Origin of the sequence: Pseudomonas farris, assembly GCF_019145235.1 — a bacterium.
Taxonomy (GTDB): domain Bacteria; phylum Pseudomonadota; class Gammaproteobacteria; order Pseudomonadales; family Pseudomonadaceae; genus Aquipseudomonas; species Aquipseudomonas farris.
In genome coordinates this window covers 111,701-227,043 of the sequence record NZ_JAHSTV010000007.1, presented here as the reverse complement: position 1 = coordinate 227,043, position 115,343 = coordinate 111,701, and the positions used below count along the sequence as shown (strand labels likewise).

General features: G+C 58.9%; 102 protein-coding genes and 1 pseudogene (1 of these 103 cut by a window edge). 39 read left to right on the top strand and 64 right to left on the bottom strand.

The genetic code is table 11. The annotated features are described in order from the left end of the window. The 7 genes from KVG95_RS16790 to KVG95_RS16760 form a co-directional block, all read right to left on the bottom strand. On the bottom strand, window positions 1-674 hold the 5' portion of the coding sequence (locus KVG95_RS16790) for an ABC transporter substrate-binding protein (RefSeq protein WP_217857217.1). The gene continues 373 nt to the left of window position 1, outside the view; only the first 674 of its 1,047 coding nucleotides appear in the window; the start codon lies at window positions 672-674; the stop codon falls past the left edge of the window. 17 nt (window positions 675-691) lie between these two features. After that, the gene (locus KVG95_RS16785; RefSeq protein WP_217857216.1) at window positions 692-1,807 is read right to left on the bottom strand and encodes an NAD(P)/FAD-dependent oxidoreductase; all 1,116 of its coding nucleotides are present in this window, start codon (window positions 1,805-1,807) and stop codon (window positions 692-694) included. Beyond that, window positions 1,804-3,159: an FAD/NAD(P)-dependent oxidoreductase gene (locus tag KVG95_RS16780; protein ID WP_217857215.1), complete on the bottom strand. Its 1,356-nt coding sequence runs from the start codon at window positions 3,157-3,159 to the stop codon at window positions 1,804-1,806. The genes KVG95_RS16785 and KVG95_RS16780 overlap by 4 nt, the downstream gene beginning before the upstream one ends. Before the next feature lie 307 nt (window positions 3,160-3,466). Next, window positions 3,467-3,757, bottom strand: coding sequence for a (2Fe-2S)-binding protein (locus KVG95_RS16775; protein WP_217857214.1), 291 nt, complete (start codon window positions 3,755-3,757; stop codon window positions 3,467-3,469). A 7-nt stretch (window positions 3,758-3,764) separates the two neighbouring features. Next, window positions 3,765-4,559 (bottom strand): ABC transporter permease, encoded by a 795-nt coding sequence (locus KVG95_RS16770; protein ID WP_007896923.1) that lies wholly within the window; start codon window positions 4,557-4,559, stop codon window positions 3,765-3,767. Between the two features lie 6 nt (window positions 4,560-4,565). Beyond that, window positions 4,566-5,435 carry an ABC transporter permease gene (locus KVG95_RS16765; protein WP_217857213.1) on the bottom strand — a complete coding sequence of 290 codons (870 nt, stop codon included), beginning with the start codon at window positions 5,433-5,435 and terminating at the stop codon, window positions 4,566-4,568. Next, window positions 5,432-6,457 (bottom strand): ABC transporter ATP-binding protein, encoded by a 1,026-nt coding sequence (locus tag KVG95_RS16760; protein WP_217857212.1) that lies wholly within the window; start codon window positions 6,455-6,457, stop codon window positions 5,432-5,434. The genes KVG95_RS16765 and KVG95_RS16760 overlap by 4 nt, the downstream gene beginning before the upstream one ends. 244 nt (window positions 6,458-6,701) lie before the next feature. Here KVG95_RS16760 and KVG95_RS16755 point away from each other — a divergent pair, with 244 nt between their 5' ends. Beyond that, a complete protein-coding gene (locus tag KVG95_RS16755; RefSeq protein ID WP_217857211.1) occupies window positions 6,702-7,538 on the top strand; it encodes an IclR family transcriptional regulator in 837 nt (278 codons plus the stop codon). Between the two features lie 148 nt (window positions 7,539-7,686). Here KVG95_RS16755 and KVG95_RS16750 read toward each other — a convergent pair whose 3' ends face one another. Both KVG95_RS16750 and KVG95_RS16745 read right to left on the bottom strand, forming a co-directional pair. Next, the gene (locus KVG95_RS16750; RefSeq protein WP_217857210.1) at window positions 7,687-8,439 is read right to left on the bottom strand and encodes an anti-sigma factor family protein; all 753 of its coding nucleotides are present in this window, start codon (window positions 8,437-8,439) and stop codon (window positions 7,687-7,689) included. Further along, a complete protein-coding gene (locus tag KVG95_RS16745) occupies window positions 8,436-8,942 on the bottom strand; it encodes an RNA polymerase sigma factor (RefSeq protein ID WP_217857209.1) in 507 nt (168 codons plus the stop codon). The genes KVG95_RS16750 and KVG95_RS16745 overlap by 4 nt, the downstream gene beginning before the upstream one ends. Before the next feature lie 158 nt (window positions 8,943-9,100). Between KVG95_RS16745 and KVG95_RS16740 the strand changes: the two genes are divergently transcribed. Both KVG95_RS16740 and KVG95_RS16735 read left to right on the top strand, forming a co-directional pair. Continuing rightward, entirely contained in the window at window positions 9,101-10,195 is a 1,095-nt protein-coding gene (locus KVG95_RS16740; protein WP_217857208.1) for a catalase family peroxidase, read from the top strand. After that, complete coding sequence (locus KVG95_RS16735; RefSeq protein ID WP_217857207.1) at window positions 10,192-10,737, top strand: cytochrome b; 546 nt, start codon at window positions 10,192-10,194, stop codon at window positions 10,735-10,737. The genes KVG95_RS16740 and KVG95_RS16735 overlap by 4 nt, the downstream gene beginning before the upstream one ends. Before the next feature lie 96 nt (window positions 10,738-10,833). Here the strand turns inward: KVG95_RS16735 and KVG95_RS16730 are convergent, their stop codons facing one another. Next, complete coding sequence (locus tag KVG95_RS16730; protein ID WP_217857206.1) at window positions 10,834-12,075, bottom strand: MFS transporter; 1,242 nt, start codon at window positions 12,073-12,075, stop codon at window positions 10,834-10,836. A 96-nt stretch (window positions 12,076-12,171) separates the two neighbouring features. On the opposite strand from KVG95_RS16730, the gene KVG95_RS16725 reads away from it, so the two are divergent. After that, window positions 12,172-12,618: a winged helix-turn-helix transcriptional regulator gene (locus tag KVG95_RS16725; protein ID WP_052967753.1), complete on the top strand. Its 447-nt coding sequence runs from the start codon at window positions 12,172-12,174 to the stop codon at window positions 12,616-12,618. Between the two features lie 58 nt (window positions 12,619-12,676). Here KVG95_RS16725 and KVG95_RS16720 read toward each other — a convergent pair whose 3' ends face one another. Together KVG95_RS16720 and KVG95_RS16715 are read right to left on the bottom strand one after the other, a co-directional pair. Then, window positions 12,677-13,828 (bottom strand): M14 family metallopeptidase, encoded by a 1,152-nt coding sequence (locus tag KVG95_RS16720; protein ID WP_217857205.1) that lies wholly within the window; start codon window positions 13,826-13,828, stop codon window positions 12,677-12,679. A 485-nt stretch (window positions 13,829-14,313) separates the two neighbouring features. After that, window positions 14,314-14,655 (bottom strand): DUF6124 family protein, encoded by a 342-nt coding sequence (locus tag KVG95_RS16715; protein WP_217857204.1) that lies wholly within the window; start codon window positions 14,653-14,655, stop codon window positions 14,314-14,316. Between the two features lie 130 nt (window positions 14,656-14,785). Here KVG95_RS16715 and KVG95_RS16710 point away from each other — a divergent pair, with 130 nt between their 5' ends. Next, window positions 14,786-15,451, top strand: a complete 666-nt coding sequence (locus KVG95_RS16710) for a LexA family protein (RefSeq protein ID WP_217857203.1) — start codon at window positions 14,786-14,788, stop codon at window positions 15,449-15,451. Between the two features lie 39 nt (window positions 15,452-15,490). On the opposite strand, the gene KVG95_RS16705 is transcribed toward KVG95_RS16710, so the two are convergent. The 4 genes from KVG95_RS16705 to KVG95_RS16690 are packed head-to-tail and all read right to left on the bottom strand — an operon-like array spanning window position 15,491 to window position 21,058. Further along, entirely contained in the window at window positions 15,491-17,446 is a 1,956-nt protein-coding gene (locus KVG95_RS16705) for an acetyl/propionyl/methylcrotonyl-CoA carboxylase subunit alpha (protein WP_217857202.1), read from the bottom strand. Next, entirely contained in the window at window positions 17,446-18,261 is an 816-nt protein-coding gene (locus KVG95_RS16700) for a gamma-carboxygeranoyl-CoA hydratase (RefSeq protein ID WP_217857201.1), read from the bottom strand. The genes KVG95_RS16705 and KVG95_RS16700 overlap by 1 nt, the downstream gene beginning before the upstream one ends. Window positions 18,262-18,274: 13 nt before the next feature. Further along, window positions 18,275-19,882, bottom strand: a complete 1,608-nt coding sequence (locus KVG95_RS16695; protein WP_217857200.1) for a carboxyl transferase domain-containing protein — start codon at window positions 19,880-19,882, stop codon at window positions 18,275-18,277. Window positions 19,883-19,894: 12 nt separating this feature from the next. Next, window positions 19,895-21,058 carry an isovaleryl-CoA dehydrogenase gene (locus KVG95_RS16690; protein WP_217857199.1) on the bottom strand — a complete coding sequence of 388 codons (1,164 nt, stop codon included), beginning with the start codon at window positions 21,056-21,058 and terminating at the stop codon, window positions 19,895-19,897. A gap of 328 nt (window positions 21,059-21,386) precedes the next feature. Here KVG95_RS16690 and KVG95_RS16685 point away from each other — a divergent pair, with 328 nt between their 5' ends. Beyond that, window positions 21,387-23,084, top strand: a complete 1,698-nt coding sequence (locus tag KVG95_RS16685; protein ID WP_217857198.1) for an AMP-binding protein — start codon at window positions 21,387-21,389, stop codon at window positions 23,082-23,084. Between the two features lie 675 nt (window positions 23,085-23,759). Here the strand turns inward: KVG95_RS16685 and KVG95_RS16680 are convergent. The 3 genes from KVG95_RS16680 to KVG95_RS16670 form a co-directional block, all read right to left on the bottom strand. Then, on the bottom strand, window positions 23,760-24,659 hold the full coding sequence (locus tag KVG95_RS16680; RefSeq protein ID WP_201060941.1) for a hydroxymethylglutaryl-CoA lyase: 900 nt from the start codon (window positions 24,657-24,659) through the stop codon (window positions 23,760-23,762). Window positions 24,660-24,819: 160 nt separating this feature from the next. Then, complete coding sequence (locus tag KVG95_RS16675; protein ID WP_008068244.1) at window positions 24,820-25,221, bottom strand: MerR family transcriptional regulator; 402 nt, start codon at window positions 25,219-25,221, stop codon at window positions 24,820-24,822. A gap of 197 nt (window positions 25,222-25,418) precedes the next feature. Beyond that, window positions 25,419-26,348, bottom strand: coding sequence for a LysR family transcriptional regulator (locus KVG95_RS16670; protein ID WP_123720450.1), 930 nt, complete (start codon window positions 26,346-26,348; stop codon window positions 25,419-25,421). A gap of 169 nt (window positions 26,349-26,517) precedes the next feature. On the opposite strand from KVG95_RS16670, the gene KVG95_RS16665 reads away from it, so the two are divergent. Beyond that, window positions 26,518-27,747 (top strand): acyl-CoA dehydrogenase, encoded by a 1,230-nt coding sequence (locus tag KVG95_RS16665; protein ID WP_030130892.1) that lies wholly within the window; start codon window positions 26,518-26,520, stop codon window positions 27,745-27,747. A 133-nt stretch (window positions 27,748-27,880) separates the two neighbouring features. Here the strand turns inward: KVG95_RS16665 and KVG95_RS16660 are convergent, their stop codons facing one another. Then, complete coding sequence (locus KVG95_RS16660) at window positions 27,881-29,221, bottom strand: substrate-binding domain-containing protein (protein WP_217857197.1); 1,341 nt, start codon at window positions 29,219-29,221, stop codon at window positions 27,881-27,883. Between the two features lie 190 nt (window positions 29,222-29,411). Beyond that, window positions 29,412-30,224: an exodeoxyribonuclease III gene (xthA, locus tag KVG95_RS16655; RefSeq protein WP_123358309.1), complete on the bottom strand. Its 813-nt coding sequence runs from the start codon at window positions 30,222-30,224 to the stop codon at window positions 29,412-29,414. Between the two features lie 431 nt (window positions 30,225-30,655). Here xthA and KVG95_RS16650 point away from each other — a divergent pair, with 431 nt between their 5' ends. The 3 genes from KVG95_RS16650 to KVG95_RS16640 all read left to right on the top strand — a co-directional run bounded on the left by KVG95_RS16650 (window position 30,656) and on the right by KVG95_RS16640 (window position 36,770). Then, the gene (locus KVG95_RS16650) at window positions 30,656-31,306 is read left to right on the top strand and encodes a GNAT family N-acetyltransferase (RefSeq protein ID WP_123496620.1); all 651 of its coding nucleotides are present in this window, start codon (window positions 30,656-30,658) and stop codon (window positions 31,304-31,306) included. Window positions 31,307-31,371: 65 nt separating this feature from the next. Beyond that, window positions 31,372-33,099, top strand: a complete 1,728-nt coding sequence (locus KVG95_RS16645) for an autotransporter assembly complex protein TamA (RefSeq protein WP_217857196.1) — start codon at window positions 31,372-31,374, stop codon at window positions 33,097-33,099. After that, on the top strand, window positions 33,096-36,770 hold the full coding sequence (locus KVG95_RS16640; protein WP_217857195.1) for a translocation/assembly module TamB domain-containing protein: 3,675 nt from the start codon (window positions 33,096-33,098) through the stop codon (window positions 36,768-36,770). The genes KVG95_RS16645 and KVG95_RS16640 overlap by 4 nt, the downstream gene beginning before the upstream one ends. Window positions 36,771-36,820: 50 nt before the next feature. Here the strand turns inward: KVG95_RS16640 and KVG95_RS16635 are convergent, their stop codons facing one another. After that, a complete protein-coding gene (locus KVG95_RS16635; protein WP_217857194.1) occupies window positions 36,821-37,642 on the bottom strand; it encodes a hypothetical protein in 822 nt (273 codons plus the stop codon). Between KVG95_RS16635 and KVG95_RS16630 the strand changes: the two genes are divergently transcribed. The 9 genes from KVG95_RS16630 to KVG95_RS16590 all read left to right on the top strand — a co-directional run bounded on the left by KVG95_RS16630 (window position 37,643) and on the right by KVG95_RS16590 (window position 44,445). Further along, window positions 37,643-37,891, top strand: a complete 249-nt coding sequence (locus KVG95_RS16630; protein WP_217857193.1) for a hypothetical protein — start codon at window positions 37,643-37,645, stop codon at window positions 37,889-37,891. A gap of 1,235 nt (window positions 37,892-39,126) precedes the next feature. Continuing rightward, window positions 39,127-40,029, top strand: a complete 903-nt coding sequence (locus KVG95_RS16625; RefSeq protein WP_225923187.1) for a sigma 54-interacting transcriptional regulator — start codon at window positions 39,127-39,129, stop codon at window positions 40,027-40,029. A gap of 156 nt (window positions 40,030-40,185) precedes the next feature. Beyond that, window positions 40,186-40,383: a type III secretion system major pilin HrpA gene (locus tag KVG95_RS16620; protein WP_217857191.1), complete on the top strand. Its 198-nt coding sequence runs from the start codon at window positions 40,186-40,188 to the stop codon at window positions 40,381-40,383. Window positions 40,384-40,450: 67 nt separating this feature from the next. Then, window positions 40,451-41,356, top strand: a complete 906-nt coding sequence (locus KVG95_RS16615) for a harpin HrpZ family protein (protein ID WP_217857190.1) — start codon at window positions 40,451-40,453, stop codon at window positions 41,354-41,356. Between the two features lie 41 nt (window positions 41,357-41,397). Next, the gene (gene sctI / locus KVG95_RS16610) at window positions 41,398-41,760 is read left to right on the top strand and encodes a type III secretion system inner rod subunit SctI (protein WP_217857189.1); all 363 of its coding nucleotides are present in this window, start codon (window positions 41,398-41,400) and stop codon (window positions 41,758-41,760) included. A 9-nt stretch (window positions 41,761-41,769) separates the two neighbouring features. Beyond that, window positions 41,770-42,564, top strand: a complete 795-nt coding sequence (gene sctJ / locus KVG95_RS16605) for a type III secretion system inner membrane ring lipoprotein SctJ (RefSeq protein ID WP_217857188.1) — start codon at window positions 41,770-41,772, stop codon at window positions 42,562-42,564. After that, window positions 42,561-43,205, top strand: a complete 645-nt coding sequence (locus KVG95_RS16600) for a hypothetical protein (protein WP_217857187.1) — start codon at window positions 42,561-42,563, stop codon at window positions 43,203-43,205. The genes sctJ and KVG95_RS16600 overlap by 4 nt, the downstream gene beginning before the upstream one ends. Next, entirely contained in the window at window positions 43,153-43,740 is a 588-nt protein-coding gene (locus KVG95_RS16595) for an HrpE/YscL family type III secretion apparatus protein (RefSeq protein ID WP_217857186.1), read from the top strand. Before KVG95_RS16600 ends, KVG95_RS16595 begins: the two co-directional genes overlap by 53 nt. Before the next feature lie 135 nt (window positions 43,741-43,875). Then, on the top strand, window positions 43,876-44,445 hold the full coding sequence (locus KVG95_RS16590) for a MepB family protein (RefSeq protein ID WP_217857185.1): 570 nt from the start codon (window positions 43,876-43,878) through the stop codon (window positions 44,443-44,445). 5 nt (window positions 44,446-44,450) lie between these two features. On the opposite strand, the pseudogene tnpC reads toward KVG95_RS16590, so the two are convergent. Both tnpC and tnpA read right to left on the bottom strand, forming a co-directional pair. Further along, a pseudogene (gene tnpC, locus KVG95_RS16585) lies at window positions 44,451-46,045 on the bottom strand (IS66 family transposase). Then, window positions 46,042-46,338: an IS66-like element accessory protein TnpA gene (gene tnpA, locus KVG95_RS16580; RefSeq protein ID WP_225923186.1), complete on the bottom strand. Its 297-nt coding sequence runs from the start codon at window positions 46,336-46,338 to the stop codon at window positions 46,042-46,044. The pseudogene tnpC and the gene tnpA overlap by 4 nt, the downstream one beginning before the upstream one ends. A 258-nt stretch (window positions 46,339-46,596) precedes the next feature. Between tnpA and KVG95_RS16575 the strand changes: the two genes are divergently transcribed. From KVG95_RS16575 to KVG95_RS16555, 5 genes are all read left to right on the top strand, one after another. Further along, window positions 46,597-46,818: a type III secretion protein HrpF gene (locus tag KVG95_RS16575; protein ID WP_217857183.1), complete on the top strand. Its 222-nt coding sequence runs from the start codon at window positions 46,597-46,599 to the stop codon at window positions 46,816-46,818. Next, window positions 46,805-47,218 carry a type III secretion system chaperone gene (locus tag KVG95_RS16570; protein ID WP_217857182.1) on the top strand — a complete coding sequence of 138 codons (414 nt, stop codon included), beginning with the start codon at window positions 46,805-46,807 and terminating at the stop codon, window positions 47,216-47,218. The genes KVG95_RS16575 and KVG95_RS16570 overlap by 14 nt, the downstream gene beginning before the upstream one ends. Then, window positions 47,211-49,232, top strand: coding sequence for a type III secretion system outer membrane ring subunit SctC (sctC, locus tag KVG95_RS16565; RefSeq protein WP_217857181.1), 2,022 nt, complete (start codon window positions 47,211-47,213; stop codon window positions 49,230-49,232). The genes KVG95_RS16570 and sctC overlap by 8 nt, the downstream gene beginning before the upstream one ends. Window positions 49,233-49,532: 300 nt before the next feature. Continuing rightward, on the top strand, window positions 49,533-49,958 hold the full coding sequence (locus KVG95_RS16560; RefSeq protein WP_225923184.1) for a negative regulator of hrp expression HrpV: 426 nt from the start codon (window positions 49,533-49,535) through the stop codon (window positions 49,956-49,958). Window positions 49,959-49,977: 19 nt separating this feature from the next. Next, window positions 49,978-50,376 carry a type III secretion system chaperone gene (locus KVG95_RS16555; RefSeq protein ID WP_217857180.1) on the top strand — a complete coding sequence of 133 codons (399 nt, stop codon included), beginning with the start codon at window positions 49,978-49,980 and terminating at the stop codon, window positions 50,374-50,376. 218 nt (window positions 50,377-50,594) lie between these two features. On the opposite strand, the gene KVG95_RS16550 is transcribed toward KVG95_RS16555, so the two are convergent. The 12 genes from KVG95_RS16550 to sctW are packed head-to-tail and all read right to left on the bottom strand — an operon-like array spanning window position 50,595 to window position 66,206. After that, window positions 50,595-55,685: an AvrE-family type 3 secretion system effector gene (locus tag KVG95_RS16550; protein WP_217857179.1), complete on the bottom strand. Its 5,091-nt coding sequence runs from the start codon at window positions 55,683-55,685 to the stop codon at window positions 50,595-50,597. A 44-nt stretch (window positions 55,686-55,729) separates the two neighbouring features. Next, window positions 55,730-56,902, bottom strand: coding sequence for a type III secretion system export apparatus subunit SctU (gene sctU / locus KVG95_RS16545; protein WP_217857178.1), 1,173 nt, complete (start codon window positions 56,900-56,902; stop codon window positions 55,730-55,732). A gap of 48 nt (window positions 56,903-56,950) precedes the next feature. Then, the gene (gene sctT, locus KVG95_RS16540; protein WP_217857177.1) at window positions 56,951-57,751 is read right to left on the bottom strand and encodes a type III secretion system export apparatus subunit SctT; all 801 of its coding nucleotides are present in this window, start codon (window positions 57,749-57,751) and stop codon (window positions 56,951-56,953) included. 1 nt (window position 57,752) lies between these two features. Next, window positions 57,753-58,013 (bottom strand): type III secretion system export apparatus subunit SctS, encoded by a 261-nt coding sequence (gene sctS, locus KVG95_RS16535; RefSeq protein ID WP_217857176.1) that lies wholly within the window; start codon window positions 58,011-58,013, stop codon window positions 57,753-57,755. Window positions 58,014-58,027: 14 nt separating this feature from the next. Next, a complete protein-coding gene (sctR, locus tag KVG95_RS16530) occupies window positions 58,028-58,681 on the bottom strand; it encodes a type III secretion system export apparatus subunit SctR (RefSeq protein WP_367616774.1) in 654 nt (217 codons plus the stop codon). Further along, complete coding sequence (locus KVG95_RS16525) at window positions 58,678-59,724, bottom strand: FliM/FliN family flagellar motor switch protein (protein ID WP_217857175.1); 1,047 nt, start codon at window positions 59,722-59,724, stop codon at window positions 58,678-58,680. The genes sctR and KVG95_RS16525 overlap by 4 nt, the downstream gene beginning before the upstream one ends. 1 nt (window position 59,725) lies before the next feature. Continuing rightward, entirely contained in the window at window positions 59,726-60,265 is a 540-nt protein-coding gene (locus KVG95_RS16520; protein ID WP_217857174.1) for a type III secretion system HrpP C-terminal domain-containing protein, read from the bottom strand. After that, window positions 60,262-60,726, bottom strand: coding sequence for a type III secretion protein (locus KVG95_RS16515; RefSeq protein WP_217857173.1), 465 nt, complete (start codon window positions 60,724-60,726; stop codon window positions 60,262-60,264). The genes KVG95_RS16520 and KVG95_RS16515 overlap by 4 nt, the downstream gene beginning before the upstream one ends. Continuing rightward, complete coding sequence (locus tag KVG95_RS16510) at window positions 60,713-62,068, bottom strand: FliI/YscN family ATPase (protein WP_217857172.1); 1,356 nt, start codon at window positions 62,066-62,068, stop codon at window positions 60,713-60,715. The genes KVG95_RS16515 and KVG95_RS16510 overlap by 14 nt, the downstream gene beginning before the upstream one ends. Beyond that, complete coding sequence (locus KVG95_RS16505; protein ID WP_225923183.1) at window positions 62,068-63,000, bottom strand: FHA domain-containing protein; 933 nt, start codon at window positions 62,998-63,000, stop codon at window positions 62,068-62,070. The genes KVG95_RS16510 and KVG95_RS16505 overlap by 1 nt, the downstream gene beginning before the upstream one ends. Before the next feature lie 12 nt (window positions 63,001-63,012). Continuing rightward, window positions 63,013-65,100: a type III secretion system export apparatus subunit SctV gene (gene sctV, locus KVG95_RS16500; protein ID WP_217857171.1), complete on the bottom strand. Its 2,088-nt coding sequence runs from the start codon at window positions 65,098-65,100 to the stop codon at window positions 63,013-63,015. Then, complete coding sequence (gene sctW, locus KVG95_RS16495; RefSeq protein ID WP_217857170.1) at window positions 65,097-66,206, bottom strand: type III secretion system gatekeeper subunit SctW; 1,110 nt, start codon at window positions 66,204-66,206, stop codon at window positions 65,097-65,099. Before sctW ends, sctV begins: the two co-directional genes overlap by 4 nt. Before the next feature lie 258 nt (window positions 66,207-66,464). On the opposite strand from sctW, the gene KVG95_RS16490 reads away from it, so the two are divergent. The 6 genes from KVG95_RS16490 (at window position 66,465) to KVG95_RS16465 (ending at window position 72,858) form a co-directional block, all read left to right on the top strand. Beyond that, a complete protein-coding gene (locus tag KVG95_RS16490) occupies window positions 66,465-67,022 on the top strand; it encodes an RNA polymerase sigma factor (protein ID WP_217857169.1) in 558 nt (185 codons plus the stop codon). Beyond that, window positions 67,019-67,627 (top strand): GNAT family N-acetyltransferase, encoded by a 609-nt coding sequence (locus tag KVG95_RS16485; protein WP_217857168.1) that lies wholly within the window; start codon window positions 67,019-67,021, stop codon window positions 67,625-67,627. The genes KVG95_RS16490 and KVG95_RS16485 overlap by 4 nt, the downstream gene beginning before the upstream one ends. A gap of 334 nt (window positions 67,628-67,961) precedes the next feature. Next, window positions 67,962-68,441 carry a MarR family winged helix-turn-helix transcriptional regulator gene (locus tag KVG95_RS16480; protein ID WP_217857167.1) on the top strand — a complete coding sequence of 160 codons (480 nt, stop codon included), beginning with the start codon at window positions 67,962-67,964 and terminating at the stop codon, window positions 68,439-68,441. Then, on the top strand, window positions 68,431-69,900 hold the full coding sequence (locus KVG95_RS16475; protein WP_217857166.1) for an efflux transporter outer membrane subunit: 1,470 nt from the start codon (window positions 68,431-68,433) through the stop codon (window positions 69,898-69,900). Before KVG95_RS16480 ends, KVG95_RS16475 begins: the two co-directional genes overlap by 11 nt. Before the next feature lie 15 nt (window positions 69,901-69,915). Continuing rightward, window positions 69,916-71,118 carry an HlyD family secretion protein gene (locus tag KVG95_RS16470; protein ID WP_217857165.1) on the top strand — a complete coding sequence of 401 codons (1,203 nt, stop codon included), beginning with the start codon at window positions 69,916-69,918 and terminating at the stop codon, window positions 71,116-71,118. A 210-nt stretch (window positions 71,119-71,328) separates the two neighbouring features. Next, on the top strand, window positions 71,329-72,858 hold the full coding sequence (locus tag KVG95_RS16465) for a DHA2 family efflux MFS transporter permease subunit (protein WP_217857164.1): 1,530 nt from the start codon (window positions 71,329-71,331) through the stop codon (window positions 72,856-72,858). Between the two features lie 125 nt (window positions 72,859-72,983). Here the strand turns inward: KVG95_RS16465 and lpxH are convergent, their stop codons facing one another. Together lpxH and KVG95_RS16455 are read right to left on the bottom strand one after the other, a co-directional pair. Then, window positions 72,984-73,736, bottom strand: coding sequence for a UDP-2,3-diacylglucosamine diphosphatase (gene lpxH, locus KVG95_RS16460; protein WP_217857163.1), 753 nt, complete (start codon window positions 73,734-73,736; stop codon window positions 72,984-72,986). Continuing rightward, a complete protein-coding gene (locus KVG95_RS16455) occupies window positions 73,733-74,236 on the bottom strand; it encodes a peptidylprolyl isomerase (protein ID WP_052967714.1) in 504 nt (167 codons plus the stop codon). The genes lpxH and KVG95_RS16455 overlap by 4 nt, the downstream gene beginning before the upstream one ends. A 265-nt stretch (window positions 74,237-74,501) precedes the next feature. Here KVG95_RS16455 and KVG95_RS16450 point away from each other — a divergent pair, with 265 nt between their 5' ends. Next, complete coding sequence (locus KVG95_RS16450) at window positions 74,502-76,199, top strand: glutamine--tRNA ligase/YqeY domain fusion protein (RefSeq protein WP_217857162.1); 1,698 nt, start codon at window positions 74,502-74,504, stop codon at window positions 76,197-76,199. Between the two features lie 24 nt (window positions 76,200-76,223). Next, window positions 76,224-77,606: a cysteine--tRNA ligase gene (cysS, locus tag KVG95_RS16445; RefSeq protein ID WP_217857161.1), complete on the top strand. Its 1,383-nt coding sequence runs from the start codon at window positions 76,224-76,226 to the stop codon at window positions 77,604-77,606. Between the two features lie 221 nt (window positions 77,607-77,827). On the opposite strand, the gene KVG95_RS16440 is transcribed toward cysS, so the two are convergent. Then, window positions 77,828-79,660: a sigma-54-dependent Fis family transcriptional regulator gene (locus KVG95_RS16440; protein ID WP_217857160.1), complete on the bottom strand. Its 1,833-nt coding sequence runs from the start codon at window positions 79,658-79,660 to the stop codon at window positions 77,828-77,830. A 337-nt stretch (window positions 79,661-79,997) separates the two neighbouring features. Here KVG95_RS16440 and KVG95_RS16435 point away from each other — a divergent pair, with 337 nt between their 5' ends. From KVG95_RS16435 to KVG95_RS16410, 6 genes are read left to right on the top strand one after another with little or no spacing between them, the layout of a single operon-like run. Next, window positions 79,998-81,092, top strand: a complete 1,095-nt coding sequence (locus KVG95_RS16435) for an ABC transporter ATP-binding protein (RefSeq protein ID WP_052967036.1) — start codon at window positions 79,998-80,000, stop codon at window positions 81,090-81,092. Then, entirely contained in the window at window positions 81,092-82,189 is a 1,098-nt protein-coding gene (locus KVG95_RS16430; protein ID WP_217857159.1) for an ABC transporter ATP-binding protein, read from the top strand. Before KVG95_RS16435 ends, KVG95_RS16430 begins: the two co-directional genes overlap by 1 nt. Then, window positions 82,186-83,052, top strand: a complete 867-nt coding sequence (locus KVG95_RS16425) for a carbohydrate ABC transporter permease (RefSeq protein ID WP_052967034.1) — start codon at window positions 82,186-82,188, stop codon at window positions 83,050-83,052. The genes KVG95_RS16430 and KVG95_RS16425 overlap by 4 nt, the downstream gene beginning before the upstream one ends. A gap of 8 nt (window positions 83,053-83,060) precedes the next feature. Further along, complete coding sequence (locus tag KVG95_RS16420) at window positions 83,061-83,861, top strand: carbohydrate ABC transporter permease (protein WP_007896138.1); 801 nt, start codon at window positions 83,061-83,063, stop codon at window positions 83,859-83,861. A 10-nt stretch (window positions 83,862-83,871) separates the two neighbouring features. Further along, window positions 83,872-84,144, top strand: a complete 273-nt coding sequence (locus tag KVG95_RS16415) for a DUF2160 domain-containing protein (RefSeq protein ID WP_052967033.1) — start codon at window positions 83,872-83,874, stop codon at window positions 84,142-84,144. A 47-nt stretch (window positions 84,145-84,191) separates the two neighbouring features. Further along, on the top strand, window positions 84,192-85,934 hold the full coding sequence (locus KVG95_RS16410; protein ID WP_123722010.1) for an ABC transporter substrate-binding protein: 1,743 nt from the start codon (window positions 84,192-84,194) through the stop codon (window positions 85,932-85,934). Between the two features lie 114 nt (window positions 85,935-86,048). Here the strand turns inward: KVG95_RS16410 and KVG95_RS16405 are convergent, their stop codons facing one another. The 24 genes from KVG95_RS16405 to KVG95_RS16290 all read right to left on the bottom strand — a co-directional run bounded on the left by KVG95_RS16405 (window position 86,049) and on the right by KVG95_RS16290 (window position 113,235). Then, a complete protein-coding gene (locus tag KVG95_RS16405) occupies window positions 86,049-86,363 on the bottom strand; it encodes a helix-turn-helix domain-containing protein (protein ID WP_217857158.1) in 315 nt (104 codons plus the stop codon). Continuing rightward, a complete protein-coding gene (locus KVG95_RS16400) occupies window positions 86,353-86,703 on the bottom strand; it encodes a type II toxin-antitoxin system RelE/ParE family toxin (RefSeq protein WP_038983665.1) in 351 nt (116 codons plus the stop codon). The genes KVG95_RS16405 and KVG95_RS16400 overlap by 11 nt, the downstream gene beginning before the upstream one ends. Before the next feature lie 303 nt (window positions 86,704-87,006). Next, window positions 87,007-88,470, bottom strand: a complete 1,464-nt coding sequence (nuoN, locus tag KVG95_RS16395) for an NADH-quinone oxidoreductase subunit NuoN (RefSeq protein WP_008014910.1) — start codon at window positions 88,468-88,470, stop codon at window positions 87,007-87,009. Between the two features lie 7 nt (window positions 88,471-88,477). Then, window positions 88,478-90,010, bottom strand: coding sequence for an NADH-quinone oxidoreductase subunit M (nuoM, locus tag KVG95_RS16390; RefSeq protein ID WP_217857157.1), 1,533 nt, complete (start codon window positions 90,008-90,010; stop codon window positions 88,478-88,480). Between the two features lie 39 nt (window positions 90,011-90,049). After that, window positions 90,050-91,903, bottom strand: a complete 1,854-nt coding sequence (gene nuoL / locus KVG95_RS16385; protein ID WP_217857156.1) for an NADH-quinone oxidoreductase subunit L — start codon at window positions 91,901-91,903, stop codon at window positions 90,050-90,052. Continuing rightward, window positions 91,900-92,208: an NADH-quinone oxidoreductase subunit NuoK gene (nuoK, locus tag KVG95_RS16380; protein WP_007946416.1), complete on the bottom strand. Its 309-nt coding sequence runs from the start codon at window positions 92,206-92,208 to the stop codon at window positions 91,900-91,902. The genes nuoL and nuoK overlap by 4 nt, the downstream gene beginning before the upstream one ends. A 2-nt stretch (window positions 92,209-92,210) precedes the next feature. Next, complete coding sequence (nuoJ, locus tag KVG95_RS16375; protein WP_007905076.1) at window positions 92,211-92,714, bottom strand: NADH-quinone oxidoreductase subunit J; 504 nt, start codon at window positions 92,712-92,714, stop codon at window positions 92,211-92,213. Between the two features lie 9 nt (window positions 92,715-92,723). Beyond that, complete coding sequence (gene nuoI / locus KVG95_RS16370) at window positions 92,724-93,269, bottom strand: NADH-quinone oxidoreductase subunit NuoI (protein ID WP_200889382.1); 546 nt, start codon at window positions 93,267-93,269, stop codon at window positions 92,724-92,726. Between the two features lie 12 nt (window positions 93,270-93,281). Continuing rightward, a complete protein-coding gene (gene nuoH, locus KVG95_RS16365) occupies window positions 93,282-94,289 on the bottom strand; it encodes an NADH-quinone oxidoreductase subunit NuoH (RefSeq protein WP_007905066.1) in 1,008 nt (335 codons plus the stop codon). Then, window positions 94,286-97,000, bottom strand: a complete 2,715-nt coding sequence (gene nuoG, locus KVG95_RS16360) for an NADH-quinone oxidoreductase subunit NuoG (protein ID WP_217857155.1) — start codon at window positions 96,998-97,000, stop codon at window positions 94,286-94,288. Before nuoG ends, nuoH begins: the two co-directional genes overlap by 4 nt. A gap of 137 nt (window positions 97,001-97,137) precedes the next feature. Next, the gene (nuoF, locus tag KVG95_RS16355) at window positions 97,138-98,493 is read right to left on the bottom strand and encodes an NADH-quinone oxidoreductase subunit NuoF (protein ID WP_217857154.1); all 1,356 of its coding nucleotides are present in this window, start codon (window positions 98,491-98,493) and stop codon (window positions 97,138-97,140) included. Further along, window positions 98,490-98,987, bottom strand: coding sequence for an NADH-quinone oxidoreductase subunit NuoE (gene nuoE, locus KVG95_RS16350; RefSeq protein ID WP_007940871.1), 498 nt, complete (start codon window positions 98,985-98,987; stop codon window positions 98,490-98,492). The genes nuoF and nuoE overlap by 4 nt, the downstream gene beginning before the upstream one ends. Window positions 98,988-98,989: 2 nt before the next feature. Beyond that, window positions 98,990-100,774, bottom strand: coding sequence for an NADH-quinone oxidoreductase subunit C/D (gene nuoC / locus KVG95_RS16345; RefSeq protein ID WP_217857153.1), 1,785 nt, complete (start codon window positions 100,772-100,774; stop codon window positions 98,990-98,992). Between the two features lie 72 nt (window positions 100,775-100,846). After that, complete coding sequence (locus KVG95_RS16340) at window positions 100,847-101,521, bottom strand: NuoB/complex I 20 kDa subunit family protein (RefSeq protein ID WP_008014893.1); 675 nt, start codon at window positions 101,519-101,521, stop codon at window positions 100,847-100,849. A gap of 10 nt (window positions 101,522-101,531) precedes the next feature. Continuing rightward, window positions 101,532-101,945 (bottom strand): NADH-quinone oxidoreductase subunit A, encoded by a 414-nt coding sequence (locus tag KVG95_RS16335; protein WP_007905050.1) that lies wholly within the window; start codon window positions 101,943-101,945, stop codon window positions 101,532-101,534. Between the two features lie 561 nt (window positions 101,946-102,506). Continuing rightward, window positions 102,507-103,832: an isocitrate lyase gene (aceA, locus tag KVG95_RS16330; protein ID WP_007905048.1), complete on the bottom strand. Its 1,326-nt coding sequence runs from the start codon at window positions 103,830-103,832 to the stop codon at window positions 102,507-102,509. A 510-nt stretch (window positions 103,833-104,342) separates the two neighbouring features. Next, a complete protein-coding gene (locus tag KVG95_RS16325) occupies window positions 104,343-105,104 on the bottom strand; it encodes a secretin N-terminal domain-containing protein (protein WP_217857152.1) in 762 nt (253 codons plus the stop codon). A gap of 243 nt (window positions 105,105-105,347) precedes the next feature. Next, window positions 105,348-105,773: a GNAT family N-acetyltransferase gene (locus tag KVG95_RS16320; RefSeq protein ID WP_007905044.1), complete on the bottom strand. Its 426-nt coding sequence runs from the start codon at window positions 105,771-105,773 to the stop codon at window positions 105,348-105,350. After that, window positions 105,766-106,935 carry a ribosomal protein uL16 3-hydroxylase gene (locus KVG95_RS16315; RefSeq protein ID WP_217857151.1) on the bottom strand — a complete coding sequence of 390 codons (1,170 nt, stop codon included), beginning with the start codon at window positions 106,933-106,935 and terminating at the stop codon, window positions 105,766-105,768. Before KVG95_RS16315 ends, KVG95_RS16320 begins: the two co-directional genes overlap by 8 nt. Before the next feature lie 86 nt (window positions 106,936-107,021). Continuing rightward, window positions 107,022-108,392, bottom strand: a complete 1,371-nt coding sequence (purB, locus tag KVG95_RS16310) for an adenylosuccinate lyase (RefSeq protein ID WP_217857150.1) — start codon at window positions 108,390-108,392, stop codon at window positions 107,022-107,024. Window positions 108,393-108,519: 127 nt separating this feature from the next. Further along, window positions 108,520-109,143, bottom strand: coding sequence for a high frequency lysogenization protein HflD (hflD, locus tag KVG95_RS16305; RefSeq protein ID WP_048396927.1), 624 nt, complete (start codon window positions 109,141-109,143; stop codon window positions 108,520-108,522). Next, the gene (mnmA, locus tag KVG95_RS16300) at window positions 109,140-110,273 is read right to left on the bottom strand and encodes a tRNA 2-thiouridine(34) synthase MnmA (protein ID WP_008014884.1); all 1,134 of its coding nucleotides are present in this window, start codon (window positions 110,271-110,273) and stop codon (window positions 109,140-109,142) included. Before mnmA ends, hflD begins: the two co-directional genes overlap by 4 nt. Window positions 110,274-110,332: 59 nt before the next feature. Further along, on the bottom strand, window positions 110,333-110,779 hold the full coding sequence (locus tag KVG95_RS16295) for an NUDIX hydrolase (protein ID WP_217857149.1): 447 nt from the start codon (window positions 110,777-110,779) through the stop codon (window positions 110,333-110,335). 230 nt (window positions 110,780-111,009) lie between these two features. Next, on the bottom strand, window positions 111,010-113,235 hold the full coding sequence (locus tag KVG95_RS16290) for an NADP-dependent isocitrate dehydrogenase (RefSeq protein WP_217857148.1): 2,226 nt from the start codon (window positions 113,233-113,235) through the stop codon (window positions 111,010-111,012). A gap of 492 nt (window positions 113,236-113,727) precedes the next feature. On the opposite strand from KVG95_RS16290, the gene icd reads away from it, so the two are divergent. Next, complete coding sequence (icd, locus tag KVG95_RS16285) at window positions 113,728-114,984, top strand: NADP-dependent isocitrate dehydrogenase (RefSeq protein ID WP_007905029.1); 1,257 nt, start codon at window positions 113,728-113,730, stop codon at window positions 114,982-114,984. 61 nt (window positions 114,985-115,045) lie between these two features. Here icd and KVG95_RS16280 read toward each other — a convergent pair whose 3' ends face one another. Then, window positions 115,046-115,330, bottom strand: coding sequence for a cold shock domain-containing protein (locus KVG95_RS16280; RefSeq protein WP_217857147.1), 285 nt, complete (start codon window positions 115,328-115,330; stop codon window positions 115,046-115,048). Window positions 115,331-115,343 lie beyond the last annotated feature (13 nt).

Genomic DNA, 115,343 nt, shown 5'->3' with positions numbered 1-115,343 from the left:
TCGTCGGTCTGGAGCATTTCGGAAATTTTCGCGGAACTCGGAATGTACTCCAGCACGTTGCGCCCGACAGTGTTCGGCCAAGCCTTGAACCCCGGTTCGACGTCGGTTTCGCTGCCACCCTGAATCCGGTTGAACATCAGGAAACCGTGCAGGCCGAAGGTCGAAGACGCCATCGACTGGAACACCAGTTTGTCCTTGAAGCGCGGGTCGGCCATGTCCATCCAGGAGGTCGGTGCGTTCCAGCCTTTTTCCTTGAACAGCCGCGTGTTGTACGCCAGCCCCGTGACCCCAAGGCTGACCGCCACGGCTTGATCCTTGATGCGGCCCTTGGCCGGAATCTGTGCCAGGGGCGGACTGTCTTCGAGTTTGTCGCACAAACCCATGGCGATGGCGCGGTACATGATGCCGTCGTCGAGGAACATCACGTGCATCTGCGGGTTGCCTTTGCTGGCCTGGACCTTGGCCAGAATATCGGCGGAGGTTCCCGGCACGATCACCACTTTGACGTTATTGGCTTTCTCGAAGGCCGGCAGCACCTTGTCGGCGTAGAGCCGCTCCATGGTTCCGCCGTTCATGCCCAGGTAAAGCGTCGGTTCTGCCTGGGCCTGGCTGACCGTGAGCAGGGCGCCCACGCAAGAAAAACCGAGCAGTGCACTGCGTTTGAAATGATTCATGGCGCGACCTTCCTCTATCAAGCAACGGAGATGGAGTGAAACCGGGTGATGGAAAACGCATCCAGCGGCGTCTTTGACGCGCCGCTACAGATGATCTCGGTGAGCGCCTGGCCCACCGCAGGCCCGATCTGAAAGCCCGCACCGGCAAAGCCGAACGCGTGCAACAGACCGGGTTGGGTGCTGCTGTGACCGATCACCGGTTGGCGATCGGGCAGATAACCTTCGGTGCCGCTCCAGGTGCGAATCGCCTGGGCACCTTCAAGAAACGGGTAGAGTTCGACGGCCTGGCGCAGGATCTCGATGACGGCGTTCTGACCAGGCCGGGCGCGGGCGTTATCGAGGGCAAAGCCCTGGCCGCCGCCCAACACACAATTGCCGCGAGCGACCTGACGGGCATAGATGCCGCCGCCCTCGACGCCGGTGCTGGCGTTCATCACCAGCGGCAACGGTTCGGTGACCAGCATTGCCGGGTGCCCGGCGTGCATTGGCACCGCTTCGCCGAATTGCGCAGCGAGCTTTCCGGCCCAGGCGCCGGCGCAATTCAGCAGCCAGGGGGCGTGCAGCTCGAGGCCGGTTTGAGTGCTGACGCGAAAGCGCTGACCGTCATGCTCCACTGCGGTCACTGCGCATTGTTCATGGATCTGCGCGCCGTGCCGACGCGCGGCCTGCGCGAAGGCCGGAGACACCAGTCGCGGGTTGGCGTGGCCGTCGTCCGGGCACAACGAGGCACCAACCGCGACCTCTCCGACCCACGGAAAACGTGCGCGCAACTCATGGCGATCGAGTACCTGCAAATCGAGGCCGAACCCCTGGCTGCTGGCGGCGTAATCCTGCAAGGCGTGCAGGTCGTTGAGGCTGCGGGCGAGTTTCAGGTGGCCGCTGCGCTGGTACTCGCCGTTGATGCCGATCAGCTGAGGCAGTTGCCCCCAGATCTCGTGAGCCCGTTGCGACAGCGGCAATTGCGACAGCGGCCGGCCCTGACGACGCACGCCGCCGTAGTTCACACCGCTGGAGTGCGAACCGCAAAAGTCCCGCTCCAGCAACGCAACGCGACGACCGGCCTTGCTCAGAAACAGGGCCGCGGAGGCCCCGACAATGCCGCCGCCAATAATGATTGCATCGACCTCGATCATGGCTCGACCTCCAGACCGAACGGCAGGGGTTTAATCGGCGCCTGTGCCCGTAACCGGCCGATGTCGGACAGGTTGCGCTGGCTTGTGCAGGCGATGATTTCCGCTGCGGCGGCGCCGCACATCCGCCCTTGGCAGCGACCCATGCCGACCCGGCAATGGGCCTTGACCCGGTTGATCTCCCAATGGCCTTCGCGCACTACTTGGCGGATGTCGCCGGCGCGCACTTCTTCGCAGCGGCAGATCATCAGGTCATCCGCGGCGTCGGAGGCCCAGCTTTCGGGAAAGATAAAGGCGCGCTCAAGGCCTTGGCGGAATCTGCCGATAGTGTTCAGCGACTGTTCCAATTGGGTGGCACGCTGTGGCGGGATCAGGTAACCGATATCTTCAAGCAGCGCCAGGGCTGCCCGTTCACCGGCCATTTCCGCCGCGTCGGCACCCATGATGCCGGCGCCGTCACCAGCCAGGTACACCTCGGCGATGCTGCTGCGACCGGCGCTGTCGCGCTGCGGCAGCCAGGCGCGGTTGAGCGGGTTCCAGGTGAATTCACAGCCCAGCAGATCGGCGAGTTGGGTTTCACTGCGCAGGCCGTGGGCGAAGGCTACGGCGTCGCATTCGATTCGATGTTCGCTTGCTGCGTTATGCCAGTTCAGCGATTGCACGCGGTGTTCGCCATCGATGCGTTTCAAGGTGGCGCCCTGGTGTACCGGGATGCCGTGTGCGGTCAGCCAGGCACGGTAATAAATGCCTTTGGCCAGCGTGGAGGGTTGCGACAGCAGGCTGGGCAGGGCGCGGGCCTGAGCGCTGAAGGGCGAGCTGTCGAGTACGGCGATCACGTTGGCACCGGCCTTGGCGTATTGGTACGCCACCAGATACAGCAACGGCCCGCTGCCAGCGAACACCACGCGTTCACCTATGGCACAGCCTTGAAACTTCAAGGCGATCTGCGCCGCACCGAGGCTGTAGACTCCCGGCAGCGTCCAGCCTGGCACCGGCAGAATCCGGTCGGTGGCGCCCGTAGCGACGATCACCCGGGAGAACTCCAGCCGTGCGGCGCGGCCCTCATGCAAGGTGTCGAGCGCCCCAGATTCGGCGTTCCATACCAGGGTGTCGGGGCGGTAATCGAGTTGCTCGCGCAGTTCGTCGATTGTCTGATGCAGTGCCTTGGCCTTGCGTGCTTCGAAGCCATACAGCTTGACCGGCGAACGCTTGAAATTCGCCGGCTGACGCCGATAAATCTGCCCGCCACCGCGCGCGGCTTCATCCAGCAGAATGGGGCGCACGCCATGGGCAACGAGGGTTTGCGCCGCCCGGATTCCGGCGGGGCCTGCGCCGATGATGACCACAGACTTCATACCCACCCCGTCAGCGTTGCCCACATTATTTTTGACCGCCACTGAACCCCTGTGGGAGCGAGCTTGCTCGCGAAGGGGGCGGAACATTCAGCAGATATGCCGGCAGACAGTCCGCTTTCGCGAGCAAGCCCGCTCCCACATTTGATTGGTGTTGCCCACCTGTTTTGTGATCGGCGCGGCCCCCCTGTGGGAGCGAGCCTGCCCGCGATGACGGCGGCACATCCAACATTGATGCTGGCTGACAGATAGCTTTCGCGAGCAGGCTCGCTCCCACAGGGAGATGGGTTTGTGCTGGGAAAGTGGGTGTTCATACCAATCGCCCCGGTTCGCGGTTGATGTGTTGTCCGGCTTCAAGCAGCGTTGAGCAGGCGCGCACCCGGCGGCCATCGCCCAGGCGTACCCAGCAGTCCTGGCAGGCGCCCATCAGGCAGAAACCGGCGCGGGGCTCGGCGCTGAAGTCACTGCCGCGCAGGTGTTCGCTGCAAGTCAGCACGGCGGTCAGCAAGGTGTCGCCGAGCAGGCCACTGGCAGGCTTGCCGTCGAGGGTAAAGTCCAGGGCCGGGCGGTCGCCTTCGGCCAGTCGTTTCAGCAGAGCCATGGCGCCCTCATTGTTTACCCACCAGAACCCGATCCAGGCCGTAGACCCGATCAAGCAGAATCATCGTCAGCGCGGTCAGCGCGATCACCAAGGCCGACACCGCCGCCATCATTGGATCGATGGATTCGGTGGCGTACACGTACATGCGCACCGGCAGCGTTTGCGTGGCGGGCGAGGTGACGAAGATCGACAATGTGACCTCATCGAAACTGTTGATGAACGCCAGCAGCCAGCCACCGGCGACGCCCGGCAAAATCATCGGCAAGGTGATTTGCCGGAACAGCGTAAAGCGTCCAGCGCCCAGGGATTGCGCGGCGTGTTCGGCGCTGCGGTCCAGACCGATGGCCGAGGCCAACACCAGGCGCAGCACATACGGCGTGATCACCAGCACATGGGCGAAGATCAGCCAGGCGAAGCTGCCGTTGACGCCCATCAGCGCAAACAACCGCAGCAACGCGACGCCCAGCACCAGGTGCGGAATGATGATCGGCGACAGGAACAGACCGTTGAAAAAGTCCCGGCCGGGGAACTCGAATCGAGTGATTGCCAGGGCTGCCGGCACCGCGATCAGCGTCGCCAGCGTGGCGGCACAGAACGCCAGGATCAGACTGTTGTAAAACGCATCGACAAAGTCCGCGCGCTCGAACACTGCGCGGAACCAGCGCAGGGAAAACTCCGTGGTCGGCAGGCTCAGGGTGTTTTCCGGGGTGAAGGCGACGAGGCACACCACCACCAGCGGCGCGAGCATGAACAGCACCACCAGGGTATGGAACAGCAGGGCGAAAGGACCGTTTCTGGACATGACGAATTATCCCAATGACTTCTTGTAGCGGCCTTCGATCATCCGGTTCCACGACAGCATGATCAGCAGGTTGAGCAACAGCAGCGCGACGGCAATCGCAGCGCCCATCGGCCAGTTGAGCTCCGACAGGTACTGGTCGTAGATCAGCGTGGCGACCATCTTTATCCGGCGTCCGCCGAGCAGTCCGGGGATGGCAAATGAACTGGCCGCGAGGCCGAACACGATCAAGGTGCCGGAGAGCACGCCGGGCATGATTTGCGGCAGCACCACTTTGCGCATCACCGTGAGGTGGCTGGCGCCCAGTGACAGCGCGGCGTGTTCGGCGGCCGGGTCGAGTTTTTGCAGCGAGGTCCAGACCGGAATGATCATGAACGGCAGCATCACGTGAACCAGCGCGATCACCACCGCGAATGGCGTGTAGAGCAGCTTCATCGGCGAGCCACCGAAGGCTTGCAGGGTCTGGTTGACCAGGCCGTCGGCGCCGAGCAACAGGCTCCAGCCGAAGGCGCGCACCACCACCGAAATCAGCAACGGCGTGAGGATCAGAATCAGGAAGATCGAGCGCCACGGCGCGCCCATGCGGCTGAGGATGTAGGCCTCGGGCACGCCGATCACCACGCAGAGCAGGGTGGTCAGGGCGCTGATCCAGAACGTGCGCAGAAAGATCTCGTAGAAGTACGGATCGCCCAGCAAACTGCTGTAGTGATCGAGGGTGTAGGCGTCACTGTTGATACCCGAGCTGTAGTCGAAGACGTTGAACGACAGCACCAGCGTCAGCAGCAACGGGATCACCAGCAGACCGAAGTACAACGCCAGGGCCGGTGCGGATAACCAATAGCCCTGACGTCTCTGGCGGATGACGGCAAGCGTACTCATGCCGACACCTCGTCGACACTCAGCACCCGCAGCAATGTTGCATCCCAATCGAGCCCGACCGCCGTGCCTTCAATCAAGGGGGCGGAACCGTCGTTGCGACGTACCACGCTGAGTTCGCCCAACGATGTCGATACGCCGTACAGCCATTGGCTGCCCAGGAAAAAGCGGCTGACGATCTTGCCTGGCAGACGGCCCTGACCTTTATCCAGCAAGTCGATTTTTTCCGGGCGCAGGCTCAGGGTCAGTTCGCCGTTGCCACGACCGCAGACCTGCACAACGCCAGCGTTGTCCCGTTCGCCGGGCAGCAGATTGGCCTTGCCGACGAAGCCGGAAATGAACTCGGTGCGCGGGTGTTCGTAGAGGGTGTAGGGCGCGTCGATCTGAGTGATGCGCCCGGCTTGCATCACCACCACCCGGTCGCTGATCGACAGCGCTTCGGACTGGTCGTGGGTGACCATCAGTGTAGTGATGCCGACTTCGCGCTGGATGCGGCGGATTTCGAACTGCATCTCTTCGCGCAAATTGGCGTCGAGATTGGACAGCGGCTCGTCGAGCAGCAACACCGGCGGTTCGATCACCAACGCCCGAGCCAGCGCGACACGTTGGCGCTGACCGCCGGAAAGCTCCCGTGGGTAGCGCTCGGCGTGTTGGTTCAGACGTACCAGTTTCAGCACCTGATCCACCCGTTGCTGCAACTCGCCGTTGGGCACTTTGCGCATGCGCAGGCCGAAGGCGACGTTGTCTTGCACGGTCATGTGCGGGAACAGCGCGTAACTCTGGAACACCACGCCCAGACCGCGACTGGCGGGTTTGGCGTGGGTGATGTCGCGACCGTCCAGGACAATGCGCCCGCTGCTGACTTCGACGAAGCCGGCGATCATTTGCAGGGTGGTGGTTTTGCCGCAGCCGGAGGGGCCGAGCAAGGAAACGAACTCGCCTTTCTCCACTGACAGATTGGTGGCGACGACCGCGTCGATCTCACCATAACGTTTGCCGAGGTTTTCAAGTTGCACGAAGGCCATGACTGCGCTCCACCTGAGATTGTTATGCGTCGCCAAAGGCGCGCTTTTTTGTATGGGCAGATACGAAAAGGATGTTGCCGGGGTGCGTTGGCGCTCGACTTCTGTCGGCTGCCGCTGTTGTTCGAATCGCCCCTGATGGACGCAGAGTAGGACGAAGAATAGGATGGGCTCAATGGCCTATTTCACTGAAGCGATGATTATTTTCAGTTTCATTCAGTGAGTAAATTTATTGTCGAGAAATCACATGCCTGATTCCATTGAGCGGAATGAAAACAAAAATGAAGTCGGCGTGGGTGCCGTCTCAAGACTATTTGCGGTGCTGCGCAGTCTGGGTGATACCGTCGAAGGTGGAGAACGCGTGACGCAACTGGCGCAGCGCATTGGTTTGTCGCAACCAACCACCCACCGCTTGCTGCGCAGCCTGATGGACGAGGGCATGGTCGAGCAGGACGCGCGCAGCAAACGCTATCGCCTGAGCCTGGAGTTTTTTGCCTTGGCGGCCCGCGCCGGCAACACCGGCAACTTGCGCGAACTGGCGCGGCCGGCGTTGCTGCGGCTGTCGGCTTCGTTGGGGGATTCGTTGTTTTTACTGGCACGCAGCGGCTTCGATGCGATCTGCCTGGACCGCAGTGAAGGGCCGTTTCCGATCCGCACGTTTACCGGTGATATTGGCGGGCGGGTGGCGCTGGGTGTGGGGCAGGGCAGCTTGGCGATTCTGGCGTTTCTGCCGGAAGAGGAACGCGACACGGTGATTCATTACAACCTGCCGCGGCTCAAGGATTTTCATCTGTACGACGAAGTGTTCCTGCGTTCGGAAGTCGAGAATGTGCGCACCCTCGGTTACGCAGGGCGCAACACTGGCGTATTGCAGGGCATGGCCGGGGTGGCCGTGCCGATCCTCGACCGCGAAGGCCGGGCGGTGGCGGCGCTGAGTGTGGCCACGGTCAGCGATCGCCTGGGGCCGGATCGCTTGCCGACGGTGGTGGAGATGCTCAAGCGTGAAGCCGCGCTGATCGGGCCGCGGATCAATCCGTTCGATCCGCTGTTGCGAAGGCCTTCGCAAGTGTTTGGGCCGGGTTGACCACAATCTCAGGCCTCCACAAATCCCCTGTGGGAGCGGGCTTGCTCGCGAAAGCGGTGTGTCAGTCGACATAAACGTTGAATGTTAAACGGTCTTCGCGAGCAAGCCCGCTCCCACATTCGATTGGTGTTGTCTCCGCTTCCGGAGATCAGAACTTCAAAGTCTGTTTGAGCATCTGCGCCGCCGGCGTATCACTCGGGCTGACCATCGCATAGTTGTACCCGGCCCCCGACCAGTACTCCGCCTGCAGTTCACCATCACTGCGACTACCGCGAGGCAGCAGAGTATTTTTCGGCCCGGGTGGCCGGACATAAAAGCTGACTTTATGGCCGCTCTGATCCTCGTATACCACCATCGCCGCCGGCCCTTGTTCGGTGCTGAGCAGCCGCCCGCTGATGGGTGTGTATCCGGAAGCGGTCAGGTTCGGCAGGCGTTGGGCCTGGTTGAAATACCGATCGAGCCAGCCCTGCATGTCGCCGTCATCGCTGACGGTGTAATCCGCCGGCAGGATGCCTTGCTGGGCAATCAGCCGGTAGGCCTGCATCGCATCGGTCATCGGCAGCGGGGCGCTGACCAGGGTCATTTGCCGCGCCTGCCAACCGCTCAATCCGCCGATGCTGACTGCGATCAGCAACACCGCCGCGCTGGCCAGATGGCGGCGCGACTGGCGTTTGACTCGCTGGCGAATCATTGCCGGGTCGAGTTCCGGGTTGTCCGGTTGCTGCAAGGCGCCGCTCAGGGCCGCGCGCAATTGTTGGGCATCGTGTTGCCAGGCGCGTACTTGCGCGGCCACTTCGGTGTTGTTGGCCAGATAAATCTCCACCCGATGCTGATCGGCATCGCTGAGTTGGTGATCGACGTAGGCGTGCAGGTCACGCTCGCTGGGAGGCATGCTGATCATTTGAGTCTCCGCAGAGAAGGGTGGGTGATTTCGCCGTCGCTGAGCTGGCGCAAGACTTGGCGTGCGCGGGACAGGCGCGACATCACGGTGCCGATGGGGACGTCGAGAATCTCGGCGACCTCCTTATAACTCAAGCCTTCCACCGACACCCAGAGCAGCAGCGCGCGCTGTTCGGTGCTGAGCTGATCGAAGGCTTGCAGGGTCGATTGGGCGATCACCGTGCGTTCTGCCGAAGGCTGCGCATCATCACGGCCGGTAAAAAATTCGAGCATTCGCGCATAACGGCGGGAGCGGCGATGGGCGTCGAGAAACTGCCGATAAAGGATCGAAAACAGCCAGGCACGCAAGTCGCCCTCGGGACGTTTGTCGCCCCAACTCGACAGCGCCCGCTCAAGACTGGCCTGCACCAGATCGTCGGCGCTGCTGGAGTTGCGCGTGAGCGATACGGCGAAACGCCGCAGCCTGGGAATGACTTCCCTGAGTTGTTCGTCGATATCGTTCATGAAGTTCTGACTAGTCACTACGCTGTGGACTAGGAAGACGCCCGGCATTCGAGGTTATTCCACGCTTGGAAAAATAAACACCGGGCGATGGAATAAACCCTGGTGGGGTTCGTCTGCCTGATTCTTCTCACTTGTGGCCGATGGCCCTGGAGTCATTCATGGTAGATCGCTCATCACCACCAACGGGGCCTGGCCGGCCACCGCTGAGTGCCGCGAGCCTGACGTTGCGCCTGACCGGCATTGCTGTGGTCGTCGCCACATTGGCCGGGGCTTTTGCCTACGTCAACGGCACACTCGACCCACAGCGCCTGACGCCGAAAGACTTGGTCAATGTACTGGAGAAAAACAACGGTGTGCACCCGGGATTCCGTCGTAATCACGCCAAAGGCGTGTGCGTGATCGGGCATTTCGAGAGCAGCAGCCAGGCGCGCGAGTATTCCAGTGCCCAAGTGTTCAGCGAAGCGCGGACCCCGGTGGTCGGGCGTTTCGCGCTGCCTGCCGGCAATCCTTACGCGCCGGACAACAGCGTGCCGATCCGCAGCCTGGCGTTGCGTTTCACCCAGGCCAACGGTCAGCAATGGCGCACCGGAATGAACAGCATGCCGGTGTTCCCGGTGGGCACGCCCGAGGCGTTCTATCAGTTGCAACAAGCACAGTCACCGGATCCGGCTACCGGCAAACCGAACCCGGCGGCTGTGCCAGCGTTCTTTGCGGCGCACCCCGAAGCCGTGCCGTTTCTGACTTGGGTCAAGACCGCCAAACCGTCGGCCAGTTACGCAACGGAAACCTATAACAGCGTCAACGCGTTTTACCTGGTGAACGCGGCCGGGCAACGGCAGGCGGTGCGTTGGAGCATGACGCCAGTGGCTCAGGACGCGGCAGGTGCAACGGCCCCCGAGGGCGGTGGTTTCCTTGAGAAAGATCTGGTGCAGCGCTTGTCCGCGGGCCCGCTGCGTTGGCAGCTGAACGTCACCCTGGCGAACCCCGGGGACCCGGTCAACGACGCGAGCAAGGCCTGGCCCGAGGGCCGAAAGGTGCTGAACGCCGGCACGCTGGTGCTCGAAAGTACCCAGCCGCAACTCAATGGCGAGTGCCGTGACATCAACTACGACCCACTGGTATTGCCCAGCGGTATCGAAGGCTCCGACGACCCGTTGCTCGCCGCTCGCTCAGCGGGTTACGCCCGTTCCTACCTGCGCCGCACCAGCGAAGTGAAGCAGTTGCCCAACGCCAAACAGGAGTCTCAACAATGAGTGCTCAACCGAACCATTTCGCGCCGTTGGCGCGGCTGCTGCACTGGCTGATGGCGCTGATGATCATCTCGATGCTGTTTATCGGCGCGGGTATGGCGGCCTCGGTGTCCGAGCGCCATCAGTGGCTGATCCATCTGCACAAACCTTTGGGCGTTGCGATTCTGTTGCTGGTGATCGTGCGTCTGGCCGTGCGTTTTTCGACCCGGCAACCACCGCTGCCGGCGGACCTGCCGGGTTGGCAAGCATTCGCGGCCAAGGCTTCGCATTTTTTGCTGTACGCCTTGATGCTGATTTTGCCGCTGCTGGGCTGGGCGATGATTTCCGCGGCTGGCGACCCGGTGATGCTCAGTAGTTCGTTGCAGTTGCCGTCGATCCTGCCGGCGAATGCGCAGGTGTTTGCGTTCCTGCGAAAGGCGCATGGGTATCTGGCGTATCTGCTGTTCCTGACCGTGCTGCTGCATTTGGCCGCGGCGTTGTTTCACGGGTGGGTGCGCCGGGATGATGTGCTGAACAGCATGCTGCGGGGTAAGGATCGCGGCTGATCAGGGTTGCTGAAAAATGTGGCGAGGGGGCTTGCCCCCGTCGGGCTGCGAAGCAGCCCTAAATGCGATAGGTCAGGCATACCGCGTTTAATCGGTTTACGACTGCTGCGCAGCCGAACGGGGCGGTGCGGCGTTCCGACAAGCCCCCTCGCCACAGGATTTGCTCGGGGCTGGGGCCAACGTCATCCACCAATAAATCAACGCCACGGCATTGATCCCCGCACCCAGCCAGCACACCCCAATCCATCCCGCCCAAGCGTACATCGCCGTCGAACCGATAGAACCCAAGGCGCTGCCGATCGAATAGAACAGCATGTAGCCGGCGGTGAGTCGGCTTTGCGCTTCGGGGCGCACGCTGTAGATCATGCTCTGGCTGGTAACGTGAACGGCTTGCAAACCCAGATCCAGCGTAATCACCCCGAGCAGCAGCGCCCATAAAGAGGATTGGGTGAATCCGATGGGCAGCCATGAGGCGAGCATCAGCAGCAACGACAGCCCACTGGTCCATTGACCCAGACCGCGATCGGCCAAATGCCCGGCGCGAGCGGCGGCCAGTGCACCGGCGGCTCCGGCCAAGCCGAACAGGCCGATTTCGGTGTGGGAAAGTGAGAGCGGCGGGGCACTCAGCGGCAGCACCAAGGGTGTCCATAGCACCATGGCGCTGGCGAAGGTCAGCAGGGCGAGCATGGCCCGTTGACGCAATACCGGTTCTTCCTTGAACAGCGTGAAGACCGAGGCGATCAACGCAGCGTAAGCGCTATCCGGACGCGCCTCTTCGTGCTTGGGCAGCACACGAAACAACAGCAGCGCCATCAGCAGGGTCAACCCGGCGGACAACAGATAAATCGAACGCCAACCGGCCAGATCGGCCATGCCACCCGCCACCGTTCGTGCCAACAGAATGCCGACGACTATGCCGCTGGTGATCACGCCCACCACACGTCCACGTTGCGCCGGGATGGCCAGGGTCGCGGCGTAGGCCACCAGGACTTGCGTCACGACCGCCAGTAATCCGGTCAGCGCCATGCCGAGCAACAGCCAGATGCTGTTCGAGGCAAACGTGATCATCAACAAAGCCAGGGCCGACAGCAGGGTTTGCACGACGATCAGCCGTCGACGGTTGAGCAGATCCCCTAGCGGAACCAGCAACAACAGACCCACGCCATAACCGATCTGGGTAAGGGTGACAACGATACCGATGGTTGCCGGATCCATGGCGAAGGCCTCGGCCATGGCATCGAGCAGCGGTTGTGCGTAATACACATTGCCGACGGCCAGGCCGCAGGCGACGGCAAACAGCAGCACCACGGCGCCGCTTAACGGGTGGTCAGGTTTCATCACGGGCTTCCTTTTGTGGTTTCAAAATAAAACCAGTTGTACGGTAGGGAGTCTGGTTTTATATTGCAACCACATTTGTTGCCGGTTGACGCGGTCATGGTTAAACGTACAAGCATGGAAGGCGCCGAGTGCCCGGTCGCCCGTTCACTGGACGCGATTGGTGATTGGTGGTCGTTATTGATCGTGCGCGATGCGTTCGATGGCCTGCGGCGATTCGGTGAGTTCCAGCGCAATCTGGGCATGGCCAAAAACATTCTCTCGGCCCGCCTGCGCACATTGGTGGCTCATGGGATTTTCGATCTGGTGCCTGCGTCGGACGGCAGCGCGTATCAGGAATACGTGCTGACGGAGAAGGGCAAGGGCCTGTTCCCGTTGATCATCGGGTTACGGCAGTGGGGCGAGGCGTTTTTCTTTGAGGCGGGGGAGGCACATTCGCGGGTTGTCGATCGTGAGAACGGTCGACCGGTGCGGCCGCTGGAGCTGCGTGCCGAAGATGGGCGCTTGCTGGGGCCGGAGGATTGTGTGCGGATTGCTGCCGAGTGAAACATCAAAAGATCGCAGCCTTCGGCAGAAGCCTGCGATCTGTTGATTTTAAGGGCGATCAGCGCAAGGTATCGACCATGTCGGCGATGGTCGTCAGCACATCCTTGCCCAACTGCTTCGAGCGTTTGCCGGACCAGCCGGTCAGCGGGTTCGGTGCGTCGTTGTGGTCTTTGAAGGGCATTTCCAGGGTCAGCGACAGGCAGTCGAACTTCTGACCGACGCTGTTGCAGGCCAAGGTCATGTTGGCTTTGCCAGGCTCGTCGCGGGTATAGCCGTGTTTGGTCTGGAAGTCTTTGGTCTGGTGTTTCAGATGATCGCGAAAATGTGCTTCGAGTTTCTCGATACGTGGCGTATAGCCCGGGTTGCCTTCGCAACCGGCGGTGAACACGTGGGGGATTTCTTCATCGCCATGGATGTCGAGGAACAGGTCGACGCCATACTTTTCCATCTGCTGCTGAACGAACAACACTTCCGGGCTGATTTCCTGGCTGGCGTTCTGCCAGGCGCGGTTCAGGTCCTGGCCCATGGCGTTGGTGCGCAAATGACCGTGGAAGGCGCCGTCCGGGTTCATGTTCGGCACCAGGTACAGGTCGGCGCTGGCCAGGAGTTTTTTCAGCACCGGGTCGTCGTGTTTTTCGAGGCGCTCGATCACGCCTTCCATGAACCATTCGGCCATGTGTTCACCGGGGTGTTGCTGGGCGATGATCCAGACCTTGCGCTGACCTTCGGCACCCGTACCCTTGCGCAACAACTGGATGTCGCGACCTTCAACGCTCTTGCCGGTGGCCAGCAGTTCGGTGCCGGCCTTGGTCAGGGCCTGTTCGATCAGCCAGTCATGGCGGCCACGGCTGTAGGGCTCGAAGTAGGCGAACCAGGCATGAGTGGCAGTGGCTTCGAGGCTGAAACGCAGGCAGTCGCCTTCGAAAATGGTCGGCACCCGGAACCAGTTGACGTGGTCATAGGACGCCACCGCCTGATAGCCATCCCAGGCCTTGTTGTACGAGGATTTACTGGCGTTGTTCAGACGAAACCAATGATCTTGACCGACGTGCAGACCGCTGGCCTTGAAGTGGAACCACTGGAAGTGCTGGCTGCGGGTGTCTGGCTTGATCGCCAGCAACGCTTGCAAAGGATTGCTGATGTCCAGCACTTCGATGTTGCCGCTGTCGAAGTTTGCGCTGATGTCGAAAGAAGATTTACCCACGGCCATAATCGGTTCCTGAATATGATTTTTATGGCTGCTACTTTACACGCAAGGGAGGGATAAACCGGGGGGGAATTGCGGGGTTGAAAAGGGGGGGCGTCCTCCTTGACGCCGATGCAGCTTAGAGACTGTGAAAGTGATTCTCAAGTGCTATTTTGCGTTAGTTTGGCCCAATGCTACCGGGCCTCTCTTGCCAACAGATATTCATTTGATATCATCCGCGCCAATCGAATTTGCAGCACCCACAGACTTCATTAGCCTGAAGCCAAAGCCAGAATAACTGGCAAAAAAAAGACCCGGCAAAAAGCCGGGTCAAAAACCGTGATTAGCCTGATGAGGAGATAGTCCAAGAGACCGACCTAAGGTCCCTTGGGCCATCGACTGATCTCGCGACCAGTTGATGCAATAATAATCATTATCATTTGCAAGTCAAATGTTTTTATCTGCACGATTGGAAAATTTTTCCTGTCTTTCTCCAAAGCGCTTCCTAGTCAATCGTTCTGATTGCCCTCCAGGGACCGGTCGACCATCGCCTTGGCCATGTCGATCATGTGCACCGTCGAAAACGCCAGATCCCGGCTTGCGCCCTGCAGCTGATTGGCTGATTCATGCGCGGTGGCGGCGGCACAGCGCAACAGATCCGAAGCATGGACCAATGCCTCTTCGCTGCTGATGTTACGGTTCACATCGAAGAAACGTTCTTCGCCGGCCTCTTCTGACACAGCTGGTTTCAAGTAATAGTCCAGCGCCCGCTGCGCGGCAGCAGAGCCTTTTGGCGAGTTGAGTGTGGTGTCGAATTGGGTGTCGGGCAGGGTAATGCTGGGGATGGTCATGACGATGGCAAGCTCCGTGAATAGATTCAAATCCGTGAGCCCAGCTTAGTACGTACTGTATTTGTGTCTTGAATTTAAATACTACAATTTGTGTTTTGTTGGTCGGAGTACCCCACGTATCGTGCCGCACATGGATAAATGGATTGAATTGGTCAAGGCCAAAATGAGTGAACTCAAAGTCACTCAAGAGATACTCGCCGAGCGCATCGGAATGTCCCAGGGCGGCGTCGGCCATTGGCTGAATAAACGTCGTCAGCCCCGCATCCAAGAGATGAACCGTGTCTTGCAGGCGTTGGGGATGGACTATCTGGAAGTCGCGATGGTGATCAGGGAACCGCAGGTCTCACAGGATGAAGAGATCCCTCTGACGCAAAAGTACAACCCGTACTTTCGCTACCCGGTCAGTGACTGGCGGGAAACCGGGGAGGTGCGCGACGGAGAGTTATTGAGCTACGGCGCTTCATCGGCTGTCAGCAAGCCGCGCTTCGAGCTGTCCGATTACCACGCACAGGGCGCGGCGTTCTGGTTGGTGGTGGTTGGCGATGCGATGACCGCACCCACGGGTGTGAGCATTGCTGCGGACATGTTGATTCTGGTGGACCCGGCCATCGTGCCGGAGCCTGGCAAACTGGTGATCGCCCAATGGCCCGGCAGCGCCGAGGCGGTTTTTCGTAAACTGATCGAAGAGGGCGGGCAGCGTTATCTGGTCCCGCTCAATCCGACCTATCCGAAAGCCCTTTACACCGAAGAATGCCGAATCATCGGCGTAGTGGTTCAGGCGACTGCCAAATTCTAATCAGATCGGTCCTCGCAACGCGTAGGACCGATCTTCATTTCACGCGTGTTCCAACTCCACCAACGCACTGCCTTCGCTGACCATCTCGCCTTCCTGGCAATACAACGCCTTGATCACTCCGGCGTGGGGCGCGCGAATGCTGTGCTCCATTTTCATCGCTTCCAGCACTACCAATTGCGCCCCGGCGTCGACCGTCTGCCCGGCCTCCACCAGCACTCGCACGATGCTGCCGTTCATGGGCGCGGTGAGTCCGCCCTGATGGCTGTGACTGGCTTCGACGGCACTGATCGGGTCATACGACTCGATGCGGCGCAGCTCACCGTCCCATTGCAGATACAGCGTATCGCCACGGAGGATGGCCCGATGCTGGCGGCGCAAACCATTGTGTTCGGTCAGCAGGTATTCACCCTTGAGCTGCGCGGTATGAGCGTCGGCATCCCCCAGGGTCAGCGCCAGGTCTTGCCCTTCGCAACTCAAATGCAGGGTGATTTCTGTCGGCAGTCCGGCACGGAATCCGTTGCCAATACCCCAAGGCGAACTCAGGTCATCAGCGCGGGTCGTGCTCGGCTGGCTCTGGGCAAATGCCTGCGCGGCCGCTTGCCAGAATTCATCGCTGAGGTCTGAAGGTGCTGGCAACAGTTGTTCCTGATAACGCGGAATGAACCCGGTATCCAGTTCGGCCGCGGCAAACGCCGGGTGGGCGATGATCCGGCGCAGGAAGTTGATGTTGGTCTTCAGTCCACCGATGGCAAACTCGTCAAGCATGCTCAGCAACCGCAGCCGCGCTTGTTCACGGTCTTCGCCCCAGGCAATCAGCTTGCCGAGCATCGGGTCGTAAAAGGGCGAAATCTCATCGCCTTCTTCAACGCCACTGTCCACGCGACGCCCCGGTCCTTCGGCAGACTCGCGGTACAACGCCAGACGTCCGGTGGCCGGTAGAAAATCGTTGCTTGGGTCTTCGGCATACAGTCGCACTTCGATCGCGTGACCGATCAGCGGCACCTGATCTTGAGTCATCGGCAGCGCTTCACCGCGGGCCACGCGAATCTGCCAGGCCACCAGGTCAAGGCCGGTGATCGCTTCAGTGACAGGGTGTTCGACTTGCAGGCGTGTGTTCATCTCCATGAAGAAGAACTCACCGCGCGCATCCAGCAAAAACTCCACGGTGCCGGCGCCGACGTAACCGATGGCCTGTGCCGAGCGCACGGCAGCTTCGCCCATCGCGCGACGCAGTTCCGGGCTCAGACCCGGAGCCGGTGCTTCCTCGACAACTTTCTGATGCCTACGCTGGATCGAGCAATCACGTTCGTTGAGGTACAGACAGTTGCCATGCTGATCGGCGAATACCTGGATTTCCACGTGGCGTGGTTTGAGCAGGTACTTCTCCACCAACATCCGCGAGTCGCCGAATGAGGACTGCGCTTCACGTTGCGCCGAGGCCAGAGCTTCGGCCAGCTGGCCGACATCCTCGACCACTTTCATGCCTTTGCCGCCGCCACCCGCGGTGGCCTTGAGCAGCACCGGATAACCGATGCGTTCGCAGGCGTCGCGGAAGGTGTCGAGGTCTTGGGCTTCGCCGTGATAGCCGGGCACCAGAGGTACACCGGCGGTTTCCATCAAGGCTTTGGCCGCGGACTTGCTGCCCATGGCGTCAATGGCCGAAGCGGGCGGGCCGAGGAAGATCAGGCCGGCCGCTTCGATCGCGCGGGCGAACCCGGCGTTTTCCGAGAGAAAACCATAACCGGGATGAATCGCCTGAGCGCCGCTGGCTTTCGCGGCAGCGATCAGTTTGTCGATTTGCAGGTAACTGTCGGCGGCTTTGCTGCCGCCCAGGTCGACGCGGATATCCGCTTCTCGGCTGTGCCGGGCGTCACGGTCGGTGGCGCTGTGCACGGCCACGGTGGTCAGGCCCAGGGCTTTGGCGGTGCGCATTACTCGGCAAGCGATTTCTCCGCGATTGGCCACCAGCAGAGTGGTGAGAACAGGTGCGCTCATCAACGCGGCTCCTTGAGGGTGGTTTCGGCTTGCCAGTTCGGCGGACGTTTTTGCAGGAAGGCGCGCAGGCCTTCCTGGCCTTCCGGACTGACACGGATTCGGGCGATGGCGTTCTCGGTGTAGCGCCGCAGCGCTGGGGTCAGCGCGCCGTGGCCGACCTCACGCAACAAGTCCTTGCTGGCGCGCATGGCCGCCGGGCTGTTGAGCAGCAGGTTGTCGACCCACTGATCGACTTTCTGCTCCAGTTCAGTCATCGGGTAGCTCTCCGACAACAAACCGATCTCCCGAGCCCGTTGCCCGCCGAAACGTTCGGCGGTCAAGGCATAGCGCCGTGCCGCGCGCTCGCCGATGGCTTGCACCACGAACGGGCTGATGACCGCCGGCGCGAGGCCGATACGCACTTCCGACAGGCAGAACTGCGCGTCGTCGGCACCGATGGCCATGTCACAGCAACTGATCAGACCCAGCGCGCCGCCATAGGCCGCGCCTTGCACTACCGCCACGGTCGGGATTTTCAGCTTGGCGAGGTTGTACATCAACTCCGCGAGCTCCCGGGCATCGTCGAGGTTGGTGTGGTAATCGAGTTCGGCCGATTGCTGCATCCAGGCCAGATCGGCGCCGGCGCTGAAATGCTTGCCGCGACCGCGGATCAACAGAAAACGCAGGCTGGCATCGCTCGACACTTTGTCCAGAGCGAGGATCAGTTCGCGGATCATTTCGGCGTTGAAGGCGTTGTTCTTTTCTTCACGGCTGAGCCAGAGGGTGGCGAAACCACGCGGGTCGGTCTGCAGTTCGAGGGTGTTGAAGTCGCTCATGGTTTTCTCCAGATCACATCCGGAACACGCCGAAGCGGCTCGGTTCGATAGGCGCATTCAGCGACGCCGACAAGGCCAGGGCCAACACATCGCGGGTCTGCGCCGGGTCGATGACACCGTCGTCCCACAGTCGAGCGCTGGAATAATAGGGATGCCCCTGTTCTTCGTATTGATCGAGGATCGGTTGCTTGATCTCGGCTTCCTGCTCGGCGCTGAAACCATGACCACTGCGCTCGGCCTGCTCACGCTTGACCTGCACCAGCACGCCCGCTGCCTGTTCGGCCCCCATCACGCCAATCCGTGCGTTCGGCCACATCCACAGGAAGCGTGGATCGTAAGCCCGCCCACACATGCCGTAATTCCCGGCGCCGAAGCTGCCGCCGATGATCACGGTGAATTTCGGCACCTTGGCACAGGCCACGGCGGTCACCAGTTTCGCGCCATGTTTGGCGATGCCGCCGGCTTCGTATTTCTGGCCGACCATGAAACCGGTGATGTTTTGCAGGAACAGCAACGGAATACCGCGCTGGCAGGCCAGTTCAATAAAGTGCGCGCCTTTCTGCGCGGCTTCGGCAAACAGGATGCCGTTGTTGGCGAGGATCGCGATCGGGTAACCGTGCAGGTGGGCAAAACCGCACACCAATGTCGTGCCGAACAATGCCTTGAATTCATCGAACACCGAGCCGTCCACCAGGCGCGCGATCACTTCGCGCACGTCGAATGGTTGCTTGGCATCTGCCGACACCACGCCGTACAACTCATCACTGCTGTACAGCGGCGCGATCGGCGTGTGTTGTTGCAGTTCACCGAGCTTGCGCCAATTGAGGTTGGCGACGCTGCGCCGGGCCAAGGCGAGGGCGTGTTCATCGCTCTCGGCGTAATGGTCGGCGACCCCGGAAATCTTGCAGTGCACATCGGCCCCGCCGAGGTCTTCGGCGCTGACCACTTCACCCGTCGCGGCTTTCACCAGTGGTGGGCCGGCGAGGAAAATCGTTGCCTGCTGACGAACCATGATCGCTTCGTCGGCCATCGCTGGTACGTAGGCGCCACCGGCGGTGCACGAGCCCATGACCACCGCGATCTGCGGAATGCCCATGGCGCTCATGTTGGCCTGGTTGAAGAAGATCCGCCCGAAGTGTTCGCGGTCCGGGAACACTTCGTCTTGACGCGGCAAGTTGGCGCCGCCGGAGTCCACCAGATAGATGCAGGGCAGGCGATTTTGCTGGGCGATGGTTTGTGCGCGCAGGTGTTTTTTCACGGTCAGCGGATAGTACGAGCCGCCTTTTACGGTGGCATCGTTGGCGACGATCATGCATTCGACGCCTTCCACCCGACCGATTCCGGCAATCACGCCAGCGGCGGGAACGTCTTCTCCGTACACCGCATAAGCCGCCAATTGACTGATTTCGAGAAATGGCGAACCCGGATCGAGCAGACGATTGATCCGTTCACGCGGCAGCAATTTGCCTCGCGAGGTGTGGCGTTCTTGAGCCTTCGGGCCGCCACCTTGCTGCACTTGCGCGAGCAGGGAGTGCAGGGCGTCGACCTGTTTGAGCATCGCCGCGCTGTTGGCCGCGAACTCCGCCGAACGGGGGTTGAGCTGGGTATGCAGAATAGCCATGTGCAGCTCCGTTTAGCGGGTTTCGTTGAACAGTTCGCGACCGATCAACATGCGGCGGATCTCACTGGTGCCGGCGCCGATTTCGTACAACTTGGCGTCACGCAGCAGACGACCTGCCGGGAATTCGTTGATGTAGCCGTTACCGCCGAGAATCTGGATCGCGTCGAGGGCCATTCGGGTCGCGCATTCGGCGCTGTAGAGGATCACTCCGGCGGCGTCCTTGCGGGCAGTTTCGCCGCGCTCGCAGGCCTGGGCCACTGCATAGAGGTAGGCGCGGCTGGCATTGAGTTGGGTGTACATGTCGGCGACTTTGCCCTGGATCAGCTGGAATTCGCCGATGCTCTGGCCGAACTGTTTGCGGTCGTGGATGTACGGCACGATCAGGTCCATGCAGGCCTGCATGATCCCGGTCGGCCCGCCCGAGAGCACAACGCGCTCGTAGTCGAGGCCACTCATCAGCACTTTCACGCCGCCGTTGAGCACGCCGAGGATGTTTTCTTCCGGCACTTCGACGTCATCAAAAAACAGCTCGCAGGTGTTCGAACCGCGCATGCCGAGCTTGTCGAATTTGTTGCTGCGGCTGAAGCCTTTCCAGTCGCGCTCGACGATGAACGCGGTGATGCCGTGCGGACCTTTTTCCAGGTCGGTCTTGGCATAGATCACATAAGTGTTGGCGTCGGGGCCGTTGGTGATCCAGGTTTTGCTGCCGTTGAGCACGTAGTGGTCGCCACGTTTGTCGGCGCGCAGTTTCATCGACACCACGTCGGAGCCGGCATTCGGTTCGCTCATGGCCAGGGCACCGATGTGCTCGCCGCTAATCAGTTTTGGCAGGTATTTGCTTTTCTGTTCGTGTGTACCGTTGCGATTGATCTGGTTGACGCAGAGGTTGGAGTGGGCGCCGTAAGACAGGGCGACCGAGGCCGAACCACGGCTGATTTCTTCCATGGCGACGACGTGCGCCAGATAGCCCAGGCCCGCGCCGCCGTACTCTTCCGGCACGGTGATACCCAGCAGGCCCATGTCGCCGAATTTGCGCCACAGGTCGGCGGGGAACAGGTTGTCGATGTCGATCTGAGCAGCGCGCGGGGCGATCTCTTTGGCGACGAAGGACTGAACCTGTTCGCGCAGCATGTCGATGGTTTCACCGAGGGCAAAGTTCAGGGATGGGTAGCTCATGGGGCACCTTTTGGCTTTTTTGTAGGGTGGGGAGGGCAGTGATTCGGCTCTCACCTTTACGTTAACGTAAGCCTGTGACGAATGGCTGTCAATCACCCTTTACGTTAACGTCAACTTGAGCGAGAGTAGAGCCAGTTCTGAAAGACCAGCGTCGCACTCTGTGGCGAGGGGAGCTTGTGTGGCGAGGGGGCTTGCCCCCGTTCGAGTGCGCAGCGCTCGCAGATCTTGGGTCCGCTGCGCGGCCCAACGGGGGCAAGCCCCCTCGCCACACAAGCCCGCTCCCACAGGTCGCCGGTCAAACCCACTAATAAAGACAATAGGGGTCGTCATGGATCAACCCAGTGCAAGCCCGCAGCGCAGCTATACCCGTGGTTCCCAGGATAAAGCCTTGCTGGCGATGACCATCGGTCAGGCATTCGATAACACGGTCGCGCAATACCCGAACGGGGAGGCGCTGGTCGTGCGCCATCAGCAGCTGCGCTACACCTGGCAGCAGCTGTCAGAGGCCGTCGATGTGCATGCCAGAGCATTTTTGGCGTTGGGGTTGCAGACTGGTGACCGGCTCGGCATCTGGGCGCCGAATTGTGCTCAATGGTGCATCAGTCAGTTCGCCAGCGCGAAAATCGGCGTGATCCTGGTCAACATCAATCCGGCTTACCGCAGTTCCGAACTCGAATACGTGTTGAAGCAGTCCGGTTGCCAATGGCTGGTCTGTGCCGGTGCCTTCAAGACCTCCGACTATCACGGCATGTTGCAAGGGCTGGTACCGGAACTGGCGGAGCAATCCATCGGCCAGTTGCAGAGCGAACGCCTGCCGGAACTGCGTGGGGTGATCAGCCTGGATGCGCAGCCGCCATCGGGTTTCCTGCCGTGGTCGCAGCTGGCCGATCTGGCGGCCAGCGTGTCGGTCGAACAATTGCGCGAACGCCAGGACAGCCTGCATTTCGATCAAGCGGTCAACATCCAGTACACCTCCGGCACCACCGGATTCCCCAAGGGCGCGACCCTCAGCCACTACAACATTCTCAACAACGGTTACATGGTCGGCGAAAGCCTCGGGCTGACGGCCAATGATCGGCTGGTGATTCCGGTGCCGCTGTATCACTGCTTCGGCATGGTCATGGGCAATCTTGGCTGCGTCACCCACGCCAGCACCATGATTTACCCCAACGACGCCTTCGATCCATTGCTGACGCTGAGCACCGTCGCCGAAGAAAAAGCCACCGCGCTTTACGGCGTGCCGACCATGTTCATCGCCATGCTCGATCAGCCCAAGCGCGCCGAGTTTGATTTGTCGAGCCTGCGCACCGGGATCATGGCCGGGGCGACCTGTCCGATCGAGGTGATGCGCCGGGTTATCAGCGAAATGCACATGAGCGAAGTGCAGATTGCCTACGGCATGACGGAAACCAGCCCTGTGTCTTTGCAGACCGGTCCGTCAGACGAGCTGGAGTTGCGCGTCACCACCGTTGGTCGAACCCAGCCGCAACTGGAAAGCAAAATCATCGACGAGGCGGACAACCTGGTACCGCGCGGCACCATTGGTGAGCTGTGTACTCGGGGCTACAGCGTGATGCTCGGCTACTGGAATAACCCGCAAGGCACCGCCGAGGCTATCGATGAGGCGGGCTGGATGCACACCGGTGATCTGGCGAGCATGAACGACGAAGGCTACGTGTGCATCGCCGGGCGTAACAAAGACATGATCATCCGCGGCGGTGAGAATGTTTACCCAAGAGAACTGGAAGAGTTCTTCTTCACCCATCCGGCGGTAGCCGACGTGCAGGTGATCGGCATTCCTTGCTCCCGCTACGGCGAAGAGATCGTTGCCTGGATCAAATTCCACCCCGGCCACAGCGCCACCGAGCAGGAGCTGCAAGCCTGGTGCAAGGAGCGCATTGCGCACTTCAAGACACCGCGTTACTTCAAGTTCGTCGAGGAGTTTCCGATGACGGTGACCGGCAAGATCCAGAAGTTTCGGATGCGTGAGATCAGCATCGAGGAGCTGCGCATCAACAAAGACTGACACATAACCAGTGTGGGAGCGGGCTTGCTCGCGAATGCGGTCGATCAGTCACCATCAGTATTGACTGACACACCGCATTCGCGAGCAAGCCCGTTCCTACATTTGGATCGAGAAAAACCGGAAGGCAAGAAAGCACAAAGGGGAGCCGAAGCTCCCCTTTAATTTTGTCGTACGTGCTCTTTTTTTATTATTGAGGGGCGGTCTGTTGTTGTTTTTGGTAACCGTGGCCCTTTACCGCTGTTTTTGTCGATCCCCATCCGGGATCAAGAGCAAACGTATTTTTTTGAGCGCTGATCTACTTTTTCGCTAAGCGATCCAACCAGTTCGGGAGCTACCTGAAGGTAGTTTTATTGTTCTCTGCCCGGTTGCGGGTTACTTCGAAAAGCACCCTGAAAAGCACATCCTCTCCAAAAAAATCTGTTAGCTGCGTCTCTGCCGTGTTGTTCTTGTTATGTCAGAGTCGTTACGTCTTATTTTTATTGGTTTGCAGTTTTTATTCTTGTTATGCCATAGAGATAGCAGAAGCCGTGCCAACTTTTAAAAATCCTTTAAATTCAATGGTTTGGGTTTTTACCAAGATTTTTCAGCCGATCCAAACCTGACAATTTGTTTCCGTGTTACTCGTTTCCGCCCACGTTTCAGCACACGCGGTAACACCTGGACACATCCACACTGTCACTGCGCACTGCGGGCTTTGGCCACGCGCGAACCGGTAGGACGTCCCAGCACCGCGCAAATCTGTTGGCCGGCCCGAATCAAGGCGTCCAGGTCGATGCCGGTCTCGATACCCAGGCCGTTGAGCAGGTAAACCACGTCTTCGGTCGCGACATTACCGCTGGCGCCTTTGGCGTATGGGCAGCCGCCGAGGCCGGCGATGGAGCTGTCGAACACCGCGATGCCTTCCAGCAGGCTGGCGTAGATGTTGGCCATGGCTTGGCCATAGGTATCGTGAAAGTGTCCGGCCAGTTTTTCACGTGGTACGTCAGCCGAAACCACTTCGAACATCTTGCGGGTCGCGCCAGCGGTGCCGGTGCCGATGGTGTCTCCCAGCGAAACCTCGTAGCAGCCCATCGCATAGAGCTCGCGAGCAACCCGGGCGACTTGTTCCGGTGCGATGTCACCTTCGTAAGGGCAGCCCAGCACGCAGGACACGTAACCGCGCACGCTGACGCCGTGTTGTTTGGCGGCGTCCATGATCGGCACGAAGCGCTCCAGGCTCTCGCTGATCGAGCAGTTGATGTTGCGCTGGGAAAACGCTTCGGACGCTGCGGCGAACACGGCGACTTCCTTGACCCCGGCGGCGATGGCGTCTTCAAAGCCCCGCAGGTTGGGGGCGAGGGCGCCGTAGGTTACGCCCGGCTTGCGCTGGATCTGCGCGAAGACCTCGGCGGAACCGGCCATTTGCGGCACCCATTTGGGCGAGACGAAACTGCCGACTTCTATATAACCCAGACCTGCGGCTGTCAGCGCGTCGACCAGTTGCACCTTGTCCGCAACGCTGATGGGCTGGGCTTCGTTTTGCAGACCGTCGCGAGGGCCGACTTCGACCAGGCGTACGTGAGTGGGTAGGGACATGGAGTATTCACCTGTAGTTGTGGGCGAGCGACGATCTACTGTGGGAGCGGGCTTGCTCGCGAAGGCGTCGGGCCAGCCGACATCAGTGTTGAATGACAGACCGCTTTCGCGAGCAAGTCGGATCGCCGCACCGCCGCTCCCACACTGAATCGGCGTACGATTATTGGACCGCTTGCTGGCTCTTGATCGTTTGCTCCAAGGCCTGAGTGCAGCGCTCCTCGGCCGTGTCGAGTTCCAGTTTCATCTGTTCAATGTCCAGCAATTGCTGTTCGAGTTGTTCCCGACGCTCGGCGATTTTCGCCAGCATGCTGTGCAGTTGCTTGGTGTTACCGCTGGAGGGGTCATAAAGCTCGATCAGCTCGCGGCATTCGGCCAGGGAAAAACCAATGCGCTTACCCCGCAGGATCAGCTTCAGGCTGACCTTGTCACGGGGCGAATAAATGCGTTCCTGGCCACGACGCTCGGGGCTGAGCAGGCCTTGCTCTTCATAGAAGCGAATGGCCCGGGTGGTGATGTCGAGCTCGCGGGCGAGGTCGGAAATGCTATAGGTCTGGCTGCTCATGGAAGCGCTCGAAAAAGGTCATGGCGCTAAGCTAATGGCAGGTTGACGTTTACGTCAAGGGGCATGGATCTTCATTGGTATCACCGGCCTCTTCGCGAGCAAGCCCGCTCCCACAGGTGACCGCGTTCTCTCAGGGGAATGCGATCAAAATGTGGGAGCGGGCTTGCTCGCGAAGAACGATGACGCGGTCCAAAGTCCTACACCTTATCGAACTTCTTCTCATGCGCCGTAACCTGCTGACATAACTCGATCATCTGCTCGCGCATCCAGCGGTTGGCCGGGTCCTGGTCAGTACTTTCGTGCCAGTAGAGGTGGGTTTCCACCGGCGGAACTTCTTTGACCGGCAGGTTCACCGAGTACAAGTCATGGCGACGGGCGAAGCGTTCCGGCACGGTCATGACCATGTCGGTCTGCTGCAACACCTGGGACGCCATCAGGTAGTGCTGGGAGCGCAGGGCGATCTTGCGCTGGATGCCCATTTTGCCCAGGGCCAGGTCGACATAACCCAGACCGCTGCGGCGGCTGGAAATATGGATGTGGGTCAGGGACAGATAATCGTCGAGGGTGAATTTTTCTTTGCCCGCCAACGGATGCCCCTTGCGCATGGCGCACACGTAACGGTCCTCCATCAACTTGACGTGGCGCACCTGCGGGTCAGTGTTGAGCGGCGCATCCACCGCGAAATCGAGACGACCGGCGGCCAATTCCTTGGTGGTCTCGCGACGTTTGGACAAGAAGCTTTCGATGATCACCGTCGGCGCCAGGCGTCGCAGGCGCTGGAACAGCGGCGGCAGGATCACCGCTTCAGTGAGGTCGGTCATGCTAATGCGGTAGGTCTTGACCGCCTGCAACGGGTTGAAGATGCGGCTTTCCTGCACCGACACCCGCAGCAAGGAGAGGGCATTGCGCACAGGGCCGATGATGTTCTGCGCCATCGGCGTCGGCACCATGCCTTGGGCAGTACGCACGAAAAGCGGATCGTTGAAGGTCTCGCGCAGACGGGCCAGAGCGTTCGAGACTGCCGGTTGAGTAATGCCGACAATCTGCCCGGCGCGAGTCAGATTGGCTTCGGTGTAGATCGCGTCGAAGACGATAAAAAGGTTGAGGTCGACCTTGCTCAGATTCATTGCGCTGCGCTCTCTGCTTCTTGTTTTAGGAAGGTGGCTCGATCAGTCGATCATATATCGGTGATGAATGTTAATACACGCCGAGAATAGGCTAGGTAAATTATCAACGCTGTTCTAGCATCGAATGCATGCCCTGAACAACCTCCCTTAAGTAAGAAGGTAGCTGCCCATGGATTTCGCTTATTCGCCCAAAGTGCAAGAACTGCGTGAGCGCGTAACCGCGTTCATGGACACCTACGTTTATCCCGCTGAAGCGGTGTTCGAACGCCAGGTCGCCGAGGGCGATCGCTGGCAGCCGACGGCGATCATGGAAGAACTCAAACTCAAGGCCAAAGCTGAAGGTCTGTGGAATTTGTTTCTGCCTGAATCCGAACTCGGTGCCGGCCTGACCAACCTCGAATATGCGCCATTGGCGGAAATCATGGGCCGCTCGCTGCTGGGCCCTGAACCGTTCAACTGCTCCGCGCCAGACACCGGCAACATGGAAGTGCTGGTGCGTTACGCCAATGAAGAACAGAAGCAGCGCTGGCTCGAACCGCTATTGCGCGGCGAGATCCGCTCGGCATTCGCCATGACCGAGCCGGATGTGGCTTCGTCCGACGCTACCAACATGGCCGCCCGCGCTGTGCGTGATGGCGATGAATGGGTGATCAACGGCAAGAAATGGTGGACCTCTGGCGCCTGCGATCCACGCTGCAAGATTTTGATCTTCATGGGCCTGAGCAATCCGGATGCACCGCGCCATGCGCAGCACTCGATGATTCTGGTGCCGGTGGACACCCCAGGCGTGAAGATTGTGCGTCCGCTGCCGGTGTTCGGTTATGACGACGCGCCTCACGGTCACGCCGAAGTGCTGTTCGAAAACGTCCGGGTGCCGTACGAAAACGTCCTGTTGGGTGAAGGACGCGGCTTCGAAATTGCTCAGGGGCGCCTCGGCCCAGGCCGGATTCACCACTGCATGCGTTCGATCGGCATGGCCGAGCGTGCGTTGGAGTTGATGTGCAAACGTGCGGTCAACCGCACCGCGTTTGGCAAACCTTTGGCACGCCTGGGCGGTAACATCGACAAAATCGCCGACTCACGGATGGAGATCGACATGGCGCGCCTGCTGACGTTGAAAGCGGCGTACATGATGGACACCGTCGGCAACAAGGTGGCGAAGAGCGAAATCGCACAGATCAAAGTCGTCGCGCCGAACGTGGCATTGCGGGTGATCGACCGGGCGATCCAGATCCATGGCGGGGCAGGGGTTTCCAACGATTTCCCGCTGGCTTACATGTATGCGATGCAACGCACCCTGCGCCTGGCCGACGGCCCGGACGAAGTGCACCGCGCGGCGATCGGCAAGTTCGAGATCGGCAAGTATGTGCCTAAAGAGATGATGCGTAGCGGTCAGTAAATCCGCGGCGCCTGCCATTCGCGAGCAAGCCCGCTCCCACATTTTGACCGAGTTCTTTCAGGAGAATGCGGTGGAATGTGGGAGCGGGCTTGCTCGCGAATGCGTCAGACCTTTCACCACGAGGGTGTCTGGTTCAATACACCCAAACCTCAACCCGCCGATTCTTGATCCGCCCTTCATCTCCGCTGTTGGTCGCCACCGGCATCTCGGCGCCGAAACCACGAATCTCGCGAAACACCACGCCGCTTTTCACCAGTTCTCGCCGCACCGCCATGGCCCGCAGTTTCGACAGCAGGTCAGCCCGAGCGGGGTCGCTCTTGGCGTCGCCAAACCCCACCAGCGTCACCTGCCGATTGGTTTTGTCGTGCTGCTCTATATAGTCGAGCACCCGCGACAGGTCCTGTCGGGCCTTGTTGTCCAGCGTCGCGCTGCCTTCTTCGAAACGGAAGTTCACCGTCAGCCGCTGGGCATGACGGCTGAGCGCCTGATAACCCTCGGGCATCAGCGCATTCGGTGTGACGGCCATGGCCTGAACCGTCTGCGCGATAAACCCATTGGCTGCGACGATCGCCTGGCCTTTGCTGCTTTGGGCAAACTTCACTAAGGCCTTGGCCCAGGGATTTTTCCCGGTCGGCGGTAGGTAAAAGAACAGCCGACGGGACAGCGGGTAATCTTCCGTCGCGATCAGGCTATTGAGCGGCAGCATGGCTTGGGAGTCGCCATCGACGATGGCCACGGCTTTGGCCTCGCGCACATAAGGCAAACCGATGAAGCCGATGGCTTGCGGGTCCAGACTGACCGCGTCGGACAATTGCTCGCTGGATTCGAAGCGTTTTGCATTGCCGCTCAGGGTTTTCCCACGCGGGCTGAGGACCAATTCCTTGAACGTGTCATAGGTGCCCGATTGATCATCCCGCGCATAGAGATGAATCATCCCACCGGTGCCGCCCAGTTCTTCCCAGGTTTTCACTTCGCCGCTGAAGATCCGCGCCAGTTGTACGGTGTTGAGTTGTTTCAGCGGATTGAGCGGATGAAGGATGATTGCCAGCCCGTCGATGGCGATGACTTGCTCGGCAATCGGGCTTTTCAGGTCGCCCAGCCGTTGGAGATCCAGCCGTTCGCTGTCCTTGATCGGGCGCGAGGAGGCCGCGAGATCGGCAGAAGCGTTTTTCAGGGCTTTGAATCCTGTGCTGGAGCCGTGGGCCGCGACCTCCACCTCGACTCGGCGTCCCTGAACGGTTTCGCCGACGATGCGTTGTTCGTTGGCTTTGTCCGGGGCTTCGCGATGAACCTTGAGCAGGCCCTGTTCACGCATCAACCCCTCGACCAGCGCCGGGCCCAATGCCGCGCCAATGGTGTTGGAACCCTGGATGCGCAGCACCGGGCCACGTTCGGGCGTCGGCAAATCGCCGGCCGATACCGTTAACGGCAGCAGGGCGGCGAGCATCGACAGAAACAACACGCGCAGCGTCATGCCGGCACCTTATAAGCCTGGGAAAGTGCCGGGAGAATAAGTCAGTAAGGTTTCTGAACGATGACAGTTACCAAGTGTGGGAGCGGGCTTGCTCGCGAAGACGGTCGATCATTCAACATTGATGTCGACTGACCCAGCGCCTTCGCGAGCAAGCCCGCTCCCACATTAGCCTTGTGTAGATTTTGTAGGATCAGCTCAACTCAAGCCAGATCGGCGCGTGGTCGGAAGGTTTTTCCATCCCGCGCAGATCGTAATCCACGCCGGCATCCTTCACTCGCGGCAACAACCCATGGGACGCCATGATCAGGTCAATCCGCAGCCCGCGCTTGGGCTCATCCTCAAAACCACGGCTACGGTAGTCGAACCAGCTGAAACGGTCGGCAACGTCCGGGTTCAGGTGACGGAAACTGTCCACCAGGCCCCAATTCTTCAGGCGGGCCATCCATTCGCGTTCTTCGGGCAGGAAGCTGCATTTGCCGGTTTTCAGCCAGCGTTTCATGTTGTCCGGGCCGATGCCGATGTCGCAGTCTTCCGGGGAAATGTTCACATCGCCCATCACCACAATCGGCTGGTCGTTGCTGAACTGGCTTTCCAGCAACTGCTGCAAATCGCTGTAGAAACGTTCCTTGGCCGGGAATTTGGTGGGGTGATCGCGGCTTTCACCCTGTGGGAAATAGCCGTTCATGATGGTCACCGGCACGCCATTGGCGTCGGCGAAAGTGCCCCAGATGAAGCGCCGCTGAGCGTCTTCTTCGTCAGTGGTGAAGCCTTTGTACAAGGCAATCGGTTCCTGGCGCGAGAGCAGGGCCACGCCGTAGTGGCCTTTTTGCCCATGGAAATGCACGTGATAACCCAGTGCCTGAACCTCGGCCAGGGGAAACTGATCGTCGTGGACCTTGGTTTCCTGCAATCCGATCACGTCTGGTTGATGTTTCTCAATCAGCGCCGCCAGCTGATGCGGGCGAGCGCGCAGCCCGTTGATGTTGAAGGAGACGATCTTCATGGTCGGCAGTCCTGGCAAAAGTGCGATGCTAGCTGACATGTAGGAATGGGGCCAGCCTTGGGGTGAGGCGATTCGTTGTGTTCTGTCAGAGATGATGTGTTGGCAGATCGGGCCTCTTCGCGGGCAAGCCACGCTCCCACAGTGTCCGTGGCGTACACAAAATCTGTGAACGCCACTGAAACTGTGGGAGAGATGTGTTGGCAGATCGGGCCTCTTCGCGGGCAAGCCCGCTCCCACAGTGTCCGTGGCGTACACAAAATCTATGAGCGCCACGGATACTGTGGGAGCGTGGCTTGCCCGCGAAGGCGTCAGCCCAGTCGATGAAGATCCCGGCTTGGTCTATACCTGTGTGGGGAACTGTGAAGCCACCCAAAGGCTCGTACCAATAAGAACGCGGCCTTCTGAGCCGCGCCCAGGGGAGATCTACCGTTATGCCCGAAACCTCGACCGCCATTGCCGATATTCACATGCTCGACAGCGGCTATTCCCGCGAAGCACGCTCCCTGTTGTACCAGGCGTACCGGCACGAGCCGACGTTCGGCTACCTGTTCGAAGCCGAGCGCCCTGGTTATGAACAACGGGTAAGGGCAACGGTGCGCGAACTGGTCAAACAGCACTTTTTGCAGGATTTGCCGGCCATCGGCCTGCTGGTAAACGACCGCTTGATCGGCATCGCCCTGATCGCACCGCCGCAACGCCGCTTGGGCATCACCGAAAGCTGGGCCTGGCGCTTGCGGATGGTGCTCAGCACCGGGTTTCGCTGCACCCGACGCTACCTCGATTACCACGCCGCCGTAATGGCGTGCGTGCCGTCCGATTCGGTACACGTTTTGCCATTGCTGGGGGTTCATCCGCAATTCCAGGGCAAGCACTTTGGCGAACAATTGCTGCAAGCGGTGCACAATTGGTGCGCGGTCGATGAACACTCCCAAGGCGTGATCCTCGACACCGGGAATCCTCGCTATCTGGAGTTCTATAAGCGTCAGGGCTATGAGGAAATCGGCGAAGTGGCGGTAGGACCGATTCTTGAACACGTGTTTTTCCACGCAAATCCGCAGGTGTTACAAACGGCAACGGCATAACGGTAGAACTTTCAGCGCACGTCAGGCTCTATCACGCTCCCAAGCTCGTGATAGCATCCGCGCCTATGAAGTTTCCACGAAGATTTACCAGTGGCGTGCTGATGCTGATTTCCAGCTGCGCGGCGCTGGCGCAAAGTGAATTGGATGTGCGGATCAAACCGTCCAACGATGAACTGAAGGCCAATATAGAAGGCTATATCGGTAGCCTCGGCGATCGCGATGAAGAAGCCTTGCTGCGCTTCAGTCGCGGCGCCGAAGAACAGGCGCGCAAGGCCGCCCAGGCTTTGGGTTATTACCAGCCGCAAATCGACAGCGACGTGAAGGGCGGCAAGACACCGCGCCTGGTGCTGAACATCGAGCCCGGCGAGCCCATCCATTTGCGCAACGTCACGGTGCGCATCGACGGCCCGGCGGCCTCGTTCAAATCCTTTCGTGTACCGAAAAGCGACCTGCTGAAACCCGGCGCAGTGCTTAACCATGGCCGTTACGAGGACGCCAAGCGGTTGATCCAGAACCAGGCCTCGCGCTACGGCTTTTTCAGTGGGCGCTTCACCCGCCAGAAACTGTTGGTAGACCCGCGTGCCGGCGTCGCCGACATCGAATTGATCTACGACAGCGGCCCGCGCTATGCGCTGGGCAAGGTCAGTTTTGAAGGCGATACGCCGTTCGACGAAGACCTGCTGCAACGCATGGTGCCGTTCAAGGCCGGTACGCCCTATGATTCCGAACTGATCGCCGAACTCAATCAGGCGCTGCAATCGAGCGGCTATTTCGAGGGCGTGCGCGTGGACGCAGCGCCGACCGCGTCCAAGGACGACGTGATCCCGGTGGCGGTCAAACTGGATACCCGCAAGCCACGGACCATGGGGCTCGGCCTGGGTTTCTCCACCGACGTCGGTCCACGGGTCAAAGCCAACTGGACCCGCCATTGGGTTAATCCTCAGGGGCACAGCTATGGCTGGGAGGCCGAGATTTCAGCGCCACGGCAGAACGTCGGGCTGTTTTATGACGTTCCGCTGGACCCACCATTGACCGACAAACTGCGCTTTGCCGGTGGTTATCAATATGAAGAAATCGCTGGCACCGATACCCTCAGCAAACTGCTGACCCTCGGCCCCGAGTGGCACAGCAAGTTGCCCAGCGGCTGGCAGCGGGTGGTGTCGCTCAAGTGGCAACGCGAGGAATACAAACTCGGTGACGATTCGGGGCTCAGCACCTTACTGATGCCCGGCGTGAGTTATTCGTACCTGAAAAGCGATAACCGCATCGATCCGCACAACGGTTATCGCCTGCAATTCGAAACCAAAGTCGCCAAGGAAGGATTGGGTTCGGACACCAACTTGCTCTACGGCACGGCGCTGGTCAAAGGCCTGACCACGGTCTTCGACAAACACCGCTTGCTCGGTCGGGTGCAGGTCGGCGGCAGCGCCACCAACGGCTACAAATCCGTGCCGCCGTCCTTGCGCTTCTTCGCCGGTGGCGATCAGAGCGTGCGCGGTTACGATTACCAGAGCCTGTCCCCGGAAAACTCCGATGGCGACCGTATCGGTGGCCGCTACATGGTGGCCGGCAGCGTCGAGTATCAATACTCTGTCGCCGAAAAATGGCGGGTCGCAACCTTCATCGACCAGGGTAACTCCTTCAACACACTCGAATTGCCGAACCTCAAGACCGGTGTCGGTATCGGCGTACGCTGGGTTTCGCCGGTGGGGCCGATTCGCCTCGACCTGGCCCACGCGATGGACGACGACGGCGGCATTCGACTGCACTTTTCCATGGGGCCTGAGCTGTGAAGCGTGGTTTGAAAATAACGCTGCTGGCGATTCCGGCGCTGCTGATGCTGATCGTGCTGACACTGATCAGCGTGCTGGGCACTCCGACGGGCAGTCGCTGGGCGCTGGGGTTTGTGCCGGGTTTGGCCGTGGAGAATTTCCAGGGCCGTTTGGGTGGGCAGTGGAGCGCCGATCATCTGGTGTGGCAGCAGAACAGCAGCCGGGTTGAGCTGAACAAAGCGATTTTCGCCTGGTCGCCGCTGTGCCTGATGCGCATGACGTTGTGCATCGAGCAATTGCAGGCCGAGCAGGTCAGCCTGCAATTCCCGCCGAGCGTGGAAGAGGAAAGCAGCGGCCCGATCAGTCTGCCGGACTTGAAATTGCCGCTGGCCATCGAATTGGGCGACGTCAAAATCGGCCGCCTGCTGTTCAACGGCAGTGAAGAACTCAAGGGGCTGCAACTGGCGGCGCACTGGACCGAGAAGGGGTTGCAGATCGACTCGGTGCATTTGCAGCGTGATGAACTGAGCCTGAACCTGTCCGGCCTGTTGCGACCGAGCGGTAACTGGCCGCTGACCGCTGAAGGCAAACTGACCTTGCCGTCGCCGGGTACCGAACCATGGGCACTGGCCCTGAAGGTCGACGGTGATTTGCTGAAAACCCTGAACTTGAAAGCCGACAGCAGCGGCTACTTGAACGGCCAACTCACTGGCGAGCTGCAACCACTGGCGGAAAACCTGCCTGCCAAAGTGCGCATCACCGCCGACGGCTTCAAACCCAGCGCCGATCTACCGGATACCTTGCAACTCAATCAACTGGAACTCACCGGCGACGGCGACCTGAAAAACGGTTACCAGTTGGTCGGCAAAGCCACGTTGCCCGCCGAGCTTGGCCCGGTTGCGCTGGTGCTGCAAGGCAAGGTCGACGCCAAGGGCGCGCAAATCGCCGGCCTTGATCTGACGGCCAACGACAAACAAAGCCTCAAGCTCACAGGGCTTGTGGACTGGAGCAAAGGCCTGAGTGCTGAAGCGAAAATCGACTGGCTGGATTTCCCGTGGCACCGTCTCTATCCGCTGATCGACGAGCCGCAAGTGGCGCTGCGCAGTTTCAACGGTGAGGTCTCCTACACCGACGGCAACTACATCGGTAACTTCAAAGCCGCACTGGATGGCCCGGCCGGGGCGTTCAGTCTGAACAGCCCGTTCAGCGGCGATCTGACCAAAATCCACCTGCCGCAATTCAAACTCGAAGCCGGACAGGGCAAGGCCGAAGGGCATTTGAACCTGCAGTTTGCCGACGGTATCGCCTGGGATACGGCGCTGGACCTCTCGGCAATCAACCCGGCGTACTGGCTCGCGGAGTTGCCAGGCACCTTGGCCGGCCCGTTACGCAGCAAGGGTGAGATGAAGAATGAAAAACTCAGCCTGACCGCCGACCTGGACCTGAAAGGCAAGCTGCGCGGGCAACCGGCCGTATTGCAAGCCAAGGCCGATGGCGGTGGCGAGCAATGGAACCTCAGCACATTGCAGATTCGCCTCGGTGACAACAGCATCAACGGCCAAGGCAGCCTGCAACAGAAACTCGCCGGCCGGATCGACATCAAGATGCCGCGTCTGGCCCAGCTCTGGCCGCAACTGCGTGGTCAGCTCAATGGTCGGGTCGATGTCGCCGGCACGCTCAAAGCGCCACAAGGCAAACTCGGCCTGCAAGGCACGCAACTGGCCTTCGAAGACAATCGTCTGCAAAGCCTCAATCTGGACGCCACACTCGACAACGCTCAGCGGGCGAAGATCGACCTCAAAGGCAGCGGCATTCAGACCGGCGATACGTCACTGGGCACGTTGACCGCCAGTGGTCAGGGCGACATCAAAAACCAGAAACTCGCCCTCGACCTGCAAGGACCGAAGCTGAAACTGGCGCTCGGTCTCGACGGCACGCTGGATAAGGGCAATTGGCGCGGGCGTCTGGCCAGTGGCGATATCCAGGCTGGCGGTCAGGACTGGAAGCTGCAAAATCCGGCGAAGCTTGAGCGACTGGCGGACGGTAAAATCAACTTCGGCGCCCATTGCTGGATGTCCGGCCCGGCCAGTCTGTGCGGCGAAGACCAGCGCTTGATGCCCGAGCCGAAGCTGCGTTATCACCTCAAGCAGTTCCCGATCGACAGTTTGGCGCAATGGTTGCCTAAGGATTTTGCCTGGAAGGGCAAGCTCAACGCCGACCTGCAACTGGACCTGCCGGCCAGCGGCCCGAACGGCCAGATCAGCATCGACGCCAGTGGCGGCACCTTGCGTATGCGCGAGAAGGAGCAATGGCTGGAATTCCCGTACCAGACCCTGAAACTCACCAGCAAACTCACGCCAAAACGCATCGACACCGACCTCAACTTTGTCGGCGGCAAGCTCGGTGAACTGATGGTTCAGGCGCAGATCAACCCGCTGCCGAAGAACAAACCGCTGACCGGTTCATTCCGCCTCAGTGGTCTGGACTTGTCGGTGGCGCGGCCGTTTGTGCCGATGGTCGAGAAACTCACCGGGCATTTGAGCGGCAGCGGCACATTGTCCGGCGGACTGCTGGCGCCGCTGGTCAATGGCAACCTTGAGCTGCGCGACGGTGAAATCTCCGGGCCTGAACTGCCGATGGCGCTCGAAGCCTTGCAACTTCAAGCCGTGATTGCCGGGGAAACCGTGCAACTGAACGGCGGTTGGAAAAGCGGCAAGGCCGGGCAGGGCAGCCTCAATGGCAACATCGCCTGGGGCCAGGCGCTGGTCGTGGATCTGGCGCTCAAGGGCTCGCAGTTGCCGGTCACCGTCGAACCCTACGCCGCGCTGGAAGTCGCGCCGGACCTGAAGATCTCCATGAAGGACGACAGACTGGCAATCGTCGGCAAAGTGCTGGTGCCCAAGGGTGAAATCACCGTGCGCGAACTGCCGCCGTCCACGGTCAAGGTCTCCGATGACACGGTAATCGTCGGTCAGCAGACCGAAGAAGGTAAACCGCCGATGGCCATGGCGATGGACATCGATGTAGTGGTCGGGCAGGACAAACTCAGCTTTGCCGGATTCGGCTTGACTGCCAACCTGCAAGGCCAGGTGCACATCGGCGACAACATGGACACCCGTGGCGAGCTGTGGCTCAACGACGGACGTTATCGCGCCTACGGTCAGCGACTGACGGTGCGCCGGGCGCGATTGCTGTTTGCAGGTCCGATCGATCAGCCATACCTGGACATCGAAGCGATTCGCCAGACAGACGACGTCATCGCCGGCATTCGCCTGAGTGGCAGCGCCGAGCAGCCGACCACGCAGATCTTTTCCGAACCGGCGATGAGTCAGGAGCAGGCGTTATCCTATCTGGTGCTGGGGCGTCCGCTAAGCACCACTGGTGAAGACAACAACATGCTCGCCCAGGCCGCTCTCGGGTTGGGTTTGATGGGTAGTTCGGGGGTGACTAGCGGGTTGGCCAAGGATCTGGGTATTCAGGACTTCCAGCTCGATACTCAAGGCAGCGGCGCCAACACCGCCGTGGTAGCCAGCGGCAACATTTCGGAAAAACTCAGCCTGCGTTATGGCGTCGGGGTTTTCGAACCGGCCAACACCATCGCCTTGCGCTACAAACTGAGCAAAAAGGTCTACCTCGAAGCCGCCAGCGGCGTGGCCAGTTCGCTGGACATCTTCTACAAGCGGGATTTCTAGCCCTTCAAGATCAAAGGATGTGAGACTTCAAGGTGACCAGCCCGGCAGAATCATCGGCTGCAATAAGGCATCCGCTCCAGGTTGACGATCTTCTCGTCCTTAAAGTGTCGAACACCTCCGGGCTTCCAGCTTTCCTTAATTCGTGCCCCGACATTTGAATAGTATGAATCCAACTGTTTGATATTTTCGAGAACCGTCCACTGCCCCCTATCGAGCATCGCCACTGGAAACTCCCCCGGCCGTGCGACAGCCCCCAGAACACCACCGGATTTAGCCACCACTTCAGATTCAGAAGCCACCATATGGGAAAAGAAGTTGACTTGAGGGCCATGCCTGATCGTATTTCGCTGTTTAACTTCAAAGGGTCTGTTCGGGTCAACTTCAGCGACCTGCCTGTTCATCAGGTCAATGATGTCTTTCTCCTCTTTTGAGTCCGCCAATACGGTGCGTGGCGGCCCCGCGCCACGAAATGTAATAAGGTCGTGCATGTCATAATCCCCGGTAAAGGGAATAGTTGGCCAGTTCACCTTGCTCTTCAAGGAAGCCAGACTGCTTTCAAGATCCTTGATATCAATCGGGTAGATGGGCTTGTCATGTTCATTTTTGCCGCTTAGATAAATACCGACCAACCCCGTACTGTTCCAGTGACCGACATACCCTTCAATTCCGGCCGACTTTACTGCCGCTAGCACACTGGGTGCTTTTTCAGCGCCGTAGGCGTTTTCGATAGAACTCTTCTTGATGGTTTTTTCGAGGATGTCATGCCCTTTAGCCGCGGCGCCTCTCGCTAAAGCATCCAGTGTCGCTTTTCCTGCTGACCTGAAGCTGACGGCAAAATTACCTTTTCTAGAAGCTTCTTCAAGTGCCCCCATATGCCCGGACCACACAAACTCATCAGAGATTCGGCTCCTGCCATTCTTTTCTGCATGGATGCCGGTCAGTTGCGCGAGCTGCGCTTTGCCGGGGATTTTCAGGGGGGGCTGTTGAGGACTCCTGTGGTGATCTGTGCGTTGTTACCGTGGAGCTCGAAGGTGGACGAATCCCTGGTGCTGGCGCTTGTTGGACCTTTGGCATTCTGGTCGCTGAAAGTGCGGGCCGTGTGGCGGGTGGAGGATGGGTGAATTGCTCTTTGCTGGGGGGGCGCCCGGGTATCCTGGCGCTGTTGGCCGATACTCTGGTGCTGACGCATGCCTAAATTGGTGAGGCCGATCGAGGCGTGTTGGGTCGGCCGTTGGGACCGTTGCTCCAGGCTCGGTCGAACGACCGTCGACAGTTGTACATTCGAGGTGCTGGCAGCGAGTGTCGGGATGATCGTTCTATAAGGCACGGCGCTTTTCCTTGTCACGAGAAATGACATGGCAACATTGTGACGTCTACCCAAGACGGTCAGGTCTGATGCCTTTTCTCTGAGTGGCACGGTTGCACGGCTCGGTTCCCGGCGAACCATGGAGGAAAGCTGCTCAGGCGCTTCTGGCATCTCAATCAGTTCTTTGTCGGAGCACTTGCAAGAGGTATTCGCCATCGCGAATTTCCGTGCGCAAGGCATGGCTAGGAGTCTTCGTGCAACTGACGAGCCCAGCCGAGTATCAGTGTGAGCGCTTTTCATGAGCATCAAGTCTGTTGAGCCAGTGTCCTCTATCAGAACTGAGGTGTTTCTGGCCAAAATGAAAGCAACTCATGCTCGCGGCGACCTAGGTTGCTATGCCTGGCCTTGCGTTTGGCAAGGATTGCTGGCCTGCCAGACATGTTGGAGGTCTATAAAGACAGTCGACGTAGTTGCGCGGCTTATACTGAATGCGTCACCTGTTCGATGATGGCGTATTGCCCAGCTAATTGATCTGTCAGTGTTCTTGATTCAGAGAGTAGGCATCGAAAGTGAGATTGATTTCTTTTACATTGCCCACTAACAATGCTCAGTCAGGTAATTTTAATGTGGGGCGGTGACAAAACAATGACAATGCAAATCATGACATTATTGATTATCCCTTTCATAAAACCAAGTTGCCTTGAGTGATAGCTATAGCTTACTGGAATAGTGTTCGGTAAACCGAATGTGGCCACTAAAGACAGTAGTATTTTGGCAACAGAGGGGGCTGAATCGAAAGCCGATGTGGCACATACCCATCATTCATGGTATTCAAGATGAATCTAATTCATTTTGCGGCTGACTTCCCTTCCCGGAGTAATACGTTGATAGCGGGCGAATAAGGAGTCGGAGTGTATGAGTTAACCATTGGAGGATGCCGTTTTGCTTGGTACGGTACGGGAACCAAGAGTGGAACAGTTTCAGGTATTCCCAAGCTTCAATTGAAGAGATTATTGGGTTGGGGACTCTATGAATATTGAATGTTTACAGATGGATCATGAGATTCTCGATATCTTTGGCACGCTGCAGTCCTTCATAAGAAAGGCCGCCCCGCTCAAGGTCGATATGGTTCTGGAGGGCGAAACCGGGACGGGCAAGGATACGCTGGCGCGACGCATTCATCAGTTGTCTCGTCGTGAAGGCCCCCTGATTGCGCTGAACTGCGCAGCAGTGCCGGAGCAGTTGGCAGAAAGTGAATTGTTCGGTGTCATGGCGGGGGCCTACACCGGCGCATCAAAGTCCAGAGCGGGTTATATCGAGGCATCGGATCAGGGCACGCTGTATCTGGACGAAGTCGACAGTATGCCGTTGTTGTTGCAGGCCAAGCTGCTCAGGGTCCTTGAAATGCGCGGGATCGAACGTCTGGGCTCGACCCGCTTCGTATCCCTGGATCTGCGGGTGATCGTGGCCACGCAAACCCCATTGGAAAAGCTGGTCGAAGAAGGGCGATTCCGTCGGGATTTGTTCTTTCGTCTCAATGTCATCAAGATTCAGATGCCGACCCTGCGTTCGTGTCTGGACCATATACCGATATTGTTCGAGCGCTTCGTTCATGAAGCCACCTGCAAACATAGCCAGCCGACCCCGCTGAAGGGACCGGATCTGCTCAAGCTGCTACTTAGTCATCGCTGGCCGGGAAATATTCGGGAACTCAAATGCGCGGCCGAGCGTTTCGTTCTGGGCATGCCACCTTTGCAGGGGGAAGGCTGCTGTGCAATGAAACCGATGGCGCCGCTCAAGATCTATCTGCAACTGTTCGAAAAAGCATTGATTCAGGACTCCCTTTCCCGACATCCGAAATGCATCGACGCGGTGATCCGTGAGCTGGGCATACCCCGACGCACCCTCTATCACCGAATGAAAAGCCTGAACATCAATTCTGCTGGGGCTTAGGTCGCTACTCAATCGCCTGCGAGTGGCTGTGAACGTATTTAACTTTCGTATCTTTCAAATGACGTTGGAACTGGTTTGTCGAAGGGGCCACTCATTGATCGAACATCATTGATCCAAGGTGTTCGAACCCCCCTTCGACTATCAGGAGTAATAAAAATGGCGAGTCTTGCAGCATCGACCGCAGCTTCGGGCGTCATGGACGCAGCTTCAGCAGCAAACACAACGAAGCAGGCTGCAGCATCGGCGGCCAAAATGACGGCTGATACCGATAGTGCAATTTCAACGGGCCAACAGGATTCTGCAGTTAAAGCGCAGAACGCTGCCGTGCAAACCGCAAAGGCTATCACCTACTAAGTTGTTGTGTGCTCTCTCGACGGGTGTCGGGGGAGCCATGACTTACGCAGTTTCAAGGAGTAGAACTATGCAGCCTTCTTCAATTGGCGCCTCTCAGGCCGGGTTATCCCAGAGCAACTTCAGTCTTTCTACAGGTCCTGTCTTCAAGAGTGAAACGAGTAACCCTGCAGCAGGGAAGATCGCATCGTTGCTCCAAGACACCTTGTTCGAAAAGAACGGTGACGGCGCCAATATTCGCAATCAAGATAGCCCATTGCTGGGCATGGTCGCCGATTATATGGACAAGAAGCCGGACACGTTCGGCAAGCCTCACGATGCCACTGGCAACGTCGGGGGCTGGAAGGATGAAGTGAAGGAGGATGGCTACCTCAACAATCACGAGACGGAGTCTTTCACCAAAGGTCTGGAAGGGTTTATCAGCGATATGTTGGGTGGTGGCGCCGACTCGAAACAGGGCTTGGGCAACAACTCCTTCGGGGGACAATCATCCGGCGCCACTAACTCCGATTCGCCCGGGGAGCTCAAGGATATGCTGTCTTCGTTGCTGGGCAGCCTGGGTGAAGACAAGCTCGACAACATGCTCAAGACGCCAAGTGACCCGAGTCGTCAAATGCGCGGGGAAAAGGAGTTTAACCCTGACGATAAAGATCAGCTCAAAGAAGTGTCGCGCTTTATGGATATGCACCCGGAAGAGTTCGGCAAACCCGATGGTGATTCCAAGGACTGGATGGGTGAACTGTCGGAAGGCGACAACTTTATGTCCAAGCCCGAAGGCGAGCAGTTCCAGAAGGCGATCGACATGATGAAGTCAGAAGTCAAAGACAGCGCCCACGGTAATTCGATGAGTGGATTATTCCCCGACGCCGAACAGAACTTTCAGAATGGTGGTGCTGGCAACACGCTGAAAACCGATGCCAGTGTTGCGGCTGGTAATTTGCTGTCGGTGCTGACTCAGCAGAACACAACCCGCTAATACAGCTGAGTGAAAACCTTCGTCTTGGCAGGAGAAAAATGATGTCGATTGCACGTGTGACAGGTAGCAACTTGGGGCTGTCCGGTTTCGAAGTCGCATCAAGTGAGGCTCCTGCCCAGGCGGATGTTGCCTGGTTCAAGGCGGCGATGCACAAAGGCGCCGACCAGCCGACCACGGTCAGTGCCGATTCAGCAAGCCAACCGCTGACCATCGCTTCGATGTCCAGCCAGCACTCTTCCGAAAAGGCTTCCCGGGCGTTGCAAAAAGCCGCGAAGTCTGTTGATCCGCAACAGGTATTGCAGGCCAACCGCTCGCTGTCCTCGTTTTATCTAGAGAGCATGCTGAGCACCAAACTGGTCAGCAAGGCGACACAGAGTGTGGAAAAACTCACCAGTCTGCAATAAGGCGTGAACATGTATTGCAAGGCTTTGGGGTGGCTGGTGATCCCGTTATTGGTCGTGTTGCTGGCCGCCTGTGGCGATCGGATGGAGTTACATCGAGCACTGTCCGAGCAAGATGCCAACGAGGTACTGGCCGAACTCGCGAGCAAGCACATCGATGCGCAGAAACGCCTGGATAAAACCGGTGTTTCAGTATTGGTCCCGACCCAGGATATTTCGCGGGCGGTCAGGGCGCTGGAGGCTGTCGGTCTACCTCGTCAATCCCGTTCAAGCCTGGGTGATGTGTTTCGCAAGGAAGGGGTGATTTCCTCGCCCTTGGAGGAGCGCGCCCGCTACATCTACGCCCTGTCCCAGGAACTGGAGCAGACCCTGTCGCAAATCGATGGGGTGATCGTGGCAAGAGTGCATGTGGTCCTGCCTGAGCGGATAGCGCCAGGCGAGCCGGTACAGCCGGCTTCGGCGGCGGTGTTTATCAAACACAGTGCTGATTTCGATCCCGACAGCGTGCGGCCACGGATCCAGCGCATGGTCGCCAGTAGTATTCCGGGCATGGCCAATGCCAATCAGCAAAAACTCGCGGTGGTCTTCGTACCTGCCCAGAACTTTAAGGAACTCGAAGATAACGTGGCCCTGGGGCCCTTCACCATGACTCGCGAACGCCTAGAGTTCTGGCAATGGATAGCGGCCATTTGTGCAATCGGTGTGTTGCTCTTGTTCGCCGGGTTGTTGGCTCTTAATCCCGCATGGCGACAACGTCTGGCAGGCCGAGTCAAATCTGGCGCAAGCCCGGCATCTGATCCTCAGTGAGACTGGCTAACCCGAGTCAATCGCTCTATTGGGTTCGCTGGTGGGCTCAGGGTTGGTGCGATACCCATGCCGGTTGGCAATTACCTGCCGAACCGCAACTGCCTCTGCCGATGCTGGAGCTTCTGCGCAAAACCCGCGGTGCCTGGCTGGATCGCCGATTGGGCTTCATGACGAGTATACCGCCCCCGCCGCCTATCGCGCTGTTGCCCTTGTTGCCCTTGGCACCCGAGCAATGGCAATACGTGTTTAATCTGGTTGTCACGGTGTGCGGTGGCAGTGTGGTGCGATCACCGAACCTGGTCGCAGAGCCAGACCATATCTGGTGTCGGCGCCTGGGCAAAGCGTTGCAACCCGGGCAGTGGTTACCTGCAACCTGGCGAGAATGCCGGGCCGAGGCGGTGGGGCTGGCTTTATTGCGAGCCTGGGTCGGGGAAAGGGTCTGGGGGAAACTGCGGCTGAGATTTCTGCGCTTTGACGTCGAAGAGGCCGAGCGCATGACCTGCGACACCATTCCCCACGTCAAATTGACCGCTTTGTGGCAAGCCGTAGCCTGGTATGTCCTGAACTTCACCCAGCAAGGACCCCCTCATGTTGACCCGTCGGAGCCTGACACTCGTCAGCCATCAGCAACGCATCAGTGAACCGCTGTTGCGTCGAGAGGTCATCGAGCGTTGCCTGTTGGCCGAACAGTTGCTCGAAGCGGTACAGGCCCAGGCCGACGCGCTGATCGAAACGGCCCGCGAGGATGCCCGACAATTGCGCGAGGAAGCCGGTGACAGGGCGCGCGCTGAAGTCTGGCAAGAGGCGAAAACCCTCTTCGAGGACTGGCAGGCGCAGCGAGAGCACATGTGGTTGCACATCGAGCAAAGCGCTCGGGAGTTACTGCTCCAAGGGCTGCAAATCGTTCTTGGGGAACAGCCCTTGGCTGCCCGCGTGGATGCGTTGTTCCTGCACTTGAAGTCAGCACAACCGGCTGATGAAGCGGGGATCTTGCATTGCCATCCGGACTTGCTGGAAGTCGTCGCCGAGCGCATGAAGGTCGACGGCAGCCGACCTTGGACCCTGCGCGCCGACCCGCTCCTGGGGCACGACGCGTTGTGCCTGCAAGGTGAGCAGGGGGATTTCAAATTGAGCTGGAGTGTTTTGCAGAGGTGGGCCTTGCCTTCAGCACCCTAGTAGTAAGCGGCTGGCTATCCCACCTTGCGCAATTACACGACGTAACCGCACGCAGCCCGCTTCGGCATGTCGAAGGGCGTGCATATGTTCTGGAATGGGTCGTATGGTCAATGAGTCGTTTAGGAGTTGTTCCCGTTGAAATTCGATTTAACTGAACTAGACACAAAATATGCAGGCGCGGCAGACCCGGCCCTCGGCCATATTCCGAACGATCTGATAGCTGCTATCCAGGATGTGTACAAGCCGGCGGGAATGCAATTGACGGATCTGGCTCTACGCGAGGCTGAGAGTGTCGAGTATGGTGCCTCCCGCTTTGGCCTCGACGGACACACCATTGTCTTCCGTGTGGCTAAAACAACGCCGACGAAGATTGGACAGTTCGTCACAATATGGAAGCGCCCGACGTCAGGCGGCATCATTGCACCTCTCGATGTCGATGATGGCGTAGCCTTTGTTGTGGTGAGTGTGTTCGATGCAACTCATCGCGGACAGTTTGTTTTCGACCAGAAAATACTGGCATCAAAGGGCATCATGGCGATTAACGGTAAAGGCGGTAAGCGCGCTATCCGCGTTTATCCACCTTGGGTCAAACCAGTCGCCAAAGAGGCCGTTAGGACACAACAATGGCAACTACGATACTTCCTTCCTCTTGAACAAAGCGGAAGCGCCGATTCCGTGCAGGTGCGTCGGTTATTTGAAGTTTAAGATCCTTATCCGTCATTCTTGAGCGTTCTGGGTAAGCCCGACGTCCACCTATGCGGCAGCAACTGATCAATTTCACTCGCCCGCTGCGTCGGCAGACGCGTGAGAACGTCCTTCAAATAAGCATACGGATCATGCCCGTTGAGTCGCGCAGATTGGATCAAACTCATGATCGCCGCCGCCCGTTTTCCGCTGCGTAGCGACCCTGCGAAGAGCCAGTTCTTGCGTCCAAGAGCCCAAGGCCGGATCTGGTTCTCTGCCCAATTATTATCAATGGGAACAGTTCCGTCATCGAGGTAGCGCGACAGCGCTGCCCAGCGTTGCAGACTGTAATCCAACGCTCTGCTGATAGCCGATCCTTCGGGTACAAGATCACGCTGCGCGATCATCCAGGCATGCAGCCTATCCATCACCGGTACGGCTTTTTCTTGCCGTATTCGGCGCCGTAAATCCGGATCCAGGTCGCGGACTTCACTTTCGATTTCGTACAGCAACTGGATATAGCGCAGGGCTTGCTCGGCGAGCATGCTCTTGTTGGTGGCATGCAATTCGAAGAACTTACGCCGCGCATGGGCCATGCAACCGATCTCCGTCACGCCGAGTTCGAAGCTGGCCTTGTAACCGCCAAAATCATCACAGACCAGCTTGCCCTTCCAGCCTTGCAGGAAGTTGCGAGCATGCTCACCAGCGCGGCTGGGACTGAAGTCATAGACGACAGCCGCTGTTTCGCAGAACTGGCTGGTGGCGTAGGCCCACACATAAGAGCGGTGAGTTTTCTTCGAGCCCGGAGCGAGCATCTGCGCCGGTGTTTCATCAGCATGGATGACTTGCTGCCCAAGCACCACGTCGCGCAGCGCGTCGACCAGAGGCTGCAACTGCACGCCAGCTACGCCAACCCATTGAGCCAACGTTGAGCGCGGAATCGCCAAGCCAGCTCGACCGAAAATCGACTCCTGGCGGTAAAGCGGAAGATGGTCGGCAAACTTGGCGATCATGACGTGGGCCAGCAGCCCGGCAGTCGGGATGCCCTTGTCGATGACCTGCGCCGGAACGGGTGCCTGGATCAGCGTTTCGCAGTCATCGCAGACCCACTTGCCACGGACATGGCGCTCGACGGTAAATACGCCGGGCGTGTAGTCCAGCTTCTCGCTGACGTCCTCACCGGGCGCTTGAGTGCACAGCCGCATGGGCAGTGGGTGTTGTCCGGTTCGTGATGGATCAACGTGCGTGGAAATTCTGCCGGCAACGCGGTGCGCTTGGGCTTTTGCTTTTTCTCGGTCGCCGCTGACGCGGTTTGCAAGGCTTGAAGCTCAGCTTCAATCGCCGCGATATCGGTATCGATCAAGTCATCGAGCAAGTTGGCCTGCTGCGGATTCAACTGCTCGCTGCGCTTGGGAAACTTCAAGCGCTTGAGTTGTGCGATCTCATGGGTCAGTTTCTCGATCACCGTTTGGTCGCGGTTGATCTTCTTGCCCATGGTCTCGACCGTCTTACCCATCGCCTCGACTTGCTGGTCGAGCGTCTCGACACGCTGTATCAACTGCGCCGCCAAAGCGCGCAGTTGTTCAGGGGTAAGGTGATCGAGATTGGGGAGCGAAATCATGCACTTTCGGTTGGCCAGTTCACTTTGACGGTACCGCGCGGGTGCTGGATTTCAACGCAGATATTTGATGATGCTGCGTGCGAATTTGCTACGGCCAGCTGCATGGGTAACGGAATGAATGCAGATTGCAGCGCCGTGCTTTTCTGCGCTTGCACCCGAATCCATTTGTGTACGAGGTTTGCGTTGAGACCATGGCTGAGCGCGATGCAGGCAATCGAAGCGCCGGGCTGGGCACACTCTTGAATGACTTGGGCCTTGAAGGACTTGGAGTAGGAACGGCGTTGTGGCTGCATGAAATACCCGCTTAAAAGGCTGGAACTGGTGTGCACTTAAATTTAAGTGCACACCATGTCCTGGCCTTGCGGGGCTGGGTAGATGAGTTGGCCGGACGGTTACCCCTAGCAGCCGTTGCCGCTTGAGTTCAGGGGGCTGCCGGGAATGTATGTCGCGGGATAGAACCCTGCGACCGCCGCGCACTATTTCTCCATGCCGGGGAACCAAGTTCGGCCGGTGGCCACTCAGGGAGCAGCAAACAAACCTGGAGTATCAAAATGCTTTCTTCAGACGCACTTCGACGCCGCCTCGACAACAACTTTGATCATGCGCAGAAAGGTCTGGATTCGGCAGCCATGAATATGGATGCCTTCTCCCAGGATGACTGGCATGCTTTCAACTCGGCCATGCGTCAATCCGCCACTGCCAGTTGGGCGGCCAACCAGGAAGTCCTAGTCAAACACAACCTGGCCAAGGCGATCCTCAATGAAATCCGCTGAGCTCATCGCCACTGTCGAAGGTTGGCTCGATAGTGGCGATGTTGAGCTGAAACTGAGTATTGATCACGCACCGATCAAGATTCAGCGGCGTCATAACGGTTTGTTGTGTATCGCGATGCTCAGCGTTAGCTGGTGCGGGGATGACGCAAGCCTTGAAGCGGCCCTGAGCCTTTGCGGTCCAAGCCTCGAGCGCTTCAGCGGTGCCTTGGCGCTCGACCCGACCGAGCGCCGCCTCTGCCTGCTGCTGCAACTGGAGTTTGATTGCACCGCCACGATCATTCATGCACTCGAGTCCCTGGCTAATCAGCGGGATGTCTGGGAGTCGATGCTCGATAACACGGCCACGCCGTTGCCCAGGCGTTTGAACCAATCCGGTTCAACAGGAAGGCTGTATGTTTAGGCGTCTCTGCGGGTGGTCGTTGCTCAGTGCTTTGGCTTGGCCGAGCCCTGCCACTGCCGCCGTTCCCGAGCAATGGCGGCAGTCGCCTTATGCCTATGAGGCGACGCAAACACCCTTGGCAACAGTGCTCGCTGATTTTGCCAATTCATTTGGCGTGAGTCTGGACGTGGGGGGGGTGTCAGGTGTGGTGGACGCCAAAATCCGTTCGGCCAATGCCCAGGAGTTTCTCGATCGGCTGGCCCTGGAGCATCAGTTCCAATGGTTTCTTTACAACGGCAAGTTGTATATCAGCCCGCAGAACACGCAATCGGCACGGCGCCTTGAAGTGTCTGCCGACGCTGTGCCCGATCTGAAACAGGCCCTGACCGACATTGGTCTGCTGGACAAGCGCTTTGGTTGGGGAGAGTTACCCGATGAAGGGATGGTGCTGGTGAGTGGACCGGCGCGCTATGTGGAGTTGGTCCGTAATTTCAGCAAAGAGAAAGTCAAGGCAGAAGACAAGCAGCAGATCATGATGTTTCCGTTGCGTTATGCGACGGTCGCGGACCGAAAGGTCAATTATCGGGACCAGAGCATAACGATTCCGGGAGTCGCCAATATTCTCGATGACCTGCTCAGCAGTCGGAGCTCACGATCCGTGACCCAGGATCCCCAGGCTAATATCCAGGCCTTGAAGAACATGAGCGATTTCAGTCGCAACAAAATCATGAGTTCGGCTAACGAGCGCACTTCCGGGCAAGCCGAAACCAATGGCAGCAAGACTTCGAGCAAGACATCGAGCAACCGCCGCGTGGCTGCGGATGTACGTAACAACGCGGTGTTGATTTTCGATAACCCGGAGAAACGCCCGATTTATGAGCAGTTGATCGCCCAGCTTGATGTCCCGCGTAACCTGGTGGAAATCGATGCAATCATTCTGGATATCGATCGTACGCAACTGTGGCGTCTGGAGTCGCGCTGGGGAGGCCGGGCCGGCTCTGTGCAGTTTGGCAGTAACTTGCTGACGGGTGGAGCTTCTACATTGTCCATTTCTGACTTCAACCGCTTTTTTGCCGATATTCAGGCCCTCGAAGGGCAGGGCGTGGCCTCGGTCGTCGCCCAGCCCTCGGTGCTGACCCTGGAGAATCAACCCGCTGTCATCGATTTCAGTCGCACAGCCTATATCCAGACCACCGGGGAGCGGGTCGCCAATGTCCAGCCCGTCACCGCCGGCACCAGCCTGCAAGTGATCCCCCGGAGCATCCCGGGGGGGGAGCAGAACCGCTTTCAGTTGATCGTCGACATCGAAGACGGTCAGCTCGAGCAAAGTCAGGATGACGCGATCCCTGGCGTAAAAAAAGGCACCGTCAGCACCCAGGCTGTGATCAGTGAGAACCGCTCTTTGGTGATCGGCGGATTTCATGTCGACGAAAGTGCTGACCATAATGATCGGGTCCCCATACTGGGCAGTCTTCCACTGATCGGGTCGTTTTTTTCCTCCAAACGTCAGAACGTTTCAAAGCGAGAACGAATGTTTATTCTGACCCCCAAATTGATTGGCGATCAGGTCGATCCTGCCCGCTATGTTGCTGCCGAGAACAAGCCGCAACTGGATACAGCGTTGGCACGCGCCAGGCAACCGGATAAAACCACGTTGCTGCGTGAAGCAATTTCCGTGGCGTTTGCCGACCTGGCAAAAGGGCGGGTTCCCGGTAATGCCAAAGAGGCAGTATCTGGAGCGATGGTGCATAACGTGTGTAGAGTGGGGCCAGGCTTGGTAATGGATCCAAAGCGTGGCCAGTGGTTTAGTGGTGCTGATTTCGATATTGCCGTAGGCGTGGTGCGAAATGCCAGCGATCACCCCGAACTGCTCGATGAAGCTTTTTGCGCGGGTTCGCAGACACTAGCAGTAACTGTTTCTCCGAGAGCGCGCTTGCAACCCGGTGAATCGGTTGAGGTTTTCATTGCGTTGCGACCAGCCGTTACACCGACAGTGCCAGGGCGAACATCCAGGGTATCGATGTTGCCTCTTTGAACGCTGGCACCCATTAAGTCATTACTTAGCCCCCAACCAAGTTGTTTCTATAGAGTGGCGCGCCTACGGAATAAGGCCGTCAGTAGACTCCAGCGACAGGAGACTGAAACATGAAATTCAGGTATTTCAGATTTTTTCTGATAATAAGCGTTTTATTTTTGAACGCCTGTTCTGCAATGACAGATAACACCTGCTCTTCAGTTGAGTGTCAGCAATTTGAGGCCCAGAACACTGAGCTGAAAGTCTGGTGGTCACCGGCTTTACGTAACAGCGTTGATGAATACAGCCTGGTACCTGTTCATGAGTGAGATGATTACGCATAGCGCTGATCAGCAGGATTTTCTGGCCTGTGTTGGCAAGGAGCGAGCAAGCATCTGGCGATGGGCGCCGGGTATCGAGTTTGTTTACCGCAAGGAAAGTATCGGCTGGGGGGTGGCATTGAATATTCAACGCAAAGCCCAGCGCCCCCACCTGTTTTCCGACACCCTCAAACGCCGCTTCGAGGATGTCGAGTCTTATGATGGCTATTATCTGTGTCTGGACAGCCAGCAAACCTTTGTGGTCTGGCACGCGGTGTCCAATGAGTGCCTCAGTGTGGCACTTATGCAAGGCCTGATAAACGGCTTGCTGGAGTTGGTGGGTTTGACGCATTTATCCTCCACTTCATCTTTAGTGGAACCCTTCGCCGTTATTCGTCCACTCAGAACGCGCCATTCCCTAGCGTAATCAATCCGAGGAAATGACGATGGCGAATACCAAACCTGATATCCAGCGTTTCATCGCCCGTTTGAGCGAAAAACTGGGCACTCCTCTGACGCTGCAGAACGGGGTGTGTGCGCTCTACGATCATGAGCAGCGTCAGGTAGCAGTGATCGAGTTACCCGAGCACAGTGACAGTGTGGTGTTTCACTGCCGGCTGGGTGGGATGCAAAAGGACGCAGGCAACCTGCAGCACCTGTTGGAGATGAATTTCGATGTGTCGACCTTGCGCGGTTGCTGGTTCGCCCTGGACCAGGGAGATGTGCGTCTGTGCACCCAACGCGAACTGACGGGGCTTGATGAAGAACACTTTTGTAATGTGGTCAGTGGGTTTATGGCTCAAGTGCAAGAGACTCGCGTCACCCTGGGGCGTTTGTTGAGTTGAGGGGAGGTCGAACTGCCCGGTGAAGTGTATTGAGGTTTAGCCGTTCAAGGCTTTGCCAGAACCTGAAATGAAAACGGACTCATAGCAATATGAGTCCGTTTTTTATGCGTGGGGACTTCCGGACAGAGATTTTGAGGCTGCCTTCTCGAACTCCGGGTACTGAATGATCAACCAGATTCAGGCCGGCCTGGCCGGCGTGGGAACGATCGAAAGAACCCTCAGCTTTTTAGCTCAAACCCATCTTTCTTCAGCGCACCAACTGTACTTTTCAGGCTTTGCGTGGGCTTGCCGAGTTCGCCGTCCAAGACGTATTTTTTTGGCGTGTCCTGATTCTCGCCATAAGAAAAGCTGATCTTGCCCAGGGTTTTAGTGACGATCAGAGCGGCGGAGCTGTTGGAGCTGAGTAACGGCAGCGGGGAGGTAAAATCTTCCTTTTGGCTGGCGCTCTGGAACACGGTAATGGCTTTGATCCGCATATTGTCGCGGTCAGCCAGCAGGGCTGCCAGAGCCGTTTGTGACAGCGCGCCGCTGCGACTGCCTTGATCGATCTTGTCCTGGACGTGATCCTTGAGTTCAAGTCGAACCCTAGCCAGGTTGCCATCGGAGGATTGCAGCTGTTTGATCAGGGACTTGAGCGTTGGGTCATCACGCAGCAATGCGCAGACTTGTTCGGCGTTGCTGGGTGAATGCATCGAACTCACCAGACTCATGACTTTGGACACCACCCCTTGCTCGCTCAGGCGCGACAAGTTGGTGTAGGAACTCTCGAAGCGTGCGCTGTCAAGCATGCTGTGTTTCTTGTCCGCCGCCTCCTGTTGAACCGAGGAGCGTTTCAACGCTCGCAGGGCCGCATATTGTTCGTCGTTTGCCACGGGCTTGTCGCAAAAGTACTGACTCAGCCCCTCAAGGTGTCGCTGGATTTTTTCCTTGGGTGTTGCTTCGGCGAATTCCGGCTGCCGATCATTGGCCAGCCTGCTGAGTTCTGCCTGAGAAGCACGATCCTTGAAGGCTGTGCCGAGACTCTTGGAGAGTTTGCTCAGGTTGGCGGTGGTCAAGGGGTTGGCTTGTGTATAAGACAAATCGATTCGCTTGGTGGTTTTCGAGTCCGCGGAAGCGCTCAGATTGGCACTTATCAAGGGTATGGCAATCGATTGCGATGCAGTGGCTTTCGTCGGATCCGTTGGATTCTTGGGGGCCGTGTGCGCTGCACTGAGTGGGGTACGGAAATAAACCCCGGCATCCAGCTTGTTCATCAGGCGCGCACGGTTCATCCCGCCTTCGCGCAGTTCGCTTTTATCGCTGCTTTTGGTCAGTGAATAATCAGTGAAGTTCAGCAAGTTGACGTTGACTGTTCCACCCATCCCGATACGGCTGGCGACTGATAATGGAGAGCTGTTCTTATCGGTTATGCCCAGCCCGACATTAAGTTCGGCTGTGCCGCTGGCATTAAGGTCGAAACTCAAGTGCATGCCATTTTGGGTTTTATGGTCGACGCCTTTTGTCATGATCTCCAGTGGGTTGAGTTTGCCGCTGAACAGGTTGTCGACAAAGTGATCGATGTCCTCGTCCGGTACGGTAAACACCACGCCATGGTGTTGGGTTGCGGTGGCTGTGGCGGTGAGATTCGCTCCCAAACGAATAGCCGGTACAAGTTGACGTTCGTTGCCCATATCGACCTTGGGTTCGTTTGGCCAAAAATTCTTGCTGGCGCCTACACCTGCGTTTGCCGTGCCTATACCCGCGTGTGACAGGTCAGCGATGATGCCATTTTCGCCTCGCGCGAACTTCAGGCTGTATTTGCGTCCGCCTGCCACTGAACCGCTGGGAAAGGGGCCTGTACCGAGTTGGGCCAGGCTAATGAAGGGGGTGCTCAGGCTCACCCCATAGCCGCTCTGCAGGCTGATCTCATCGTCGGGATGCTCCAGTTGCTTGAGCGATGCCTTGAGTTTGTCTGCCAACTCCGCCTGGCTCTTGCTGCCGGTGGCCGCGCGCAAGTTGACGCTAATGGCATGGTCTTCTTTCTTGAGCCCTTTGCTGAATGCCTTGATCGCGTCATAGGAGTTTTCGAGGCTGGTGTGGTCGATAAAACCCATATCGGTAATTTGTTTGATCGGGTGTTCGGCATAGGTGTTGTCGCGCAACAGGTTGAATTTTTGCTGCAGTTGGTCCAGTTTTTTGCTGTTGTCCGCACCGGGAGGGATGGGCATCTCGGCGTAGTCGAGCAACATGCCGAAGTCTTTGAGGGTAATCACGTCAAGGGTCAGGCGAGACTTGGTCAGGGCCTGGCCGTCGCTGAAGTCGCGTCGCTGTCCGAGGGGCACATCGGCTTTCTGGTGGGCGATTTTCATGCCGTTGTCTTGTAACGTTTTGAGCAGCGCGCCCGTGTGGTTCTCGGCCGAAGGGGCGAATTGGGTCAAGACGTCTTGCAGTTCCTTGAGCAAGTCGTGCCCGGAGCTGTTCAGGTTGCGTTTCTCGGACGCAGTGGACAGTGCCATGCTCAGCGCAGTGCGCTTCGATGGCTCGGAAACTTCGCCATGAATGTTCAGCAGGCCCTCTTTCTGGCGCAGCAGTTTCGACTGCCCGTGCTGGTGCCCCAAGTGCATGGCCGCCCGGTGGCTGTTGTCTTCCAGCTCAGTGCGGAAGGCTTCCAGATCCGTGAGCAACCCGGCACCTGGCGCACCGAGGTCGAGCCTGGCGATACGCGATTTGAAGTCGTTCCCAGCTCCAGGAGCCTTACCTGAATCTTTGTGGATCATATCCAGGCGCTCAAACAGCTTGGACTCGGTTTCGTAAATCGGGCGCAGACCTTCACGGCCGTGATGATGATGTTGGATGTTGTTGCCGATATTTTTCAGCGGCCGAGGTATTTCCAGAGTGTTCTTGTAAATATGGGCCCGGAAAAATTCGGACGCGCTCGATTTGTTGCTGCTTTCCCCCGAGCGCCCCATCAGATTGATGGCGACGCGCAGGGTGCCACCCGTGAACGGGATGCGTTTGCTGTTTTCGCTGCCGCGTACATTGGTGAACAAGTCGTTCAAGGCATTGTGGTCGGTGGGACGCGGTATCAGTGGTTGCCATTCGCCCTGTTTGAGATGCACCTGGGTATGGCTTCTGTTACGCACGGTGGCACTCAGGCTGCCGTCGTCAGCGGTACGGATACTGGCTAGTAATCGCGGAGGATTGTCCGATGTCACGACCGGCTTCCAGTTGGCCTCGGGGCGTGCTTCGGGGGCTTGCCAGTCATCCTTGGCCAGGACAAACAACTCACCCTGAGTGGTCAATGCATGGAGGTTGTGGTTCTCGTCCAGCGCAAGGGAGCTTACTTTGTCGGGCAGACCATGGTGCGTCAGCTCGCTAGGGTCGCCGGTCTTGTGATGAGCCGTGAGCCTGTTTTGGTCGTCGCAGACGGCAAACTGCTTATCGTTGAGCATGGTGAAGGTGGTGACGGTGCGATTTTCCAGTCCCGGAAGTTCGTCGCCGACGCTCACGTTGGTCGAACGTGACGTTTGGGTCAGGGTGTGGCCGGTACCGACGGCCACCGGGGTGTAGTGGGGGCTGACATCGAGCTTGGCGATCTTTCCGTCCTTGAGCATATAGGCCTTGTTGTCGGCGCCGCGCTGCAATTGCTCGACATCTTTGATGCCGGTGTCTTTCCAGTCCTGGGTGGTTGGGTCCCATTGCTGGATTCGCTTGTCGGTGATACCCATGCGGCCGGAAGGACCGAGGTCGAAGGTGTTGGCCGGGGTTGGGTCGGCACCACCGGCCAGGCCGCGCTTATTGTCCAGCACCAGCGCATCGGTGAGATTCCAGCTGCTCTTGAGACCCTTGCTCTGCTCGTCGAGCGGGTGTGCATGAGTCTGGCCCAAATGATCAGTGACCAGAATATGCAGCGCGCCGTCGTCGCCATGCATAAAGCCGGTCACCTGTTTGCCAGCACCGAACTTTTCTCCGACGGGCTGGAAGTCCTGCTCGGGTGCCAGGTTCAGGTTCCGTTCCCCGGTGTTCAACTCGTTGCGCCCGACGCTGTAGAGCTTGCCTTCGGTGTCGGCGATAAACAGTCGGTCGTTGCTCAGTCCGACACTCAGCGCCTCGGACTTCCCGTCATTGAGCTTCAGTCTCCTGGACGGCGACAGCTGGGCTTCCTGAAGCACATCCACTAAACGAATATCTTGCTGATCATGCTTGTGGATCAGACAAACAGCGACGTTGTCCGAGGCCACGGAGAACGTCTTGAGGTTCTTGAATATGTCGTCACCTTGCCCGTAGACAGCGCCATTGCCATGGGTCGATAGCTGACTCAAGACCTTACCCTCGCTGCCAGGTTTCGGCTCCCAACTGGTGGTAGAGGCGTTGAAACGATGCAGACGCCCCTCATGCACGCGCAGTTGCTCGCCATTCTTTTCTTCATGAATGCCAGTCAGTTGCGCGAGATGTGCTTTTCCGGGGATTTGCAAGGGGGTACTTTTGAGGCCGCCGGTGGCGATCTGAGTGTTGTTACCGTGGACTTCGAAAGTGGACGCGTCCCTGGTGAGGGCGCTCGATGGGGCTTCTGCCTGGCTGCTTCTCAGCACCACCAAGGCTGTGGGTGACTGCTTCAGGTGCAGCACACTGCCTTGTTGATCGAGCAGCAGATGATCCTGGCCGTTCTCCAGGCTGTGCTGCGCCTGGTAGGTTTGCTTCGGTTGGCCCAGGATGCTTTTCAGCAGGTCGGTTAGAGCCGGTGGGGTGAAGCCCAGGAAGTCGGGCTGGCCTTTGGCATTCAGGCTGATACCTGGTTTTTGCGCCGTGGTGGAATTGGGCTGCTGAAGATGGGCATTCTGGCCGCTGGAGGTGCCGGCCGTGTGATGGTTGGGTGGCAAGTAAAGACGAGGTTGCCGGTTCGTTAATTGCCGTAAATTCTCCGCGGTGTAATTGGGCTGCTGAGGATGGGCATTCTGGCCGCTGGTAGTGCCGTCCGTGTGACGGCTGGGTGGCAAGTAAAGATGAGGTTCCTTGATCATTAATTGTCGTAATTTTTCTGCGGCGTATTGGGGCGGCTGAGGATGGGTATTCTGGTCGCTGGAAGCGCCTGCCGTGTGACGGCTGGGTGGTAAGTGAGCATCAGGTTGCACCCTTTTCGAGGGTTGCGCCCCGGTGTTCTGATGCGGTCGGTCAACCCACTGCTTCTGGCGCATGCCTAAATTGGCGAGGCTGGACGAGGCGTTTTGGGTCGGCCGTTCGGACCGTTGCTCCAGCCCCGGTCGAACTGTCAGCCCTTGCACATTCGGGGTGCTGACAGCGGGTGTCGAGTTGATCGAATTATGAGGCATGGCGCTTTTCCTTCACGGGGACAGACATCGCAACTTCATTACGGCTACTCAGGATGTTCAGGTAAATTCCTTTGCTCTGAGTGGGATGGCCGCAGGGTCTGGTTCCTCGCGAACAGGGGAGAAGCCTGCTCAGGCGCTTCCGGCATCTCAATCAGCTCTTTGTCGGAGTGCTCATCCAGTTCCCGCAGCAGGCGGTAGACCTGTGCCACGGCTTGCAAGGTTGCGCGCGGGATAAAGTGGCCGACATCGCTGTGATACAGCGTGCGCGCGAGCCAGACGAAACGGATCACCGGTACCCCGGCCTGACGGGCACGTTCGATCAGCTCTCGGGCCTGGGCATCATGACCTTTGCAGACGATGCGTGGCAGAGGTGTTTGTTCCGGCCGGTAGAACAAGGCCACCGCGTAGTGCGTCGGGTTGACCAACAGCATATCGGCATCTTCCACGGGGGCCCTGATGGAGGCCTGGGAGCCGGGTTCCTTGGTCAGTTCGCGGGCCAGCGACTTGCGTTGAGACTTCATATGGGGGTCGCCTTCCATCTCCTTGTACTCTTTACGTATGTCTTCGTGGTCCATGCGCTGGCCCTTCATGAAGAAATACTTTTGCAAGCCGAAGTCGATGGCCGCGAGTACCAGCAGCACGCCCAGACAGGTGTGCGAAAGGCGAGAAAACAGATCGATCATCGCCAGCCAATAGGTGTCCAGATCGGTGTTGGCCAAGCCGATCAAGTCGCCCAGCGCCGGTGGCAATACCAGGTACAGCACGGTTGAAATCAGCACGGCCTTGCACAGGCTATTGAACAGATTGAACAACTGCTTGGAAGAAAACATCTGCTTGAATTGATTCAGTGGGTTGAGTCGATTGAAGTCGAGCTTGATGGCTGCGGGCGCGAACAATAGACCGAACTGGATCCAGCCGCCGATCAGACGCATCGCCACTGCCACTCCTAATACAGGCAGCATGAATAGCAGCAAGTCCCAGCCGGCCTTGCTCAAGACCTCATTCACTCCGGCGGCGAAGGGGCGGTCCAATTGGGCGAGGGGTAGGGCGACCAGTGCCTTGAGCTTGGCAATACCGCTGCTGGCGAGAGTGAGGATCAGCTCCAGCAGGGCGGCAAAGATAAACAGTTTGTGCACGTCCTGACTCTGCCCTACTTCGCCTTTTTTGCGGCCATCGTCGAGTTTTTTCTGGGTTGGCTGTTCGGTTTTTTCACCCATGGACGATTCCTTTTGATTCCTGGTCGATGGCGAGCATTACGCGCCCGTTCATCCCGGTGGCTTCAATAGCAATGGCAGGAGGTGACGAAGATCGCTCAACTCGTTCAGGCGACCATCGCCGAGCCAGCAGAGCATCGGCAGATACACCACCAGGAAGCCCAGGCCGACCAGACTCTTGGCCGGCATTGCCAGGGTTGAGACTTGCAGTTGCGGGCTGTACAGACTGAGGATCGCCATGCCGAATTCGATTAACAGCAGTAGGCCCACCAGTGGTGCGGCATAGAGCACCATAAAGCGAAAGGTGCTGGCCAGAAGCGTCAGGTAGACGTTGAAGCCCTCGGCTCTGGGGATGGGTGTCCATTGGGTCGCGGGCCAGACGCTGTAACTGTCCCAGATAATCTGGGTCAGGCTTGAGTAGCCGCCACCGAGAATCATCAGCAAAATCAATACCTGCTTGAACATATGCCCCAGCTCCGAGGTGTTATCACCGAGGGCCGGATTGATCTGCCCGCCGATCAGGGCACCGCGCTGGTTATCAAACAGGCAGCCGACTGATTCGAACAGCCAGAATGGCATGGCTATCAGCAACCCGAGCAGCAGGCCGATGACGCTTTCCTTGAGTACCAGTGCGCCGACGTCCAGCCAGCCCAACTCCTGACCGGCCAAGGCTGCGCGGATACCCGGCATCGGCACAAGGGCCAAGGCCAGGACAACGGAGTTACGCAACATCCCCTTGATTTCGTGAAAAGAGAACGCCGGGATCAGAAACAGACAGGGGTACAGGCGGGCCATGCCCAGGGTGAGGGCGAGGATCGATTCGGACAGTTCGTGCAAGGCCGGCTCGAACATCTCAGGCCCTCGTCTGCGCGATCATACCGAACGCCAGGTTGGTCAATTGCATCAGCTCGATTCCGATCCAGCGCCCGGTCAGCGCCAAAGCGATGCCCACCGCCACCAGCTTGACGGCGAATGGCAGGGTCTGGTCCTGCAATTGCATCACCGCTTGCAGCAATGAGGTGATGATGCCGACGACCACCGCCACGATCAGCGCCGGGGCAGACAGCACCACCACCAGCAGCATGGCCTGCTTGAACAGCGTCAGGGTTTCCATAAAGCCTCGGTTTGTCACAGATAGCTGTAGAACAGCCCGTCGAGCAAACGCGTCCAGCCGTCCACCAGAACGAACAGCAGAATTTTCAGCGGCAATGAGATGGTCATGGGTGCAACCATCTGCATGCCCAAGGCAAGCAGGATGTTGGACACGATCAGATCGATGACGATGAACGGGATGTAGATCAAGAATCCGATTTGAAAACCGGCCTGCAACTCCGATAGAACAAAGGCCGGTACGGTGAGCAGTAAGTCGTCGCGGCTGGCCTTGGCCGACATTTCCGCTGGCCACATTCGCTGGGTGTTTTCCAGCAGGTGGGTCTGGATATCCGGGTTGACGTTACGCGCCATAAACTGACGCAAGGGTTCGACCACGTGATTGGCGCCGCTTTGCATGGCCTCGAAATCCTCCATTTGCTCCGGCAGGCTCTTGACGCGTTGCCCCATATCGCTGAATACCGGGGCCATGATGAATAACGTCGCCGCCAGGGCGATGCCATACAGGGCCATGTTCGGCGGTACCTGCTGCACGCCGATGGCGTTGCGAGTGATCAGCAGGACCATGGAGATTTTCAGAAAAGCGGTGCAGATCATCATCAGCAACGGCACCAGGGACAAGGCACCGAGAAATAGCGCCAACGTCAGCGGATCGACGTTCTGCAGGTTCACCGTTGTGTTTCCAGGCGGGTGATTTGCAGACCCAGGCGCCCCTCGACATCTACCAGTTCGCCATGGGCCAGCGGTCGTTCGCCATGGCACAGGGTTGCATTGCCTGGGGCACAGCCGCTGAAAGTCAGTACCGAACCCACCGCCAGCGTACTCATTTGTCCCAGCGTCAAGGACAGGCTGCCCGCGCGCAGGGTCAGGGCAAGGGGCAGGTCGGCGAAACGTGCGAGTCTGTCATCGGCTTGTCGCGCATCGTTGAGTTCCGGGAGCTCTGGGTCGAGAGTCGCGAGTGCGTCGACAGCAGCAAGATTATCGATCGATGCATTCATAAGATTTTCTTCCAGGTCGGTGATGCTGAAACGCAGCGGGTTCGTCTCGTCCTGACGCAGGCCGAGGCGACAACCGCCAATGTGCAGGGTGCCTTGGCCGTCGGGGGCGAACAGGGGGTGCTCGGGCAAGAGAATGTCACCTGGACGCAGGGAGGCTGTTTGTGAACTGCTCAGCTCGGTGCGACCCAACAGAAGCGGGAGGATAACCAGCCAGTCGGCCTGCATGCTGCTCTGCCGGGGTTCCCAGCCGCCCTGGCCGAGCAGACCGAGAAGAGTCGCTGGGAGTAAGCGGACGCGGCTGTAAACCCGTAAACCATTGATTTGCGCCTCCAACAGACATTCCATGGCCCCTTCGACGACCGTTACCGTCGGCTGTAAATGGCCAAACAGGGTTTGCAGCTCGGGGCTCAGGTAGTGGTTGTAGAGCTGCCAGTACCAAGCATCATCCGGATCTTCGGACGCCGTTTCAGGTAGCAGCGCCGGACAGCTGGAGAGCAGGCCGAGCAAGGCTGTGGCGTCGCTGAGCCAGAGTGCGCCGGACTCGCTGGCGAGAACTCTGCCAGGCGTCCGGCCGAATGGTGTGGGCGCCAGGCGCAGGTTCAGGGAACCGGATGCCTGCTCAAGGCGAAACCGCAGGCTCAGGCCCTGACCTACACGTTGTCGGGCCAGGGCTTCATCGGCGGGCATGGCGCGAAAACTCAAGGTGCGAACCGACATTTCAATGCGCCTGCGCATCGAGAGTCAGTTGCACGCGGCGCCCGAGTCGTTGGCTGAGCCATTCGCGGAACACCTCACGGTTTGGCTGGCAGCGCTTGCAGGCTTCGCTCTGAGCGAAACGTACGGCGATCTCCAGGCTGTCACCGCAATTGATCAGCTGTACCGCCACTTTGCCCAGTTGCGGAAACTCGAAAAACGCTTCCATGGGGGCTTCACTGGATGGCGTCAGGTGGGTGTCGATGTGCGCGAGCAAGGCATCCCACAACTGCGTGGTGTGGGCGGGTGGCGAAGACGTCAGGGTGGATACGTGTTGCTCGTCGGCAAAACCGTCCGAGAAGCCGTCACCATTGAAGTCGGGGAAAAATGCCAGGCTGTTCGCGTCCGGATTCATCAGGTTCTGGAACAGTTCGCCTTCCTGCCGGGTCTCGCTCTCAAACTCGCGCGTGAACTCGATACGTGGTGCCCAATGGGGCTGTTCTGGGCGTGGCGGTTGCTCGGTACTGCGAGCGTTTGGTTTGAGCGGGGGATGCCTGGGGTTCATGACGCCTCCCGGGCCAGGTCAATCAGGTAATCGAGCTTTTCCATTTCGCGCTGACGCCGACGCATTTCCAGGCGGCTTCCCTCGACCCATTGAGACTGCTGCCGATACTCCTGCTCCAAGGCTTTATAAGTCCGTTCGTCGTCCTCGATACGGCGGATCGATTGTTGCTCCCTGGCTAGCCAGGTGTTCATTTCGCTGATGGACAGCGGCCGGTTGGCGTGCTGCTCGCGCAGTTCAATACGACTCTGACGATGGGCCTCATGCAACAGCTGCCGCTCCTGTTCCATGACTTCCAGGCGCTCGCGCAAGGCCTTGAGCACCTTCTGCTGGCGGTGCCAGCTCAGCTCGGCCATGCTCATGCGGTGTCGGCGAATCGGCGCCAGCAGGTCGAGGGTCTGGCCGAGGACGACCCTGCCAGGATCGTTGACGGGAACTTGCGAGTCGGGGTCAGAGTGGGACATCGGCAGTTACCTGTGAGAGGTGATCCAGGGTTTCTTCCAAAGACCGGGGTTCACGCAGCGACTGCTGCAAAAAGGCCGCGATCCGGGCATGTGAGTCCACTGCGCAATCGGTCAGGGGGTCGTTGCCTTGTTGGTACTCGCCGAGCTTGAGGAGCATCTCCACCTGCTGGTAAGCCGCCATGAGTTTGCGTATCTGCGTGGCATTACGCAGCTGTTTGGTTCCCACCACATTGCCCATTGTCCGGCTCAGGCTGGCGAGTACATCCACTGCCGGGAAATGCCCACGCTCGGCGAGTTGTCGAGACAGGACGATGTGCCCGTCGAGCAGCGAGCGAACTTCATCGGCAATCGGGTCATTCATCGAGTCTTGTTCGATCAGCACCGAGTACAGGGCGGTGATCACCCCGCTGTTGGTGCGTCCGGCCCGTTCCACCAGACGTGGCAATAGCCCATAGACCGACGGTGGCAACCCGCCACGCCCAGCAGGTTCACCACTGGCCAGGCCGATTTCTCGCTGGGCCCGGGCAAAGCGGGTCAGGGAGTCGATAATCAGCAAGGTCGACTTGCCTTGCTGGCGAAAGCCCTCGGCGATGGCAGTCGCGGTAAAGGCTGCGCGGGCGCGTTCCATGCTGCTGCGGTCCGAGGTGGCACAGACCAGCACCGTGCGGCTGCGCAGTTCGTCGTCGAGTTCGTGGTCGAGAAACTCGCGCAGTTCCCGTCCGCGCTCACCGATCAAGCCAAACACAATCGCTTTGCACGGGGTGTTACGCGCCAGCTCGGCCAACAGGGTGGTCTTGCCGCAGCCGGCCCCGGCAAAGATGCCGACGCGCTGGCCTTCACCCAGGGTCAGCAGGCCATCGATGGAACGCAGCCCGGTCGACAACGGTGACTCGATACGGGGTCGCTCGGTCGCTGCCGGTGCATCGCGGATCACCGGCAGTGCACCTGGGGTGCCCGCCTCGGCAAAGGCCGAAGGCCCGTCGTTGCTCAAGGATCTGCCGAAACCATCAAGCACCGCCCCTAACAGCTCATCCCCGACCACCAGGCTGTGGGGCTGGAACAAAGGGATGACCCGCGCGCCGATGGCAATGCCGTCCAGCGCTCCAAGGGCCGCCAGCAGGGTGTGCTGTCGGTCGAAGCCGACGATTTCCGCCATGACTTCAGTGCCATCGGCACGCTGGATCTGACACAGGTCACCGATCCGCGCCCTCGGCATCCGGCTGTGCAACAGGATGCCGTTGACCCCGACTATACGGCCATTGATTTCCACCGGCGCGCGGCGTTCCAGGCGTTCACGTTCGCTCTGGTGCCAGTGAGTGAGGCGCTCAAGAGCGGCCTGCATCACCAACTCAACTCGACACGACGGTCGCCTTCAAAGATCACTCGATGATCATTGATTTCCACTAGACGTACACCGTCCACTTCATCACCGAGAAACAGTCGCCGTCCATCGCTGGTCAGTATATGGGCCGGTCGGGTACCGCTGATCTGCACCACGTGGAACGGCAACAATGGGGCGGCTTCAGGCAGGGCGCTGAGCACTTGCAGCGGGCTTTGATAAAGATGCTCGAAGCGTTGCAGCATGCGCTCGGTCAATTGCAGGAGGTCATCTTCTTCAAAGCGCCCGTGCAGGTAGATCTTGCCATTTTCTTCGACGACGCTGATCCGCCCTTGCAGCTCACGCTCCTTGAGCATTTTGCCCAGCACCTTTTGCACCTGGGCCGAGTCTTTGAGAATGCTCTTGGGCGCCGGTCCCTGGACCACCGGCAAAGGTTCCTGCCGGTTGTAGACCCAGAGCAGGGCCATCAGGAACGTCACCAGGGCACCGATCAGCAGCAGCGGTCCGAGCAACGATCGGGGGGCGCGAGCAGCCTGCACCCGGGACTCATCGTGTTCGGCGATCAACAGCTGGGGCTCCGTCGCCGGCTCGGTAGTGTCCCGAGGCTCGTCGTCCTCAGGCGGCCAATCGGTATTGGCACTGACCACTGATAACCAGACTCCATTCAGGGCGAAGGGCGTGCCGGGTTTGAACATGGCAATTTCGTCGACCCGGTGCCCTTCGCTGTCGGTAATGGCGCCTTCCTTGCGCACCAGGGACCATGTGTCGTCGATCAGTTGCAACAGGCAATGGTGATCCTTGATCCCGGGGTCATACAGGGCAAGGTCAGCGCTGGACGAAGAACCGATGCTCCATTGTTCACCTGTCAGTGGCAAGGCTGCCCCTCGGTGCAGGCCGGTGAGCACGCGTAACTCATACAGCATGTTGGGTTTCATGAGCATGCTCCGTCAGGCAACGTGTGCCTCCTCCAGATCGATGCGTCCGAGTACGTTGACTTGCGCGGAGGACAACAATTCGGCGAAAGACAGCACTGGCACATGATTGAACTCGTCGTTCAGCAGGCCATGCAGCGGGCTGCGCAGGTCCTGGGCTACCAGCAGCACCGGTGCTGGCCGTGTCCGCAACGGGAAGGCTTCGCGCAATTGCTCAATCAACGCACTACCCATTTCCGGCTCGAGGGCGAAGTAGGACTCACTCTGGGTCTGGCGCAGGGCATCGCGCAGCAACACTTCGGTTTCCGGGGTCACCAGCCAGGCGTGGAGGGTGCCGAGTTCAGAGTGCTGATGGCAGATCTGCGCCTTGAGTGCGATGCGCACGTAATCGGTCAGGACATTCAGGTCGCGTTCATGCTGGCCTTGCTCGATCAGGGTCTCGGCAATCGGTCGCATCGACCGCAGCGACACCAGTTCGGCGGACAGCCGCTGCAGTACGGAGGCGAAACGAGCCAGGGGCAGGGTGCGTTGCAGCTCCTGGGCCAGTTCCGGTTGTTCTCTTTCCAGCCAGCCGATGATCGCCTTGCTTTCCTGCAAACCGAGAAATTGCGGCCCGGTGGACTGGAAGGCGCGCCCCATACGCTCAAGGATCAATTCGTTGGCATGAATGCTCTCCACAACGTCTTTGAGCAGCAGCGGGTCATCGGCCTCGAACCACAGCCATAGCCCCTCGTCGCGATCGGCGCGGCCGGGCAAGCCACCATCGTTTTCGTCAACCTGGCGATAGTCCACGGCGCGTCGGCTGGTGGTGAAAGTGGCGCGAATAAACGGCACTTCATAGACACAGAAGCGGAATTCGTCGACCTCGTGCAACTCGATGAATTCGATATCGAATGAGGGCAGTGTCAAGCCGAACTGATGCACCAGGGTATTACGTCGTTGACGGATGCTTTGCAGCAGTTGTTCCAGCTCGGGACTGTCCTTGTGGCTCGGATGAAATTGCAGCAGGTAAGCCCGTGAGGGGTTGAAACGCCGGATATCTTCGTACCCGTTCAGTTCCGGGGCGCCATTGCGCGAAGCATCGTCGTGGTCTTGCTGGATCTGTTTTTGGCGAATGCGCCAGAGCTGGAGCAAACCGCAGAACATACACAGCAGGCTGATGCTGACGAACACCAGGCTGGGCATCCCCGGAATGGCGGCAAAGCCGAGCATGCCGATGGACGAAAAAACCCAGGCCTTGGGTTGGCTGGTCAGTTGCTCGGCGATTTCGTGGCCGATGTTGGCATCCATCGCCTGGCTGTCCGGTGCCACGCGGGTGATGATCATCCCCGCCGTCAGAGAGATCAGCAGTGCCGGAATCTGTGCGATAAGGCCGTCACCGATGGTCAGCACCGAGTACAGGTGCATCGAGTCCGCCGGTTCCATATCGTTTTGCAACACGCCGATGGAAAAGCCGCCGATCAAGTTAATGAAGACGATAACCAGGCCGGCGATGGCATCGCCCTTGACGAATTTCATGGCGCCATCCATAGCGCCGAACAGCTGGCTTTCCTTGGACAATTGCTCGCGCCGCACGCGCGCTTCGTGGACATTGATAAGGTTGGCGCGCAGGTCACTGTCGATGGACATCTGCTTGCCCGGCATGGCGTCGAGGGTGAACCGCGCTGCCACTTCGGCGACCCGTTCCGAGCCTTTGGTAATCACCAGGAAGTTGACGATGGTCAGAATCAGGAAGATCACCAGCCCGACCGCCAGGTTGCCGCCAACCACGAAACTGCCAAAGGCTTCGACGATATGCCCGGCGTCCTGTTGCAGCAGAATCAGCCGGGTGGTAGCGATGGACAGCGCCAGGCGGAACATCGTGGTCAGCAACAGCACTGCCGGAAAGGTCGAGAATGCCAACGGGCGCGGCAAGTACATGGCCAGCACAATCAGCAGCGATGAAATGCAAATGTTCAGCGCAATCAGCACATCTACCAAGGCGGTGGGCAGGGGCAGGATCATCATAAAGACAATCGCCATGACCATCATCGCTCCGACGATTTCGGTGCGGCGCACTACCGCGATCGCCAGGCGGTTGAGCCAGTAGATCAAACGGTTCATGGTGCGGGGCGGCCGGTATCGGGCACGCCCATTATCTGACGCTCGTGCCTTGCGTGTTCATCCATCAGGTTCTGCAACAGCCGCAGGCCGTTCTGGCGGGATTTCAGGTCTTTCCACAGGGTAAGTGGCAGAGCCTGTAATAACGGATACAAACCATTGAAAAACAGCGGCTGCAAACGAGGTGCGTGGCCGATGGTTTCTTCGGCGAGCAGGGTCAGGTCGCGGGCGAAGACTCCGATGCCACAGAAACGCAGTACCCGCTTACCCATGGTCATTGCGGTCATGGTGTCGCCAGGTTTTTGGGGGGGGAATCGCTCAAGTAGGGCCTGGCAGGTTTTAAGCAGGTTGTTCAGCTGACCGGAGGCTCCCAGTCCCCGCAACATCGAACGTAGAACACTGGTGGGCAAGGACGGCGCAAGGGCGGCGATATCATCCGCCAGAGCCCGCTGCAACGTGCGCAGGCCCCGTGGAAACTGCTCTTCAGTGAAGCGTTCGAGCAGGGCTTCGAGCAAGATGGCCAGCGGCTGCTGCTGCCCGATTGCTTTGTAATACACCTGGCGCATGGCACTGCGTTGTTCCGGATCGCGGCTGAACAAGGCAATCGCGCTGGCGGTATTCAAGCCCGCGCGGATCTTCTCGCCATGCAACTGACGCAGTTCGTCGATGGCCGTGCGAGTGATGTCCGTGTCTGTTTCACGACCTTCGGCCATGGCCAGGCGCAAGGTCTGTTGAAGAACAATATCGGTGAGTGCTGGATCGTTACCGGTCGTCTGCAACAGGTCCGGCATTGAAGGCTGCTGTTGCAACAGCGACTGCATGCGCCGGGCCTGCTGCTCCAGACTTGGCTGGTCGGTGCGTTCGAGCAGGCGATACATCTCGACCAGCTTCTCGACCCGCTCGACCCGCTGCGATTTGCTTGACTCACTGACATTGCGCTCATCAAGGCCCTTGCTGTGACGCTCCACACTTTCGCTGAACTTCAGTGCCACCTCTTCCATGGAGTCGACCAATGGGTTTCTGGCACTGGTTGCCCTTTCACTGCCGAATGCTTGCCGGGGAGCGATATCGAGAGGGGGCATCACATCGTTATCGTTTCTGATCTTCATCGGGGATCGCCACAGCACATGTGTGTTCTGTGTGGCGAATGGAGGCTGCCGGTTCCATGGTTTTTTTAACAACATGAATGCTGTGCCAGAACAGGCACGGCGTTTGTGTCGATAGTGCAACAAGTGGCAAAAAAAGCTTATTTCTGAACAATAAAACCATATGTATCAACTACTTGATAATGTAAAAAAGTTGGTACATTCGCTGCTCTCTCTTCTCCCTCACCAATGTTGGCAATCATGAGTGATGAGGGATTAAACGTGGAACTGAACAACGTTCAGAAGGAAGTGAAAGTCGCTGGCGCGACCCATATGGATCTGGGTGAGGTAGTTAAAGGCAGTGAGAAAAAACTCCGGTTTTTTATCATGAAACGGGTCTTCAATCGGGCCGATGTCGATGACCTGATGCAAATGACTTATCTGGAAGCCCTGCGCAATCAACATAAATTTCTTGGTGCCTCGAAACCGGAAACCTGGTTATTCGGCATTGCTCGCAACCTCGTGAGCAACTACTTCAAAAGAATGTATAACCAGCCTCAGTTCGGTGTGCTGGAAGAACTGGCAGTCGAACGTCTTGAGTGCGGTCACGACCCGAGCCATGTCAGTGAGCATCATCGGGTGTTGAACCGGACCATGGCGGCAATCGACGAACTGTCCATGGAAATGCGCACAGTGATCAACCTGGTGGTCGATTCCGATATCACTTACCAGGATGCGGCCGAACGCTTGGGCATACCCATTGGCACCGTGCGTTCGCGAATCGCCAGGGCGCGCGACAAGCTGAAAATGAGCGTTTACGCAGGGAGGATCCAATCATGAATGACTTCATTGCAATAACCCCTGCAACACCTGCGCAAATCCTGCCCCGGGGTATTCGCGAGTCAACGGACAGCGATCTGCCGGCGATGATGGAGATATTCAATGAAACCGCCGGCACTGGCTCCAACTCGCCGGTGACGCGGGCATTGACCCTGGAGGAGGTGGCTTTCCAGATTAACCTCTACAAGTGCGACAAAATGCCTGTGTACGTCCTCGAGCGCGACGGCGAAGTGCTTGGCTGGTTGTCGATCAATCGTTTCTGTTGGGGCAGTCAGGCCTGCCACACTACCGGAGAAATGGGGATTTATGTGCGTGCCGATCACTGTGGCACCGGGATGGGCGTGCGCCTCGCCCGGACCGCGGTGATCCTCGGCCGACAGTATGGTCTTGAAACCATCGTAGGCTGGATCATGGCTGCGAACCTTCCGAGTCAGCGCATGGCTCAGGCCATTGGCGCACGTTTGTGGGCGCGAATGCCGAACATCGCACGCTTTGGTCAAAAGCGTGCCGATGTATTGATGTTCGGTCTGCCATTGTACGAGGAGTTGCCCACGGAACCAGGCGACGAGGCGGCTTCGGCGGCGAATGGAATGCAGACCTCATAACTCTGAAACCCCTGAAGGGCAGTGAGCTACCGCACCACAGGCCGACCCGCCCAGCCGCGATCTGTCGTTGCACCATGAGTCTTTTCATGGAGACCGATCGCGGTGTGGGGCTTCTCTTCAAATCGGTAGCGGTCCCATCCACGGCCACTTCACCGCGGGCGATGACTAACGCAGTTAACCTCATCACCTTTTCAGCACGTTCCAACCTCTGATGGAACACAACAACCACTCATCATTGAAATACAAAGCAACCTAACTATTGCGTTGACATTCGCTGCCTAGGCAGTAACATCTCGTCATACATTCTCTGCCTAGGCAGCTAATCGGTGGTTAGATGAAGCATTTCACCCCAGAAAATTTCCAGCATTGCCATCTCGGCCTCCTGCTCGGGCGTGCCGCGCTGCTCAAGGACCGGATCATCGACACACACATGGAACCCCACGGCATCACGGCCGCGCAGTTCAAAGTGCTGATCATCATGGCCCAGTTCGGCGTCAACACTCCGGCTGAGCTGTGCCGTCATCTGTCGCTGGACAGCGGTTCGATGACACGCATGCTTGATCGTCTGGAACAGAAAGGTTTCCTCGCCCGCCAACGCTCCGAGGCAGACCGGCGTCAGGTTCAACTGGTGCTGACCGAACAGGGCCAGCAGCTGACCGACCAGCTGCCGCAGATCGGCGCCGATGCCATGAATGAGCTGGCCGGCGCCATTACCCCGGAAGAATTGAAAACCCTGGAACAAATCCTGAAGAAAATTCTGGTAGCCGCGGGTGACTCGATCACGTTGCTGCGGGTAGGTGGCAATGAACAGTAAAAGCCTGCGTAGCGGCCTGAGCCTGGTGCTGTTGGCCATGAGCCTCGCCGGCTGCGCCAGTTACAGCGGCCTGACCACCGAAGGCGTCAGCCTCGATGCGAAAAATCTCAAGGCCGGGCAATCCCTCAACGGCGTGACCCTCTCGCCCGCGGCGTGGCCAAAAAGCGATTGGTGGAAAAGCCTTGGCGATCCGCAACTCGATGGCCTGATCCGCGAAGCCCTGCACGACAGCCCAGACATGCAAATCGCCGACGCCCGCGCCCATCAGGCCAGCGCCGTTGCCTATGCCGCCGACGCCGCGCGGATGCCGACCCTCGATGCCAGCGCCGGTGTCAGCCGTTCGCGTCTGGCTCGTGATCAGGACCCGAGCGGGCAGGGCGGCACCTATTCCACCGTGCGTAATCTCGGTGCGAGTTTTAATTACAACTTCGACCTTTGGGGCGGCCAGCGCGATGCCTGGGAAGCCGCATTGGGCCAGGCCCGTGCCGCCGAAGTCGATCAGCAAGCCGCGCAGCTGACCTTGTCCGCCGACGTCGCCCGCGCTTACAGCGATTTGGGGCAGGCGCACATCATCCATGACCTGGCCAGCGAAGACCTCAAGCGCACCCAGCAAATGCTCGACCTCAGCCAGCGTCGCCTGAGCTCGGGGATCGACAGCCAGTACCAATTCCAGCAGACCGAAAGCCTGGAAGCCAGCGCCCAAGCCAGCCTGATCGACGCCGAGAAGCGCCTGCAAAGCGCGAAAATTGCCTTGGCGGTGCTGTTGGGCAAAGGTCCGGATCGCGGCAATGAAATCGCCCGACCGAAAGTTCTTCAGGCCAGCGCCGTGGCTTTGCCGTCGGTGCTGCCGGCGGAACTGCTTGGGCGTCGTCCGGACCTGGTGGCGGCACGCTGGCGGGTTGAAGCCGCGAGCAAAAACATCGCGGCGGGCAAGACTCAGTTCTACCCCAACCTCAACCTGAGCGCGGCGGCGGGTGTCGAGTCGTTGCTGGGCGATGCGATGTTCGGTTCCGCCAGTCGCTTCTTCAATGTCGCGCCAACGATCTCGGTGCCGATTTTCGACGGTGGCCGCCTGCGGGCTGACCTCGATTCCCGCGACGCCGATTACGACCTAGCGGTGGCGCAGTACAACAAAAGCCTGGTGAAAGCCTTGGGCGATGTCAGCGACACCATCAACCAATTGCGCGATATCGGCCGGCAAATCGGCGCCCAGCAGCACGCCACCGACATTGCCCAGGATTCTTACAACACCGTGGTCCAGCGCTACGGTTCCGGTATCGGTAATTACCTGGACGTGCTCAGCATCGAGCAGCAATTGCTCCAGGCCCAGCGTCAGCTGGCCAACCTGAATGCCGAGCAGATCGACCTGTCGATTCAACTGATGCAAGCGCTGGGCGGCGGCTTCCAGGGCGAAACCCTGACCGCGGCCAACGCAACCCCAGCCACGCAGCACAACTAATTCAAGGTACCCGTCATGGCCACTGTCGATACATCCCAAGCCCCTGACAACGCTCAAGACACGAGCAATCCACGCAAACGCAAAGTGATGCTGTTTGTACTAACCATCGTGGTGATCCTCGCCGGGCTCGGAGTCTGGGGTTATCACGAATTCTTCGGTCGCTGGAATGAAAGCACCGACGACGCCTATGTGAACGGCAACGTGGTGGAAATCACTCCGCTGGTCACCGGCACCGTGGTCAGTATTGGCGCTGATGATGGCGATCTGGTCCACGAAGGCCAGGTGCTGGTCAACTTCGACCCGAACGACGCCGAAGTCGGTCTGCAAAGTGCCCAGGCCAATCTGGCCCGCACCGTGCGCCAGGTGCGCGGTTTGTACAGCAACGTCGACGGCATGAAAGCCCAGGTCAATGCGCAGCAGGCCGAGGTGCAAAAGGCTCAGGACAACTTCAATCGCCGGAAAAACCTCGCCGCTGGTGGGGCGATTTCCCAGGAAGAACTGTCCCATGCCCGCGACGATCTGACCTCGGCGCAAAACGCCTTGGCCAACGCCAAACAACAGCTCATGACCACCAGCGCGCTAGTGGATGACACCGTGGTGTCGTCGCACCCGGACGTGATGTCCGCCGCCGCGCAATTGCGTCAGGCGTACCTCACCCATGCCCGCAGCACTTTGATCGCGCCGGTCACCGGTTACGTTGCCAAACGCAGTGTGCAACTCGGTCAGCGGGTCCAGCCGGGCACCGCGCTGATGGCGGTGATCCCGCTGGATCAGCTGTGGATCGACGCCAACTTCAAGGAAACCCAACTGCGTGACATGCGCATCGGTCAGCCGGTAGACATCGAGGCCGACCTCTACGGCAGCGACGTCAAATACAGCGGCACCATCGACAGCCTCGGTGCCGGGACCGGCAGCGCGTTTGCCTTGCTGCCGGCGCAGAACGCCACCGGTAACTGGATCAAGATCGTCCAGCGGGTGCCGGTGCGGATTCACATCAACGCCGAAGAACTGGCCAAGCACCCATTGCGGGTCGGCCTGTCGACTCAGGTCGATGTGAACCTGCGTGACCAGAGCGGTCCGGTGCTGGCGCAACAGCCGCCGCAAAAGGCTTCGTTCAGCACCGGCATCTACGACCGTCAGTTGGCCGAGGCCGATGCGATGATCACCCAGCTAATCCACGACAACAGCGCCGCGGTCACTAAAACCGCGCACCGCTGATTCGCCATCACACCGACCCTGTGGGAGCGAGCTTTTGTGGCGAGGGGGCTTGTCGGAACGCCGCATCGCCCCGTTGGACTGCGCAGCAGTCCCATCTTCTAGGGCCGCTTCGCGACCCAACGGGGCAAGCCCCCTCGCCACAGCTCGCTCCCACAAGGTCAGCTGCGTCAGTAACAGGCGCTGCGCCAATCAGGTTTCAAAGGATTTGCGATGAGCAATAACGCGTCTTTCACGCCGCCCAGCCTGCTGCTCAGCACCATCGGCCTGTCGCTGGCGACCTTCATGCAGGTGCTCGACACCACTATCGCCAACGTGGCCTTGCCGACGATTTCCGGCAACCTGGGCGTGAGTTCGGAGCAGGGCACCTGGGTCATCACCTCGTTTGCCGTAAGCAACGCCATTGCGCTGCCGCTGACCGGTTGGCTCAGCCGGCGTTTTGGTGAGGTGAAGCTGTTTCTCTGGGCGACGATGCTGTTCGTGCTGGCGTCGTTTCTCTGTGGCATCTCGACCTCAATGCCGGAGCTGATCGGCTTTCGGGTGCTTCAAGGCCTGGTGGCCGGGCCGTTGTATCCGATGACGCAGACGCTGTTGATCGCGGTCTATCCGCCCGCCAGGCGAGGCATGGCCCTGGCGTTGCTGGCGATGGTCACGGTGGTGGCGCCGATTGCAGGGCCGATTCTTGGCGGCTGGATCACCGACAGTTACAGCTGGCCGTGGATTTTCTTTATCAACGTGCCAATCGGGATTTTCGCAGTGATGGTGGTGCGCCAGCAACTCAAGGCGCGTCCAGTGGTGACCAGTTACCAGCCGATGGATTACGTGGGTTTGATCACGTTGATTATTGGCGTCGGCGCGTTGCAGGTGATCCTCGACAAGGGCAATGACCTGGACTGGTTTGAGTCGAATTTCATCATCATCGGCGCGGCTATTTCAGTGATTGCGCTGGCGGTGTTCGTGATCTGGGAAATGACCGACAAGCATCCGGTGGTCAACCTGCGGCTGTTCGCTTACCGCAATTTCCGCATCGGCACCATTGTGTTGGTGGGCGGCTACGCCGGGTTCTTCGGCATCAACCTGATCCTGCCGCAATGGTTGCAAACCCAAATGGGCTATACCGCCACCTGGGCCGGATTGGCGGTGGCGCCGATCGGTATTCTTCCGGTGCTGCTGTCGCCGTTTGTCGGCAAGTATGCGCATAAGTTCGACCTGCGACTGCTGGCCGGTGGCGCGTTCCTTTGCATCGGTTTGAGTTGCTTCATGCGCGCCGGGTTTACCAACGAAGTGGACTTCCAGCACATCGCGCTGGTGCAGTTGTTCATGGGCATTGGCGTGGCGCTGTTCTTCATGCCGACCTTGAGCATTTTGATGTCGGATTTGCCACCGAGCCAGATTGCCGATGGCGCGGGCCTTGCGACGTTCCTGCGGACCTTGGGCGGCAGTTTTGCGGCGTCGCTGACCACCTGGATCTGGATTCGCCGCGCCGATCAGCACCATGCGTATTTGAGTGAAAGCATCACCACGTACGAGCCGGCGACCCGGGATGCCTTGAATGCGTTGGGCGGGGCGGGTAACCCGGCTTACGCGCAGCTGGATCATGTGCTGACCAGCCAGGCGTACATGCTCTCCACCGTTGATTACTTCACGTTGCTGGGATGGGCGTTCATGGGGTTGATTCTGCTGGTGTGGCTGGCGAAACCGCCGTTTGCGGCGAAGGCAGGACCGGCCTCGGCAGGCCATTGAGGCAAAACGCGGTCAATGTGGGAGCGGGCTTGCTCGCGAAGGCGGTGTGACAGTCAACAGAGATGCTGAATGTGAATCCGTCTTCGCGAGCAAGCCCGCTCCCACAAGGGTTTTGTGTTTGGCCGTTAGTTTGCGGGTGCTGCCAGTTGTGGCGGCGGGGTGAAATCAAACGGCGCCAACGCAAACCCTTGCTCATCCACCTGCAACGCCCAGCCCTGACGATCCCAATCCCCCAACACAATGCGTTTGGCCGACTGCTCGCCAATCTGCAATTTGTGGATGGCGGGGCGATGGGTGTGCCCGTGGATCAAGGTCTTCACACCATATTGCTGCATGACCCGCGGCACTTCTTCCGGAGTGACATCAACAATGTCATTGGCCTTCATCCGCGTTTGTGCACGGCTTTCACTTCGCAGCTTGCGCCCCAGTTTGTGGCGAGTGCGCAAGGGCAGATGCCGCAGGATGAACAGGGTAATCGGGTTGCGCAGGTAGCGCCGCAGCTTCATATAAGCTTCGTCGCGGGTGCAGAGGCTGTCGCCGTGCATCAACAGCACTGGCTCGCCGTAAAACTGCACGACACTCGGGTCTTTCAACAACGTGCAGCCGGCCTGTTTGCAGAAGGCCTGGCCAAGCATGAAGTCGCGATTGCCGTGCATCAGAAAAATGGCCGTGCCGCTGTCGCTAAGTTCGCGCAGGGCCTGGCAGATGGAACGCTGGAAGGCTGTCATGGCATCGTCGCCAATCCACGCCTCGAAAAAGTCGCCCAGAATATACAGCGCACTCGCGGAGCGGGCACGTCTAGCGAGCAAATCCAGAAACGCCCGGGTAATGTCCGGGCGCTCCTCTTCCAGATGCAAGTCTGAAATCAGCAGTATCACTCAATGATCTCGGCTTTCTCGATGATCACGTCTTCTGCTGGTACGTCCTGGTGGCCGGCTTTGGAAGTCGTGGCCACGCCTTTGATCTTGTCGACCACGTCGGTGCCTTCGACTACTTTGGCGAATACGGCGTAGCCCCAACCCTGAGCGGTTTTGCCGCTGTGGTTCAGGAAGCTGTTGTCAGCCACGTTGATGAAGAACTGGGCGGAAGCCGAATGCGGCTCCATGGTCCGGGCCATGGCTACGCTGTACTTCACGTTCGGCAGGCCGTTGTCGGCTTCGTTCTGGATGCTTGGGCGCTTGTCTTTCTTTTCTTTCATGCCTGGCTCGAAACCGCCGCCCTGGATCATGAAGTTACCGATGACACGGTGGAAAACAGTGTTTTCGTAGTGACCGGCTTTAACGTACTCGATGAAGTTGGCCACGGTGATCGGGGCTTTCTCAGCGTTCAGCTCCAGGACGATGTCGCCATGGTTGGTGGTCAGTTTGACTTGGGTCATGATCGGTACTCTTTTTTCTATGAATTCGTGGGTTTCGGGGCGTTCAGGCCCTCAACCAGTCCGGCCAGTGTCGGCCAAGGCAGGCAGTTTAGCGTGCCGGGCGCGAATTTCGAGGCTGTTTTTCATTGGCAGCCGATTAAATGCAGCCGATTGCCGGCCTGCTCTGTCAGCCACTTGACAGCATCGGCTATGATAAGCCCCTTTGATTTATAACAGCCGCTTTGATTTGGCCAACTGGCCGCGCACTTGTACGTTCAAGGATCCTATGAGCAAGCCCACTGTCGACCCTACCTCGAATTCCAAGACCGGCCCTGCCGTGCCGGTCAATTTCCTGCGCCCGATCATCCAGGCGGACCTGGACTCGGGTAAGCACACGCAGATCGTCACCCGTTTCCCGCCTGAGCCCAACGGCTACCTGCACATCGGTCACGCCAAGTCGATCTGTGTGAACTTCGGTCTGGCTCAGGAATTCGGCGGCGTCACGCACCTGCGTTTCGACGACACCAACCCGGCCAAGGAAGACCAGGAATACATCGACGCGATCGAAAGCGACGTCAAATGGCTGGGCTTCGAATGGTCCGGTGAAGTGCGCTATGCCTCGCAGTATTTCGACCAGTTGCACGACTGGGCGGTTGAGCTGATCAAGGCCGGCAAGGCTTACGTTGATGACTTGAGCCCTGAACAAGCCAAGGAATATCGCGGCACGCTGACCGAGCCGGGCAAGAACAGCCCGTTCCGTGACCGCTCCGTCGAAGAAAACCTCGACTGGTTCGCCCGCATGCGCGCCGGTGAATTCCCGGACGGCGCACGTGTGCTGCGGGCCAAGATCGACATGGCCTCGCCGAACATGAACCTGCGCGACCCGATCATGTATCGCATCCGTCACGCGCATCACCACCAGACCGGCGACAAGTGGTGCATCTACCCGAACTACGACTTCACCCACGGTCAGTCGGACGCCATCGAAGGCATCACCCATTCGATCTGCACCCTGGAGTTCGAAAGCCACCGTCCGCTGTACGAGTGGTTCCTCGACAACCTGCCCGTACCGGCGAAGCCGCGTCAGTATGAGTTCAGCCGCCTGAACCTGAACTACACCATCACCAGCAAGCGCAAGCTCAAGCAACTGGTCGATGAAAAGCACGTTCATGGCTGGGACGATCCGCGCATGTCCACGCTGTCGGGCTTCCGCCGCCGTGGCTACACGCCGAAATCGATCCGCAACTTCTGCGAAATGATCGGCACCAACCGTTCCGACGGCGTCGTCGATTTCGGCATGCTCGAATTCAGCATCCGTGACGACCTCGACCACAGCGCCCCGCGTGCCATGTGCGTATTGCGTCCGCTGAAAGTCGTGATCACCAACTACCCGGAAGGCCAGGTCGAAAACCTCGAATTGGCGTGCCACCCGAAAGAAGACATGGGCGTGCGCGTATTGCCATTTGCCCGTGAACTCTACATCGACCGTGAAGACTTCATGGAAGAGCCGCCAAAAGGCTACAAGCGCCTGGAGCCGAACGGCGAAGTGCGTCTGCGCGGCAGCTACGTGATCCGTGCCGACGAAGCGATCAAGGACGCCGATGGCAACATCGTCGAACTGCGTTGCTCCTACGATCCGCAAACCCTGGGCAAGAACCCTGAAGGCCGCAAGGTCAAAGGCGTGGTGCACTGGGTGCCGGCCGCGGCCAGCGTCGAATGCGAAGTGCGTCTGTACGATCGCCTGTTCCGTTCGGCCAACCCTGAAAAGGCCGAAGACAGCGCCAGTTTCCTGGACAACATCAACCCTGACTCGCTGCAAGTCCTCACCGGTTGTCGTGCCGAACCTTCGCTTGGCAATGCACAGCCGGAAGACCGTTTCCAGTTCGAGCGCGAAGGTTACTTCGTCGCGGATATCAAGGACTCGAAGCCCGGTCATCCGGTGTTCAACCGTACCGTGACCCTGCGCGATTCGTGGGGCCAGTGATTCAGCGTTAAGGAAGGAGCATTCGTGCTTACGATCTACAACACGCTCACCAAGAGCAAAGAAGTCTTCAAGCCTCTGGATGGCAACAATGTGCGCATGTACGTCTGCGGGATGACCGTGTACGACTACTGCCACATTGGCCATGGCCGCAGCATGGTCGCGTTCGACCTGGTGACCCGCTGGTTGCGGTTCAGCGGTTATAACCTGACCTATGTGCGCAACATCACCGACATCGAAGACAAGATCATCAATCGGGCGAAGGAAAACGGCGAGCCGTTCGACGCGCTGACCGAGCGCATGATCACCGCGATGCACGAGGACGAGGCGCGCCTCAACATCCTCAAGCCGGACATGGAACCGCGGGCCACCGATCATATCCCTGGCATGCAGAGCATGATCCAGACCCTGATCGACAAGGGCTATGCCTATGCACCGGGCAATGGCGACGTGTACTACCGCGTCGCCAAGTTCATGGGCTACGGCAAGCTGTCGCGCAAGAAGATCGAAGACCTGCGCATCGGCGCCCGGATCGAAGTCGATGAGTCCAAGCAGGACCCGCTGGACTTCGTGCTGTGGAAAGGCGCCAAGCCGGGCGAGCCGAGCTGGCCTTCGCCGTGGGGCGATGGACGTCCGGGCTGGCACATCGAGTGCTCGGTGATGTCGACCTGCTGCCTCGGCGAGACCTTCGACATTCATGGCGGCGGCAGCGACCTTGAGTTCCCGCACCATGAAAACGAAATCGCCCAGAGCGAAGCGGCCACTGGCAAGACCTACGCCAACACGTGGATGCATTGCGGCATGATTCGCATCAATGGCGAGAAGATGTCCAAGTCCTTGAACAACTTCTTCACCATTCGCGACGTGCTGGAAAAGTACCACCCGGAAGTCGTGCGTTATCTGCTGGTGTCGAGCCACTACCGCAGCGCGATCAACTATTCGGAAGACAATCTCAAGGACGCCAAGGGCGCACTCGAGCGTTTCTACCACGCGTTGAAAGGCCTGCCGAAGGTGGCGCCGGCTGGTGGCGAACCCTTCGTCGAGCGCTTCACTCAGGTGATGAACGACGACTTCGGTACTCCGGAAGCTTGTGCGGTACTGTTCGAGATGGTTCGCGAGATCAACCGTCTGCGCGAGAGCGATCTCGATGCGGCGGCGGGTTTGGCGGCTCGTTTGAAAGAATTGGCGAGCGTGTTGGGTGTGTTGCAACTTGAAGCCGATGACTTCCTGCAGGCCGGTGCCGAAGGGCGGGTTGATGCGGCTGAGGTCGATGCACTGATCCAGGCTCGTTTGACGGCTCGTGCCAATAAGGACTGGGCCGAATCCGACCGCATCCGCGACCAGCTTACCGCCATGGGCGTAGTGCTGGAAGACGGGAAGGGCGGGACGACCTGGCGATTGGCTGACTGATTGCTGTGTAGTGCTTACAAAACAAAACCCGCCTTGTGCGGGTTTTTGTTTTTGGGGTGGCCGCTAATTCTGCAGTGACAGGACTGACGCCTTCGCGAGCAAGCCCGCTCCCACACTGGATTTGTGACGTACACAAAACTCAAACACACCGAAGATCAAATGTGGGAGCGGGCTTGCTCGCGAAGGTCTCAAGCCGAACGCCGCTAGTGCGGCTCACTCAATTATTCAGCCTGGCGTAGGCGTTTATAGAGGGTATTGCGGCTCACCCCGAGCCGACGGGCTAAATGGGAAATATTCCCCCCAGCCGCCTGCAACTGCCGATTCAATTGCTCGGCATCATTCAAATCAACCGCCAATGTCTCCGGTGAATCCACCGGCTCCATCTCCAGATCGACAAAAAAATCATCCGGCAAATGCTCCAGCCGCACGGGTTGTTCCTCGGCCATGGCCAGTGCCACCTGCATCACGCTGCTGACCTGACGCAAATTCCCTGGCCACGGATGGCGGCTGAACAGCTCCATCACTTCACGGCTCAAGCCAGCCCATTGGCTCGGTTCGCGGTGCTGTTCCCACAGTCGTTTGAACAGCGCTTCCTTATCGCTGCGTTCCCGTAGCGGCGGCAGTTCCAGGGTCAAACCACCGATGCGGTAATACAAATCCTCACGAAACCGTCCCAGCTGAACCTGTTCGCGCAACGAGCGGTTGGTCGCTGAAATGATCCGTATGTCCACCGGGAACAGCTCACTGCTGCCCACCGGTTGCACGCAACGCTCCTGCAACACCCGCAGCAACCGGGCCTGGGTCGGCAGCGGCATGTCGCCGATTTCATCGAGGAACAGGGTGCCTTTGTCGGCCTTGCGGATCAGCCCGATGCTGCCTTTCTGGTTGGCGCCGGTGAATGCGCCTTTCTCATAGCCAAACAGCTCGGATTCCACCAGTTCGGCGGGGATCGCTGCACAGTTGACGGCAATGAACGGCTGTTTGCTGCGTGAACTGGCCTGATGCAGGGCTTTAACGAAAACTTCCTTGCCGACCCCGGTTTCCCCGTGGATTAACAGCGGAATGTCCTTTTCCAGCAAGCGTTCGGCCTGGCGCACGGCTTTTTCCACACGGCTGTCGCCAAAGTGCAGGGTATTGAGGCTGATCGCGGCGGGCGCCATCACGGTGGATTCGGCAAACACTCGCGCCTGAATAGGTACCTGTTTCGGCCGCTTCAACAGGCATTGAAAACGGTTGCGCCCCGAGGCTTGCAGGGCAAACGGCAGACCGTCCGGCTGGTTTAGCAGTTCCAGCAAAGAGACTTTGAACAGGCTTTCGACGCTGACCCGCGACAGGCTGATGCCCAGTAGATTGTCGGCCCGGCGATTGGCGGACAGCACCTGACCGGTTTCATCGAAGATCAGCAACCCGGCCCATTGGCTGTCGAGGTTGTTCAGCCCAGTGTTGAAGGTCAGTTGGAAATGCTGGCCGTGGAACAGGTTGAGGATCAGCCGGTTCTCCACGGTCTGACTCATCATCTTGACCATGCCCAAGGTGTGCGATGGCGGCAGGTAGCTGTCGCTGGACACATCCAGCACCGCGATCACCTTGCGCTCGGCATCGAAAATCGGCGCGGCAGAACCGGTCATGAAGCGGTTGGCCTTGAGAAAATGTTCATCGTGCTCGATGTGCACCGCCTGCTCGCAAGCCAGTGCGGTGCCGATCGCATTGGTGCCGCTGCAACGTTCCATCCAGCTGGCGCCGGCGCTGAAACCGCGAGTCAGGTTCGGCTCGATGAAACGCTGGGTACCCCAGGACGTCAGCACCTGGCCCTGATTGTCGGCGAGCATGATCAGGCAATTGGAGTTGCTGAGGATGTTCTCGTAATACGGCAGGACTTCCTGATGGGTGGTCTGCACCAGTGAATGCTGGCTCTCCAGCAACTGGGCGATACCATCAGCCGGCAGCTGATCGAACGCCGGCGCGCTCTGATGATCGAGCCCGAACGCGCGGCAGCGGGACCAGGAGTCCTGGATGATGGCGTCGTGGGAGAGCGGCGGGGCAGGTGCGGCCATGGCATTCAGCCTCTGAATAAAGCTTTTTATTGTTGTTATGAGATTCCATGTGGGAGCGGGCTTGCTCGCGAATGCGGTGGGTCAAACACCAATAATGTGTCTGACCCACCGCATTCGCGAGCAAGCCCGCTCCCACAGAGTGTTGTTCACATTTGTTCATTGTCAACCTTTGAACTGTTCAATTGTTCAGTCGCGGTTGTTCATTTCTGTTCAGCAACGAACGCGGTTTTCCCTTCTTTTTCGTTTTTTTCAAGCCAGATCAATTGCTTGGAATTTCTGGCACGAATGTCGCTGTAGTGCTCCGGTCGCTTGACTCCAATAATAAAAAGGCCGAGCCATGTCACTAATCCTGGAGCACGTCAGTCGCACCGTCGAGGGTCAGACCTGGATCGACGATGCGTGCCTTAACTTCGAACCCGGATCGTTCAACGTTTTGCTCGGTCGCACGCTGTCCGGCAAAACCAGCCTCATGCGCCTGATGGCAGGTCTGGACAAGCCCGACAGCGGCCGCATCCTGATGAATGGCGTCGACGTCACCCAGCGCCCGGTGCGTTTGCGCAACGTATCGATGGTTTATCAGCAGTTCATCAATTACCCGACCATGACGGTGTTCGAGAACATCGCCTCGCCGCTGCGTCAGTCCGGCGTTTCCAGTGAGCTGATCCAGAGTAAAGTGCTGGAAACCGCGAAGATGCTGCGCATCGAGAAATTCCTCCAGCGTTATCCTTTGGAACTCTCCGGCGGCCAGCAACAGCGCACGGCGATGGCCCGGGCGCTGGTCAAGGACGCCGAGCTGATTCTGTTCGACGAGCCGCTGGTCAACCTCGACTACAAGCTGCGCGAAGAGCTGCGTCAGGAAATGCGCGAGCTGTTCAAGGCCCGGCACACCATCGCGATTTACGCCACCACAGAACCCAACGAAGCCCTGGCGCTGGGCGGCACCACCACGATTCTTCACGAAGGTCGGGTGATTCAGAGCGGCAAGTCCTCCGAGGTTTATCACCAGCCGCAAACCGTGCTGGCGGCGGAATTGTTCTCCGAACCGCCGATCAACTTGATGCCGGGGCGTATCGCCGGCAACGAAGTCAGTTTCGCCAATTTTGTGCACTTCCCGTTGAACGTCGATCTGCGACCGGTGGGCGAGGGCGAGTTCCGTTTCGGCGTGCGCCCCAGCCACATTTCCCTAGTGCCGAGCAACGACGATGACCTGGAGCTGGCGGTGACCGTCGAGGTGGCCGAGATCAGCGGTTCGGAAACCTTCCTGCACGTGCGCAATGAGTATTTCCTGCTGGTGCTGCACTTGCCGGGTGTTCACGAATACGACGTCGATGCGCCGATTCGCATCTATATCCCGACCCATAAACTGTTTGTGTTCGATATGCAGGGGCAGCTGGTTCAGGCGCCCGGTCGGCGCATTGCGAGGGTTGCCTGATGGCCGAAATCCGTTTGCAGAACCTTGCCCACAGCTACACCCCAACGCCGACCGGCCCTGAGGATTACGCGATCCGCGAGATGGATCATGTCTGGGAGCAGGGCGGTGCTTATGCGCTGCTCGGGCCTTCGGGGTGTGGCAAGTCGACCTTGCTCAACATCATTTCCGGGTTGCTCAGTCCGTCTCAGGGCCAAGTGCTGTTCGACAGTAAAGTGGTCAACGAACTGACCCCGGAAAAGCGCAACATCGCCCAGGTTTTCCAGTTCCCGGTGGTCTACGACACCATGACGGTGTTCGATAACCTTGCCTTTCCATTACGCAATCAGGGCATGGACGAGGCGAAAATTCACACCAAAGTGCACGAAATCGCTGAAGTCCTCGACCTCCAGGCATTGCTGTCCAAGAAGGCGCGCAACCTCACCGCCGATGAAAAGCAGAAAGTCTCCATGGGCCGTGGGCTGGTGCGCGATGACGTGTCGGCGATCCTCTTCGATGAACCGCTGACGGTGATCGACCCGCACCTGAAGTGGAAGCTGCGACGCAAGCTCAAGCAGATCCACGAGCAGTTCAACATCACCATGGTCTACGTCACCCACGATCAGCTCGAGGCTTCGACCTTCGCTGACAAGATCGCGGTGATGTATGGCGGCCAAATCGTGCAGTTCGGTACGCCACGGGAATTGTTCGAGCGACCGAGCCACACCTTTGTCGGTTATTTCATTGGCAGCCCGGGGATGAACCTGATCGAGGTCCAGCCACAAGCCGGCGGTGTCGGTTTTGCCGGGACCCATTTGCCGCTGTCCGACGCGATGCAGAAACGAATCGCCGAGTCCGAATGGAAAACCCTGAAGGTCGGCATTCGTCCGGAGTTCGTTCATGTGTGGGACGAACCCTGTGATGACGCGATGCAGGCACAGGTCGTACACGTCGAAGACTTGGGCACCTACAAGATCATGACCCTGAATCTCGACGGCGCGCCGCTGAAAGTACGCTTGGCCGAAGACAAACCAGTGCCCGAAGGCACGGCGTACATCAGTTTTCCGGCGCAATGGCTGATGGTCTATGCCGATGAATACCTGCTGGAGGTGCTGCCATGAACAAGGTGCAGAACAACAAGGCCTGGTGGCTGGTATTGCCGGTGTTCCTGCTGGTGGCATTCAGTGCGGTGATCCCGATGATGACCGTGGTCAACTACTCGGTGCAGGACATCTTCGACCAGTCCAGCCGCTACTTCGTCGGTGCCGACTGGTACAGGCAGGTGCTGCTCGACCCACGGTTGCATGATTCGCTGCTGCGCCAGTTCATCTACTCCGGCTGCGTGCTGTTGATCGAAATTCCGTTGGGTATCGCCATCGCCCTGACCATGCCGATCAAGGGCCGTTGGTCGTCGCTGGTGCTGATTATTCTGGCGATTCCGCTGCTGATTCCGTGGAACGTGGTCGGCACCATCTGGCAGATTTTCGGCCGGGCCGACATCGGGTTGCTCGGTTCGAGCCTCAATGCCATGGGCATCAACTACAACTATGCGTCCAACACCATGGACGCCTGGGTCACGGTGTTGGTGATGGACGTGTGGCACTGGACGTCGCTGGTGGCGCTGTTGTGTTTCTCCGGCTTGCGGGCGATTCCGGACGTGTATTACCAGGCGGCGCGGATTGATCGGGCATCGGCCTGGGCGGTTTTCCGACACATCCAGTTGCCCAAGCTCAAGAGTGTGCTGCTGATCGCGGTGATGCTGCGGTTCATGGACAGTTTCATGATCTATACCGAACCGTTCGTACTGACCGGTGGCGGTCCGGGGAATGCCACGACTTTCTTGAGTCAGACACTGACCCAAATGGCCATCGGGCAGTTCGACCTTGGCCCGGCGGCGGCTTTCTCGCTGGTGTACTTCCTGATCATCCTGTTGGTGTCGTGGCTGTTCTATACCGCCATGACTCACTCTGACGCCAATCGGTGAGGCCTGCCATGAGCAAGAGAAAGCTAATCCCGTTGCTGATCTACATCCTGTTCCTGCTGGTGCCGATCTACTGGCTGCTGAACATGTCCTTCAAGAGCAACACTGAAATCCTCGGCGGTCTGACGCTGTTTCCCCAGGATTTCACCTTTGCAAACTACAAGGTGATCTTCACTGACCCGAGCTGGTACACCGGTTATCTCAACTCGCTGTACTACGTGAGCCTGAACACGGTGATCTCCCTGAGCGTGGCGCTGCCGGCGGCGTATGCGTTTTCGCGCTATCGTTTCCTCGGCGACAAACACCTGTTTTTCTGGCTGCTGACCAACCGCATGGCACCACCGGCGGTGTTCCTGTTGCCGTTTTTTCAGTTGTATTCCTCGATTGGGCTGTTCGATACCCATATCGCGGTGGCGCTGGCTCACTGTCTGTTCAACGTGCCGTTGGCGGTGTGGATTCTTGAGGGCTTCATGTCTGGCGTTCCCAAGGAAATTGACGAAACCGCCTACATCGACGGCTACAGTTTCCCCAAGTTCTTCGTGAAGATCTTCGTCCCGCTGATCGGCTCCGGGATCGGCGTCACGGCGTTTTTCTGCTTCATGTTTTCCTGGGTCGAGCTGTTGCTGGCGCGAACCCTGACCTCGGTGAACGCCAAACCCATCGCGGCGGTGATGACCCGCACGGTCTCGGCGTCCGGCATCGACTGGGGTGTGCTGGCGGCGGCGGGGGTGTTGACCATCCTGCCGGGCATGCTGGTGATCTGGTTTGTTCGCAACCACGTGGCCAAAGGCTTTGCCCTGGGTCGGGTATGAGGAACTGATGATGGAATGGATGAGTTGGACCGGCCCCACGGCGGCATTCTTTAGCGTCATTGCCTTGATCCTGGCGGGCATGACGACCTGGGAGTTGCGTTCGCCGAGTGTCCCTCGGCGTGGTTTTTTGCCGATTGCTACTACTCGTGGCGATCGGCTGTTTATCGGTCTTCTCGGCAGCGCCTACCTGCATTTGCTGGTAATCGGCGTCACCGACTGGAGCATCTGGGTAGCGTTCGCGTTGTCCCTGGTGTGGCTGTTGGCTGTGATGCGTTGGGGCTAGTCGAATCGCTCGGCAATGTTGCTCCGAAACCTAAACAGGAGGTCTCTATGTTCGACAAAAACAATAAGCTGCGACATAGCGTTTCATTGGCAGCCATGCTGGCACTCAGCGGGTTGAGCGCTGCGGCCTGGGCCGATGCCTATGAAGACGCCGCCAAGAAATGGATTGGCAGCGAGTTCAAACCATCCACCCTGACCGAAGCCCAGCAGCTCGAAGAGCTGAAGTGGTTTATCAAAGCGTCCGAGCCGTTTCGCGGGATGAACATCAAGGTGGTTTCGGAAACCATTGCCACCCACGAATATGAATCCAAAGTGCTGGCCAAGGCTTTCACCGAGATCACCGGGATCAAGCTGACCCACGACTTGCTGCAGGAAGGCGATGTGGTGGAAAAGCTGCAGACCCAGATGCAATCGGACAAGAACATCTATGACGGCTGGGTCAACGACTCGGACCTGATCGGTACGCACTTTCGCTACGGCAAGACCGAATCGATCACCGATCTGATGGCCAACGAAGGCAAGGCCTACACCTCGCCGACGCTGGACATCAAAGACTTCATCGGCATCTCGTTCACCACAGCGCCAGACGGCAAAGTCTATCAACTGCCCGACCAGCAGTTCGCCAATCTCTACTGGTTCCGCGCCGACTGGTTCGAACGAGCGGATCTGAAAGCGAAATTCAAAGAAAAATACGGTTATGAACTGGGCGTGCCGGTGAACTGGTCGGCCTATGAAGACATCGCCAAGTTCTTCAGCGAAGACGTCAAGGAAATCGACGGCAAGCGTATCTACGGGCACATGGACTACGGCAAGAAAGACCCGTCGCTGGGTTGGCGTTTCACTGATGCGTGGTTCTCCATGGCTGGCGCTGGCGACAAGGGCATTCCCAACGGCTTGCCGGTGGACGAGTGGGGCATCCGTGTCGAAGACTGCCATCCGGTTGGTTCCAGCGTAACCCGCGGTGGCGATACCAACGGCCCGGCGGCGGTGTATGCGACCACCAAATACGTCGACTGGATGAAAAAATACGCGCCACCGGAAGCGGCGGGCATGACCTTCTCCGAATCCGGGCCGGTGCCGTCCCAGGGCAACATCGCCCAGCAGATCTTCTGGTACACCGCGTTTACCGCCGACATGACCAAACCAGGCTTGCCGGTGATGAACGCCGACGGCACGCCGAAGTGGCGCATGGCACCGTCGCCGAAAGGTCCGTACTGGGAGGAGGGCATGAAACTCGGTTATCAGGACGCCGGTTCCTGGACCTTCCTCAAGTCCACGCCTGAAAAGCAAAAACTCGCGGCCTGGCTGTACGCGCAGTTCGTGACGTCGAAAACCGTATCCCTGAAGAAAACCATCGTTGGTCTGACCCCGATTCGCGAGTCGGACATCAACTCGCAAGCCATGACCGACCTGGCGCCGAAACTCGGTGGTCTGGTGGAGTTCTATCGCAGCCCGGCCCGCGTGCAATGGACCCCGACCGGGACCAACGTGCCGGACTATCCTCGTTTGGCGCAACTGTGGTGGAGCCATATCGCGGAAGCGGCCAGTGGCGAGAAAACGCCACAACAGGCACTGGACGGTCTGGCCAAGGATCAGGATGCGATCATGACCCGCCTGGAACGCTCCAAGGTACAACCGACCTGCGGGCCGAAAATGAATCCTGAGCGGGATGCGCAGTACTGGTTCGATCAGCCGGGTGCGCCGAAAGCGAAACTGGCGAACGAGAAGCCTAAAGGCGAAACCGTGAGCTATGCCGAACTGCTGAAATCGTGGGAGGCGGCGCGTAAGTAATCGTCTGTAATGTGAAACGCGAACGGCACCGTAAGGTGCCGTTTTTGTTTGTGCCTGTTCCACCGCCATCGCGAGCAGGCTCGCGAAGGCGTCATTGAAAACGCCGCAAACACTTCAGGTCAGCGCCGCCAGTTGTTGAACCGTCTCCGGAAAGCGCTCAACCAGCCGGATCAATGTTGTCGCCTGAGCATTAGGTTTCGCCCGTCCTTGCTCCCAGTTCTCCAGCGTCCGGGTGTTGGTGCGCAAGTACATCGCGAATACCGAACGGGAAAGGTTGAGCTGTTGGCGTATGGCTACCACTTCCTCGGCAGTGATTGGCACCAGTTTTGGCAGTTTGACCTTGTGGGTTCGCAGCGTGACCTTGCCTTGGCGCTCGTCGGCCAAGGCTTCAAGGCCTTCCATCAGTTCGGCAAAAATGTCACGTTTCATGGTGGGATCTCGTGTTGATTTCGCTATCTAGAGTTTGTCTGAAAAGTTTCTTCTGGGAGGGCGACAAGTCGTCTTGCTCGTTTTTGCTATATACGGTGAACAGCCAGAATTGATCAAAACCCGACCACCAGTAATAAATCACCCTTAGTCCACTGCGCTTGCCTTTGCCTCGTCGCTGGTCGGAGAAACGGACCTTTCGCAACCCGCCCATACCTTCCACCAGGTCGCCAGTTTCCGGGTTTTTCAGCAGCTCCAGTTGAAAGCTGCGAAACAGTTCGTCGTCCAGGTAGTCATTTCTGTGCTTTTGAAATACGGGTAATTCGATAAAAAGAGCGTCCATGTTCTGTACGTTACCTGCGTATATTTCTATCACAAGAATCGAATAGGTCAAGGCTTCTGTTCCTGCCCAATTCGGTCAAGTCATTACGTTAAAGTCGACGGCAGGATTGGGATGTAGGACGCGGCTGATTCACCCGCGAGGCGATTCTGGATATCGGGGAGGAGAGGGGCGATAAGGTTCAAAAGCGTACGCAATACCCTGTAGGAGTCGCCGAAGGCTGCGATCTTTTGATCTTGTCCCCAAAACGCAAAAACGGCACCCGAAGGTGCCGTTTTTGTTTGTTACCGAGTATCGCTTAAGCGATCAACCCGCCAACCCCGATTGCTGAACCAGGTTCAGCAGCGGCTGTGGATACAGGCCGAGGAAGAACGCCAGTACGGCAATCGCCAGCAGCATCACGCCACCTGCACGCTGTTCCCAGTGCAGTTGAGCATCGTGGCGACGCAGGTTCGGTTCCATCAGGTACAGGGTGACCATCACGCGCAGGTAGTAGAAGACGCCAATGGCGCTGCCCAGTACCAGGGAGCCGACCAGCCACCATTGGTGCGATTCGACACCGGTAGCGATGATGTAGAACTTGCCGATGAAGCCCGCGGTCAGCGGGATACCGGCCAGGGACAGCATCATCACGGTCAGGACGGCGGTCAGGTACGGACGGCGCCAGAACAGGCCGCGGTATTCGTACAGGGCGTCCGCGTCACGGCCGTTGTACGGCGAGGACATTAGGGTGATCACGCCGAACGCGCCGAGGCTGGTGATCACGTAGGTGACCAGGTACACGCCGATGGCTTCCACGGCCAGGCCTTTGCTCGCCACCAGGGCGATCAGCAGGTAGCCGAAGTGGGCGATGGACGAGTAACCCAGCAGACGCTTGAGGTTGCTTTGGGTCAGTGCCAGCAGGTTACCGAACAGGATCGACGCGATGGCGATGATGGTCAGCACGTCGCTCAGCACACCGCTGCTCGCCGCTGGCGAGATCTGGAACAGACGCACCATCACTGCGAACACAGCGACTTTCGACGCGGTAGCCAGGAACGCTGCCACCGGTGCCGGAGCACCTTCGTAAACGTCCGGGGTCCAGAGGTGAAACGGTACCAGCGACAACTTGAACGCCAGGCCGATCAGCATCATGCCCAGGCCCAGTTGAGCCAGAGAGCTTGGCAGACCGGTGGCCGCCAGGGCCTGACCGATGCCGTTGAAGCTCAGGCTGCCAGCGTCGGCGTAGAGCAGGGCCATACCGAACAACAGGAACGCGGAACCGGCGGCCGACAGCACCATGTACTTGATACCGGCTTCCAGCGAACGTTTGTTGAAGAAGGCATACGCCACCAGACCGTAAACCGGTACCGAGAGCAGTTCCAGACCGACGAACAACCCGGCCAGGTGCTGCGCGCTGACCAAGACCAGGCCGCCGGCGGCGGCCATCAGGATCAGCAGGTAAAGTTCTTCACGGTTGCCCGGGTAACCCGAACCGCCATCGCCGAGGTAGGCGTGGGCGAGGGTGACACAAGCGAGGGTGGCGACCAGGATCAGCGCCATGTACAAGCAAGCGAAGGTGTCGATCTGCAGCAGTGGAGTCACGGCCAGCGGCGCGACTTTCAGGGCTGGCAGGATCGACAGCAGAGCCAGGTTCAGACCTGCCACCGACAGCAGGAAGGTCTGTGAGTGGTTGCGGCGCCATGCGATAGCCAGCATCACCACGATGATCGTGGCGCTGGTGATCAACAACGGCGCAAGCGCGATAAAGTGTTGAGTCGTGAATTCCATAGCGCTCTTACCGGGCCGAAGCGAGTTGAGTGAAGGCGGTGCCGAGCCACTGCTGCACGCCATGCATCGTCGCGGCAGAGGTATCGAGGAACGGTTGCGGGTACACGCCGATGTAGATCAGCAGTGCCGCAAGTCCAACCACCATGATCAGTTCGCGACCGTCCATGCCATGCAACACCGCGTCCGATTTCGACGGGCCGAAGAAGGCACGGTGGACCATGATCAGTGAGTAGACCGAACCGAACACCAGGCCGGACGTCGCAATCACAGTGATCCATGGGGCGCTGGCGAAGGTGCCGATCAGAATCAGGAACTCACCGACAAAGTTACCAGTCGCCGGCAAGCCCAGAGACGCGGCGGCGAAGAACAGGCTGAGAGCCGGCAGGTAGGCAATCTTCGACCACAGGCCACCCATCTCACGCATATCGCGGGTGTGGGTACGCTCGTACAGCTGACCGGAGAGGATAAAGAGTGCCGCGGCCGACAGACCGTGCGCCAGCATCTGCATCACTGCGCCCTGCAGCGCCAGTTGGCTGCCGGAGTAGATGCCGATCAGCACGAAGCCCATGTGGGAAACGGACGAGAAGGCGATCAGACGCTTGATGTCGGTTTGCGCAAAGGCCAGGAACGCACCGTAGAAAATCCCGATCAGACCCAGGGTCATCGCGAACGGCGCGAACTCGGCCGAGGCATTCGGGAACAGTGGCAGGGCGAAACGCAGCAGGCCATACGCAGCAGTCTTCAACAAGATACCGGCCAGGTCCACGGAACCCGCGGTCGGTGCCTGGGCGTGAGCGTCAGGCAACCAGGAGTGGAACGGCACTACTGGCAGCTTGACCGCGAAGGCGATGAAGAAGCCGAGCATCAGGATGTACTCGGTGGTCATCGACATCTTGGTCTTCAACAGGTCGGCGTAGTTGAAGGTAATCACGCCGGTGTCGTTGAAGTTGACCAGTACCAGACCCAGGATCGCCACCAACATGATCAGGCCGGAAGCCTGAGTGAAGATGAAGAACTTGGTCGCCGCGTAGATCCGGGTTTTCTTGCCGTCCGAAGAACTGTGACCCCAGAGCGCGATGAGGAAGTACATCGGCACCAGCATCATTTCCCAGAAGAAGAAGAACATGAACAGGTCGAGGGCGAGGAACACGCCGACGACACCGCCCAGGATCCACATCAGGTTCAGGTGGAAGAAGCCCACGTGACGCTGGATCTCTTTCCACGAGCAGAGTACCGAGAGGACACCCAGCAAGCCGGTCAGCAGGATCATCAACAGCGACAGGCCGTCGAGGGCCAGGTGCACGTTGATGCCGAAACGCTGGATCCAGACGTGTTTGAACTCAATCACCCAGGTCGGATCGGCGCCAGGCGCCGGAGCAAATGAATAGTCACCGTTGGCCCACAGCCAGAGGCCGAGGGAGAGCAGCAGGGACATGGTAATCAGCGCAATCCAGCGGGGGAGGGTAGCGCCGAAGCGCTCACCCATCCAGCACAGCAGGCCGCCGATGAAGGGGATCAGGATTAGCCAAGGCAGAATCATGACGGGCTCGTTTCCTTTCGCAAGTTCGCAAGGTTCATATCAGACCGCTACCAGCACGACGGCGCCGATTACCAGCACGGCACCAGCAGCCATCGAGGCGGCATACCAACGCAATTGACCGGTCTCGGTGCGGCTCAGGGCGGTGTGACCGCCTTTGGCCATACGCGGGATCAGACCGATAGTCTGGTCGAGCGGGTCTTTGCGCAGTACATGGCTGATCGCAAGGTAAGGCTTGACGAACAGTTTGTCGTAGATCCAGTCGAAGCCCCAGGCAGCGAACCACCAGGCCGAAAGGAAGCGGCCGACGCCGCTGTTGGCGACGGCGGTAACGAAGCGACGCTTGCCGAGGAACAGCAGCGCGGCCAGCAGGATACCGGCCAGGGCGATGGCGCCCGAGGCGATTTCCAGACTGTGCTTGGCTTCGCCGCCGGCATGGCCGACGCTTTCCGGCAGCACACCGTGCAGCGGCGGAACGATCATCGCGCCGACGAACGTCGACAGTACGATCAGTACCGACAGTGGCAGCCAGTGAGCAATGCCGTGACCGGCATGCGCTTCGGTCTTCGCTTCACCGTGGAACGCGATGAAGATCAGGCGGAAGGTGTACAGCGAGGTCATGAAGGCACCGACCAGACCTGCATAAAGCAGACCCTGGTTACCGCTGGCGAACGCTTCCCAGAGGATTTCATCCTTGGAGTAGAAGCCCGCGGTCACCAGAGGCAAGGCCGCCAGGGCCGCGCCACCGACGATGAAGCTGGCGTAGGCCAGTGGCAGTTTCTTCCACAGGCCGCCCATCTTGAAGATGTTCTGCTCGTGGTGGCAGGCAACGATCACCGCACCGGACGCAAGGAACAACAGCGCCTTGAAGAAGGCGTGGGTCATCAGGTGGAAGATCGCGCCGTCCCACGCACCTACGCCCAGGGCCAGGAACATGTAGCCGATCTGGCTCATGGTCGAGTAGGCGAGGATACGTTTGATGTCGGTCTGAACCAATGCGGCAAAACCTGCCAGCACCAGCGTCACGCCACCGACAACACCCACCAGGTGCAGGATATCCGGCGCCAGGGCGAACAGACCGTGGGTACGGGCGATCAGGTAGACACCGGCGGTCACCATGGTCGCGGCGTGGATCAGTGCCGAAACCGGAGTAGGGCCGGCCATCGCATCCGCCAGCCAGGTTTGCAGCGGCAGTTGCGCGGATTTACCGACAGCGCCGCCCAGCAGCATCAGGGTCGCCAGAACGATCCAGAAGTCGCCGGCCTTGAAGTGCTCAGGCGCCTTGACCAGCAGTTCCTGAATGTTCAGCGTGCCCAACTGTTGGAACAGGATGAACAGGCCGATGGCCATGAACACGTCGCCGACGCGGGTCACGATGAAGGCTTTGAGTGCCGCGTTACCGTTGTTGCGGTTGCTGTAGTAAAAACCGATCAACAGGTACGAGCACAGGCCCACGCCTTCCCAGCCGAAGTACACGAACAGCAGGTTATCGGCCAGGACCAGGAACAGCATGCTGGCGATAAACAGGTTGGTGTAGGCGAAGAAGCGCGAGTAACCGGCTTCACCGCGCATGTACCAGGACGCGAACAGGTGGATCAGGAAGCCGACGCCGACCACCACACCGAGCATGGTCAGGGACAGACCATCCAGGTACAGCGCGAAGTTAGGCGTGAAGCCTTCTACCGCCATCCACTGCCACAACACGTGGGAGTAGTGACCGCCTTCAGGGGGCGCAACGTTGAACTGCCAGATGATGTAAGCAGTGACGATTGCCGACAGGCCAATGGAGCCGACGCCGATCAGCGCCGAAAGGTTTTCCGACCAGCGACCGCGTGAGAACGCCAGCAGCAGGAAACCTATGAGAGGGAATACGAAAGTCAGATAGAGAAGGTTCATCCGCGCATCTCGCTGGCAGCGTCGATATCGAGAGTGTGGAAGCGGCGATACAGCTGCAACAGAATCGCCAGGCCAATACTGGCCTCGGCGGCTGCCAGGCTGATCACCAGAATGAACATGATCTGTCCATCCGGCTGCGCCCAGCGGCTACCGGCAACGATGAACGCCAACGCGGAGGCATTCATCATGACCTCCAGGCTCATCAGCACGAAAAGAATGTTGCGCCGGACCATCAGGCCGACCAGACCGAGGCAGAACAGGATGCCGGCAACCGCCAGACCATGCTCCATAGGGATAGCAGGCATCGTCATTGCTCCTTGGCTTCGTTGCGGCCCAAGTGGAACGCCGTGACGGCTGCGGCGAGCAGCAGCATCGAGGCGAGTTCGACCACCAGCAGGTAAGGACCGAACAGGCTGATGCCCACGGCCTTCGCGTCTACGGTGGTGTGGCCGATGGCCTGACCGCTGGCATCGCTGAACAACACGTACAGCAGTTCAACCAGCAGCAGGGTGCCGAGGGCGACCGGGCCGAGCCAGATGCCGGGCTTGAGCCAGACGCGCTCTTGCTGAACCGAGGCGGGGCCCAGGTTCAGCATCATCACCACGAACACGAACAGCACCATGATGGCGCCAGCGTAGGCGATCACTTCCAGTACACCGGCAAACGGTGCGCCGAGGGCGAAGAACGTCATGGCCACGGCGATCAGCGAAATGATCAGGTAGAGCAGGGCGTGCACGGGGTTGGTGTTGGTGATCACGCGAAGCGTGGACACAACAGCGATACCCGATGCGAAATAGAAAGCGAATTCCATCTTTCTTCCTTAAGGCAGCAAGCTCTTCACGTTGATCGGTTCGGCTTCATTCTGCGCGGAGCCTTTTGGCTTACCGGCAATCGCCATACCTGCAACACGATAGAAGTTGTAATCAGGGTTTTTGCCGGGGCCGGAGATCAACAGATCTTCTTTCTCGTACACCAGGTCCTGACGTTTGAACTCGGCCATCTCGAAATCCGGTGTCAGCTGGATCGCGGTGGTCGGGCAGGCTTCCTCGCAGAGGCCGCAGAAAATGCAGCGCGAGAAGTTGATACGGAAAAACTCCGGGTACCAGCGACCGTCGTCGGTTTCAGCTTTCTGCAGCGAGATGCAACCGACCGGGCACGCCACGGCGCACAGGTTGCAGGCTACACAACGCTCTTCGCCGTCGGGGTCGCGGGTCAGCACGATACGTCCACGGAAGCGCGGCGGCAGGTACACGGCTTCTTCCGGGTACTGCAGCGTGTCGCGCTTGCGGAAGGCGTGGCCGAAGATCATCACCAGGCTGCGAAGCTGGGTGAAGAAGCCATGCACGATGTCAAAAATGTACTTCATGATTCTCTATCCTCACTGAGCCGCGACGGCGGGCGTGTTGAGCAACACGACCGCAGCGGTCACCAGCATGTTGACGAGGGTCAGCGGCAGGCAGAACTTCCAGCTGAAATCCATCACTTGGTCATACCGTGGGCGCGGAATCGAGGCGCGCAGCAGGATGAAGAACATGATGAAGAACGCGGTTTTCAGAGCGAACCAGATGAACGGGATCTGCGGCAGAATGCCGAACGGACCGTGCCAGCCACCGAAGAACAACGTCACCAGCAGCGCCGAAATCAGCACGATGCCGATGTACTCACCGACGAAGAACATGCCCCATTTCATGCCGGCATATTCAATGTGGTAACCGTCGGCCAGTTCCTGCTCCGCTTCCGGCTGGTCGAACGGGTGACGGTGAGTCACGGCGACGCCAGCGATGAAGAAGGTCAGGAAACCGAAGATCTGCGGAATGACGAACCACAGGTTCTGCGCCTGGTATTCAACGATGTCGCGCATGTTGAACGAGCCGACCTGGATCACGATGCCCATCAGCGACAGGCCCATGAACACTTCGTACGACACGGTTTGCGCCGAGGCCCGCAAGCTGCCCAACAGGGCGAACTTGTTGTTACTCGACCAGCCGGCGAACAGCACCGCGTAGACCGACAGACCGGCCATGGCGAAGAAGAACAGGATGCCGATGTTGATGTCCGCCACGCCCCAGGTCGGGGTGATCGGGATGATCGCGAAGGCAATCAGCAAGGCGCTCATGGCCACGACCGGTGCCAACGTGAAGATCACTTTGTCGGCGAACGGCGGGGTCCAGTCTTCCTTGAAGAACATCTTGATCATGTCGGCGGCGATCTGGAACGCGCCGAACGGGCCGACGCGGTTCGGACCGTAACGGTCCTGCCAGAGGGCGAGCAGACGACGCTCGACCCAGCTCAGCAGCGCGCCGCACACCACAACGGCGAGCAGAATCACGATGGCCTTGAGGACCGCGATGATTACGTCGATCACTTCAGGAGTGAACAAGGTCATAGCGCTGCCTCCTGCAGACCGTCAACGGATTTGCCAAAAATCGCAGGTGGAATGCCAGCGATACCGGCCGGCAATGCGACCAGACCGGCACCCAGCTCTTCGTTGATGCGCAGCGGCAGACGCAGGGTCTGGCCGGCCACGTTCAGGCTCAGCAGGGCACCGTCATTGACACCCAGACGATCGGCTTCGGACTTGGCCAGCGACAGGTAAGCAGCTGGAATGCGTTCTTGAACCGGCGCGGCTTTGGAAGAGTTCTCTTCGCTGCCGAACAGGTGGAAGAACGGCACGACCTGCCAGGTGCCCGGAGCCGGGTTGAACGCGCGCGGAACACTGGCGAACCAGTTCAGCGAATCACCGGTGCTTTCGATCAGGCGAGTGCCCGGGTCGCCAGCGCGGATGTGACCACCGACTTCGTCCTGGAACTTGTTCCAGGCTTGCGGCGAGTTCCAGCCCGGAGACCAGGCGAATGGTACTTGCTGACGCGGTTCGACCGAGCCCGAGTAACCTTCCATGGAGAACGAGAACGCGGTGTCGTTGTCCTGGGAAGTACGCGGTTCGTGCACGCTGATGTCGGCGCGCATGGCAGTCCGGCCGCTGTAACGCAGTGGTTCGCGAGCCAGTTTCAAGCCTTTGATGCGGAACGCAGCGGACGGTGCGGCATCGACGATGCGCGCCAGTTGCGGTTTGCTCGCAGCAACGGCAGCGGTGACGTGGTCCAGTTGGGTCCAGTCAATCGGCTGGTTCAGCAGGGTCGAACGCAGGGCATGCAGCCAGCGCCAGCCTTCGTGAACCAGAATGCTTGCGTCGAGGTAAGTCGGGTCGAAGACCTGGAAGAAACGCTGGGCGCGGCCTTCCTGGCTGACCAGCGTACCGTCGCCTTCAGCGAAGCTGGCGGCTGGCAGAACCAGGTGCGCGCGATCGCTGGTGGCGGTCTTCTGATGGTCCGCCACGATCACCACTTTTGCGGCGTTCAGGGCAGCATCGACCTTGGCTTTGTCGGTACGGGTGTACAGATCGTTTTCCAGCACGACGATGGCGTCCGCCTTGCCGTCGATCACCGCTTGCAGGGCTGCGTCGACCGAGTCACCACCGAGCATGGCCAGGCCGAGGCTGTTGGCCTCTGGCACGATCAGGCTGATGGAGCCGTTCTTCTCGCGCAGCTTCAGGGCCTTGGCGATGTTCGCCGCGGCTTCGATCAGCGCCTTGGAACCCAGCGAGGTGCCGGCAATGATCAATGGACGCTTGGCAGCGAGCAGGGCGTTGGCGATGCGCTGAGCCAGTTCGAGGGCTTCAGCGTCCAGGCCTTCAACGGCCGGCGCGCTGGCATCGAGGGCGTGAGCCACGGCGAAACCGATGCGGGCCAGGTCGTCGGGAGCTGCGTGAACGCATTCTTCAGCCACGTCGTCGAGCTTGGTTTCAGCCAGGCTGGCGATGAACAGCGGGTTCAGCGCGTTCTGACCGATGTTCTTCACCGCGGCATCGAGCCATGGCTGAACACGCATGGCGTCGGCCATGTCTTCGGCCTTGCCCTTGACCGATTGGCGCAGGGCCAGGGCCATGCGCGCAGCAGTCTGGGTCAGGTCTTCGCCGAGGACGAAAATCGCATCGTGATCTTCGATGTCGCGCATGTTCGGGATCGGCAGCGGGCTGTCTTTGAGCACCTGCACAACCAGACGAATGCGTTCCAGCTCAGCGGCTTCGATACCGGAGTAGAAGTGCTCGGCACCGACCAGTTCAAGCAACGCGTAGTTGCTTTCGAGGCTGGCGCGCGGCGAACCGATACCGACGATATTGCGACCGCGCAGCAGGTCAGCGGCTTTATCCAGCGCTTCGTCGAGGCCCAGCTTGGCGCCGTTGGCCAGCAATGGCTGACGCGGGCGGTCTTCGCGGTTGACATAGCCATAGCCGAAACGGCCACGGTCGCACAGGAAGTACTGGTTCACCGAACCGTTGAAACGGTTTTCGATGCGACGCAGTTCGCCGTAACGCTCGCCCGGGGAAATGTTGCAGCCGCTGGAGCAGCCATGGCAGATGCTCGGCGAGAACTGCATGTCCCACTTGCGGTTGTAGCGCTCGGAGTGAGTCTTGTCGGTGAACACACCGGTCGGGCAGACCTCGGTGAGGTTGCCGGAGAACTCGCTTTCGAGGGTGCCGTCTTCAACGCGACCGAAGTACACGTTGTCGTGGGCGCCGAACACACCGAGGTCGGTACCGCCAGCGTAGTCCTTATAGAAGCGCACGCAGCGATAGCAAGCGATGCAGCGGTTCATTTCGTGGGAAATGAACGGGCCCAGTTGCTGGTTCTGGTGAGTACGCTTGGTGAAGCGATAGCGGCGCTCGTTGTGGCCGGTCATCACGGTCATGTCTTGCAGGTGGCAGTGACCGCCTTCCTCACAGACCGGGCAGTCGTGAGGGTGGTTGGTCATCAACCATTCAACGACGCTGGCGCGAAACACTTTCGCTTCTTCGTCGTCGATGGAGATCCAGCTGCCGTCGGTGGCGGGGGTCATGCAGGACATGACGATCCGACCACGCTTGTCGTTCTCGTCGGTGTACTGCTTGACCGCGCACTGGCGGCAAGCGCCAACGCTGCCAAGGGCTGGGTGCCAGCAGAAATAAGGGATATCGAGGCCTAGCGACAGACACGCCTGTAACAGGTTGTCTGCCCCATCGACTTCGAGCTCTTTGCCGTCTACGTGGATAGTGGCCATGGTTCAAAGTTCTTCGTTGGCCCGGTGTCAGCGGGCGTGGCTAATGGAATCTTGTTATTCGCGTGAATCAACACAGCCGTTTTCGGCGTCATCACACGAGAAGACGAAGGGCACGGACCCTTCGCCTTTTTAAGCGTTTACGCGCCGACTACGATCGGCTTTGCCAGAGGCGGGACGACGGCACTGGTGGGAGCGATGCCGGCTTCGAACTCTGGACGGAAGTATTTGATGGCGCTGCCCAACGGCTCCACGGCACCCGGTGCGTGTGCACAGAAGGTCTTGCCCGGGCCGAGGAAACCGACCAGACCCAGCAGGGTCTCGATATCGCCGGCTTGCCCTTCACCGTTCTCGATCGCCCGCAGCAGCTTGACGCTCCACGGCAGACCGTCACGGCACGGGGTGCAGAAGCCACAGGATTCGCGGGAGAAGAACTCTTCCATGTTGCGAAGCAAGGACACCATGTTGACGCTGTCGTCCACCGCCATGGCCAGGCCGGTACCCATACGGGTGCCCACTTTGGCGATGCCGCCGGCATACATTTGTGCGTCCAGGTGTTCCGGCAACAGGAAACCGGTACCGGCGCCGCCTGGCTGCCAGCACTTGAGCTTGTAACCGTCGCGCATGCCGCCGGCGTACTCTTCGAACAGCTCGCGACCGGTGACGCCGAACGGCAATTCCCACAGGCCAGGGTTCTTGACCTTGCCGGAGAAGCCCATGAGCTTGGTGCCCATGTCTTCGCTGCCTTCGCGGGCCAGCGATTTGTACCAGTCCACGCCGTCGGCAATGATCGCCGGCACGTTGCACAGGGTTTCAACGTTGTTCACGCAAGTCGGCTTGCCCCACACGCCCACGGCGGCAGGGAAGGGCGGCTTGGAGCGCGGGTTGGCGCGGCGGCCTTCGAGGGAGTTGATCAGTGCGGTTTCTTCACCGCAGATGTAACGCCCGGCGCCGGTATGGACAAACAGCTCGAAATCGAAGCCGCTGCCCAGGATGTTTTTACCCAGCAGGCCTGCTGCCTTGGCTTCTTCCACGGCACGGTTCAGGTGCTTGGCGGCGGTGGTGTACTCGCCACGCAGGAAGATGTAGCCACGGTAGGTTTTCAGCGCGCGAGCACTGATCAGCATGCCTTCGATCAGCAGATGGGGCAGTTGCTCCATCAGCATGCGGTCTTTCCAGGTGTTCGGCTCCATCTCATCCGCGTTGCACAGCAGGTAGCGGATGTTGATGGATTCGTCCTTGGGCATCAGGCCCCACTTCACGCCCGTGGGGAAGCCTGCACCGCCGCGGCCCTTGAGGCCGGAGTCTTTCACGGTCTGGACGATGTCGTCCTGGGCCATGTCGGCGAAGGCCTTGCGCGCAGCGGCGTAACCGTTCTTGGCCTGGTATTCGTCGAGCCATACGGCTTCGCCGTCGTCACGCAGACGCCAGGTGAGCGGGTGAGTCTCGGCCGAACGCTTGATGCGGTTGGCTGGACCGAAGGAAGTCAGGGTCATACGTAGCCCTCGAGCAATTTGGCAACGCCGGCAGGCTGTACATCACCGAACGTGTCGTCGTCGATCATCAGCGCCGGCGCCTTGTCACAGTTGCCGAGGCAGCAGACCGGCAGCAGGGTGAAACGACCGTCGGCGGTGGTCTGACCCAGGCCGATGCCCAGCTTGCTCTGGATTTCGCTGACTACCGACTCGTGGCCGCCGATGTAGCAGACCATGCTGTCGCAGACGCGAATGATGTGACGGCCCACGGGCTGACGGAAGATCTGGCTGTAGAACGTCGCCACCCCTTCAACGTCGCTGGCCGGGATGCCGAGGATCTCGCCGATGGCGTAGAGCGCGCCGTCAGGCACCCAGCCACGTTCCTTCTGGACGATCTTCAGGGCTTCGATCGACGCCGCGCGCGGGTCTTCGTAGTGATGCAGCTCATGCTCGATGGCCGAGCGCTCGGTTTCGCTCAGGGCGAAACGGTCTGTCTGGATAAGCGGGCTGTTCATGCTTAGCGGTCCACGTCGGCCATAACGAAATCGATACTACCCAGGTACGCGATCAAGTCCGCGACCATGCTGCCTTTGATCACCGAAGGGATCTGCTGCAGGTGCGGGAAGCTTGGAGTACGAATCCGGGTGCGGTAGCTCATGGTGCCGCCATCGCTCGTCAGGTAATAACTGTTGATACCCTTGGTCGCTTCGATCATCTGGAAGGATTCGTTGGCCGGCATGACCGGGCCCCACGAAACTTGCAGGAAGTGCGTGATCAGGGTCTCGATGTGTTGCAGCGTGCGCTCTTTGGGTGGCGGCGTGGTCAGCGGGTGATCCGCCTTGTACGGGCCTTCCGGCATGTTGCGCATGCACTGCTCGATGATCTTGATGCTCTGGCGCATTTCTTCGACGCGAACGATGCAACGGTCGTAGGCATCGCCATTGGCCGCCAGCGGGATTTCGAATTCGAAGTTTTCGTAGCCGGAGTAAGGGCGAGCCTTACGCAGGTCGAAATCGCAACCGGTCGAACGCAGGCCGGCACCGGTGACGCCCCATTCCAGGGCTTCTTTGGTGTTGTAGGCGGCGACGCCGATGGTCCGGCCACGCAGGATGCTGTTGTCCAGTGCGGCTTTCTGGTATTCGTCCAGACGCTTGGGCATCCACTCGACGAAATCCTTGACCAGTTTTTCCCAGCCGCGCGGCAGGTCGTGGGCGACGCCACCGATGCGGTACCAGGCCGGGTGCAGACGGAAACCAGTGATGGCTTCGATCACCGTGTACGCCTTCTGGCGGTCGGTGAAGGTGAAGAACACCGGGGTCATGGCGCCGACGTCCTGGATGTAAGTCCCCAGGAACAGCAAGTGGCTGGTGATCCGGAAGAACTCGGCCATCATGATGCGGATGACGTCGACCTTCTCGGGCACCTTGATGCCGGCCAGCTTCTCGACCGAGAGCACGTACGGCAGGTTGTTCATCACGCCGCCGAGGTAGTCGATACGGTCGGTGTACGGAATGAAGCTGTGCCAGGACTGACGCTCGGCCATCTTCTCGGCACCACGGTGGTGGTAACCGACGTCCGGCACGCAGTCGACGATCTCTTCACCGTCCAGCTGCAGAATGATACGGAATGCACCGTGCGCCGAAGGGTGGTTGGGACCCAGGTTGAGGAACATGTAGTCCTCGTTCGGTCCGGAACGTTTCATGCCCCAGTCTTCAGGCTTGAAGCGCGCGGCTTCTTCCTCAAGCTGTTGCTTGGCCAGGGTCAGGCTGAACGGGTCGAACTCGGTGGCGCGGGCCGGGAAGTCTTTGCGCAGCGGGTGACCTTCCCAGGTCGGCGGCATCATGATGCGGGTCAGGTGCGGGTGACCGGCAAAGTTGATGCCATACATGTCCCACACTTCACGCTCGTACCAGTTGGCGTTCGGCCAGAGACCGGTAACGGTCGGCACGCTGAGGTCGCTCTCGGACAAGGCGACCTTGATCATTACGTCACTATTACGTTCGATCGACATCAAGTGATAGAACACAGTGAAGTCGGCGCCGCTTGGCAGCCCTTGACGCTTGGTGCGCAGACGCTCGTCCACGCCGTGCAGGTCATAGAGCATGACGTACGGCTTGGGCAGGTTGCGCAGGAAGGTCAGGACTTCGACGAGTTTGGCGCGGGCAACCCAAAGCACCGGCATGCCGGTGCGGGTCGGCTGGGCGGTGAACGCCTCCGGGCCAAAACGATTGTTCAGTTCGACGACCACATCCTGGTCGTCTGCCTTATAAGGCGGGATGTACAGAGCACTGCCTGTAGTCATGGTTATTTATCGCTTTCGGTCAACGTAAAGAATGAAGCCAGTTTCTCGTTTCTTTGTAAGAACAGATCTGGATCAGACTTCGTCGGGGCTGCGCAGGTTGGTTACCTGAATACGCTGTTCGCGGCGCTGTTCCTTTTGCGAAGGCATCTCGGCGCGGTAAACGCCTTGATCGCCAACGACCCAGGAAAGTGGGCGACGCTCCTGGCCAATCGACTCCTGCAACAGCATCAAGCCTTGCAGAAAAGCTTCAGGGCGGGGCGGGCAGCCAGGCACGTAGACGTCCACGGGCAGGAACTTGTCCACCCCTTGAACGACGGAGTAGATGTCGTACATGCCACCGGAGTTGGCGCACGAACCCATGGAGATGACCCATTTAGGCTCGAGCATTTGCTCGTAGAGACGCTGAATGATCGGCGCCATCTTGATGAAGCAGGTACCGGCGATAACCATGAAATCCGCCTGACGCGGCGATGCCCGGATAACCTCGGCGCCAAAGCGCGCGATGTCGTGGGGCGCCGTGAAGGCGGTGGTCATTTCCACGTAGCAGCACGAAAGACCGAAGTTATACGGCCACAGGGAGTTCTTGCGCCCCCAGTTGATCGTGCCGTTGAGCACGTCTTCGAGCTTGCCCATGAAAATGTTTTTGTGGACTTGATCTTCTAACGGATCGGAAACGGTTTCCCGTTTGCCAATCGGATACTGCTCGTTAGGAGCATCGGGGTCGATCCTGGTGAGATTGTATTGCATTGCCAAAGCCTCATTGTTTCAGCTTCGCTTGCCGCTTACGACGAGCTTCCGGAGCCCAGTCAAGGGCGCCCACTCGGAATAGGTAGACAAGACCTGCCAACAGAATTGCTATGAAAACGAGAGCTTCGACGAATCCGGTCCAGCCGCTTTCGCGGACGGACACAGACCAGGCAAAGAGAAAAAGGGCTTCGATATCGAAGATCACGAAGAGCATCGCGACCAGATAGAATTTGGCTGAGAGCCGCAAGCGGGCGCCACCGGTAGGTAGCATGCCGGACTCGAACGGTTCGTTTTTGCTGCGGCCCCAGGCTTTTGACCCGAGGAGGCTGGATACGCCGAGCATGAAGGCGCAAAGGCCGCCGACACCCAGAAGGAAAATGGCAAAGCCCCAGTTGTGGGCCATGAGTCCGGTCGCTTCGGGCATGCTGGTAATCCTTAACAGAGAGCAAAGGTCTCTGAGCTTGAAAAGAAACAAAGCAGTGACGATATGTCGCAGCAATCAATCGCGGTGATTTTATGGCTAAACACCGAGCAAGTAAAATTCAGATAGCGAAATTATTTACAAGAATAAGGACATAGCGTGCCTCCAAAGCCCTGTAGCCCATGCCGCTCGGGCATTAGCGGGGGTTTTGTCAAATATGTTTTGTAGGGAATGTAACGAACATAGTTACCGCTAAATGATAATCAATATTATTTGACGTGGTTTTCAAACTGTTTAACGGGTGAGTGGCTGGGAAGTTGTCTTATATGCGTGTTACTGCAAGTAGCGAGCACGGTCGTTTTACCTTATTTTCCGGGTCGTGAAACTGCTCTGGATCAATGTGTTTCGCAAAATTCTGTGGGTTGACACGCTCCCACAGGGTTTTGCAGTGATCGAAAAATCGCAGGCAAAAAAACGCCCCGAACCAGTCGGGGCGTCAGATGAGCGGCTTTGCGGTTAGCTTTTTATTCGGTCCGCAAGGGCCGTTTGCTTAAACGAAGCAGATCAGTGGAACTGTTCTTCTTCGGTCGAACCAGTCAGCGCGGTCACCGAGGATGTGCCACCTTGAATCACGGTGGTCATGTCGTCGAAGTAGCCGGTGCCCACTTCCTGCTGGTGAGCCACGAAGGTGTAACCCTTGGCAGCGTCAGCGAACTCTTGCTCTTGCAGCTTCACGTAGGCAGTCATGTCGTTGCGGGCGTAGTCGTGCGCCAGGTTGAACATGCTGTGCCACATGTTGTGAATGCCGGCCAGGGTGATGAACTGGTGCTTGTAACCCATGGCGGACAGTTCGCGCTGGAACTTGGCGATGGTCGCGTCGTCCAGGTTTTTCTTCCAGTTGAAGGAAGGCGAGCAGTTGTACGACAGCAGTTGGTCCGGGTATTCCTTTTTGATCGCTTCAGCGAAGCGACGAGCCTCGTCCAGATCCGGCTTGGCGGTTTCGCACCAGATCAGGTCGGCGAACGGTGCATAGGCCAGGCCGCGAGCGATGGCCTGGTCGAGACCGGCGCGCACTTTGTAGAAGCCTTCCTGGGTACGTTCGCCAGTCACGAATGGCTGGTCGTACGGGTCGCAATCGGAAGTCAGCAAGTCGGCTGCGTTAGCGTCGGTACGGGCCAGGATGATGGTCGGTGTACCGGCAACGTCAGCTGCCAGACGAGCAGCGGTCAGCTTCTGCACAGCTTCCTGGGTAGGAACCAGTACCTTGCCGCCCATGTGGCCGCATTTTTTCACGGAAGCCAGTTGGTCTTCGAAGTGAACGCCGGCGGCGCCTGCTTCGATCATGCTCTTCATCAGCTCGTAGGCGTTCAGAACGCCACCGAAACCGGCTTCAGCGTCAGCCACGATCGGTGCGAAGTAGTCAATGTAACCTTCGTCGCCCGGGTTCTTGCCGGCTTTCCACTGGATCTGGTCAGCACGACGGAATGAGTTGTTGATGCGCTTGACCACGGTCGGAACCGAATCCACTGGGTACAGCGACTGATCCGGGTACATCGATTCGGCGGAGTTGTTGTCCGCAGCCACTTGCCAGCCCGACAGGTAGATCGCCTGGATACCGGCTTTGACTTGTTGGACAGCCTGGCCGCCGGTCAGGGCGCCCATGCAGTTGACGAAATCTTTCTCAGGACGGAAGGACGGCTTGGCACCCTGGGTTACCAGGTTCCAAAGCTTGTCGGCGCCCATTTTTGCAAAGGTGTGCTCAGGTTGAACCGAGCCACGCAGGCGGACGACGTCAGCAGCGGAGTAATTGCGTGTCACGCCTTTCCAGCGCGGGTTTTCAGCCCAATCTTTTTCGAGGGCTGCAATTTGCTGTTCGCGTGTCAGTGCCATGGGGATAAACCTCGTCGCGTCTTTAATCGAAAGTGGTTCTGGGTGGACAATTCCTGCGTGCCAAATACGCATTTCAAAGGGGCGTAAAAGGCTGCTCGCTGACCAGAAGCTTAGGCGGTCAAGTCGGGTTCGGCGGGGATGGCGACGGGATGAACGATGGGCTCGAGGGGAAAGTGAGCAGGTAAGGGCGAACTGGCGAGCGCATTCGGGCGTCGTGGGCCTTGGTGCGAACTTCAGTGTGGAGCCGGGTTACCTAATACGCTTCCGTCCCTCGGGACAACTTCGTTCCAGTCGGCAACCTCGTCAAACACACCTTGTGGGCGGTACAGACACGAATCGGCTCGCGGGGTAGGTGCGAACAACAACTCGAAAGCCCTTGCCAGGGCCTCTGATTAGCGGGAGCGAGGCCATCATGCCTTTGCTTTTTTGGCTCGTCAAACGTTTTGTAGTGCTTTTTTTTAAGCACTACATCTTTGGTCTAATACGACTAATCAGTCAGTTTTTGGTGCTTTAGTCCAGCGTATCGACTTTCACCCGTAGGGTCATGTCATCCCGGCCTTGAGTCGAGTAGCTGCGGGTCAGGCCTTGTTTGTCGGCTTGAGTCTGGCGATTCACGCCCGCCAGGGTGATCCATTCACCCAGTCGGCCGCTGACAGTTGTGTCGGTGCTTTGCACGTTCACTACATCGGGACGTTCCTGGCTCATCCGGTCACGGTTAGTACTGATTGCCAGATGAACGATGTCGCCGGTGACGCTCGCGGTGACGTAGAAGCCTTGGGTGACGTTGCGGTATTCAGTTTGGCTGCGCAGGTCGCCATAGGAATCGGTCTGGGTGCTGGTGAGCGGCACACTCTGGCCGACCTGGATCAGCGCCGGTGTGCCTTCACTGGCCTGAACCTGCTGGATACCGCCGTCGCGACTGTCGGTGCTGCGGTTGATGATGCGCGTCTGGCTCGGCTTGGCGCCGTTGACCGAGTACCCCTGATCGCCCTGGAAGTTGTTTTCGTTGGTGTCGACGGTGATCAGCAAGCGTTTGGCGGCCACATCGAGTTGGCTGATCAAGGCCTTAAGTTCGTCGATCCTGCGTTGTTCTGCGTTGACAATCAGCTGATTGCCATAGGCGCTGACCTGGCCATCCTTGCCGATGAAATCCTGCGCCACCGGCAGCAGGTCGGCGCTGGTGCGATAGTTCAGGGGCACGATCTCGGTGGCGGCCATGACCGAAAAACTGCAGGTCAGCAGCAGCGTGGTGAGGAGGGTGCGTAGGGACATATCCGTTATCTCCGGCCTTTAAAGTCTTGATATTGCCAGTTTGTCGGCTCGCGGTGGGGCAAGTTGAATCGTAGACAGCAAAACGCCCCGGCATCCGAGGATGGCGGGGCGTTTTGTGGTGTTCTTCAGGGCCTCATCGCGAGCAGGCTCGCTCCCACAGGGTTTTAGGTGTTGTTACAGATTGCAGCAACACCATCAATTCACTGTGGGAGCGAGCCTGCTCGCGATGGCAGCACCTCGGTGTTATGCCGAGTGCCGCACCATGTCCACATGCGGAATCCCGGCTTCCAGGAATTCCTCACTGACCATGCTGAAACCCAAACGCTCATAGAACGCCGTGGCCTGCACTTGCGCGCTCAGCATCTGCTGCTTCAACCCGCGTTCCTCGGCTTCACCGATCACCGCTTGCATCAGCGCATCGCCGACTTTCAAGCCGCGCCAGTCCTTCAGCACCGACACCCGGCCAATGTGACCATCTGGCAGCAGGCGGGCAGTGCCGATCGGGAAGTCGCCTTCAAAGGCCAGAAAGTGGACTGCCGTTGCGTCATCAGCATCCCATTCCAGCTCAGGCGGAACGGATTGCTCGGCGATGAACACCGTCTCACGAATGCGCCGGATCTCGGCGTTGTCCTTTTGCCAGTCTGCGACACGTACGTGAATTTTATTCATCAGCAAACCCCAGGCTGCCTTGCTTGACCAACTCGCACAGCAGGCCGCGACCGTCTTCGTCGCTCAGCCACTCGCCAAGGTTGTCGGTATGCAGGGCGTCGGCGGCGCAGATCATTTTCAGCAGCTCGCGCAGTTTGCCCGGCAGGTAACGGCTCTGGCCGCTGGCGAACAGCAGAAGATCGTCATCGACTTCAGACCAGGCCATGCGCGCGCTCGGGTTGCGGATCAGGATCGCGCCTTGCTCGAGGCTGGCGAGCAAGTCTTCTTCTTCGATCTCTTCCGGGCCAGCCACCAGCTCAGGGTAGCGCGGCTCGGTCATGAATTGGCCGAACCAGGTCAGCAGCAAGCGCTCGTCGCTCATGTGCTCGGCCAGCAGGCTTTTCAGGCGATCGAGGGCGTCGTGCTGGATCTGATGAGGATCGACCGCCGGCAGGGCGTCGGCGTCGGTGTAACGCTCTTCGTCCGACAGGAACTGGCTGAGGAAGTCGGTGAAGTGGGTCAGCACTTCACTGGCGCTCGGCGCGCGGAAACCGACCGAGTAAGTCATGCAATCGTCAACGGCCACGCCGCAGTGAGCCAGGCGCGGCGGCAGGTAGAGCATGTCGCCCGGTTCCAGAACCCACTCATCGGTGGCTTCGAAATCAGCGAGGATGCGCAAGTCGGCGTGTTGCAGCAGCTTGCTCTCGGAATCGCACATCTGGCCGATTTTCCAGTTGCGCTTGCCGTGGCCTTGCAGCAGGAACACGTCGTAGTTGTCGAAGTGCGGACCCACGCTGCCACCTGGAGCAGCGAAGCTGATCATCACGTCGTCGATGCGCCAGCTCGGCAGGAAACGGAAGTTTTCCAGCAGTTCGCTGACTTCCGGCACGAACTGATCAACGGCTTGAACCAGCAGGGTCCACTCGCGTTCCGGCAACTTGCTGAATTCGTCTTCGGCGAACGGGCCGCGGCGCAATTCCCAAGGGCGCTCGCCGTGCTCGATGATCAGGCGCGATTCGACTTCTTCTTCCAGCGCCAGGCCGGCCAGTTCGTCGGCGTCGATCGGGCTTTCGAAATCAGGGATCGCCTGACGGATCAGCAGGGGTTTTTTCTGCCAGTAGTCACGCAGGAATTCGCGCGCCGTGATGCCGCCCAGAAGTTGAAGAGGAATGTCAGGATTCATGTGTAACCTATTGAAAAAAAGCACTTTTCAGACGGGAATAAAAACGCCCGGCGCTGCCGGGCGTCTCAAACGGGTACAGCGGTCGATCAGATGCGTTTGGCTTGCGCTACAGCGTTGCCGATGTAGTTTGCCGGGGTGAGCAGCTTCAGCTCAGCCTTGGCTTGCGCAGGCATGTCCAGGCCGTCGATGAAGGTCTGCAGCGCTTCAGGGCTGATGCCCTTGCCGCGAGTCAGCTCTTTCAATTTCTCGTACGGGTTTTCGATGTTGTAGCGGCGCATCACAGTCTGGATCGGCTCGGCCAACACTTCCCAGCACGCGTCCAGGTCAGCAGCAATCTTCTGCTGGTTGAGCTCCAGTTTGCTGATGCCTTTGAGGCTGGCTTCGTACGCGATCACGCTGTGGGCGAAGCCGACACCAAGGTTGCGCAGTACGGTGGAGTCGGTCAGGTCACGCTGCCAGCGGGAGATCGGCAGCTTGCTCGCCAGGTGCTGGAACAGTGCGTTGGCGATACCCAGGTTGCCTTCGGAGTTTTCGAAGTCGATCGGGTTGACCTTGTGCGGCATGGTCGACGAACCGATTTCGCCAGCGATGGTGCGCTGTTTGAAATAACCCAGGGAGATGTAGCCCCAGATGTCGCGGTCGAAGTCGATCAGGATGGTGTTGAAGCGCGCGATCGCGTCGAACAGCTCGGCGATGTAGTCGTGCGGTTCGATCTGCGTGGTGTACGGGTTGAAGCCCAGGCCCAGCTCGTCTTCGATGAAGGCGCGGGCGTTGGCTTCCCAGTCGATCTCAGGGTAGGCCGACAGGTGAGCGTTGTAGTTGCCGACAGCGCCGTTGATTTTGCCCAGCAGCGGAACGGCGGCGACTTGAGCGATTTGACGCTCCAGACGATAAACCACGTTCGCCAGTTCTTTGCCCAGGGTGGTCGGCGAGGCCGGTTGACCGTGGGTGCGCGACAGCATTGGCACGTCAGCGAAACGGATGGCCAGCTCGCGGATGGCGTCGCTGGTCTGGCGCATCAGCGGCAGCATCACATCATCACGGCCTTCGCGCAGCATCAGGGCGTGGGACAGGTTGTTGATGTCCTCGCTGGTGCAGGCAAAGTGGATGAATTCGCTGACGGCAGCCAGTTCTGGCAGCTTGGCCGCTTGCTCTTTGAGCAGGTACTCAATGGCTTTGACGTCGTGGTTGGTGGTGCGCTCGATCTCTTTGACACGCTCGGCGTGCTCCAGAGAGAAGTTTTCCGCCAGGGTGTTCAACACAGCGTTGGCTTCGGCGGAGAACGCCGGCACTTCGCTGATGGCAGGGTGAGCGGCCAGGCGCTGGAGCCAACGCACTTCAACCAGAACGCGGGCACGGATCAGACCGTATTCGCTGAAAATTGGGCGCAGGGCCTGGGTTTTGCCGGCGTAGCGGCCGTCAACAGGGGAAACCGCAGTGAGCGAAGAGAGCTGCATGGGGTGTTCTCGGACAGTCGGGCAACGAAATGGGGCGCGTATCATACATGAAAAAATCCGCCGGTCCGTTGCCAACTGACCGGCGTATTACGCGTTACTGACTACAAAGCGGTATTGCAGGCGCGGTTCAGCTGCTGCGCATCAGCGGGTAAAGCTCTTTAAGCAACTTGCGCCGGCTGATCACCAACTGCCAGCGATGACCGCCCAACTGCCGCCACAGGCGTGCCGAACGGATCCCGGCCAGCAGCAGCGCGCGAATCTTCGAAGCATTGCTCGGTTGCTGCAGGTTGCGCATGTCGCCATGCACCTGAATCCGTTGGCGCAGGGTGCTCAGGGTGTCCTGATACAGCGCACCGCAGGCGGCGATTACGTTTTCATGAGCCGGGCCGAAGTGTTCGACCTGAGACTGGATCTGTGGCAAACGCTTGCCGATCACTTCCAACATGTCTTCGCGCTTGGCCAATTGACGCTCCAGCCCCAGCATTGACAGGGCATAGCGCAGCGGTTCGCGCTGAAGGGTGCTGGGGTCGCGCTCCAGAGCGCCGATCAAGGCGCGGTAGCCTTCACGCAGGTTGATGTCGTCACCGCCATAGACTTCCAGCGTGTCCTTGGGGTCGCGAATCAGCAGGCTGCCGAGCATGCAGGTCAGGCCGGCTTCGTTGGTCTGGCCGCTCTTGGCGATTTTGTCGACCAGTACGGCGGCGAGAAACACGCCGCCCAGGGCTGTCAATTGCTCCTGAGTCGGGCTCATGAACGCTGACCCTTGCTGGTCCAGGGTTCGGCCACTTCGATCACGCCACCGCCGAGGCAGATTTCACCGTCGTAGAACACCACGGATTGGCCTGGGGTGACCGCGCGTTGCGGGTCATCGAAGGTCGCGCGGTAGCCGGTGGCAGTCTTTTCCAGTGTGCAAGGCTGGTCGCTCTGGCGATAACGCACTTTGGCGGTCAGCTTGCGCGGCTCGGTCAAGTCGATCGGGTTGACCCAATAGATGTCCGAGGCGAGCAGGGCGCGGGAGAACAAATAAGGGTGATCGTTGCCCTGGCCAACGATCAGTTCGTTGTGTTCCAGGTCCTTGATCAGCACGTACCACGGCTCGTCACTGGCGTCTTTCAAGCCGCCTATGCCCAAGCCCTGGCGTTGGCCGATGGTGTGATACATCAAGCCATGGTGACGGCCGATGACTTCGCCTTCGGTGGTCTTGATCTCGCCTGGCTGGGCCGGCAGGTATTGCTTGAGGAAGTCGCTGAAGCGGCGTTCGCCGATAAAGCAGATCCCGGTGGAATCCTTTTTCTTCGCGGTGGCCAGGTCATGTTTCTCGGCAATCGCGCGCACTTCGGGTTTTTCCAGTTCGCCGACCGGGAACAGAGTCTTGGCAATCTGTTCGCCGCCGACGGCGTGCAGGAAGTAGCTCTGGTCCTTGTTCGGATCCAGGCCCTTGAGCAATTCGGTGCGGCCATCGATGTCACGGCGACGTACGTAGTGGCCGGTGGCGATCAGGTCGGCACCGAGCATCATGGCGTAGTCGAGGAACGCCTTGAACTTGATTTCGCGGTTGCAGAGGATGTCCGGGTTCGGCGTGCGGCCGGCCTTGTATTCGGCCAGGAAATGCTCGAACACGTTGTCCCAGTACTCGGCGGCGAAGTTGGCGGTGTGCAGCTTGATGCCAATCTTGTCGCACACGGCCTGAGCATCCGCCAGGTCATCCATGGCGGTGCAGTATTCCGTTCCATCGTCTTCTTCCCAGTTCTTCATGAACAGGCCTTCCACCTCATAACCCTGCTCAATCAGCAGGAGAGCGGAAACGGAAGAGTCCACGCCGCCGGACATGCCGACAATGACGCGCTTCTTTTGTGTGTCAGAAGGGGCTGGATCACGCATAGGGATTCAATGAGTGTCTTTAAAAAGGACGCGATTCTAGCAGGCCGAAGCCCGCAAGGCTAAAGAGAAGGGCGGATCAGTTCGAGACCGAAGTGTTTGCCGTCCAGATAATCATCGATACAACGGATGATCAGCTCACTGCGCCAGTTTGCGCGCTGTTGCAGCAGTTCGTCACGCGTCAGCCATTTTGCGCCGACGATACCGTCATCCAGCTGATAGTCCGGGTGGTGTTTGAGCGGTTTTGCGGTGAAGCAGACCCGCTGGTAAGCCACGCCGTTGCTCGGGGCGGTGTAGAGATAAATGCCCACCACGCCTGTCGGCTTGACGTCCCAGCCGGTTTCCTCAAGGGTTTCACGCACGGCGGCTTCGATCAGGGTTTCGTCCGGGTCCAAATGGCCGGCCGGTTGGTTAAGCACCGTTTGTCCGTGCTTGAGTTCTTCGACCATCAGGAAGCGACCATTGTCTTCGACGATGGTGGCGACGGTGATGTGGGGTAGCCAATCCATGAAGCTTCCTCGAATTTTGAATATTGAAACACGGTCAATGTGGGAGCGGCGGTGCGACGATTCGACTTGCTCGCGAAAGCGGTGGGTCAGCCAGCATGAATGTTGAATGATAAACCGCATTCGCGAGCAAGCCCGCTCCCACATTGGTCCAGTGTTCACATTGGAAGGGTGTGAACGCCAGAAACAGAAACCCCGGCACTGGGCCGGGGCTTCTTTGCATCCTTACAACCTTAAACCAGCGCAGCGATCGCGGCGTTGAAGGTGTTGCTCGGGCGCATGGCCTTGCTGATCAGCTCGGCATTGGCGTGGTAGTAACCGCCGATGTCCACTGGCTTGCCCTGAACGGCGTTGAGCTCGGCAACGATGGTCGCTTCGTTCTCGGTCAGGGTTTTGGCCAGTTCGCCAAACTGCGCTTGCAGTGCAGTGTCTTCGGTCTGGGCGGCCAGGGCTTGAGCCCAGTACAGCGCCAGGTAGAAGTGGCTGCCGCGGTTGTCGATGTTGCCGACTTTGCGCGATGGCGACTTGTTGTTGTCCAGGAACTGGCCAGTGGCCTGATCCAGGGTCTTGGCCAGCACCAGTGCTTTAGGGTTGTTGTAGGTAACACCCAAGTGCTCAAGGGAAGCGGCCAGGGCCAGGAACTCGCCCAGGGAATCCCAGCGCAGGAAGTTTTCTTCCAGCAGCTGTTGAACGTGCTTCGGAGCCGAACCGCCAGCGCCGGTTTCGAACAGACCGCCGCCGTTCATCAGCGGAACGATCGACAGCATCTTGGCGCTGGTGCCCAGTTCCATGATCGGGAACAGGTCGGTCAGGTAGTCGCGCAATACGTTGCCGGTCACCGAAATGGTGTCCTTGCCTTCGCGGGTGCGATCCAGGGTGAACTTCATCGCGTCGACAGGCGACATGATGCGGATGTCCAGGCCGGAAGTGTCGTGTTCCTTCAGGTATGCCTGAACTTTCTCGATCACTACGCCATCGTGGGCGCGCATTGGGTCCAGCCAGAAAATGGCTGGAGTTGCGCTTGCACGGGCACGGTTGACGGCCAGTTTGACCCAATCCTGGATCGGCGCGTCTTTGGTCTGGCACATGCGGAAGATGTCGCCGGCTTCAACCGACTGTTCCAGCAGAGTGCGGCCAGCGCTGTCGGAAACCCGAACTACGCCGTTTGCCTTGATCTGGAAAGTCTTGTCGTGGGAGCCGTACTCTTCGGCTTTCTTCGCCATCAGGCCAACGTTCGGCACGCTGCCCATGGTGGTTGGATCAAAAGCGCCGTTAGCCTTGCAGTCTTCGATCACTGCCTGGTAGATGGTGGCGTAGCAGCGATCCGGGATCACAGCCTTGGTGTCGTGCAGTTGACCGTCAGTGCCCCACATCTTGCCGGAGTCACGGATCATCGCCGGCATCGAGGCGTCGACGATGACGTCGCTCGGCACGTGCAGGTTGGTGATGCCTTTGTCGGAGTTGACCATGGCCAACGACGGACGAACGGCGTAGACCGCCTGGATGTCCGCTTCGATCTGCGCTTGCTGATCGCTAGGCAGGGCTTTGATGCGAGCGTACAGGTCGCCGATGCCGTTGTTCAGGTTGAAGCCAATCTGTGCCAGCACGTCTGCGTGCTTGGCCAGTGCGTCTTTATAGAACTCGGCAACGATCTGGCCGAACATGATCGGGTCGGAGACCTTCATCATGGTGGCTTTCAGGTGAACCGACAGCAGCACGCCTTTGGCTTTGGCGTCTTCGATCTCGGCCGCGATGAAGCTGCGCAGCGCTTTTTTGCTCAGAACGGCGCAATCGAGGATCTCACCGGCTTGCACGGTGGTTTTTTCTTTCAGGACGGTGGTGGTGCCGTCTTGAGCGATCAGTTCGATTTTGACGGCGTCAGCGGCGTCGATCAGGGCGGCTTTTTCGCTGCCGTAGAAATCGCCGGTGCTCATGTGAGCGACGTGGGACTTGGAGTCTTTTGCCCAGGCGCCCATTTTGTGCGGGTGCTTGCGCGCATAGTTCTTGACCGACAGTGGCGCGCGACGATCAGAGTTGCCTTCGCGCAGAACCGGGTTCACGGCGCTGCCCTTGATTTTGTCGTAACGGGATTTGGCGAGCTTGTCGGCATCGCTGGTCACGGTTTCCGGGTAGTCCGGCAGTGCGAAGCCCTGGGCTTGCAGCTCTTTGATCGCGGCCTGCAGTTGCGGAACCGAAGCGCTGATGTTCGGCAGCTTGATGATGTTGGCTTCAGGCGTAACGGCCAGGTCGCCCAGTTCGGCGAGGTGGTCGGCTACGGCTTTGTCACCCAATTGCTCGGGGAAGCTGGCCAGAATGCGCCCTGCAAGAGAGATATCGCGGGTTTCAACGGCGATATCAGCCGAGGCGGTGAAAGCCTCTACGATAGGCAACAGTGAATAGGTGGCGAGGGCTGGGGCTTCGTCGGTGAAGGTATAGATGATCTTCGAGCGGGTGGGCATATTCGGATTAACTCTCTCTTCTTTGCTAAAGCGTGCGCAGAAACTCGAGGGGCGCCGGGTAAGCGCGTTCGTTCAAAGTCATCCATGAGCCGAATGTCGAGATTCTTCGCGGTGATGTTGGGTGCATCAGTCGAGCGTCAAGCGGGTGGACTGCGGTAACAATCCGGCTTATTCGGGCCCAACGTCTTGTGATAGAGCGGTCGGCCGTCGTGACTCTGTGGTCAGCGGCGGCATTATACATAGGTAGCTGGCAATCTGCCGATGGTTCATATGCAACGTTTTTCGTCCATTGGTCTAAAGGTCGCAGGCCGGTGTGGGGCGTAGAGTCGTTCGCCGTGCTTGAGTTTGGCGCTTTTCCCTTTGCTTTCAGGCTTGTACGTTGCGAACTGTGCAGCTTTGCGGCAGATGGGTGGAACATAGGGTTTGCGCGCCGATTTAACTGGGGTACGCTCGAACGCAGCCAGATGTTCAATCCAAACAATGGAGTACAGCATGGGATACAAGAAGATTCAGGTTCCAGCCGTCGGCGACAAAATCACCGTCAACGCGGACCATTCTCTCAATGTTCCTAACAACCCGATCATCCCCTTCATCGAAGGCGATGGTATTGGCGTTGATATCAGCCCGGTCATGATCAAGGTTGTCGATGCTGCTGTTAAGAAGGCTTACGGCGGCGAGCGCAAAATTTCCTGGATGGAAGTCTACGCCGGGGAGAAAGCGACTCAGGTTTACGATCAGGACACCTGGCTGCCTCAGGAAACCCTGGACGCGGTCAAGGATTACGTGGTTTCCATCAAGGGCCCTCTGACCACGCCGGTCGGCGGCGGCATTCGTTCGCTGAACGTGGCCCTGCGTCAGCAGCTCGACCTGTATGTCTGCCTGCGCCCGGTGCGCTGGTTCGAAGGCGTACCGAGCCCGGTCAAGAAGCCAGGCGACGTCGACATGACCATCTTCCGTGAAAACTCGGAAGACATTTATGCCGGTATCGAATGGAAAGCCGGTTCGCCGGAAGCGACCAAGGTCATCAAGTTCCTTAAAGAAGAAATGGGCGTCACCAAGATCCGTTTCGACGAAAACTGCGGTATCGGCGTCAAGCCGGTTTCCCTGGAAGGCACCAAGCGTCTGGCGCGCAAGGCTCTGCAGTATGTGGTCGACAACGACCGCGATTCGCTGACCATCGTGCACAAAGGCAACATCATGAAGTTCACCGAAGGTGCCTTCAAGGAATGGGCCTACGAAGTGGCCGCTGAAGAATTCGGCGCGACCCTGCTCGACGGCGGTCCGTGGATGCAGTTCAAGAACCCGAAAACCGGCAAGAACGTCATCGTCAAGGACGCCATCGCCGACGCCATGCTCCAGCAGATCCTGCTGCGCCCGGCCGAGTACGATGTGATTGCGACCCTGAACCTCAATGGCGACTACCTCTCCGACGCCCTGGCGGCCGAAGTGGGCGGTATCGGTATCGCGCCGGGTGCCAACCTGTCCGACACCGTGGCCATGTTTGAAGCGACCCACGGGACTGCGCCGAAGTACGCCGGCAAGGACCAGGTCAACCCGGGTTCGTTGATCCTGTCCGCCGAGATGATGCTGCGTCACATGGGCTGGACCGAAGCGGCCGATTTGATCATCAAAGGCACCAACGGCGCGATCTCCGCGAAAACCGTGACCTATGACTTCGAACGTCTGATGGAGGGCGCGAAACTGCTGTCGTCTTCCGCGTTTGGTGATGCGTTGATCTCGCACATGTAAGCCAGCTGACAAAAAAAACCGCCTTCGGGCGGTTTTTTTATGACTGGATGATTAGGTTGCGTCAGCTCGACACTGTTTCTTGTTGCAGGGTGGCGTGCGCAGCCTGTTCATTAGCGCTGTCAGCGGGTGCAATATTCACCGCGTGAAGCCCCTTGGGGCCCTGAATAATCTCGAAACTTACGGCTTGTCCGGCTTTGAGGGTCTTGTAACCTTCCATTTTAATAACCGAATAGTGGGCAAAGAAATCGATGTCCTTGCCATCCTCGTCGCGACCTTCTCTGGCGTCGGTGTTAATGAAACCGAACCCCTTGGCATTGTTGAACCATTTCACCTTACCGACAGCCATACCCATATCCCTC

Coding starts and splice junctions, on each gene's coding strand:
- KVG95_RS16785 (WP_217857216.1), bottom strand. CDS start 1,807: ATGATCGAGGTCGATGCAATCATTATTGGCGGCGGCATTGTCGGGGCC.
- KVG95_RS16780 (WP_217857215.1), bottom strand. CDS start 3,159: ATGAAGTCTGTGGTCATCATCGGCGCAGGCCCCGCCGGAATCCGGGCG.
- KVG95_RS16775 (WP_217857214.1), bottom strand. CDS start 3,757: ATGGCTCTGCTGAAACGACTGGCCGAAGGCGACCGCCCGGCCCTGGAC.
- KVG95_RS16770 (WP_007896923.1), bottom strand. CDS start 4,559: ATGTCCAGAAACGGTCCTTTCGCCCTGCTGTTCCATACCCTGGTGGTG.
- KVG95_RS16765 (WP_217857213.1), bottom strand. CDS start 5,435: ATGAGTACGCTTGCCGTCATCCGCCAGAGACGTCAGGGCTATTGGTTA.
- KVG95_RS16760 (WP_217857212.1), bottom strand. CDS start 6,457: ATGGCCTTCGTGCAACTTGAAAACCTCGGCAAACGTTATGGTGAGATC.
- KVG95_RS16755 (WP_217857211.1), top strand. CDS start 6,702: ATGCCTGATTCCATTGAGCGGAATGAAAACAAAAATGAAGTCGGCGTG.
- KVG95_RS16750 (WP_217857210.1), bottom strand. CDS start 8,439: ATGATCAGCATGCCTCCCAGCGAGCGTGACCTGCACGCCTACGTCGAT.
- KVG95_RS16745 (WP_217857209.1), bottom strand. CDS start 8,942: ATGAACGATATCGACGAACAACTCAGGGAAGTCATTCCCAGGCTGCGG.
- KVG95_RS16740 (WP_217857208.1), top strand. CDS start 9,101: ATGGTAGATCGCTCATCACCACCAACGGGGCCTGGCCGGCCACCGCTG.
- KVG95_RS16735 (WP_217857207.1), top strand. CDS start 10,192: ATGAGTGCTCAACCGAACCATTTCGCGCCGTTGGCGCGGCTGCTGCAC.
- KVG95_RS16730 (WP_217857206.1), bottom strand. CDS start 12,075: ATGAAACCTGACCACCCGTTAAGCGGCGCCGTGGTGCTGCTGTTTGCC.
- KVG95_RS16725 (WP_052967753.1), top strand. CDS start 12,172: ATGGTTAAACGTACAAGCATGGAAGGCGCCGAGTGCCCGGTCGCCCGT.
- KVG95_RS16720 (WP_217857205.1), bottom strand. CDS start 13,828: ATGGCCGTGGGTAAATCTTCTTTCGACATCAGCGCAAACTTCGACAGC.
- KVG95_RS16715 (WP_217857204.1), bottom strand. CDS start 14,655: ATGACCATCCCCAGCATTACCCTGCCCGACACCCAATTCGACACCACA.
- KVG95_RS16710 (WP_217857203.1), top strand. CDS start 14,786: ATGGATAAATGGATTGAATTGGTCAAGGCCAAAATGAGTGAACTCAAA.
- KVG95_RS16705 (WP_217857202.1), bottom strand. CDS start 17,446: ATGAGCGCACCTGTTCTCACCACTCTGCTGGTGGCCAATCGCGGAGAA.
- KVG95_RS16700 (WP_217857201.1), bottom strand. CDS start 18,261: ATGAGCGACTTCAACACCCTCGAACTGCAGACCGACCCGCGTGGTTTC.
- KVG95_RS16695 (WP_217857200.1), bottom strand. CDS start 19,882: ATGGCTATTCTGCATACCCAGCTCAACCCCCGTTCGGCGGAGTTCGCG.
- KVG95_RS16690 (WP_217857199.1), bottom strand. CDS start 21,058: ATGAGCTACCCATCCCTGAACTTTGCCCTCGGTGAAACCATCGACATG.
- KVG95_RS16685 (WP_217857198.1), top strand. CDS start 21,387: ATGGATCAACCCAGTGCAAGCCCGCAGCGCAGCTATACCCGTGGTTCC.
- KVG95_RS16680 (WP_201060941.1), bottom strand. CDS start 24,659: ATGTCCCTACCCACTCACGTACGCCTGGTCGAAGTCGGCCCTCGCGAC.
- KVG95_RS16675 (WP_008068244.1), bottom strand. CDS start 25,221: ATGAGCAGCCAGACCTATAGCATTTCCGACCTCGCCCGCGAGCTCGAC.
- KVG95_RS16670 (WP_123720450.1), bottom strand. CDS start 26,348: ATGAATCTGAGCAAGGTCGACCTCAACCTTTTTATCGTCTTCGACGCG.
- KVG95_RS16665 (WP_030130892.1), top strand. CDS start 26,518: ATGGATTTCGCTTATTCGCCCAAAGTGCAAGAACTGCGTGAGCGCGTA.
- KVG95_RS16660 (WP_217857197.1), bottom strand. CDS start 29,221: ATGACGCTGCGCGTGTTGTTTCTGTCGATGCTCGCCGCCCTGCTGCCG.
- xthA (WP_123358309.1), bottom strand. CDS start 30,224: ATGAAGATCGTCTCCTTCAACATCAACGGGCTGCGCGCTCGCCCGCAT.
- KVG95_RS16650 (WP_123496620.1), top strand. CDS start 30,656: ATGCCCGAAACCTCGACCGCCATTGCCGATATTCACATGCTCGACAGC.
- KVG95_RS16645 (WP_217857196.1), top strand. CDS start 31,372: ATGAAGTTTCCACGAAGATTTACCAGTGGCGTGCTGATGCTGATTTCC.
- KVG95_RS16635 (WP_217857194.1), bottom strand. CDS start 37,642: ATGGGGGCACTTGAAGAAGCTTCTAGAAAAGGTAATTTTGCCGTCAGC.
- KVG95_RS16630 (WP_217857193.1), top strand. CDS start 37,643: ATGCCCGGACCACACAAACTCATCAGAGATTCGGCTCCTGCCATTCTT.
- KVG95_RS16625 (WP_225923187.1), top strand. CDS start 39,127: ATGGATCATGAGATTCTCGATATCTTTGGCACGCTGCAGTCCTTCATA.
- KVG95_RS16620 (WP_217857191.1), top strand. CDS start 40,186: ATGGCGAGTCTTGCAGCATCGACCGCAGCTTCGGGCGTCATGGACGCA.
- KVG95_RS16615 (WP_217857190.1), top strand. CDS start 40,451: ATGCAGCCTTCTTCAATTGGCGCCTCTCAGGCCGGGTTATCCCAGAGC.
- sctI (WP_217857189.1), top strand. CDS start 41,398: ATGTCGATTGCACGTGTGACAGGTAGCAACTTGGGGCTGTCCGGTTTC.
- sctJ (WP_217857188.1), top strand. CDS start 41,770: ATGTATTGCAAGGCTTTGGGGTGGCTGGTGATCCCGTTATTGGTCGTG.
- KVG95_RS16595 (WP_217857186.1), top strand. CDS start 43,153: ATGTTGACCCGTCGGAGCCTGACACTCGTCAGCCATCAGCAACGCATC.
- tnpA (WP_225923186.1), bottom strand. CDS start 46,338: ATGCAGCCACAACGCCGTTCCTACTCCAAGTCCTTCAAGGCCCAAGTC.
- KVG95_RS16575 (WP_217857183.1), top strand. CDS start 46,597: ATGCTTTCTTCAGACGCACTTCGACGCCGCCTCGACAACAACTTTGAT.
- KVG95_RS16570 (WP_217857182.1), top strand. CDS start 46,805: ATGAAATCCGCTGAGCTCATCGCCACTGTCGAAGGTTGGCTCGATAGT.
- sctC (WP_217857181.1), top strand. CDS start 47,211: ATGTTTAGGCGTCTCTGCGGGTGGTCGTTGCTCAGTGCTTTGGCTTGG.
- KVG95_RS16560 (WP_225923184.1), top strand. CDS start 49,533: ATGAGTGAGATGATTACGCATAGCGCTGATCAGCAGGATTTTCTGGCC.
- KVG95_RS16555 (WP_217857180.1), top strand. CDS start 49,978: ATGGCGAATACCAAACCTGATATCCAGCGTTTCATCGCCCGTTTGAGC.
- KVG95_RS16550 (WP_217857179.1), bottom strand. CDS start 55,685: ATGCCTCATAATTCGATCAACTCGACACCCGCTGTCAGCACCCCGAAT.
- sctU (WP_217857178.1), bottom strand. CDS start 56,902: ATGGGTGAAAAAACCGAACAGCCAACCCAGAAAAAACTCGACGATGGC.
- sctT (WP_217857177.1), bottom strand. CDS start 57,751: ATGTTCGAGCCGGCCTTGCACGAACTGTCCGAATCGATCCTCGCCCTC.
- sctS (WP_217857176.1), bottom strand. CDS start 58,013: ATGGAAACCCTGACGCTGTTCAAGCAGGCCATGCTGCTGGTGGTGGTG.
- KVG95_RS16525 (WP_217857175.1), bottom strand. CDS start 59,724: ATGTCGGTTCGCACCTTGAGTTTTCGCGCCATGCCCGCCGATGAAGCC.
- KVG95_RS16520 (WP_217857174.1), bottom strand. CDS start 60,265: ATGAACCCCAGGCATCCCCCGCTCAAACCAAACGCTCGCAGTACCGAG.
- KVG95_RS16515 (WP_217857173.1), bottom strand. CDS start 60,726: ATGTCCCACTCTGACCCCGACTCGCAAGTTCCCGTCAACGATCCTGGC.
- KVG95_RS16510 (WP_217857172.1), bottom strand. CDS start 62,068: ATGCAGGCCGCTCTTGAGCGCCTCACTCACTGGCACCAGAGCGAACGT.
- KVG95_RS16505 (WP_225923183.1), bottom strand. CDS start 63,000: ATGAAACCCAACATGCTGTATGAGTTACGCGTGCTCACCGGCCTGCAC.
- sctV (WP_217857171.1), bottom strand. CDS start 65,100: ATGAACCGTTTGATCTACTGGCTCAACCGCCTGGCGATCGCGGTAGTG.
- sctW (WP_217857170.1), bottom strand. CDS start 66,206: ATGAAGATCAGAAACGATAACGATGTGATGCCCCCTCTCGATATCGCT.
- KVG95_RS16485 (WP_217857168.1), top strand. CDS start 67,019: ATGAATGACTTCATTGCAATAACCCCTGCAACACCTGCGCAAATCCTG.
- KVG95_RS16480 (WP_217857167.1), top strand. CDS start 67,962: ATGAAGCATTTCACCCCAGAAAATTTCCAGCATTGCCATCTCGGCCTC.
- KVG95_RS16475 (WP_217857166.1), top strand. CDS start 68,431: ATGAACAGTAAAAGCCTGCGTAGCGGCCTGAGCCTGGTGCTGTTGGCC.
- KVG95_RS16470 (WP_217857165.1), top strand. CDS start 69,916: ATGGCCACTGTCGATACATCCCAAGCCCCTGACAACGCTCAAGACACG.
- KVG95_RS16465 (WP_217857164.1), top strand. CDS start 71,329: ATGAGCAATAACGCGTCTTTCACGCCGCCCAGCCTGCTGCTCAGCACC.
- KVG95_RS16455 (WP_052967714.1), bottom strand. CDS start 74,236: ATGACCCAAGTCAAACTGACCACCAACCATGGCGACATCGTCCTGGAG.
- KVG95_RS16450 (WP_217857162.1), top strand. CDS start 74,502: ATGAGCAAGCCCACTGTCGACCCTACCTCGAATTCCAAGACCGGCCCT.
- KVG95_RS16440 (WP_217857160.1), bottom strand. CDS start 79,660: ATGGCCGCACCTGCCCCGCCGCTCTCCCACGACGCCATCATCCAGGAC.
- KVG95_RS16435 (WP_052967036.1), top strand. CDS start 79,998: ATGTCACTAATCCTGGAGCACGTCAGTCGCACCGTCGAGGGTCAGACC.
- KVG95_RS16430 (WP_217857159.1), top strand. CDS start 81,092: ATGGCCGAAATCCGTTTGCAGAACCTTGCCCACAGCTACACCCCAACG.
- KVG95_RS16425 (WP_052967034.1), top strand. CDS start 82,186: ATGAACAAGGTGCAGAACAACAAGGCCTGGTGGCTGGTATTGCCGGTG.
- KVG95_RS16420 (WP_007896138.1), top strand. CDS start 83,061: ATGAGCAAGAGAAAGCTAATCCCGTTGCTGATCTACATCCTGTTCCTG.
- KVG95_RS16415 (WP_052967033.1), top strand. CDS start 83,872: ATGGAATGGATGAGTTGGACCGGCCCCACGGCGGCATTCTTTAGCGTC.
- KVG95_RS16410 (WP_123722010.1), top strand. CDS start 84,192: ATGTTCGACAAAAACAATAAGCTGCGACATAGCGTTTCATTGGCAGCC.
- KVG95_RS16405 (WP_217857158.1), bottom strand. CDS start 86,363: ATGAAACGTGACATTTTTGCCGAACTGATGGAAGGCCTTGAAGCCTTG.
- KVG95_RS16400 (WP_038983665.1), bottom strand. CDS start 86,703: ATGGACGCTCTTTTTATCGAATTACCCGTATTTCAAAAGCACAGAAAT.
- nuoN (WP_008014910.1), bottom strand. CDS start 88,470: ATGGAATTCACGACTCAACACTTTATCGCGCTTGCGCCGTTGTTGATC.
- nuoM (WP_217857157.1), bottom strand. CDS start 90,010: ATGATTCTGCCTTGGCTAATCCTGATCCCCTTCATCGGCGGCCTGCTG.
- nuoL (WP_217857156.1), bottom strand. CDS start 91,903: ATGAACCTTCTCTATCTGACTTTCGTATTCCCTCTCATAGGTTTCCTG.
- nuoK (WP_007946416.1), bottom strand. CDS start 92,208: ATGCCTGCTATCCCTATGGAGCATGGTCTGGCGGTTGCCGGCATCCTG.
- nuoJ (WP_007905076.1), bottom strand. CDS start 92,714: ATGGAATTCGCTTTCTATTTCGCATCGGGTATCGCTGTTGTGTCCACG.
- nuoI (WP_200889382.1), bottom strand. CDS start 93,269: ATGAAGTACATTTTTGACATCGTGCATGGCTTCTTCACCCAGCTTCGC.
- nuoH (WP_007905066.1), bottom strand. CDS start 94,289: ATGACCTTGTTCACTCCTGAAGTGATCGACGTAATCATCGCGGTCCTC.
- nuoG (WP_217857155.1), bottom strand. CDS start 97,000: ATGGCCACTATCCACGTAGACGGCAAAGAGCTCGAAGTCGATGGGGCA.
- nuoF (WP_217857154.1), bottom strand. CDS start 98,493: ATGACCCTGACTTCCTTCGGTCCAGCCAACCGCATCAAGCGTTCGGCC.
- nuoE (WP_007940871.1), bottom strand. CDS start 98,987: ATGAACAGCCCGCTTATCCAGACAGACCGTTTCGCCCTGAGCGAAACC.
- nuoC (WP_217857153.1), bottom strand. CDS start 100,774: ATGACTACAGGCAGTGCTCTGTACATCCCGCCTTATAAGGCAGACGAC.
- KVG95_RS16340 (WP_008014893.1), bottom strand. CDS start 101,521: ATGCAATACAATCTCACCAGGATCGACCCCGATGCTCCTAACGAGCAG.
- KVG95_RS16335 (WP_007905050.1), bottom strand. CDS start 101,945: ATGCCCGAAGCGACCGGACTCATGGCCCACAACTGGGGCTTTGCCATT.
- aceA (WP_007905048.1), bottom strand. CDS start 103,832: ATGGCACTGACACGCGAACAGCAAATTGCAGCCCTCGAAAAAGATTGG.
- KVG95_RS16325 (WP_217857152.1), bottom strand. CDS start 105,104: ATGTCCCTACGCACCCTCCTCACCACGCTGCTGCTGACCTGCAGTTTT.
- KVG95_RS16320 (WP_007905044.1), bottom strand. CDS start 105,773: ATGAATAAAATTCACGTACGTGTCGCAGACTGGCAAAAGGACAACGCC.
- KVG95_RS16315 (WP_217857151.1), bottom strand. CDS start 106,935: ATGAATCCTGACATTCCTCTTCAACTTCTGGGCGGCATCACGGCGCGC.
- purB (WP_217857150.1), bottom strand. CDS start 108,392: ATGCAGCTCTCTTCGCTCACTGCGGTTTCCCCTGTTGACGGCCGCTAC.
- hflD (WP_048396927.1), bottom strand. CDS start 109,143: ATGAGCCCGACTCAGGAGCAATTGACAGCCCTGGGCGGCGTGTTTCTC.
- mnmA (WP_008014884.1), bottom strand. CDS start 110,273: ATGCGTGATCCAGCCCCTTCTGACACACAAAAGAAGCGCGTCATTGTC.
- KVG95_RS16295 (WP_217857149.1), bottom strand. CDS start 110,779: ATGGATTGGCTACCCCACATCACCGTCGCCACCATCGTCGAAGACAAT.
- KVG95_RS16290 (WP_217857148.1), bottom strand. CDS start 113,235: ATGCCCACCCGCTCGAAGATCATCTATACCTTCACCGACGAAGCCCCA.
- icd (WP_007905029.1), top strand. CDS start 113,728: ATGGGATACAAGAAGATTCAGGTTCCAGCCGTCGGCGACAAAATCACC.
- KVG95_RS16280 (WP_217857147.1), bottom strand. CDS start 115,330: ATGGCTGTCGGTAAGGTGAAATGGTTCAACAATGCCAAGGGGTTCGGT.